General features: G+C 59.4%; 87 protein-coding genes, 1 other RNA gene and 7 pseudogenes (1 of these 95 only partly in view). 48 read left to right on the top strand and 47 right to left on the bottom strand.

Annotated features, from left to right (window positions below; all coding sequences use genetic code 11):
- Positions 1–741, top strand: the 3' portion of a protein-coding gene (locus AB4N76_RS23565) for an MATE family efflux transporter (protein WP_046027002.1). It extends 669 nt beyond the left edge of the window; 741 of the gene's 1,410 nt are visible here — the last part of the coding sequence; its start codon lies off the left edge, out of view; the stop codon is at positions 739–741.
- Between the two features lie 48 nt (positions 742–789).
- Here the strand turns inward: AB4N76_RS23565 and tusA are convergent, their stop codons facing one another.
- The gene (tusA, locus tag AB4N76_RS23560) at positions 790–1,041 is read right to left on the bottom strand and encodes a sulfurtransferase TusA (protein WP_046027146.1); all 252 of its coding nucleotides are present in this window, start codon (positions 1,039–1,041) and stop codon (positions 790–792) included.
- A 207-nt stretch (positions 1,042–1,248) separates the two neighbouring features.
- The gene (gene rlmM / locus AB4N76_RS23555) at positions 1,249–2,322 is read right to left on the bottom strand and encodes a 23S rRNA (cytidine(2498)-2'-O)-methyltransferase RlmM (protein WP_046027003.1); all 1,074 of its coding nucleotides are present in this window, start codon (positions 2,320–2,322) and stop codon (positions 1,249–1,251) included.
- A 222-nt stretch (positions 2,323–2,544) separates the two neighbouring features.
- Between rlmM and acnA the strand changes: the two genes are divergently transcribed.
- From acnA to AB4N76_RS23540, 3 genes are all read left to right on the top strand, one after another.
- A complete protein-coding gene (gene acnA, locus AB4N76_RS23550) occupies positions 2,545–5,286 on the top strand; it encodes an aconitate hydratase AcnA (protein WP_460163582.1) in 2,742 nt (913 codons plus the stop codon).
- A 143-nt stretch (positions 5,287–5,429) separates the two neighbouring features.
- Complete coding sequence (locus AB4N76_RS23545) at positions 5,430–6,221, top strand: CPBP family intramembrane glutamic endopeptidase (protein ID WP_460163581.1); 792 nt, start codon at positions 5,430–5,432, stop codon at positions 6,219–6,221.
- Between the two features lie 103 nt (positions 6,222–6,324).
- The gene (locus tag AB4N76_RS23540; RefSeq protein ID WP_046027006.1) at positions 6,325–7,890 is read left to right on the top strand and encodes a methyl-accepting chemotaxis protein; all 1,566 of its coding nucleotides are present in this window, start codon (positions 6,325–6,327) and stop codon (positions 7,888–7,890) included.
- A 204-nt stretch (positions 7,891–8,094) separates the two neighbouring features.
- Here AB4N76_RS23540 and AB4N76_RS23535 read toward each other — a convergent pair whose 3' ends face one another.
- On the bottom strand, positions 8,095–8,772 hold the full coding sequence (locus AB4N76_RS23535) for an alpha/beta fold hydrolase (protein WP_046027008.1): 678 nt from the start codon (positions 8,770–8,772) through the stop codon (positions 8,095–8,097).
- Between the two features lie 97 nt (positions 8,773–8,869).
- Here AB4N76_RS23535 and ccoN (AB4N76_RS23530) point away from each other — a divergent pair, with 97 nt between their 5' ends.
- From ccoN (AB4N76_RS23530) to ccoP (AB4N76_RS23495), 8 genes are all read left to right on the top strand, one after another.
- A complete protein-coding gene (gene ccoN, locus AB4N76_RS23530; RefSeq protein WP_046027009.1) occupies positions 8,870–10,294 on the top strand; it encodes a cytochrome-c oxidase, cbb3-type subunit I in 1,425 nt (474 codons plus the stop codon).
- A 10-nt stretch (positions 10,295–10,304) separates the two neighbouring features.
- Positions 10,305–10,913, top strand: coding sequence for a cytochrome-c oxidase, cbb3-type subunit II (gene ccoO, locus AB4N76_RS23525; protein ID WP_046027010.1), 609 nt, complete (start codon positions 10,305–10,307; stop codon positions 10,911–10,913).
- Between the two features lie 3 nt (positions 10,914–10,916).
- On the top strand, positions 10,917–11,117 hold the full coding sequence (locus AB4N76_RS23520; RefSeq protein ID WP_046027011.1) for a cbb3-type cytochrome oxidase subunit 3: 201 nt from the start codon (positions 10,917–10,919) through the stop codon (positions 11,115–11,117).
- A complete protein-coding gene (ccoP, locus tag AB4N76_RS23515) occupies positions 11,114–12,067 on the top strand; it encodes a cytochrome-c oxidase, cbb3-type subunit III (protein WP_109785949.1) in 954 nt (317 codons plus the stop codon). Before AB4N76_RS23520 ends, ccoP (AB4N76_RS23515) begins: the two co-directional genes overlap by 4 nt.
- Positions 12,068–12,549: 482 nt before the next feature.
- On the top strand, positions 12,550–13,992 hold the full coding sequence (gene ccoN, locus AB4N76_RS23510) for a cytochrome-c oxidase, cbb3-type subunit I (protein WP_046027013.1): 1,443 nt from the start codon (positions 12,550–12,552) through the stop codon (positions 13,990–13,992).
- Positions 13,992–14,600 (top strand): cytochrome-c oxidase, cbb3-type subunit II, encoded by a 609-nt coding sequence (gene ccoO, locus AB4N76_RS23505; RefSeq protein ID WP_027921709.1) that lies wholly within the window; start codon positions 13,992–13,994, stop codon positions 14,598–14,600. Before ccoN (AB4N76_RS23510) ends, ccoO (AB4N76_RS23505) begins: the two co-directional genes overlap by 1 nt.
- Before the next feature lie 5 nt (positions 14,601–14,605).
- Positions 14,606–14,791, top strand: a complete 186-nt coding sequence (locus tag AB4N76_RS23500) for a CcoQ/FixQ family Cbb3-type cytochrome c oxidase assembly chaperone (RefSeq protein ID WP_003175465.1) — start codon at positions 14,606–14,608, stop codon at positions 14,789–14,791.
- A complete protein-coding gene (gene ccoP, locus AB4N76_RS23495; protein ID WP_460163580.1) occupies positions 14,788–15,771 on the top strand; it encodes a cytochrome-c oxidase, cbb3-type subunit III in 984 nt (327 codons plus the stop codon). Before AB4N76_RS23500 ends, ccoP (AB4N76_RS23495) begins: the two co-directional genes overlap by 4 nt.
- Positions 15,772–15,822: 51 nt before the next feature.
- Here ccoP (AB4N76_RS23495) and AB4N76_RS23490 read toward each other — a convergent pair whose 3' ends face one another.
- A complete protein-coding gene (locus tag AB4N76_RS23490) occupies positions 15,823–16,827 on the bottom strand; it encodes a metallophosphoesterase family protein (RefSeq protein ID WP_460163579.1) in 1,005 nt (334 codons plus the stop codon).
- A 633-nt stretch (positions 16,828–17,460) separates the two neighbouring features.
- On the opposite strand from AB4N76_RS23490, the gene ccoG reads away from it, so the two are divergent.
- The 8 genes from ccoG to AB4N76_RS23450 all read left to right on the top strand — a co-directional run bounded on the left by ccoG (position 17,461) and on the right by AB4N76_RS23450 (position 26,061).
- The gene (ccoG, locus tag AB4N76_RS23485; protein WP_109785951.1) at positions 17,461–18,876 is read left to right on the top strand and encodes a cytochrome c oxidase accessory protein CcoG; all 1,416 of its coding nucleotides are present in this window, start codon (positions 17,461–17,463) and stop codon (positions 18,874–18,876) included.
- Between the two features lie 11 nt (positions 18,877–18,887).
- Positions 18,888–19,427, top strand: a complete 540-nt coding sequence (locus tag AB4N76_RS23480; RefSeq protein WP_460163578.1) for a FixH family protein — start codon at positions 18,888–18,890, stop codon at positions 19,425–19,427.
- A 127-nt stretch (positions 19,428–19,554) separates the two neighbouring features.
- Positions 19,555–22,005 carry a heavy metal translocating P-type ATPase gene (locus AB4N76_RS23475; RefSeq protein WP_109785952.1) on the top strand — a complete coding sequence of 817 codons (2,451 nt, stop codon included), beginning with the start codon at positions 19,555–19,557 and terminating at the stop codon, positions 22,003–22,005.
- 24 nt (positions 22,006–22,029) lie between these two features.
- Positions 22,030–22,248, top strand: coding sequence for a cbb3-type cytochrome oxidase assembly protein CcoS (ccoS, locus tag AB4N76_RS23470; protein ID WP_027921715.1), 219 nt, complete (start codon positions 22,030–22,032; stop codon positions 22,246–22,248).
- Entirely contained in the window at positions 22,241–22,924 is a 684-nt protein-coding gene (locus AB4N76_RS23465; RefSeq protein WP_460163577.1) for a sulfite exporter TauE/SafE family protein, read from the top strand. Before ccoS ends, AB4N76_RS23465 begins: the two co-directional genes overlap by 8 nt.
- A gap of 253 nt (positions 22,925–23,177) precedes the next feature.
- The gene (hemN, locus tag AB4N76_RS23460) at positions 23,178–24,560 is read left to right on the top strand and encodes an oxygen-independent coproporphyrinogen III oxidase (RefSeq protein WP_460164633.1); all 1,383 of its coding nucleotides are present in this window, start codon (positions 23,178–23,180) and stop codon (positions 24,558–24,560) included.
- Between the two features lie 138 nt (positions 24,561–24,698).
- Positions 24,699–25,433: a fumarate/nitrate reduction transcriptional regulator Fnr gene (gene fnr / locus AB4N76_RS23455; RefSeq protein WP_046027020.1), complete on the top strand. Its 735-nt coding sequence runs from the start codon at positions 24,699–24,701 to the stop codon at positions 25,431–25,433.
- A gap of 79 nt (positions 25,434–25,512) precedes the next feature.
- Entirely contained in the window at positions 25,513–26,061 is a 549-nt protein-coding gene (locus AB4N76_RS23450) for an adenine phosphoribosyltransferase (protein WP_008057870.1), read from the top strand.
- 137 nt (positions 26,062–26,198) lie between these two features.
- Here the strand turns inward: AB4N76_RS23450 and AB4N76_RS23445 are convergent, their stop codons facing one another.
- From AB4N76_RS23445 to dnaX, 5 genes are all read right to left on the bottom strand, one after another.
- Positions 26,199–27,347 (bottom strand): acyl-CoA dehydrogenase family protein, encoded by a 1,149-nt coding sequence (locus AB4N76_RS23445; protein ID WP_077430577.1) that lies wholly within the window; start codon positions 27,345–27,347, stop codon positions 26,199–26,201.
- Between the two features lie 183 nt (positions 27,348–27,530).
- A complete protein-coding gene (gene recR, locus AB4N76_RS23440) occupies positions 27,531–28,133 on the bottom strand; it encodes a recombination mediator RecR (protein WP_046027022.1) in 603 nt (200 codons plus the stop codon).
- Between the two features lie 65 nt (positions 28,134–28,198).
- Positions 28,199–29,233 carry an NADP-dependent oxidoreductase gene (locus AB4N76_RS23435; protein ID WP_046027023.1) on the bottom strand — a complete coding sequence of 345 codons (1,035 nt, stop codon included), beginning with the start codon at positions 29,231–29,233 and terminating at the stop codon, positions 28,199–28,201.
- Positions 29,234–29,526: 293 nt separating this feature from the next.
- Positions 29,527–29,865, bottom strand: a complete 339-nt coding sequence (locus tag AB4N76_RS23430; RefSeq protein ID WP_027921723.1) for a YbaB/EbfC family nucleoid-associated protein — start codon at positions 29,863–29,865, stop codon at positions 29,527–29,529.
- 67 nt (positions 29,866–29,932) lie between these two features.
- On the bottom strand, positions 29,933–32,023 hold the full coding sequence (dnaX, locus tag AB4N76_RS23425; protein WP_077430578.1) for a DNA polymerase III subunit gamma/tau: 2,091 nt from the start codon (positions 32,021–32,023) through the stop codon (positions 29,933–29,935).
- Between the two features lie 143 nt (positions 32,024–32,166).
- On the opposite strand from dnaX, the gene AB4N76_RS23420 reads away from it, so the two are divergent.
- Positions 32,167–32,913, top strand: coding sequence for a substrate-binding periplasmic protein (locus AB4N76_RS23420; protein WP_046027025.1), 747 nt, complete (start codon positions 32,167–32,169; stop codon positions 32,911–32,913).
- A 123-nt stretch (positions 32,914–33,036) separates the two neighbouring features.
- On the opposite strand, the gene AB4N76_RS23415 is transcribed toward AB4N76_RS23420, so the two are convergent.
- Positions 33,037–34,734, bottom strand: coding sequence for a putative bifunctional diguanylate cyclase/phosphodiesterase (locus tag AB4N76_RS23415; protein ID WP_077430579.1), 1,698 nt, complete (start codon positions 34,732–34,734; stop codon positions 33,037–33,039).
- A gap of 302 nt (positions 34,735–35,036) precedes the next feature.
- Between AB4N76_RS23415 and AB4N76_RS23410 the strand changes: the two genes are divergently transcribed.
- On the top strand, positions 35,037–35,351 hold the full coding sequence (locus tag AB4N76_RS23410) for a helix-turn-helix domain-containing protein (protein ID WP_046027027.1): 315 nt from the start codon (positions 35,037–35,039) through the stop codon (positions 35,349–35,351).
- 183 nt (positions 35,352–35,534) lie between these two features.
- On the opposite strand, the gene ffs is transcribed toward AB4N76_RS23410, so the two are convergent.
- The 6 genes from ffs to AB4N76_RS23380 form a co-directional block, all read right to left on the bottom strand.
- Positions 35,535–35,631: signal recognition particle sRNA small type (gene ffs / locus AB4N76_RS23405), an RNA gene on the bottom strand.
- Positions 35,632–35,937: 306 nt separating this feature from the next.
- The gene (locus AB4N76_RS23400) at positions 35,938–37,104 is read right to left on the bottom strand and encodes a zinc-binding metallopeptidase family protein (protein ID WP_046027028.1); all 1,167 of its coding nucleotides are present in this window, start codon (positions 37,102–37,104) and stop codon (positions 35,938–35,940) included.
- A gap of 154 nt (positions 37,105–37,258) precedes the next feature.
- A complete protein-coding gene (ligA, locus tag AB4N76_RS23395; protein WP_460163576.1) occupies positions 37,259–39,616 on the bottom strand; it encodes an NAD-dependent DNA ligase LigA in 2,358 nt (785 codons plus the stop codon).
- A gap of 166 nt (positions 39,617–39,782) precedes the next feature.
- The gene (gene zipA / locus AB4N76_RS23390) at positions 39,783–40,637 is read right to left on the bottom strand and encodes a cell division protein ZipA (RefSeq protein ID WP_077430580.1); all 855 of its coding nucleotides are present in this window, start codon (positions 40,635–40,637) and stop codon (positions 39,783–39,785) included.
- A 258-nt stretch (positions 40,638–40,895) separates the two neighbouring features.
- Positions 40,896–44,384, bottom strand: coding sequence for a chromosome segregation protein SMC (smc, locus tag AB4N76_RS23385; RefSeq protein ID WP_460163575.1), 3,489 nt, complete (start codon positions 44,382–44,384; stop codon positions 40,896–40,898).
- A 2-nt stretch (positions 44,385–44,386) separates the two neighbouring features.
- Positions 44,387–45,046, bottom strand: a complete 660-nt coding sequence (locus AB4N76_RS23380) for a GntR family transcriptional regulator (protein WP_046027032.1) — start codon at positions 45,044–45,046, stop codon at positions 44,387–44,389.
- 265 nt (positions 45,047–45,311) lie between these two features.
- Here AB4N76_RS23380 and xdhA point away from each other — a divergent pair.
- The 4 genes and pseudogenes from xdhA to guaD all read left to right on the top strand — a co-directional run bounded on the left by xdhA (position 45,312) and on the right by guaD (position 51,450).
- Positions 45,312–46,765, top strand: a pseudogene (xdhA, locus tag AB4N76_RS23375) (xanthine dehydrogenase small subunit).
- Positions 46,758–49,157, top strand: coding sequence for a xanthine dehydrogenase molybdopterin binding subunit (gene xdhB / locus AB4N76_RS23370; RefSeq protein WP_046027034.1), 2,400 nt, complete (start codon positions 46,758–46,760; stop codon positions 49,155–49,157). Before xdhA ends, xdhB begins: the two are co-directional and overlap by 8 nt.
- A 118-nt stretch (positions 49,158–49,275) precedes the next feature.
- Positions 49,276–50,121 carry a xanthine dehydrogenase accessory protein XdhC gene (gene xdhC, locus AB4N76_RS23365; RefSeq protein ID WP_460163574.1) on the top strand — a complete coding sequence of 282 codons (846 nt, stop codon included), beginning with the start codon at positions 49,276–49,278 and terminating at the stop codon, positions 50,119–50,121.
- Positions 50,122–50,145: 24 nt separating this feature from the next.
- Positions 50,146–51,450, top strand: a complete 1,305-nt coding sequence (guaD, locus tag AB4N76_RS23360; protein WP_077430582.1) for a guanine deaminase — start codon at positions 50,146–50,148, stop codon at positions 51,448–51,450.
- A 176-nt stretch (positions 51,451–51,626) separates the two neighbouring features.
- On the opposite strand, the gene AB4N76_RS23355 is transcribed toward guaD, so the two are convergent.
- Complete coding sequence (locus AB4N76_RS23355; RefSeq protein ID WP_046027037.1) at positions 51,627–52,391, bottom strand: GntR family transcriptional regulator; 765 nt, start codon at positions 52,389–52,391, stop codon at positions 51,627–51,629.
- 391 nt (positions 52,392–52,782) lie between these two features.
- Between AB4N76_RS23355 and AB4N76_RS23350 the strand changes: the two are divergent.
- A pseudogene (locus AB4N76_RS23350) lies at positions 52,783–53,967 on the top strand (benzoate/H(+) symporter BenE family transporter); the annotation flags it as partial.
- 161 nt (positions 53,968–54,128) lie between these two features.
- Here the strand turns inward: AB4N76_RS23350 and AB4N76_RS23345 are convergent.
- Positions 54,129–54,473 (bottom strand): YggL family protein, encoded by a 345-nt coding sequence (locus AB4N76_RS23345; protein ID WP_007971486.1) that lies wholly within the window; start codon positions 54,471–54,473, stop codon positions 54,129–54,131.
- Positions 54,474–54,707: 234 nt separating this feature from the next.
- On the opposite strand from AB4N76_RS23345, the gene dacB reads away from it, so the two are divergent.
- Entirely contained in the window at positions 54,708–56,168 is a 1,461-nt protein-coding gene (dacB, locus tag AB4N76_RS23340) for a D-alanyl-D-alanine carboxypeptidase/D-alanyl-D-alanine endopeptidase (RefSeq protein WP_046027039.1), read from the top strand.
- 142 nt (positions 56,169–56,310) lie between these two features.
- Here the strand turns inward: dacB and AB4N76_RS23335 are convergent, their stop codons facing one another.
- Together AB4N76_RS23335 and rlmKL are read right to left on the bottom strand one after the other, a co-directional pair.
- A complete protein-coding gene (locus tag AB4N76_RS23335) occupies positions 56,311–58,710 on the bottom strand; it encodes a sensor domain-containing diguanylate cyclase (RefSeq protein ID WP_460163573.1) in 2,400 nt (799 codons plus the stop codon).
- Positions 58,711–58,852: 142 nt separating this feature from the next.
- A pseudogene (gene rlmKL, locus AB4N76_RS23330) lies at positions 58,853–61,121 on the bottom strand (bifunctional 23S rRNA (guanine(2069)-N(7))-methyltransferase RlmK/23S rRNA (guanine(2445)-N(2))-methyltransferase RlmL).
- A 528-nt stretch (positions 61,122–61,649) separates the two neighbouring features.
- Here rlmKL and rmf point away from each other — a divergent pair.
- The gene (rmf, locus tag AB4N76_RS23325) at positions 61,650–61,865 is read left to right on the top strand and encodes a ribosome modulation factor (RefSeq protein ID WP_003223300.1); all 216 of its coding nucleotides are present in this window, start codon (positions 61,650–61,652) and stop codon (positions 61,863–61,865) included.
- A gap of 292 nt (positions 61,866–62,157) precedes the next feature.
- Here rmf and AB4N76_RS23320 read toward each other — a convergent pair whose 3' ends face one another.
- The gene (locus tag AB4N76_RS23320) at positions 62,158–63,177 is read right to left on the bottom strand and encodes a quinone-dependent dihydroorotate dehydrogenase (protein WP_046027042.1); all 1,020 of its coding nucleotides are present in this window, start codon (positions 63,175–63,177) and stop codon (positions 62,158–62,160) included.
- Positions 63,178–63,406: 229 nt separating this feature from the next.
- Between AB4N76_RS23320 and AB4N76_RS23315 the strand changes: the two are divergent.
- From AB4N76_RS23315 to cobA, 8 genes and pseudogenes are all read left to right on the top strand, one after another.
- A pseudogene (locus tag AB4N76_RS23315) lies at positions 63,407–64,617 on the top strand (CmpA/NrtA family ABC transporter substrate-binding protein).
- Between the two features lie 15 nt (positions 64,618–64,632).
- Positions 64,633–65,208 carry an ANTAR domain-containing response regulator gene (locus AB4N76_RS23310; protein ID WP_046027044.1) on the top strand — a complete coding sequence of 192 codons (576 nt, stop codon included), beginning with the start codon at positions 64,633–64,635 and terminating at the stop codon, positions 65,206–65,208.
- 369 nt (positions 65,209–65,577) lie between these two features.
- Positions 65,578–66,789 (top strand): nitrate/nitrite transporter, encoded by a 1,212-nt coding sequence (locus AB4N76_RS23305; protein ID WP_046027045.1) that lies wholly within the window; start codon positions 65,578–65,580, stop codon positions 66,787–66,789.
- Positions 66,790–66,796: 7 nt separating this feature from the next.
- Positions 66,797–68,467 (top strand): bifunctional protein-serine/threonine kinase/phosphatase, encoded by a 1,671-nt coding sequence (locus AB4N76_RS23300; RefSeq protein WP_046027046.1) that lies wholly within the window; start codon positions 66,797–66,799, stop codon positions 68,465–68,467.
- 452 nt (positions 68,468–68,919) lie between these two features.
- Complete coding sequence (nirB, locus tag AB4N76_RS23295; protein WP_077430587.1) at positions 68,920–71,373, top strand: nitrite reductase large subunit NirB; 2,454 nt, start codon at positions 68,920–68,922, stop codon at positions 71,371–71,373.
- Positions 71,370–71,687, top strand: a complete 318-nt coding sequence (nirD, locus tag AB4N76_RS23290; protein WP_077430588.1) for a nitrite reductase small subunit NirD — start codon at positions 71,370–71,372, stop codon at positions 71,685–71,687. The genes nirB and nirD overlap by 4 nt, the downstream gene beginning before the upstream one ends.
- Positions 71,687–74,404 carry a nitrate reductase gene (locus AB4N76_RS23285; RefSeq protein WP_460163572.1) on the top strand — a complete coding sequence of 906 codons (2,718 nt, stop codon included), beginning with the start codon at positions 71,687–71,689 and terminating at the stop codon, positions 74,402–74,404. Before nirD ends, AB4N76_RS23285 begins: the two co-directional genes overlap by 1 nt.
- Before the next feature lie 10 nt (positions 74,405–74,414).
- Positions 74,415–75,185, top strand: a complete 771-nt coding sequence (gene cobA / locus AB4N76_RS23280; protein WP_460163571.1) for a uroporphyrinogen-III C-methyltransferase — start codon at positions 74,415–74,417, stop codon at positions 75,183–75,185.
- Positions 75,186–75,255: 70 nt separating this feature from the next.
- Here the strand turns inward: cobA and AB4N76_RS23275 are convergent, their stop codons facing one another.
- From AB4N76_RS23275 to ppsA, 8 genes and pseudogenes are all read right to left on the bottom strand, one after another.
- Positions 75,256–76,299, bottom strand: coding sequence for an OmpA family protein (locus AB4N76_RS23275; RefSeq protein ID WP_046027051.1), 1,044 nt, complete (start codon positions 76,297–76,299; stop codon positions 75,256–75,258).
- A gap of 107 nt (positions 76,300–76,406) precedes the next feature.
- Positions 76,407–76,996: pseudogene (gene sigX / locus AB4N76_RS23270) on the bottom strand (RNA polymerase sigma factor SigX).
- A gap of 87 nt (positions 76,997–77,083) precedes the next feature.
- Entirely contained in the window at positions 77,084–77,908 is an 825-nt protein-coding gene (locus AB4N76_RS23265; protein ID WP_008048604.1) for a mechanosensitive ion channel family protein, read from the bottom strand.
- 2 nt (positions 77,909–77,910) lie between these two features.
- Positions 77,911–78,159 carry a hypothetical protein gene (locus AB4N76_RS23260; protein WP_046027052.1) on the bottom strand — a complete coding sequence of 83 codons (249 nt, stop codon included), beginning with the start codon at positions 78,157–78,159 and terminating at the stop codon, positions 77,911–77,913.
- Positions 78,160–78,222: 63 nt separating this feature from the next.
- Entirely contained in the window at positions 78,223–79,218 is a 996-nt protein-coding gene (locus tag AB4N76_RS23255) for a zinc transporter ZntB (protein ID WP_046027053.1), read from the bottom strand.
- 24 nt (positions 79,219–79,242) lie between these two features.
- Positions 79,243–79,734 carry a ribonuclease E activity regulator RraA gene (gene rraA / locus AB4N76_RS23250; RefSeq protein WP_046027054.1) on the bottom strand — a complete coding sequence of 164 codons (492 nt, stop codon included), beginning with the start codon at positions 79,732–79,734 and terminating at the stop codon, positions 79,243–79,245.
- 149 nt (positions 79,735–79,883) lie between these two features.
- Positions 79,884–80,873, bottom strand: coding sequence for an alpha/beta fold hydrolase (locus AB4N76_RS23245; RefSeq protein WP_046027055.1), 990 nt, complete (start codon positions 80,871–80,873; stop codon positions 79,884–79,886).
- A gap of 91 nt (positions 80,874–80,964) precedes the next feature.
- On the bottom strand, positions 80,965–83,340 hold the full coding sequence (gene ppsA / locus AB4N76_RS23240) for a phosphoenolpyruvate synthase (RefSeq protein WP_046027056.1): 2,376 nt from the start codon (positions 83,338–83,340) through the stop codon (positions 80,965–80,967).
- 174 nt (positions 83,341–83,514) lie between these two features.
- On the opposite strand from ppsA, the gene ppsR reads away from it, so the two are divergent.
- Positions 83,515–84,333 (top strand): posphoenolpyruvate synthetase regulatory kinase/phosphorylase PpsR, encoded by an 819-nt coding sequence (ppsR, locus tag AB4N76_RS23235; RefSeq protein WP_046027057.1) that lies wholly within the window; start codon positions 83,515–83,517, stop codon positions 84,331–84,333.
- A gap of 113 nt (positions 84,334–84,446) precedes the next feature.
- On the opposite strand, the gene AB4N76_RS23230 is transcribed toward ppsR, so the two are convergent.
- Positions 84,447–85,856, bottom strand: a complete 1,410-nt coding sequence (locus AB4N76_RS23230) for an aminotransferase-like domain-containing protein (RefSeq protein ID WP_460163570.1) — start codon at positions 85,854–85,856, stop codon at positions 84,447–84,449.
- 137 nt (positions 85,857–85,993) lie between these two features.
- Here AB4N76_RS23230 and AB4N76_RS23225 point away from each other — a divergent pair, with 137 nt between their 5' ends.
- Positions 85,994–86,878 carry a DMT family transporter gene (locus tag AB4N76_RS23225; protein WP_175649010.1) on the top strand — a complete coding sequence of 295 codons (885 nt, stop codon included), beginning with the start codon at positions 85,994–85,996 and terminating at the stop codon, positions 86,876–86,878.
- Here the strand turns inward: AB4N76_RS23225 and prpD are convergent.
- The 6 genes from prpD to AB4N76_RS23195 all read right to left on the bottom strand — a co-directional run bounded on the left by prpD (position 86,871) and on the right by AB4N76_RS23195 (position 95,507).
- Positions 86,871–88,355, bottom strand: a complete 1,485-nt coding sequence (gene prpD / locus AB4N76_RS23220; RefSeq protein ID WP_460163569.1) for a 2-methylcitrate dehydratase — start codon at positions 88,353–88,355, stop codon at positions 86,871–86,873. The genes AB4N76_RS23225 and prpD overlap by 8 nt on opposite strands.
- A 202-nt stretch (positions 88,356–88,557) precedes the next feature.
- Entirely contained in the window at positions 88,558–89,748 is a 1,191-nt protein-coding gene (prpF, locus tag AB4N76_RS23215) for a 2-methylaconitate cis-trans isomerase PrpF (RefSeq protein WP_046027061.1), read from the bottom strand.
- Positions 89,749–89,814: 66 nt separating this feature from the next.
- Entirely contained in the window at positions 89,815–92,409 is a 2,595-nt protein-coding gene (gene acnD / locus AB4N76_RS23210) for a Fe/S-dependent 2-methylisocitrate dehydratase AcnD (protein ID WP_046027062.1), read from the bottom strand.
- 184 nt (positions 92,410–92,593) lie between these two features.
- Positions 92,594–93,721: a bifunctional 2-methylcitrate synthase/citrate synthase gene (prpC, locus tag AB4N76_RS23205; RefSeq protein WP_077430594.1), complete on the bottom strand. Its 1,128-nt coding sequence runs from the start codon at positions 93,719–93,721 to the stop codon at positions 92,594–92,596.
- A gap of 182 nt (positions 93,722–93,903) precedes the next feature.
- Positions 93,904–94,794 (bottom strand): methylisocitrate lyase, encoded by an 891-nt coding sequence (gene prpB, locus AB4N76_RS23200; RefSeq protein ID WP_027922545.1) that lies wholly within the window; start codon positions 94,792–94,794, stop codon positions 93,904–93,906.
- Positions 94,791–95,507 carry a GntR family transcriptional regulator gene (locus tag AB4N76_RS23195; RefSeq protein WP_404942948.1) on the bottom strand — a complete coding sequence of 239 codons (717 nt, stop codon included), beginning with the start codon at positions 95,505–95,507 and terminating at the stop codon, positions 94,791–94,793. Before AB4N76_RS23195 ends, prpB begins: the two co-directional genes overlap by 4 nt.
- Before the next feature lie 301 nt (positions 95,508–95,808).
- Here AB4N76_RS23195 and rloA point away from each other — a divergent pair, with 301 nt between their 5' ends.
- The 4 genes from rloA (at position 95,809) to pabB (ending at position 100,432) form a co-directional block, all read left to right on the top strand.
- Positions 95,809–96,345: a retropepsin-like aspartic peptidase RloA gene (rloA, locus tag AB4N76_RS23190; protein WP_046027065.1), complete on the top strand. Its 537-nt coding sequence runs from the start codon at positions 95,809–95,811 to the stop codon at positions 96,343–96,345.
- 5 nt (positions 96,346–96,350) lie between these two features.
- Entirely contained in the window at positions 96,351–97,886 is a 1,536-nt protein-coding gene (gene rloB, locus AB4N76_RS23185) for an osmotic stress tolerance membrane protein RloB (protein ID WP_046027066.1), read from the top strand.
- Positions 97,886–98,872: an alpha-L-glutamate ligase-like protein gene (locus AB4N76_RS23180; RefSeq protein ID WP_046027067.1), complete on the top strand. Its 987-nt coding sequence runs from the start codon at positions 97,886–97,888 to the stop codon at positions 98,870–98,872. The genes rloB and AB4N76_RS23180 overlap by 1 nt, the downstream gene beginning before the upstream one ends.
- A 222-nt stretch (positions 98,873–99,094) precedes the next feature.
- Positions 99,095–100,432 (top strand): aminodeoxychorismate synthase component I, encoded by a 1,338-nt coding sequence (gene pabB / locus AB4N76_RS23175; protein ID WP_046027068.1) that lies wholly within the window; start codon positions 99,095–99,097, stop codon positions 100,430–100,432.
- Between the two features lie 126 nt (positions 100,433–100,558).
- On the opposite strand, the gene thrH is transcribed toward pabB, so the two are convergent.
- A complete protein-coding gene (thrH, locus tag AB4N76_RS23170; RefSeq protein ID WP_033055708.1) occupies positions 100,559–101,176 on the bottom strand; it encodes a bifunctional phosphoserine phosphatase/homoserine phosphotransferase ThrH in 618 nt (205 codons plus the stop codon).
- 173 nt (positions 101,177–101,349) lie between these two features.
- Here thrH and AB4N76_RS23165 point away from each other — a divergent pair, with 173 nt between their 5' ends.
- The gene (locus tag AB4N76_RS23165) at positions 101,350–102,090 is read left to right on the top strand and encodes a phosphoadenylyl-sulfate reductase (RefSeq protein WP_008027340.1); all 741 of its coding nucleotides are present in this window, start codon (positions 101,350–101,352) and stop codon (positions 102,088–102,090) included.
- A 134-nt stretch (positions 102,091–102,224) separates the two neighbouring features.
- On the opposite strand, the pseudogene AB4N76_RS23160 reads toward AB4N76_RS23165, so the two are convergent.
- A pseudogene (locus AB4N76_RS23160) lies at positions 102,225–103,149 on the bottom strand (LysR family transcriptional regulator).
- 125 nt (positions 103,150–103,274) lie between these two features.
- On the opposite strand from AB4N76_RS23160, the pseudogene AB4N76_RS23155 reads away from it, so the two are divergent.
- Positions 103,275–104,020 (top strand): annotated as a pseudogene (locus AB4N76_RS23155) (3-oxoacyl-ACP reductase family protein).
- Between the two features lie 69 nt (positions 104,021–104,089).
- On the opposite strand, the gene AB4N76_RS23150 reads toward AB4N76_RS23155, so the two are convergent.
- Entirely contained in the window at positions 104,090–104,785 is a 696-nt protein-coding gene (locus AB4N76_RS23150) for an HAD-IA family hydrolase (protein WP_046027071.1), read from the bottom strand.
- 251 nt (positions 104,786–105,036) lie between these two features.
- Here AB4N76_RS23150 and AB4N76_RS23145 point away from each other — a divergent pair, with 251 nt between their 5' ends.
- On the top strand, positions 105,037–109,881 hold the full coding sequence (locus tag AB4N76_RS23145) for an RHS repeat-associated core domain-containing protein (RefSeq protein ID WP_460163568.1): 4,845 nt from the start codon (positions 105,037–105,039) through the stop codon (positions 109,879–109,881).
- Between the two features lie 3 nt (positions 109,882–109,884).
- Entirely contained in the window at positions 109,885–110,283 is a 399-nt protein-coding gene (locus AB4N76_RS23140; protein WP_460163567.1) for a hypothetical protein, read from the top strand.
- Positions 110,284–110,773: 490 nt separating this feature from the next.
- On the opposite strand, the gene AB4N76_RS23135 is transcribed toward AB4N76_RS23140, so the two are convergent.
- The 7 genes from AB4N76_RS23135 to AB4N76_RS23105 all read right to left on the bottom strand — a co-directional run bounded on the left by AB4N76_RS23135 (position 110,774) and on the right by AB4N76_RS23105 (position 114,067).
- Positions 110,774–110,986: a hypothetical protein gene (locus AB4N76_RS23135; RefSeq protein ID WP_460163566.1), complete on the bottom strand. Its 213-nt coding sequence runs from the start codon at positions 110,984–110,986 to the stop codon at positions 110,774–110,776.
- Positions 110,987–111,091: 105 nt separating this feature from the next.
- Positions 111,092–111,277 (bottom strand): hypothetical protein, encoded by a 186-nt coding sequence (locus AB4N76_RS23130; protein WP_046027075.1) that lies wholly within the window; start codon positions 111,275–111,277, stop codon positions 111,092–111,094.
- A gap of 123 nt (positions 111,278–111,400) precedes the next feature.
- Positions 111,401–111,868, bottom strand: coding sequence for a glycine zipper domain-containing protein (locus AB4N76_RS23125; RefSeq protein ID WP_046027076.1), 468 nt, complete (start codon positions 111,866–111,868; stop codon positions 111,401–111,403).
- A gap of 112 nt (positions 111,869–111,980) precedes the next feature.
- Complete coding sequence (locus tag AB4N76_RS23120; protein WP_046027077.1) at positions 111,981–112,352, bottom strand: bacteriocin; 372 nt, start codon at positions 112,350–112,352, stop codon at positions 111,981–111,983.
- A 332-nt stretch (positions 112,353–112,684) separates the two neighbouring features.
- Positions 112,685–112,873 carry a hypothetical protein gene (locus AB4N76_RS23115; protein ID WP_046027150.1) on the bottom strand — a complete coding sequence of 63 codons (189 nt, stop codon included), beginning with the start codon at positions 112,871–112,873 and terminating at the stop codon, positions 112,685–112,687.
- A gap of 144 nt (positions 112,874–113,017) precedes the next feature.
- Positions 113,018–113,338 carry a YbjQ family protein gene (locus AB4N76_RS23110; protein WP_046027078.1) on the bottom strand — a complete coding sequence of 107 codons (321 nt, stop codon included), beginning with the start codon at positions 113,336–113,338 and terminating at the stop codon, positions 113,018–113,020.
- Between the two features lie 117 nt (positions 113,339–113,455).
- Positions 113,456–114,067, bottom strand: a complete 612-nt coding sequence (locus AB4N76_RS23105) for an Nmad2 family putative nucleotide modification protein (protein WP_052961853.1) — start codon at positions 114,065–114,067, stop codon at positions 113,456–113,458.
- Between the two features lie 286 nt (positions 114,068–114,353).
- Here AB4N76_RS23105 and AB4N76_RS23100 point away from each other — a divergent pair, with 286 nt between their 5' ends.
- Positions 114,354–114,575 (top strand): short-chain dehydrogenase, encoded by a 222-nt coding sequence (locus AB4N76_RS23100; RefSeq protein ID WP_077430599.1) that lies wholly within the window; start codon positions 114,354–114,356, stop codon positions 114,573–114,575.
- Positions 114,576–114,842: 267 nt separating this feature from the next.
- Here the strand turns inward: AB4N76_RS23100 and AB4N76_RS23095 are convergent, their stop codons facing one another.
- Positions 114,843–115,229 carry a Rap1a/Tai family immunity protein gene (locus AB4N76_RS23095; protein WP_046027079.1) on the bottom strand — a complete coding sequence of 129 codons (387 nt, stop codon included), beginning with the start codon at positions 115,227–115,229 and terminating at the stop codon, positions 114,843–114,845.
- Between the last annotated feature and the right edge of the window lie 114 nt (positions 115,230–115,343).

Genomic DNA, 115,343 nt, shown 5'->3' with positions numbered 1-115,343 from the left:
GGCTGGGAGCGCTGGGCGCCGGCTTATCAGTCGAGCCAGTTGTTCAGTCGTTTCGACTGGCCACAATGGTCGGTGATCAAACGCTTGCTGGGCATCGGCCTGCCGATCGGCATCGCAGTGTTCGCCGAGTCGAGCATTTTTGCGGTGATTGCGCTGCTGATCGGCAGCCTCGGCGCCACCGTGGTGGCCGGGCACCAGATCGCCCTGAACTTCAGCTCGCTGGTGTTCATGATCCCTTATTCCCTCGGCATGGCCGTGACGGTCCGGGTCGGCCAGGCCCTCGGTCGCCAGGAGCCACGCGAGGCACGTTTCGCCGCCGGTGTCGGCATGGGCACGGCGCTGGCGTATGCCTGCCTTTCCGCAAGCATGATGTTGTTGCTGCGCGAGCACATTGCAGCGATCTACACCGCTGACCCGACGGTGATTCGCGTGGCTGCCATGCTGATCGTGTACTCGGCGTTGTTCCAGTTTTCCGATGCGATCCAGGTGACAGCGGCCGGCGCTTTGCGCGGTTATCAGGACACGCGCGTGACAATGATCCTGACCCTGTTCGCTTACTGGGGGATTGGTTTGCCGGTGGGTTACGCGCTGGGCCTGACCGATTGGTTCGGCGCGCCGAGCGGCCCGAGCGGCCTGTGGCAAGGTTTGATCGTGGGCTTGAGTTGCGCAGCCGTGATGCTGTCGATCCGCCTGGCGCGCAGTGCACGCAAGCGGATTCGCATCAGCCATTCGGCGGGATGAGCGAATACAAAAAAGGGCCTGCGTTTGCAGGCCCTTTTTTTGTGCCCGTTAATCGAGCTTCTTGCGAATCCAGTAGAGGTAGGTGCCAGCCTCTTCGTGCTGCCCCACCAACTCGTGGTCGAGAAACACACAGAACTTGGGAATGTCGCGACGGGTCGACGGGTCGGTGGCGATCACCTTGAGCAGACCGCCAGGCACCAGGTCACGGATGTGCTGGTGCAACATCATCACTGGCTCCGGGCAATTGAGGCCGGTGGCGTCGAGCGTGCCGTCGACCGGCGTATCAAACATTTCACTCATGATTAACTCCTGAAACTGGCCGGCATTGTCGCGCATTGCCGGGTGTTCGGTCATCTGTGGCATACCGCCGCCCCTGTGGGGGTCAGCTGTTGTGGGAGCTGGGCTTGCCCGCGATGGCATCAACCGGGTTCGACGTCAAACCGAGTCGCCTGCATCGCGGGCAAGCCCGGCTCCCACAAAGCTCTTTCCCACAGGGGTCCGTGAGAATCAGCGGGACTTGGGTTTCTTCACATCCAGCCGACGCAAATGGCAGGTCACTTCTTCGCGATCGTGGTACAGCTGTTTGCAGCCGATCTCGACCCGGATACCGCGCTCCTTGAAGCCGTCGGCGATGCGTTCCAGCAAACGCTTAACTTCAGCGTAACGCTGTTTCATTGGCAGTTTGAGGTTGACCACCGCTTCCCGGCAATGCCCCTCGCCAATCCACTCCTCCAGCATCGCAGCGTTACGCGCCGGCTTCTCGACGATGTCACAGACCATCCAGTCCACCGGCTGGCGGGGCTTGAAAGTAAAACCGTCGGCCATCAAGTGTTGCACCAGCCCGGTGTCCATCAAGCTTTCGGCCATCGGGCCGTTGTCGATAGCGGTCACCAGCATGCCGCGATTGACCAGTTGCCAGGTCCAGCCGCCGGGGGCAGCGCCAAGGTCAACGCCGGTCATGTCACTGTGCAGACGCTCATCCCACTGATCGCGTGGGATGAAGTGATGCCAGGCCTCTTCCAGCTTCAGCGTCGAACGGCTCGGGGCCTCACGCGGAAATTTCAGGCGCGGAATGCCCATCGGCCACATCGCCGAGTTGTTTGACTCGGCCAGGCCCATGAACACTTCACGGCCGCTCTTGAACGTCAGCAGCAGACGCGGCTTATGCGCATCTTCCACCAGCTTGCCGGCAGCCATCAGCGCCTTGCGCAGGTGACCTTCGAATTTCTTGCAGAAGTTCGACAGCTCCTTGCCATCGTTGGTGTCGACCATTTCCAGCCACAGGCTGCCGCACAGCGGAAAGTCCGCCATGTGCGCGAGGATTACGCTGATGCGGTCGGTTTCCGGCAGGTCGATGAAAATTCCGCGAGCCCATTGGCGCGGGAAGATCAGCTCGGCGAAACGCTGGCCACGCATCAAGCGCTCGGCGCCGTCTTCTTCGGTGCAGATGAACTCGGCGCAGGCGCTGGCGGTTTTGGCCTTGGCATAACCGGCCACGTTCAGACGCGCCGCGTGTTCAGAAATCTCAGAACAGACTTCGCCTTCGAAGCCCGGCCGGCAATGCATAAAGAGGGTGTTCATTTTTACTCCTGGGCAGATGGCGAGACATTCAACCACTGCGCGATGCCCAGACTTGCGTTGAAGCAAAGCCTGTCACGAAAACCGGCGCATGATAGCCGAGTTCGGAACCTTGGACTTGGCCATAGAGTCCAGTTATTAGCCAGCTACTTAAAACAGGGCTAGGTTTAATGCTCTGCCCATCCCCTCAGTCCGTAGCCGTGAGGACTTAAAGGAGTGATCGTAATGCCCTCTCTCGATAGCCTGAAAACCCTTAAAACCCTGCAAGTCGACGACAAGACCTACCACTATTTCAGTCTGCCCGAGGCCGCCAAGAGCCTCGGTGATCTCGACACATTGCCCATGTCGTTGAAAGTACTGCTGGAAAACCTGCTGCGCTGGGAAGATGAAAAAACCGTCACCGGTGCCGACCTCAAGGCGATTGCCGCGTGGCTCAAGGAGCGTAGCTCCGACCGCGAAATCCAGTACCGCCCCGCCCGCGTACTAATGCAGGACTTTACCGGCGTTCCCGCCGTGGTCGACCTGGCAGCCATGCGCGCCGCCATGGCCAAGGCCGGCGGCGATCCGCAGCGCATCAATCCGCTGTCGCCGGTGGACCTGGTGATCGACCACTCGGTGATGGTCGACAAATTTGGCAGTTCCAGCGCCTTCGAACAAAACGTCGACATTGAAATGCAGCGTAATGGTGAGCGTTACGCATTCCTGCGCTGGGGCCAGAGCGCATTCGACAACTTCAGCGTAGTGCCACCGGGCACCGGGATCTGCCATCAGGTCAATCTGGAATACCTGGGCCGCACGGTCTGGACCAAGGACGAGGACGGCCGCACCTATGCCTTCCCCGACACGCTGGTCGGCACCGACTCCCACACCACCATGATCAACGGCCTTGGCGTCCTCGGCTGGGGCGTCGGTGGAATCGAAGCGGAAGCAGCGATGCTCGGCCAACCCGTGTCGATGCTGATCCCCGAAGTGATCGGCTTCAAGCTCACAGGCAAACTCAAGGAAGGCATCACCGCCACCGACCTGGTGCTGACCGTCACCCAGATGCTGCGCAAGAAAGGTGTGGTCGGCAAATTCGTCGAGTTCTACGGTGACGGCCTCGCCGACCTGCCGCTGGCCGATCGCGCGACCATCGCCAACATGGCCCCGGAATACGGCGCCACCTGTGGCTTCTTTCCGGTAGACGATGTGACGCTGGAGTATTTGCGTTTGTCCGGCCGGCCGCCGGAAACGGTGAAACTGGTCGAGGCGTATAGCAAGGCTCAAGGCCTGTGGCGCTTGCCGGGCAAGGAACCAGTGCTCACCGGCAGCCTGGCGCTGGACATGGCCAATGTCGAAGCCTGCCTCGCCGGGCCAAAACGTCCACAGGATCGCGTTTCATTGCCCAATGTCGCGCAGGCGTTCACCGACTTCATCGACCTGCAATTCAAACCCACCAGCAAGGAAGTAGGTCGCCTGGAAAGTGAAGGCGGCGGCGGTGTCGCAGTGGGCAATGCCGATCTGGCCGGTGAAGCCGACTACGAACACGGCGGTCAGACCTATCGATTGAAAAACGGCGCGGTGGTGATTGCCGCGATCACCTCCTGCACCAACACCTCCAACCCGAGCGTGATGATGGCGGCGGGTCTGGTGGCGAAAAAGGCCATTGAAAAAGGTCTCATGCGTAAACCGTGGGTCAAGAGCTCACTGGCGCCGGGCTCCAAAGTGGTCACTGACTACTACAAGGCAGCGGGCCTGACACGCTATCTCGATGAGTTGGGTTTTGCCCTTGTCGGGTACGGCTGCACCACCTGCATCGGCAATTCCGGCCCGCTGTCGGAGCCCATCGAAAAAGCCATCCAGGCCGCTGACCTGACCGTTGCCTCGGTTTTGTCGGGCAACCGCAACTTTGAGGGACGTGTGCATCCACTGGTGAAAACCAACTGGCTGGCCTCCCCGCCGCTGGTCGTGGCGTATGCGCTGGCCGGTACCGTGCGCATCGACATCAGCAGCGAACCGCTGGGCAACGACAAGGAGGGCAACCCGGTGTACTTGCGCGACATCTGGCCGAGCAGCAAAGAGATCGCCGACTCGGTGAATCAGGTCAACACCGCCATGTTCCACAAGGAATACGCCCAAGTATTTGCCGGCGACGAACAATGGCAGGCCATCCAGGTCCCGCAAGCAGCGACCTATGTCTGGCAGGATGACTCGACTTACATTCAGCATCCGCCGTTTTTCGATGGCATCGGCGGACCGCCACCCGTGGTCAAGGACGTCGCCGAAGCCAGAATCCTTGCCCTGCTGGGTGACTCCGTGACAACCGACCACATCTCCCCGGCCGGCAATATCAAGGCCGACAGCCCGGCCGGACAGTACTTGCGCAACAAAGGCGTGGAGCCGCGCGACTTCAACTCCTACGGCTCCCGCCGTGGCAACCACGAAGTGATGATGCGCGGCACCTTTGCCAACATTCGTATCCGCAACGAAATGCTCGGCGGCGAAGAAGGCGGCAATACCTTCTATATCCCCACCATGGAGAAAATGCCGATCTACGACGCGGCCATGCGTTATCAAGCGTCGGGCACACCGCTGGTGGTGATTGCCGGCCAGGAATACGGAACCGGCTCAAGCCGCGACTGGGCAGCCAAGGGCACCAACCTGCTGGGCGTAAAAGCGGTCATCGCCGAAAGCTTCGAACGGATTCACCGCTCCAACCTCGTCGGCATGGGTGTGTTGCCGTTGCAGTTCAAACTCGATCAGAACCGCAAGATCCTGAAACTGAGTGGTAAAGAGACGCTGGATATCCTCGGATTGACTGGCGTAGAGCTGACGCCGCGGATGAACCTGACACTGGTCATCACCCGCGAAGATGGCAGCAAGGAAAAGATCGAAGTGCTGTGCCGGATCGACACACTCAATGAAGTCGAGTACTTCAAGTCCGGGGGGATCTTGCATTACGTGTTGCGGCAACTGATTGCCTCTTAAGCGCTTGCTGACACAGACACCGCCTTCGGGCGGTGTTTTTGTTTGTGTCGCGCGCGCCCCTATAATCCCCCCGCTTTTGTAGGCTCGGCACAAAACCACTGAGGCCCGAGGCGTTCCGCAAAATTTGTACACAAGGACTTCATATGCTCGCCCTGCCATGGAGCTACCTGGCCCTGCTCTCCCTCGGCTACACCCTCGCTTTGACCTACGGCCAACTTGGCTGGATGGCCGTTGTTTCGGTGGCGTTGCTGCTAGTGGCCGGTGTTGCCGTCCGCCAACAAAAACTCCTCATCGCGCACTACCTCGGTCACGGTCTGTTCGTGATCCTGGCCCTGGCGCTGGCATTGCACTGGCTTCCCGGTTTCTATAACGGTCGCGGCATTGCCCCTCAACGCCTCACCGACGATGCCGTGCCTTTTTCAATGTATTTGAATCAGGACAAACCCCTGATCGGCTTCTGGCTGCTATTGGCTTGTCCGTGGATTGTCGGCCGGCATTCTTTACGACTTGGAATCTACGCCACTGCCCTCGCCCTGACGCTCAGTGCCGCGCTGGCCTTGGGTGGCGCGTTGCTGTTGGGCATGATCAGTTGGGCGCCGAAGTGGCCGGATCACGCCTGGCTGTGGCTGCTGAATAATCTGCTGCTGGTCACCCTCGTGGAGGAAGCCCTGTTTCGCGGGTATCTGCAGGGTGGCCTGAGTCGTCGCTTCCAGCACCTGCCCCATGGCGAAAACCTCGCCTTGTTAATGACCTCATTGCTGTTTGGCCTCGTGCATCTGGGGGCGGGCTGGCAATGGGGGCTGCTGGCCAGTCTCGCCGGTGTCGGGTACGGCCTGGCCTATCGCTTCGGCGGCCTGGGTGCAGCCATCGCCACCCATTTCGGCCTGAACCTGCTGCACTTCGCGTTCTTCACTTATCCCATGCTCGCGGGCTGAGGCAATTCTCGTTTTGCGACGCACTGCTGATTATTAAAAAATAATTTCAACTAATGCCTGCCACCGCCGACAACCTTTCAAAGCCTTGCAGATTGAGAAAGCCATGCGTAACAACCAGCCCATTACACAACGCGAACGGACCTTCCCGGCCCAGCAACGGTTGATTTCCACCACCGATGCCAAGGGCGTGATCACCTACTGCAACGACGCGTTCGTGGAGATCAGCGGGTTTTCTCGTGAGGAACTGGTCCGCGCACCGCACAACCTGGTCCGTCACCCCGACGTTCCGGCCGCGGTATTCGCGCACATGTGGGACACACTCAAACAAGGCTTGCCATGGATGGGCATCGTCAAGAATCGCTGCAAAAGCGGTGATCACTATTGGGTTAACGCCTACGTGACACCGATTTTCGAAGGCAAACAGGTGATCGGTTACGAGTCGGTGCGGATCAAGCCCACTGCCGAACAGATCCAGCGTGCCGAAGCACTCTACCAACGCATCAACCAAGGCAAGTCGGCCATCCCCTCCACTGATAAATGGCTGCCGGTGCTTCAGGACTGGCTGCCGTTCATTCTGGTCAGCCAGCTAAGCTTCATGATCGGGGCCACGTTGACGTCGCAATGGGGTTTTGCCCTGGCCGCCGGCCTGTCGGTGCCGCTGGGCCTGATGGGGTTGAGCTGGCAACAGCGCGGCCTCAAGCGCCTGCTGCGCCTGGCCGAACAGACCACGTCCGACCCGCTGATCGCGCAGATGTACACCGACAGCCGTGGCGCTCAAGCGCGACTGGAAATGTCGATCCTCAGCCAGGAAGCTCGCCTGAGAACCTGCCTGACCCGTCTGCAGGACACCGCCGAGCACCTGACCGATCAGGCGAAACAGTCCGACGCCCTGGCGCACAACAGCTCCAGCGGCCTGGAACGCCAGCGCGTGGAAACCGAGCAAGTGGCCACCGCCGTCAACCAGATGGCGGCCACCACTCAGGAAGTCGCCAGCCATGTACAACGCACCGCCGACGCCACGCAGGAAGCCAATCGCCTGACCGGTCGCGGCCGCGACATCGCCGGGGAAACCCGCGAAGCCATTCAGCGCCTGTCGGTGGTAGTCGGCGAAACCGGCCTGACCGTGACCCAATTGGCCAAGGACAGCGACGAAATCGGCGGCGTGGTCGACGTGATCAAAGGCATCGCCGACCAGACCAACCTGCTGGCTTTGAACGCGGCCATTGAAGCGGCCCGCGCCGGTGAAATGGGGCGTGGTTTTGCGGTGGTGGCTGACGAAGTCCGCCAACTGGCGCAACGCACCAGCGAATCCACCGGGCAGATCCATAGCCTGATCGCCAAGCTGCAACAAACTGCCAGCACGGCCGTGCAGACCATGGAAGCCGGGCATCGTCAGGCTGAAGAAGGCGTGGCACGGGTGCTGGAAGCGGACCAGGCGCTGGTGGGCATCAGCGAAGCGGTGGCCAACATCACCGACATGACCACCCAGATCGCGGCAGCGACCGAAGAGCAAAGCGCGGTGGCCGAAGAAATCAGCCGCAACATCAGCAACATCTCGCAATTGGCGGACCAGACGTCCGAGCAAGCGCAGAACTCGGCATTGCTGAGTGAAGAACTGACGAAGACCGCGAATACCCAGTATTCGTTGGTGGAGCGGTTTAACCGCTGATTGCACTGGTGAGACCAAAAACCCGGACAGCGAAAGCTTCCGGGTTTTTTGTGGCCGCTCTGAAAGGTGTGCATCCAGGACTGGCCTCATCGCGGGCAAGCCCGCTCCCACAGGTTCTGTGTCGGGGATGCGATGTATGCCACGCAGTGAAAAACTGTGGGAGCGGGCTTGCCCGCGATGAGGCCATAACGGCTGGCGACAATCTCACTGAAGAAACGCGACAACCTTCCCCGCCGCAGCCGCCAAATGCTGCTCATGCGTAAACCCGGACGCCTTCAACGGCTTCAAGTCATGATCCCCCGCCGCCAGCCACATCACCTCGATGTTCGGCGATAGCGCGTAACCCTCGACCGCCTCCCGATTGCCCAGCGCATCCCGCTCGCCCTGCACAATCAACGTCCGCGTCTTCAACCCGGCCAGATGTTCGACCCGCGGTTTCTCGGGCTTACCCACCGCATAGAACGGATAACCCAGGCACACCAGCGCCTCCGCGCCCAACTCATCCGCCAGCAAACTGGCCATCCGCCCGCCCATGGACTTGCCACCGATGGCCAGCGGCCCAGTGACATGACGTCGCACTTCGCCATACACCTCGCGCCAGCATTCCAGCAGTTTCGGCGCCGGATTGGGTGGGCGTTTACCGCCGTCGGTGCGCCGCTGCGCCATGTACGGGAACTCAAAGCGCAACACGTTGACGCCTTGTGCAGCAAGGCGTTGCGCCATATCGCTCATCCAGTCGCTGTCCATCGGCGCACCGGCACCGTGGGCGAGAATCAGCGTCGCCGAGGCCGGCGTGACAGCCGCATTCCATAACCATCCATGATCGCGCGTGCACTGCGCCCATTGATCCCCGTCAATACTGGCCTTGTGCTGTTTGTCCATGCTTGCCTCGCTTTTAGTCTGCCTATAACTCCAGGCGAAGGGAGCGTCATTGCCTTGCGAGACGCCTTCACTTCGGCTGAACCGTGGATGGGGAACCATGAACACTTCTATCAGTACCGCCTACAACTACAAGGTGGTCCGCCAATTCGCCATTATGACGGTGGTGTGGGGCATCGTCGGCATGGGGCTCGGGGTTTTTCTCGCGGCCCAATTGGTCTGGCCCGAACTCAACTTCAATCTGCCGTGGACCAGTTTCGGCCGGTTGCGCCCGTTGCACACCAACGCGGTGATCTTCGCCTTCGGCGGTTGCGCCCTGTTCGCCAGTTCGTTTTATTCGGTGCAACGCACCTGCCAAACGCAGCTGTTCGCGCCGAAAATTGCCGCGTTCTGCTTCTGGGGCTGGCAACTGGTGATCCTGCTGGCGGCGATCAGCCTGCCGCTGGGTTACACCAGTTCCAAGGAATACGCCGAGCTGGAATGGCCGATCGACATCCTGATCACCATCGTCTGGGTCGCCTACGCCATCGTGTTCTTCGGCACGCTGGTCAAGCGCAAGACCAAGCACATCTATGTCGGTAACTGGTTCTTCGGTGGGTTCATCATCACCGTGGCCATTTTGCACCTCGTCAACAACATGGAATTGCCGGTCAGCTTCACCAAGTCCTACTCGGTGTACGCCGGTGCGACCGATGCCATGGTGCAGTGGTGGTACGGTCACAACGCCGTGGGCTTTTTCCTCACCGCCGGTTTCCTCGGGATGATGTACTACTTCGTTCCGAAGCAGGCCGAACGTCCGGTGTATTCCTATCGCCTCTCCATCGTGCACTTCTGGGCGCTGATCACCCTGTACATCTGGGCCGGCCCGCACCACTTGCACTACACCGCGCTGCCGGACTGGGCACAGTCGCTGGGCATGGTGATGTCCTTGATTCTGCTGGCACCAAGCTGGGGCGGGATGATCAACGGCATGATGACCCTGTCGGGCGCCTGGCATAAGTTGCGCAGCGACCCGATCCTGCGCTTCCTCGTGGTGTCGCTGGCGTTCTACGGCATGTCGACCTTCGAAGGCCCGATGATGGCCATCAAGACCGTCAACGCACTGTCTCACTACACCGACTGGACCATCGGCCACGTTCACGCTGGCGCTCTGGGCTGGGTGGCGATGATTTCCATCGGTGCGCTGTACCACATGATTCCGAAAGTCTTCGGCCGCGAGCAGATGCACAGCATCGGCCTGATCAACGCGCACTTCTGGCTCGCTACCATCGGCACCGTGCTGTACATCGCCTCGATGTGGGTCAACGGCATCGCTCAGGGCCTGATGTGGCGCGCCGTCAACGAAGACGGCACGCTGACCTACTCCTTCGTCGAAACGCTGGTGGCCAGTCACCCAGGCTTCATCGTGCGGCTGGTAGGCGGGGCGATCTTCCTCAGCGGCATGTTCCTGATGGCTTACAACACTTGGCGCACCGTGCGGGCCTCGCAGCCTGCCGACGTCGCCGCTGCCGCGCAGATGGCTTGAGGAGTCCGCCATGAAACACGAAACAATCGAAAAAAACGTCGGCCTGCTGCTGTTGCTGATGGTACTGGCAGTGAGCATCGGCGGCCTGACCCAGATCGTCCCGCTGTTCTTCCAGGACGTGACCAATAAACCAGTGGAAGGCATGAAGCCCTACACCGCCCTGCAACTGGAAGGTCGCGATATCTATATCCGTGAAGGCTGCGTCGGCTGCCACTCGCAGATGATCCGCCCGTTCCGCGCCGAGACCGAACGCTACGGCCACTACTCGGTCGCCGGGGAAAGCGTCTGGGATCACCCGTTCCTGTGGGGCTCGAAACGTACCGGTCCGGACCTGGCCCGGGTCGGCGGACGTTACTCGGAAGACTGGCACCGCGCGCACTTGTACAACCCGCGCAACGTGGTGCCGGAATCGAAAATGCCCGCCTACCCGTGGCTGGTGGCCAATCAACTCGACAGCAGCCACACCGAAACCAAGATCAAGGCAATGCGCACCCTTGGCGTGCCGTACACCGACGACGACATCACAGGCGCCGTCGCCTCACTCAAGGGCAAGACCGAAATGGATGCCCTGGTCGCCTATCTGCAAGTGCTCGGCACTGCCATCAAGAGCAAGAGGTGAGCCATGGTCATTGAAATGAGCACTGGAATGATCCGCGGCCTGGGCACGGTCGTGGTGTTTGTGGCTTTCGTCGGGCTGACGTTGTGGGTGTTCAACAGCAAGCGCAATCCGGAATTTGCCGAAGCACGCCTGCTGCCGTTCGCCGACGAACCGAAACCCGATGACGCCACCCAAGAACCTGAAACAAGGAGTACCCGGCCATGACCACCTTCTGGAGTACGTGGATCTGCGTGCTGACCATCGGCAGCCTGATCGGCCTGACCTGGCTGCTGATCGGCACCCGCAAGGGCGAAACCAAGGGCAGCGTCGACCAGACCATGGGCCACAGCTTCGACGGCATCGAGGAATACGACAACCCGCTGCCGCAGTGGTGGTTCATGCTGTTTGCCGGCACGTTGGTGTTTGCCGTGGGTTATCTGATCCTTTATCCGGGCCTGGGTAACTGGAAAGGCATCTTGCCGGGCTATGAAAACGGCTGGACCGGCGCGCATGAATGGGAAAAGGAGATGGCCAAGGCCGACGCGAAGTTCGGGCCGATCTTCGCCAAATTCGCCGCCATGCCCGTGGAAGAGGTGGCCAAGGACCCGCAAGCGCTGAAAATGGGCGGCCGCCTGTTTGCGTCCAACTGCTCGGTCTGCCACGGCTCGGATGCCAAGGGCGCGTTCGGCTTCCCGAACCTGGCCGACAGCGACTGGCGTTGGGGCGGCGCGGCGGACACCATCAAGACCACCATCATGGGCGGGCGCATGGCCGCAATGCCTGCCTGGGGTGAAATCCTCGGCGAGGCGGGTGTGAAGAATGTCGCCGCGTATGTGCGTCATGACCTGGCCGGCCTGCCGTTGCCTGCCGACAACGGCGCCGACCTGCAAGCCGGACAGAAACTGTTCAGCACCACCTGCACCGCGTGTCACGGGGCAAACGGCCAGGGTACGCAAGCCATGGGCGCGCCGAACCTGACGCACCCGACCGGTTTCATTTACGGTACGAGCCTGACGCAGCTTGAACAAACGATTCGTCATGGCCGCCAGGGCCATATGCCGGCGCAGAACGAATTGCTCGGCAACGACAAAGTGCAATTGCTGGCGGCTTACGTGTTCAGCCTGTCCCACGGGTTGAACACCGAGCGTTTGCAGGCTGAAGGCAAGAACGAATAAATCTGGACCGCTCTGCTGCCGCATTCTGCGCAATGCGGCAGTTCCCTGCCCCTTTGCGACTCATTGTCGCACCCTCCCCCTGCTCTTTCTTTCGGTTCGCCAGATTCGGGTCTAAGCTTGCTCCGTGCGGACTGGCATGAGCCGGTTCCGGGTCGTTTTTAGCCGATGTGTTCGACAATTCTGTCCGATGACAACCCGCAAAGGCTGGTAGATACCGGCTGTCGCGCCAATTGCCATCGGTCACTGGATCGTTGCGTTTCAACACACTCCGTTACATCTGACCTGGCCCCCTCATCATTTTCGTTCGCTGCGACATTTTGCCCACGGGCAATTTTGTCCTTACGCGGCGCATGGAAAGGCCGCAGAATCAGCTTTTGAAAGCATTGACCCAGGTCATGGCGCGTTGCAATGACCCCCTGCTTTCTCCATACTTGCGGCCGATTTTTACTCCTAATAAAACACCCAAACCGTGGAACCTTAGAATGAGCACAGCAATCAGTCCGACTGCTTATAACTATAAGGTAGTCCGCCAGTTCGCCATCATGACGGTGGTCTGGGGGATCCTTGGCATGGGGCTCGGTGTCTTCATCGCCTCACAGCTCGTATGGCCGGAATTGAACTTCGGTCTGCCGTGGACGACTTTTGGACGCCTACGCCCGTTGCACACCAACCTGGTGATTTTCGCCTTCGGTGGTTGTGCACTGTTTGCCACTTCTTATTACGTCGTGCAGCGAACCTGCCAAACGCGACTGATTTCCGACAGCCTCGCAGCCTTCCACTTCTGGGGTTGGCAAGCGGTGATCGTCGGTGCAGGCATCACCTTGCCGTTGGGTTACACCACCACCAAGGAATACGCTGAGCTGGAATGGCCTCTGGCAATTTTGCTGGCCATTGTCTGGATCGTTTACGCACTGGTGTTCTTCGGCACCATCGTCAAGCGCAAGACCAAGCACATCTATGTCGGTAACTGGTTCTACGGCGCGTTCATTGTCGTGACCGCGATGCTGCACATCGTCAACCACATGTCGCTGCCGGTCAGCCTGTTCAAGTCCTACTCGGCCTACTCGGGTGCGACTGACGCGATGATCCAGTGGTGGTACGGCCACAACGCCGTAGGTTTCTTCCTGACCACCGGCTTCCTGGGGATGATGTACTACTTCGTTCCGAAGCAGGCCGAGCGTCCGATCTACTCCTATCGCTTGTCCATCGTGCACTTCTGGGCGCTGATCACCCTGTACATCTGGGCCGGTCCGCACCACCTGCACTACACCGCTCTGCCGGACTGGGCACAATCGCTGGGCATGGCGATGTCGATCATCCTGCTGGCTCCGAGCTGGGGCGGCATGATCAACGGCATGATGACCCTGTCGGGCGCCTGGCATAAGCTGCGCACCGACCCGATCCTGCGTTTCCTGGTCGTGTCGCTGGCGTTCTACGGCATGTCGACCTTCGAAGGTCCGATGATGGCCATCAAGACCGTCAACTCGCTGTCTCACTACACTGACTGGACCATCGGCCACGTACACGCCGGTGCCTTGGGCTGGGTAGCGATGATCTCGATCGGCGCGATCTACCACATGATTCCGAAGCTGTTCGGTCGCGCGCAGATGCACAGCACTGGCCTGATCAACACGCACTTCTGGCTCGCGACCATCGGTACCGTTCTGTACATCGCGTCGATGTGGGTCAACGGCATTACCCAGGGTCTGATGTGGCGTGCAATCAACGATGACGGCACCCTCACCTACTCGTTCGTCGAAGCGCTGCAAGCCAGCCACCCTGGTTTCATCGTTCGCGCCTTGGGCGGTGCGTTCTTTGCCAGCGGCATGCTGTTCATGGCCTACAACGTATGGCGCACCGTACGTGCCTCGAACCCGGCTGAAGCTGCAGCCGCCGAACAGATTGCTGTAGTTGGAGCTCACTGATGAAGCATGAAGCAGTCGAGAAGAATATTGGCCTGCTGGCCTTCTTCATGGTTATTGCCGTCAGCATCGGCGGCCTGACCCAGATCGTTCCGCTGTTTTTCCAGGACGTCACCAACAAGCCGGTCGAAGGCATGAAGCCGCGTCCCGCCCTTGAACTGGAAGGCCGCGACATCTACATCGCCAACGGTTGTGTCGGCTGCCACTCGCAGATGATCCGCCCGTTCCGCGCTGAAACCGAACGTTACGGCCACTACTCGGTTGCCGGTGAAAGCGTCTGGGATCACCCGTTCCTGTGGGGTTCCAAGCGTACCGGTCCGGACCTGGCCCGTGTCGGCGGTCGTTACTCCGATGACTGGCAGCGTGCGCACTTGTACAACCCGCGCAACGTCGTGCCTGAGTCGAAAATGCCGGCGTACCCGTTCCTCGTGGAAAACAAGCTCGACGGCAAAGACACCGCCAAGAAAATGGAAGTCTTGCGCACGCTCGGCGTTCCTTACACCGACGAAGACATCGCCGGTGCCAAGGATGCTGTGAAGGGCAAAACCGAAATGGACGCGCTGGTGGCCTATCTGCAAGGCCTGGGCACCATCATCAAAAGCAAACGGTGATTTAGATGGATATCGGGATGATTCGTGGCCTGGGCACCGTTGTTGTGATGGTGGCCTTCATCGGTCTGGCGTTGTGGGTGTTCAGCCCCAAGCGCAAGTCGGAGTTTGAAGACGCGACCTTGCTGCCTTTCGCGGATGATCCCGAAGCCATCAAGCACGTCGAGCAAGCTTCTAGGAGTAACAAAGAATGACTACGTTCTGGAGTCTGTACGTCACAGTCCTCAGTCTCGGCACCATCTTCGCCCTGACCTGGCTGCTGCTGTCCACCCGCAAGGGTCAGCGCACCGAGCAGACGGATGAAACGGTTGGCCACTCCTTCGACGGGATCGAGGAGTACGACAACCCACTGCCAAAATGGTGGTTCATGCTGTTCGTGGGCACCATCATTTTTGCCCTGGGTTACCTGGTCCTGTACCCGGGCCTGGGCAACTGGAAAGGCTTGCTGCCGGGTTACAACTACCTGGATAACGAGAAGCAGACCGCGTTCGCCAACGGCCAGGCCGGCTGGACCGGCGTTCACGAATGGGAAAAGGAAATGGCCAAGTCGGACGCCAAGTTCGGCCCGATTTTCGCCAAATTCGCGTCCATGCCTATCGAAGAAGTCGCCAAAGACCCGCAAGCCTTGAAGATGGGTGGCCGCCTGTTCGCCTCCAACTGCTCGGTTTGCCACGGTTCCGACGCCAAAGGCGCTTATGGCTTCCCTAACCTGACCGACGCCGACTGGCGCTGGGGCGGCGAGCCGGAAACCATCAAGACCACCATCATGGGCGGCCGTCACGCGGTCATGCCGGCGTGGGCTGACGTGATCGGCGAGCAAGGCGTTTCCGACGTCGCGGCGTTTGTCCTGACCAACCTCGATGGCCGCAAACTGCCGGAAGGCACCAAGGCTGACCCGGTTGCCGGTCAAAAGCTGTTCGCTGCCAACTGCGTGGCCTGCCACGGTCCGGAAGGCAAAGGTACGCCAGCGATGGGCGCACCTAACCTGACTCACCCGGCCGCGTTCATCTACGGTTCGAGCTTCGCTCAATTGCAGCAGACCATCCGTTACGGCCGTCAGGGCCAGATGCCTGCGCAAGAGCAACTGCAAGGCAACGACAAGGTTCACTTGTTGGCTGCTTATGTCTACAGCCTCTCTCACGGTGAGAAGGCTCAGGCGGCAGACGCTCAGTAAGGCAAGCACTGAGGCAAAAAAGGCCCCGCCAGTGATCTGGCGGGGCCTTTTTCATGGGCGATTGGCCCAAATCGATTTAACCGGCACTGTCGCCACCAACTCGCGCTTTTGCCACTGATTATTTTCGACCAGATAGACGTGCAGCTGTTTGCGATCGCTGGAAAAACTGGCGATCAGATAGGTTTGCTGGGAAGCACTGCCGCTAAGGAAAGCGGGCACACTGCCCATGTTCAACGTAGTACCACCATCCCAATGAAGATGACCGGCGAATATGGCCGTCACTTTATATTTCTCGACCATATCCCGGAAACGTCTTTCCTGACTCCAGTTACCCTGCCAGTCAATGGGTTTATGCATATTGATGATGATCGCGTATCCCTGAGCCCGAGCGATATCCAAGTCCGTCTCAAGCCAATCCAGTGCATGAGTAATGTTAAACGTCGTAGGGTTCAAAAAATGGGAAATACGGGTCTCGTAAGTAGGTTCATTATTAAGCTGCACCAGATGCACCTCACCTATATTTTTCGAATAGGCGAGGCTACCCGAATACAGCCTATTCAAAATGCCGCCTGTAATTTTCAAATCAAACCTATCAACAACACCAGCATGATGCTCTTGAAATTCAACAATACTGCCCGCCGCACAGTTATTACTAAAGCAGTCATCAACATTGTTTTGATAGTCGTGATTACCCAACCCGTACAAGTACTCCTTGTTGAAATATTTATTTAGCATCGAATTGATGTACGAGCGCTGCCAACCATGACCGAACGCAGACATATCACCATTAATCATCAGCGGCACTTGCGTCTGGCCGCCCATTTTATTTCTGAAATCTGCAATACTCCCGAACTGAGCCTCTACCAGCCATTTGGCGCGCTTTTCAAAATCAGCGTCTGTCTCAAATTCATTATTATCCGTTTTATCAGTCCACGGATACTGTGGATCGGACGCGAAGACCATATGTTGAGGGGTGCCCTCAATTGAATGCGCTAAAGATACCAGTGACAGAGCCCACATACACACAAGTAACCTTACAACCTTTGTAATATTCATTGAAATTCCATTTTCCGCCAGTATTAGATAGGCGCGCAGCTATTTGACAACTGCACACCAAAACAACTTATTGCAGAAAAAACAAAACCGCAAACTTCAAACGACAAGCTTTTAAGTTAATATGTTTCAGACCCATTTATAACAACTAACAATCGCCAGCTTCAATCCAGACACACTCGCGCTCATGGCGCGACAATCGGCCAGTACTTTCCGGCCTTGAAGATTGAGGAGTACCGGCAAGTGATCGGCAGTAACTCCGGCATCGTGGACCTGACTTGATGTATCAACTGGTATTTTTTCCTAACTGCGCAAAAGCCGAGCCGATAAGCAGATCGCGGCACAACGCCACCCCATGGATTAACGGTGGTCACACGTAATGTCGCGCATTTTCAATCCAGCGGTGTGCGGTTGATTAACCCTGGGCAAAACCTGCACCCACCGTAAAACCGTCCATAATTCACATGTCAATTGATTCAAGTCATTACACCGTCAGTTGAATTCCACCAACGTGACCAAAGGTCGCACCCTTGAGCTAGAGCTTCAGGCGTATCATTGGGCCACTGCAACAGCCCTTTTTGACCGCGGTCGGCATGTACTGACCGGGGCATTTTTCCACTGCCGTGGGATGCAACGATGAGCAATCAGATTCCGGTACACGACGTTACTCCACCCAACAAGAACGCGAACAACAGCGTCGACCTCTACGCCTCTCGGGAAAAAATCTACACCCGCGCCTTCACCGGTTTGTTCCGCAACCTGCGAATGATGGGCGGCGCCTTTTTGTTTTTGTTGTATTTCGGCACGGTGTGGCTGAATTGGGGCGGCCATCAAGCCGTCTGGTGGAACCTGCCGGAGCGTAAATTCTTTATTTTTGGTGCAACCTTCTGGCCTCAGGATTTCATCCTGCTGTCCGGCATCTTGATCATCAGTGCCTTTGGCCTGTTCTTCATCACCGTCTACGCCGGCCGGGTCTGGTGCGGCTATACCTGCCCGCAAAGTGTCTGGACATGGATTTTCATGTGGTGCGAAAAGGTCACTGAAGGCGACCGCAACCAGCGCATCAAACTGGACAAGGCGCCCATGAGCGCCAACAAGCTCCTGCGCAAATTCAGCAAGCATTCGATGTGGCTGTTGATCGGGTTTGTCACCGGCCTGACCTTCGTCGGTTACTTCTCGCCCATCCGCGAACTGGTTTTCGACTTTTTCACCGGCGAAGCCGATGGCTGGTCGTACTTCTGGGTCGGCTTCTTCACCCTTGCCACTTACGGCAATGCCGGCTGGCTGCGCGAACAGGTGTGCATTTACATGTGCCCCTACGCTCGTTTCCAGAGCGTGATGTTCGACAAAGACACCCTGATCGTCTCCTACGATCCGCGTCGTGGTGAGTCCCGTGGGCCTCGCAAGAAAGGCATCGACTACAAGGCGCAAGGCCTTGGCGATTGCATCGATTGCACCATGTGCGTCCAGGTCTGCCCGACCGGCATCGACATCAGAGACGGCCTGCAAATCGAGTGCATCGGGTGCGCGGCCTGTATCGACGCCTGCGACGCGATTATGGACAAAATGGACTACCCGCGCGGCCTGATCAGCTACACCACCGAGCACAACCTGTCCGGGCAAAAAACCCATAAACTGCGTCCGCGCCTGATCGGCTATGCCGTGGTGCTGCTGGCGATGATCTCGTTGTTGATCACCGCGTTCTTCATGCGTTCGCTGGTCGGTTTCGACGTCAGCAAAGACCGCGTGCTGTACCGCGAGAACGCCGAAGGCCGGATCGAAAACGTCTACAGCCTGAAAATCATGAACAAAGACCAGCGCGACCATACCTACGTGCTGGAAGCCACTGGTTTGCCGGACCTCAGGCTGCAAGGCAAGCGCGAGATCAAAGTCGCCGCCGGGGAAATTTTCAGCCAGCCGGTGGAACTGTCCAGCGCACCAGAACAACTGCCATCGAGCACCAACGAGGTGAAATTCATCCTCAAGGATGCCGATGACAACAGCGTTCATGTTGAAGCCAAGAGCCGATTCATCGGCCCACAAATTCGTTGAGAGAAGTGATCATGCCCGCAGCAACTGCCGCAAGTCCTTGGTACAAGCACCTTTGGCCGTGGATCATCATCGGGATTCTGGCCTGTTCGGTGACCCTGACCTTGTCCATGGTGACTATCGCGGTGAACAACCCGGACAACCTGGTGAACGACAACTACTACGAGGCTGGCAAAGGCATCAACCGCTCGCTTGACCGTGAACTGCTGGCCCAGACCCTGCAACTTCACGCCAGCGTTCATCTGGACGGCGTGACCGGCGAAGTCGACCTGCACTTGAGCGGCAACAGCCAACCGAAAACCCTGGAACTGAACCTGATCTCGCCGACGCAGCCGGAGAAGGATCGCAAGATCACGCTCGCGCGTAGCGAAACAGAGCAGGGCCGCTACATTGGCCAAGTGAACGACAAGGTCGATGGCCGTCGCTTTGTGGAACTGCTGGGGGTTGAGGGTGACAAGACCTGGCGCCTGTTCGAAGAAGAACAGGTCAGCCACGACAAAGACCTGCTGCTGGGCGATGAGCCGCTGCAAGGCGCGGAAGACCTGAAGAAGTAAGACCCTGCGCTTCGCGCATCGCGGGCAAGCCCGCTCCCACAGTGGATCGCGGTCTCCTGTGGGAGCGAGCTTGCTCCGGGCGGCGTTCCGACGATGAAGCCCTCCCGAACGATATAGACTCCACTTCATGACCAGTCCAACCCCCTGCTACCACTGCGCCCTGCCCGTCCCGGCCGGCAGCCGCTTTACCGCTGCGGTCCTGGGTGAAACCCGTGAGTTCTGCTGCCCGGGTTGCCAGGCCGTGGCCGAGGCCATTGTGGCCGGTGGGCTGGAAAGCTATTACCAGCATCGCAGCGAGTCATCGGCCAACCCCGAAGCCTTGCCGGTGCAGTTGGTGGATGAACTGGCGCTGTACGACCGCGCCGACGTGCAAGCGCCGTTCGTGCGCCACGACGGCGAACTCGCCGAGACCACGTTGTTGATGGAAGGCATCAGTTGCGCCGCGTGCGGATGGTTGATCGAGAAACACCTGCGCAGCTTGCCGGCCGTGGCCGAAGCACGCTTGAACCTGTCCAACCATCGCTTGCACGTACGCTGGGCTGACGCACAATTACCGTTGAGCCAGATGCTCAGCGAATTGCGCCACATCGGTTATGCCGCCCATCCGTATCAAGCCGACCGCGCCAGCGAACAATTGGCCAGTGAAAATCGCCTGGCCTTGCGTCAGCTCGGTGTCGCGGGGCTGCTGTGGTTCCAGGCAATGATGGCAACCATGGCCACCTGGCCGGAATTCAACATCGACCTAAGTCCCGAACTGCACACCATCCTGCGCTGGGTCGCGCTATTTCTGACCACGCCCATCGTGTTTTACAGCTGCGCGCCGTTTTTCAAAGGCGCCATGCGCGACCTGCGCACCCGCCACCTGACCATGGACGTTTCGGTGTCATTGGCGATTGGCAGCGCCTACCTCGCCGGAATCTGGACCTCGATCACCGGCGTCGGCGAGCTGTATTTCGATGCCGTGGGAATGTTTGCACTGTTCCTGCTCGCCGGCCGCTATCTGGAGCGCCGAGCCAGAGAGCGCACCGCCGCCGCCACCGCACAACTGGTCAATCTGCTGCCCGCTTCCTGCCTGCGCCTGGGCGCGGATGGCCAGAGCGAGCGTATCCTGCTCAGCGAATTGCGCGTGGGCGATCAGGTGCTGGTGCACCCTGGCGCGATTCTGCCGGCTGACGGCAAGATCCTCGACGGCCATTCGAGCATCGATGAATCGCTGCTGACCGGCGAATACCTGCCGCAACCGCGCACGCCGGGCGATGCAGTGACCGCCGGCACACTGAACGTTGAAGGCGCGTTGACGGTGAAAGTTTTGGCACTGGGCCACGACACGCGCCTCTCCGCCATTGTCCGTCTGCTGGACCGGGCGCAGGCCGAAAAACCGCGCTTGGCGGAAATCGCCGACCGCGCCGCCCAGTGGTTTTTGCTGCTGTCGCTGATTGCCGCCGCCGCCATTGGCCTGTTGTGGTGGGAGCTCGATTCATCCCGGGCCTTCTGGATTGTGCTGGCGATGCTCGTCGCCACCTGCCCCTGCGCCTTGTCGCTGGCAACCCCGACGGCACTGACCGCGGCCACCGGCACGTTGCACAAACTCGGCCTGCTGCTAACCCGCGGCCATGTTCTGGAAGGCCTGAACCAGATCGACACGGTGATCTTCGACAAGACCGGGACCCTGACTGAAGGGCGCCTCGCTTTACGTTCAATCCGCCCGCTGGGCGTGCTCGACAGCGACCAGTGCCTGAGCCTCGCCGCTGCACTGGAAAACCGCTCCGAACACCCGATCGCCCGTGCGTTCGGCCGTGCGCCACTGGCCGCCGAAGAAGTCCACAGTACGCCGGGGCTGGGTCTTGAAGGCATGGTCGGCGTACAACGATTGCGCATTGGCCAACCAGGTTTTGTCTGCGAACTCAGTGGTGCAGCCGTGCCATCGATGCCCGATGAAGCGGGTCAATGGCTGCTGCTCGGCGACAGTCAGGGCCCCCTGGCATGGTTTGTCCTCGACGACCGTCTGCGCGCCGATGCCCCAGCGTTGCTGCAAGCCTGCAAGGCGCGTGGCTGGCGCACCTTGTTGCTGTCCGGCGACAGCTCGCCGATGGTCGCCAGCGTCGCCGCCGAACTGGGCATCGACGAGGCCCGAGGCGGTTTGCGTCCGGACGATAAATTGCAGGTCTTGCAACAATTGCACAAGGAAGGCCGCAAGGTGTTGATGCTCGGTGACGGGGTCAACGACGTGCCGGTACTGGCCGCTGCCGACATCAGCGTGGCGATGGGCTCGGCCACCGATCTGGCGAAAACCAGCGCCGATGCCGTGTTGTTGTCCAACCGCCTCGACGCGCTGGTGCAAGCCTTCAGCCTGGCCCGGCGGACACGTCGGGTGATCATCGAGAATCTGTTGTGGGCCGGGTTGTACAATGGCCTCATGTTGCCGTTCGCCGCCCTTGGCTGGATTACTCCGGTTTGGGCCGCCGTCGGCATGTCGATCAGTTCGCTGACCGTGGTGCTGAACGCCCTGCGCCTGACTCGCCTGCCGAGTGCGCCTGCTGCCCACACCACGCCAGAAACCCGCCCGCTGCCGGCCTGAGCCGCGCGGGCATGGAGTCCACCCATGCCAGCTCTTTACGTGATGATCCCGGCCGCGCTACTGATCGTGGCCATCGCCGTGTACATCTTCTTCTGGGCAGTCGACAGCGGTCAGTACGACGACCTCGACGGACCAGCCCACAGCATTCTGTTTGACGACCAGGATCCGGCACACAAGGCGGCGGTCGACGAAGCCAGCGGCCATCCGGCCAAACCCGACGACAAGGCGCCGCCTCATGCTTGAATTGGCGCCCCTGCTGGTGTCTGCGGTGATTCTCGGCGTGCTCGGGGGCGGCCATTGCCTGGGGATGTGCGGCGGCTTGATGGGCGCGCTCACCCTGGCGATTCCCAAGGAGCAACGTAGCCGGCGCTTTCGACTGCTGCTGGCCTACAACCTGGGACGAATTCTCAGCTATGCAACGGCCGGGTTGCTGATCGGCCTGGCAGGCTGGGCCGTGGCCAACAGTCCGGCGGCGATGTTTATGCGGGTGATTGCCGGCTTGCTGCTGATTGCCATGGGCTTGTACCTGGCGGGTTGGTGGAGCGGCCTGACCCGCATCGAAAGCCTGGGTCGCGGCCTGTGGCGGCATATCCAGCCGATTGCCAACAAATTGTTGCCGGTGTCGAGCCTGCCCCGCGCCTTGCTGCTGGGCGCGCTCTGGGGCTGGCTGCCGTGCGGGTTGGTTTACAGCACATTGCTGTGGTCGGCGAGCCAGGGCAATGCGCTGGACAGTGCGTTGTTGATGCTCGCGTTCGGCCTGGGCACCTGGCCGGTGCTGCTGGCCACGGGCCTGGCGGCTGAGCGGGTGACGGCGCTGTTACGCAAACGCAGCGTGCGCATGGCTGGCGGGTTACTGGTGATCCTGTTCGGCATCTGGACCTTGCCGGGGCCACATCAACATTGGCTCATGGGCCACTAGTTCGCAGTCCTGTAGCAGCTACCGAGCCCGCGAGGCTGCGTTCGGCGGCGAAGCCGTCGCAAACCCTGAGCCCCAGATCCTCCTGAAAGACCGCGCTGCCTGATTTCACGACGGCTTCGCCGCCGAACGCAGCCTCGCGGGCTCGGCAGCTGCTACAAGCCCATGCTCACCGTTGATGCAAATCAAGATGCCCCATCGCCGCACCCCCTAGACTCGCTGCCACTGCCAGCCTATCCGGGGGAATGCCCGCATGATGCTCGACGCCATTCGTTGGGACACCGATTTGATCCGCCGCTATGACCTGGCGGGACCGCGCTACACTTCCTATCCGACCGCTGTGCAATTCAATGGTCAGGTCGGCACGTTCGACCTGCTCCATGCGCTGCGCGACAGCCGCAAAACCCTGCGTCCACTGTCGCTGTACGTGCACGTGCCGTTCTGCGCGAACATTTGCTACTACTGCGCCTGCAACAAAGTCATCACCAAGGACCGCGGCCGAGCCCGACTCTACCTGCAGCGCCTTGAGCAGGAAATCCAGCTGATCGCCTGCCACCTCGACCCGACACAGAAAGTCGAACAACTGCACTTTGGCGGTGGCACCCCGACCTTTCTCAGCCACGATGAACTGCGCCAACTGATGGCGCAGTTGCGTAAAAGCTTCAACTTGCTGGACGACGATTCCGGCGACTATGGCATCGAGATCGACCCTCGCGAAGCCGACTGGTCGACTATGGGCCTGCTTCGCGAGCTGGGTTTCAACCGGGTCAGCATTGGCCTGCAAGACCTCGACCCGGCCGTGCAACGGGCCGTCAATCGCCTGCAAAGCCTGGAAGAAACCCGCGCGGTGATCGACGCAGCCCGGACTCTGCAATTTCGTTCGATCAACATCGATCTCATCTACGGCCTGCCAAGACAGACACCGGAAAACTTTGCTCGCACGGTCGATGAGGTTATCAATCTGCAACCGGATCGGCTCTCGGTGTTCAACTACGCACACCTGCCGGAACGCTTCATGGCGCAACGGCGCATCGACATTGACGAATTGCCGACACCGGCACAGAAACTGGAAACGCTGCAGCGCACCATCGAACAACTGACCGCGGCCGGTTACCGCTACATCGGCATGGACCATTTCGCCCTGCCCGACGACGAACTGGCGATTGCCCAGGAAGAATCGACTTTGCAGCGCAACTTTCAGGGCTATACCACCCACGGTCATTGCGATTTGATCGGCCTTGGGGTATCAGCCATCAGCCAGATCGGTGATCTGTACTGCCAGAACACCAGCGACCTGGCGCAATACCAGAACACCCTGGCCACGGCTCAATTGGCCACTAGCCGCGGCCTGGTGTGTAACGCCGATGACCGGTTGCGGCGGGCGGTGATACAGCAGCTGATCTGTAATCTCAGCCTGGAGTTCGTCGACATCGAACACGACTTCAACATCGACTTTCGCGGCTACTTCGGCCAATTGTGGCCGCAACTGCAGATCATGGCCGATGATGGCTTGATCACGCTCGACAACGAACGAATCAGCGTGTTGCCGGCCGGTCGCTTGTTGGTCCGCTCGGTGTGCATGGTGTTTGATGCGTATCTGCAACACCTCAGCCACCAGCGGTTTTCCCGGGTGATTTGACTTCTTTGCCAGGGAGGCAGCGTTCAGCATTGACTCAAGGCCAGGTTGAGATGCGACAAAGTGGCACACTCTGGCCTGAATGCCCTTCCGTGGGTTACCCTTACGTCTTATGTGTGTTTTCCCACAAGGATTGAAGAAATGTCTGAGCCAGTCAAATTGCGCGCTCATAACCAGGTCCATTGCAAGGACTGCAGTCTTGCCCCCCTGTGTTTGCCGCTTTCGCTGAATCTGGACGACATGGATGCGCTGGACGAAATCGTCAAACGTGGCCGCCCGCTGAAGAAAGGCGAGTTCCTGTTTCGCCAGGGCGACGCCTTCGATTGCGTCTACGCGGTACGTTCCGGCGCCCTCAAGACCTTCAGCCTGAGCGACGGCGGTGAAGAGCAGCTCACCGGTTTCCACCTGCCGAGTGAACTGGTCGGCCTGTCCGGCATGGATACCGAAACGCACCCTGTTTCCGCGCAAGCGCTGGAAACCACCTCGGTCTGCGAAATTCCTTTCGAGCGCCTCGACGAACTGGCACTGCAACTGCCGCAATTGCGCCGCCAGTTGATGCGCGTCATGAGCCGCGAGATTCGCGACGATCAACAAATGATGCTGCTGCTGTCGAAAAAAACCGCCGATGAGCGCATTGCCACTTTCCTGGTCAACCTGTCGGCACGTTTTCGCGCCCGCGGCTTTTCGGCCAACCAGTTCCGTTTGAGCATGTCACGCAACGAAATCGGCAATTACCTTGGGCTGGCGGTCGAAACCGTGTCCCGGGTCTTTACCCGCTTCCAGCAGAACGAATTGATCGCCGCCGAAGGCAAGGAAATCCGTATTCTCGACCCGATCCAGCTCTGCGCGTTGGCCGGCGGCACCGTCGAAGGTTGATTGTAACCATTGCGGCTGAGCGAAACGGTTCAGCCGCCGTTATACTGCGACGTTTGCAGCCTGCCAGGACACCTCGATGATGGTCTTCGACTCCTTCGACATCAAATCCCTGATCCGCCCCGTGATCGACTTCCCCAAGCCGGGCGTGATCTTTCGTGACATCACCCCGTTGTTCCAGTCGCCGACGGCCCTGCGCCTGGTGATGGACAGTTTTGCTCATCGCTACGTCGAGGCCGATTTCACCCACATCGGTGCGATGGACGCGCGTGGATTCCTGATCGGCTCGGTGCTGGCGTATCAGTTGAACAAGCCACTGGTACTGTTCCGCAAGCAAGGCAAGCTGCCGGCCGATGTGCTGGCCGAAGGTTATGCGACCGAATACGGCGAAGCGTTCCTCGAAGTCCATGCCGACAGTCTGTGCGAGGGCGATTCGGTGGTGATGTTCGATGACCTGATCGCCACCGGTGGCACGTTGATTGCGGCAGCAAACCTGATTCGGCGCATGGGTGCGCGGGTGCATGAAGCGGCAGCGATCATTGATTTGCCGGAGCTTGGCGGATCGCAGCGACTGGAAGACATGGGCATTCCTACGTTCTGCCTGACGCAGTTTGCGTTGAGCGATAAGTAAACGGTGCCTGTACCGACGCCATCGCGAGCAAGCTCGGCTCCCACAGTGATCTATGTCGTATACACGATTTGTGTCCGGCGACATTCTCCTGTGGGAGCCGAGCTTGCTCGCGATGACGCCAGCCACTACACCGCCGATTAAAGCCCCATCTGCTTACTGATGATCTCGTTCATCACTTCCCGCGTCCCGCCACCAATCGACAGAATCCGGTTATCGCGGTACAGCCGTTCCACCAGGCTTTCACGCATATAGCCCAAACCACCCAGGATCTGCACCGCATCGTTGACGATCCGGTCAGCCGTGTCGGTGGCAAAATTCTTGGCCATTGAAATTTCCTTGATCACACTCTGCCCCGCCGCCATTTTCGCCGCCTGGCGATAGGTAAATTCCCGGGACACTTCCAGCGCTGTCGCCATCTCGGCGAGGCGGTGTTTGATGACCTGGAACTTGCCGACAGGCCTACCGAAGGCTTCGCGCTGGCGGGCCCACTTCAGGCTCTCCTCCAGCGCAAGCTGCGCGGTCATGTTGGCCATCAACGCCAGCGCCAGTCGCTCACTTTGAAAGTTACCCATGATGCAGGCGAATCCCATGTTTTCGACGCCGATCAGATTACCCACGGGCACACGACAATCGTCAAAGAACAATTCGGCGGTGTCCGACGCCCACCAGCCCATTTTCTTCAATTGACGACCGACAGAGAAACCGGGCGTGCCCTTCTCGATCAGCAACAGGCTGATACCGCCAAAACCCGGCTCGCCGGTGCGCACCGCGACGGTGTAGAAATCGGCGCGAATGCCGCTGGTGATAAAGGTCTTGCTGCCGCTGACCCGGTAAAACTCGCCGTCACGCACGGCGCGGGTTTGCAGGTTGGCGACGTCGGAACCGCCGCTGGGCTCGGTGACGGCCAGGGCACTGATCTTCTCGCCGGCCAGCACTTGCGGCACCACGCGATCACGGACTTCAGGCCTGGCCCACTTGAGGATCGGTGGCAAGCCGATGTCCAGCGAACCGAGACCGGCTACAAGCCCGCCGGAGCCACAGCGCATCAGTTCTTCGCTGGCCGCGACCTTGGCAAACAGATCACCTTCATGACTGCCGCCGAGTGCCTCGGGGTAGCCAATGCCCAGAATCCCGGCAGCACCGGCCTTGAGGTAGAGCTCACGGGGAAAGCTTTCAGCTTCCTCCCACAGATCAATGTCCGGGAGAATCTCACGCTCGACGAAACGTCTGACGCTGTCTCGGACCAATTGGTGGCAGGGATCGAAGTATTCCTGAAAGGCAGGCATCGGCGAACTCCACTGAAGGTTCAGCGAAGTTAACCGAGCGCTTGCTTGGTTTTCAACAGGAATGTGTGGAACAGGGTGACCGAGGTAAGCCTTTCGCGAGCAGGCTCACTCCTACAGGGGCTCTGTGAATGCCACAAATCCCGTGTGGGAGCGGGCTTGCCCGCGAAGAGGCCCGTTCAGGCACTAGAGGGCTATCGGCTTACGCCCGGCAAACGAATGCGCCAACGTCCCGCCATCCACCAGCTCCAGCTCGCCACCCAATGGCACACCGTGGGCGATACGCGAGGCAATCAGGCCTTTATTACTGAGCAACTGCGCAATGTAGTGCGCCGTCGCCTCGCCTTCTACCGTCGGGTTGGTGGCGAGGATGACTTCAGCAAAGGTACCGGCCTCTTCAATCCGCGCCATCAACTGCGGAATACCAATCGCCTCAGGCCCGAGGCCATCAAGCGGCGACAAATGCCCCTTGAGCACGAAGTAGCGGCCGCGGAAGCCCGTCTGCTCCACCGCATAGACGTCCATCGGCCCTTCCACCACGCACAACAAGGTGTCGTCGCGACGGGTATCCGCGCACTGCGGGCACAGGTCATCTTCAGTCAGCGTGCGGCACAGGCGGCAATGGCCCACCCCTTCCATGGCCTGGCTCAAGGCCAACGCCAGTCGCGAACCACCGCTGCGATCGCGTTCAAGCAGTTGCAGCGCCATACGCTGGGCGGTTTTCTGACCCACGCCCGGCAAAATTCGCAGGGCGTCGATCAGTTGGCGAATCAAAGGGCTGAAGCTCATGGGGAAACGTCCGACAAAACAACGAGACGCGGTTTATACCCGCGCCTCTCATTAGCGTCAAATACTCAGTCTTGCGCGACCCGCACCACCAGTTTGCCGAAGTTGCGCCCTTCCAGCAGACCGATGAACGCTTCGGGTGCCTGCTCCAGCCCGTCGACCACGTCCTCGCGGAATTTAACCTTGCCGTCGCGCACCCATGGCGCCATGGCACTGATGAATTCCGGCTGGCGGTCACCGTAGTCGTCGAACACGATGAAGCCCTGAATACGCACGCGTTTGGTCAATAGCGTGCGCTGCAACAGCGGCAGGCGATCCGGGCCTTTCGGCGCCTCGGAGGCGTTGTAACCGGCAATCAGGCCGCACAGTGGAATGCGGGCCTTGGCATTGAGTAACGGCACTACCGCGTCGAACACATGACCGCCTACGTTCTCGTAATAGATGTCGATGCCATTGGGACAGGCTTTAGCCAGTAGCTCGGCGAAATCAGCCGCCTTGTGATCGATGCAGGCATCGAAGCCCAACTCCTCGACCACGTAACGGCACTTCTCTGCACCACCGGCCACGCCCACTACGCGCAGGCCCTTGATTTTCGCCACCTGCCCGACCACCGAGCCCACCGCGCCGGATGCCGCCGCGACCACCAGGGTTTCGCCGGACTTCGGCTGACCGATGTCCATCAAGCCCATATAAGCCGTCATGCCCGGCATTCCCAGTACACCGAGGGCCATCGACGGACTCGGCAATCCGGACGGCACCGGGATGATGTTGCGACCGTCACTGATGCTGTGGCTTTGCCAGCCGGTAGCGCCTACCACGATATCCCCTTCCTGGAATTTTGGATTCAACGAGCGCTCGACCCGGCTGACAGCCCCACCGGTCATGACCTCGTCGATTTCTACCGGTGCTGCGTAGGACGGCGCGTCACTCATGCGCCCGCGCATGTAAGGGTCCAACGACAAGTAGAGGGTTTTGAGCAATAACTGGCCGTCAGTGAGGTCCGGCAACGCCTCCCTTTCCAGGCGGAAATTCTCTGGCGTCGGCGCGCCGACCGGGCGGGACGCCAGGACGATACGTTGGTTGAGGGTCAATGCTTGAGGCATGTGAGCGTCTCCTTTGATCGAGAATTGGGCGGTATAGGGAAGCAGACCTTTGTGGCGGTTTAGTGTTCGATGTTTTTGATCCTGATCGTCCTGATCGTTCCCACGCTCTGCGTGGGAATGCAGCCCGGACGCTCCGCGTCCCAAAGCGTGACGCAGAGCGTCACAAGAGGCATTCCCACGCAGAGCGTGGGAACGATCAGTCGGAGCTGGAACGATCAGTGTGGGCCAGAAACAAAAATGCCAGGCGCGATGCCTGGCATTTTTTTGTAGCTCATCCGACGCGCTTTAGCGAATCAGAATGGCAGCTTCATGCCCGGCGGCAATTGCATGCCAGCGGTCATGCCGGACATTTTGTCCTGGCTGTTGGCTTCGATCTTGCGCACAGCGTCGTTGACGGCGGCGGCAACGACCGCTTCCAGCATTTCCTTGTCGTCTTCGCTCAGGCCTTCGACCAGGCTTGGGTCGATGGTCACGCTCTTGACGTCATGACGACCGGTCATGACCACGGTGACCATATCGCCGCCGGCTTTACCGATGACTTCAGCATTGGCCAATTCTTCCTGCATCTTGGCCATTTTTTCCTGCATCTGCTGCGCCTGCTTCATCAGGCCGGCCATGCCACCTTTCATCATGGGAATCACCTCGAAAGTACTTGGATTAAAACAGCGCCCGGCCCATGTGACCGAACGCCTTCAGTTATTAGCCCTGACTGACCAGAGCGTCGACAGGTTCAATAGTATCGTTACGGATCACCGCACCGAACTGCTGCATCATTTGCTGGATGAACGGATCACCGTGGATCGACTCTTCGGCTTCGCGCTGACGGTTGGCACGGCGCCTGGACGCGGCCTGGGCCGGGGTTTCCTGTTCCGGCTTGATCAGTTCCATGGTCAGGGTCAGTGTGCGCCCGTGAAACTGGTTCAGTGCATCGTTGAGACGACGCTGCTGGGTCGCGTTGAACAAGGCGCTGTGGGCCGGGTCCAGGTGCATCAGCCAGTGATCGCCCTCGACGGATATCAGTGTGCAATTGGCCGCGATGCTGCCCGTCATGCCGGAGATCGGCAGTTTCGGGAACAGCTCCAGCCATTGCAGCGCCAGGCCCGTGGCCGGCATTGCAGCGGGTTCCGGCTCCGGTTCCGGCGCGGGTTCGGCGGTATGTTCGCTCGCCAGCTCATCGAGATAACTGTAGGCCGAATCCATGTCCGGCTCGATGTAATCCTCGTCCAGCGGCGGCTCGTCGTCCAGGTCCATGCCCGGCGTGGCGGCATCGACTTGGGCCACGGAAGGTTCCGGGATGGGCGCAGCGGCCCATTCCTGCGCATCCGGCACCACGCTGTCCGGCGTCGGCAGCGGCATCGGTGGCAAATCCGGCTGCTCGCCAGCAGTTTCCAGAACTGGCTCAACAGCAGGTTGCTGGACAACTTCAGGCTCGACCGGATCATTCCACGGCAGGTCGACGACGGCTTCGACCGCCACCGGCGCAACGACTGGCTCGGGCACCACAACGGGTGCAACCGGCTCAGGCTCGGGTGCTGGAGCGGGCGCAACAACGGCCGCGACTGGCGCAGGCGAAGGCATAACAGGTGCTACTGCCGCAGCGACTACCGGCGCAACAACCGGCGCGGCAGCCACTGAATTTGCGGAATCAACTGTGGCCTGGCTGATCCCCACTGGCTTTAGCGGTTGCCTCGGGGCGTCGGCGGTGTCTGCCGGGCGGAAGGCAAGCATCCGCAGCAGGACCATTTCAAAGCCACCACGCGGGTCGGGGGCCAGCGGCAAATCGCGGCGACCGATCAGGCCCATCTGATAATAAAACTGCACGTCTTCGGCCGGCAATGCCTGGGCCAGCGCCAGCACCCGGTCACGGTCGCCGTGACCATTGTCGACGCCTTCAGGCAAGGCCTGGGCGATGGCGACACGGTGCAGCACGTTGAGAATTTCCGAGAGCACGCCGTTCCAGTCCGGGCCTTGTTCAGCCAAATGACGGACACCTTCGAGCAACGCCTTGGCGTCACCTTCGATCAACGCATGCAAAACGTCGTAGACCTGGCCGTGATCCAGCGTGCCGAGCATCGCCCGCACGTCGGCGGCCATGACCTTGCCTTCACCAAAAGCGATGGCCTGGTCGGTGAGGCTCATGGCATCGCGCATCGAGCCATCGGCGGCACGGCCCAGCAACCACAGTGCATCATCTTCGAACGGCACGTTCTCGACACCCAGCACGTGGGTCAAATGCTCGACCACACGTTCCGGCGTCATGTTCTTCAGGGAGAATTGCAGGCACCGCGACAGAATGGTTGCAGGAAGTTTCTGCGGATCGGTCGTCGCCAGGATGAACTTGACGTAGGGTGGCGGCTCTTCAAGGGTTTTCAACAACGCATTGAAGGAATGGCTGGAGAGCATGTGCACTTCGTCGATCAGGTAGACCTTGAAGCGCCCGCGGCTTGGGGCGTATTGCACGTTGTCGAGCAGTTCGCGGGTGTCCTCGACCTTGGTCCGGCTCGCGGCGTCGATCTCGATCAGGTCGACAAAGCGCCCCTCATCGATTTCGCGGCACACCGAGCACTCGCCACACGGTGTCGACGTGATACCTGTTTCACAGTTCAGGCATTTGGCGATGATGCGTGCGATGGTGGTCTTGCCGACCCCCCGCGTACCGGTAAACAAGTAGGCGTGGTGCAGCCGCTGGCTGTCCAAGGCATTGATCAGAGCCTTGAGCACATGGGTCTGGCCGACCATTTCGCGGAACGAGCGCGGACGCCATTTACGTGCAAGAACCTGATAACTCATCGAAAACCGTCGCAACTAAGGAACAGAAGCGGCTAATGCTAGCGGAGCAAGGCCAAAATTGCATCCGGTGTGCTCGTCTAATCTGGCTAAGCTGCGCGTTTGGGGCTTTAATCGGCTCGGGTTTCAGTTGTACTGGAGCGTTTATGCGTTGTGCCTTGGGGGCATTGCTGTGGATAAGTCTGAACGTCGCCGCCGCCGAGACGCCGCTGCGTTTTGTCATCCCCGACAGTTGGGCCATGCCAATGGTGCAACTGGATCACGGCCGCCCGACCCAGGGCATCCTGTATGACGTGATGCTCAGCCTCGCCACCCAGGTCGGAGTACCCGCCGAGTTTCATGTAATGCCTCGGGCACGTGTACAAGGCGCCATGGAGCATGGCGACGTTGATATCCGCTGCTACGCCGCGCAGTCCTGGCTTCCGAATCAGTCCGGCGACTACATCTGGAGCATTCCGCTGTGGTTTCAACGCGACGTGCTGACCAGCCAGCAAGACCCTCCCGCCTCCGTGCTGCCTGCCAATTTGTCACGCCAACCCATCGGCACAGTGCTGGGCTATACCTATCCGACGCTGCAACCATTGTTTGATGCCGATCGCCTGCACCGCGAAGACGCGCGCAATCAGGAACAAGTGCTGGAAAAACTCAACGCCGGGCGCTATCGCTATGCCGTGAGCAATCAATGGACACTGGATTGGTTCAATCAGCGCCTGCTGCCCGAGCGGCAGCTCAAAGCAGTGGCCGTGGTGCAGGAACAACGTGTCGGTTGCTACATACGCAATGACCCCAAGGTGCCGGTGCAACGAATTCTTCGCACCTTGTTGCGAATGAAAATGTCGGGGGAAATCGATGACTACATTCGTCTGTATATTGGCACCCCCGCAAGCCTGTAGCAGCTGGCGAAGCCTGCGTCCGACTGCGCAGTAGTCGTAAATCCTGTATCCACGGTACATCTGGAAAACTGCGTCGCCTGATTTTACGACTGCTGCGCAGTCGGACGCAGGCTTCGCCAGCTGCTACAGGGACGTCACCAGCCGCCATTGCGCCGGTGCGACAAACGCCGCCACCCAGCCAGGCACCTCTTCAGGTGGCATGGGTCTCGCGATGAAATAACCCTGGGCAATCTCGCAGCCCATTTGCAACAGCAATTCACCGTGCTCAACGCTTTCCACCCCCTCGGCGATCACTCGTCGGCCAAACGCCCGGGCCAGCCCGATCACGGCAGTGGTCAGCGCCAGATCATCGCAGTCATCAAGCATGTCGCGAATGAACGACTTGTCGATCTTGATCGTTTGCGTGCGCAAACGCTTGATGTAGCTCAGCGACGAATAACCGGTGCCAAAGTCGCCCAGTGAAAACTGCACCCCCAGCGCCTGACAGGCCTGCAAACATGCCGTGACATGATGAATGTTCTCAATGGCGACTGACTCGACGACTTCCAGGTCAAGCATCTGCGGGGGAACGTGGGCATGCCTTGCCAGCACCTGTTTGAGCCGCTCAACAAAATCCGCTCGCTGAAAATGCCGTGCCGCGACATTGACGCTGATCGGCCAGCTCTGCCCCATCTGCTGCCAGCGATGCAGCTGCAACAGGACCTGATCCATCACCCATTCGCCGATGTCGATGATCAGGTCCGTCTCTTCTACCGGCGGCAGGAAATCCCTGGCCCGCAGCATGCCGTTTTGTGGATGGTCCCAACGCAACAGCGCCTCGAAACCGACCACCTCGCCCAACCGCATGTTGACCTTGGGCTGGAAATGCAGGCGCAACTCACCGGCCGTCAGCGCCTGACGCATGCGCTGGACAGTCTGGTGAGTTGCCTTGATCTCACGATCCCGGGACACATCAAACAGATGAAAACGGTTGCGTCCACGCTGCTTCGCCACGTACATGGCCTGATCGGCATGACGCAACAGGGTTTCGGCGTTTTCGTTATCGAGGGGAAACAGCGTGACACCAATGCTGGCGAACACATGGATGTCCTTGCCGTGCAGCGAGTACGGCGCCGAAACCGCCCCCAGCACCCGGTTCAACGCCGCACGCAATTGCGGTAGATCGCGAATATGACGCAGCACCAGCACAAACTCGTCGCCGGCCAATCGCGCCACCACATCCTCGCCGCGCACGATGTCGCGCAAACGCCGGGCCACCTCGACCAGCAACACATCGCCGCTGGCATGACCGTAGCCATCGTTGACCGCCTTAAAACCGTCGAGATCAAGCATGCACACCGCCAACGGGATGTCTTCCTGTCGGGACATCGCCAGTGCCTGATCCAAAAGGTCCGAGAGATACGCTCGATTGGGCAATCCGGTCAGCGCGTCATGCCCTACCCGCCATTGCAAGACGTGCAGCAACTCGCGCTTTTCACTGATGTCGAACCGAATCGACAGGTATCGATCGACCCGTCCGGTGGCATCGTCGAGCACCGGCACCATGGTGCTGTCGACCCAGTAAAGGCTGCCGTCCTTGGCGCGATTGCAGATTTCCCCCTTCCACACACCGCCCAACGCAATGGTGCGCCACATGGCAGAAAAGAAATCGGTGGGATGTTGGCCGGAATTGAGGAGACGATGATTCTGGCCGATCAGCTCTTCACGGCTATAGCCAGACACGTCACAGAATTGGTCATTGACGTAGGTGATCCGTCCTTCCAGATCCGTCTCGGAAAAAATGGCGGCGGCATCCACGGCCCTTCGGTATTTATCATCCATGAATCAGGCTCGTTGTCGCTGGCGGAGGGGTGGCGCAAACACGTTTCATCCCGAGACCCGTAGGCGATGGTTCCCGCAGAACCGCAGATCAATCAGGCGAAAAACCTCGTGCAAGTCTGACGAGGGAGCGCAATGCTGACAGCTTCACATCGCCCAATCTCCGGAATGGCGTCACCCAATGCCGCTCAAGGGTGGCAATTCTACGAAACGCATCACATTTTGCAAGACAAGGTGATGAAACATGCCGTTGTCTAATGTAAAAATCTATCGTTAAGTTCTTGATTCTAAATTGGAATTGAGCAATGCAAATTTCAAGTTTGGGTCCAGCCATCCGACGCTACCGCAAGGTCGCGGGGCTTACTCAGGCTGAACTCGGTGAAAAGACCGGCTTTGACCCCAAAACCATCAGCCGCTTTGAAACGGGCACCTATACCCCCAGCGTGGAAGCGTTGTTCCTGCTTGCCGACGTGCTGGGTGTGAAGCTGGCCGCTTTTTTCGCAGACCTGGGCGATGAAGATGAGCAGCGGGCGTATCTGTTCGGTGTCATACACAAAGCCACCCCGAAGGAACTGGGAAAGCTGATTGCAGCGGTTGACCAGGCCTTGTCCAAGCCTTAGTGCATAAATGACAAAAGGAGGCCGACTTGTCTGATGCGACAGGTCGGCCTCCTTTTTTATTGTGCGCTCCGAAAATCGGAAACGACGAAACACCGCCCTGGACGTGATCCATGGCAGAGAAGACAAATAAGTATTTTCAAACCGATAACGCGAGAGAGGGCTCGCGTGGCGTTAAGGTGGTAACCCCACCAGCCACACCCCGGCACACAATGTTCCCGCTGTGGCTGCTGCCTTCCGGCTCTGACCAGGTTCACGGGTAATCGTTGCGGGGGGACCGATGGGGTCACCATAACGACGCTCACCTGACGGCGAGCCGCGCCATTGTACCTATCTGAGACGAAGTTACAACCGTTGGTGCGGATTAAAAAATATGAGCCGCTTCAAGGACATGCAATGCCTCTGAAACACCGCTGTCTGTAGCAGCTGCCGAGCCCGCGAGGCTGCGTCCGGCTGCGAAGCAGACGTAAAATCAGAGGACGCGGTTTTTCAGATAAACCACGATCACCCAACAGGCGACTGCTTCGCAGCCGGACGCAGCCTCGCGGGTTCGACAGCTGCTACAAGCGGACGTCCAATTGAGCGATCGTCACAGCTCCTGCATCACCTCATCCGCCCTGCCGCCCTCTTGCTGGATCACCAAGTGAATAAAATGCAGCTTGACGATCACCGCCGGCGGCAACACGAACGGATAGAAATCCGGCTGCCCCATGCTGCGCGAAAGCTCATTGAGCATGCCGGCCAGTTCGATCCATGCATTGACGAACGACAGGAACGCCCCACCGCCGGGATGCTGTGGATCGTAGAGTGTGCTTAGGGGAAATGGCTGGTAATCAAGATCCATTTCCCGCGCACTCATGCCGAATCCCAGAGCGGTGTCCACCGCATCCATCATGTGCAGGTAGTGCGCCCAGGTTTCCGCCCAGTCTTCCCAAGGGTGCATGGTCGCGTAAGCACTGACGCACTGTTGCTGCCAACCCTGCGGCGCACCTTGCTGGTAATGCCGCTCCAGCGCCGCTGCGTAACTGGCGCGCTCGTCCCCGAACAGCCCGCGAAAGGGTTCCAGCCAATGGCTGTTGGCGATCAGCCGATCCCAGTAGTAATGCCCGACTTCGTGGCGAAAATGCCCGAGCAACGTGCGATACGGCTCGTGCATTTGCACACGGACCTGCTCACGGTGGGCGTCATCGGCTTCTTTGATGTCGAGGGTGATCAGGCCATTGGCGTGACCCGTGGTCGGCAGCTTGCCTTCGAGGTCGATACCGACGAAATCAAACGCCAGACCGCTTTGCTCGTCGACCGTTTTGGGAGTTACCTGCAAACCCAAGTCGAGCAACTGCGCGACCAGGCGCCTCTTGGCCGTTTCCACCTTGCGCCAGCGTTCGTGATTTTCGGTAATCGACAGGTCCGGGATGGTGTGATTCAGGCTGCAAGCAATGCATAGCGCATCGTGGTCGTTGGCCGGGAGCAGCCAATTACATGCGGCAGCGGAGTCGAGATTGGCGCAGCGGCGAAACACACCGGCTTGCGGATCGGCGTCGACCAGCCAGGTATCCGCCTGTAAACCCGGTTGCAGCGACGACAGACGCCCCTGCTCGGGCTGATAACCGAGCGCCGCCGAACAGGCCAGGCACTGACTGTTGCGAAAGAACAGCGATTGCCCGCATCGACACTGCCAGACCTTGCTGTTGCGCGCGCTTTCGCCCATGAAAGGCGCGGCGATGCGCGAGCTGAGCTGTTCAAAGAAGCGGTACATGGCGATCTCTCCCTGGGGCTTGCCAAGACTAGATCATTGTCGCGCGAAGATCGTTCCCACGTTCTGCGTGGGAATGTCGCCCCGGACGCTCCGCGTCCGCTGTGACGCAAAGCGTCACGGGATGCGCTACCACGCGGAGCGTGGGAACGATCGACTAAACAGAAATACCGTGTTGTTTCAGGAATTCGACAAACGCTTCTTCATCCAGCACTTTCAAACCCAACTCATTGGCCTTGGCCAGCTTCGAACCGGCGCCCGGCCCGGCCACCACGCAATGGGTCTTGGCCGACACCGAGCCCGCCACCTTGGCGCCGAGGCTTTCAAGCTTGTCCTTGGCGATGTCGCGGCTCATCAACTCCAGCGAACCGGTCAGCACCCAGGTCTGCCCAGCCAGTGGCAAGCCTTCGACGACTTTCTTCTCGCTCAGCCAGTGCATGCCGAAATCGCGCAACTGCTGCTCGGCCGCCTGCGCAAGCTGGCGATTGTCTTCAACGGCAAAAAACTCGCGAACTGAATTGGCCTGCTTCTCTGGCAGCGCCTGACGCATGTCCAGCCAGTCAGCGCTCATCACCGCTTCCAGCGACCCAAACTTGTCCGCCAGCTTCTGTGCCCCGCCCGGCCCCACCGACGGAATGTGCAACTTGTCGAGGAAGCCGCCCAGCGTGGTACTCGCGGCAAACTCAGCACCGAGCTCGCCCTGATCCTGAATCTGCAGGCCGTGCTTGAGCAGTTCCGCGATCACCTGCTGGTTGTGCGCATCTTCAAAGAAACTGTGGATCTCATATGCCACTTCCAGGCCGACATCCGGCAAGTACGTGAGCACTTGCGGCAACGCCTGCTGAACCCGCTCCAGCGAACCGAGAGAGCGCGCCAGCACCTTGGCCGTCTCCTCACCGACATCAGGAATCCCGAGCGCATAGATAAAGCGCGCCAGGCTTGGCTTCTTGCTGTCCTCGATGGCGCTCAGCAGTTTGTTGCTCGACAGTTCGGCAAAACCTTCCAGGTCGACGATGTCGTCGAACTTCAGGGCATACAGATCGGCTGGCGAACTGACCAGGCCTTCGTCGACCAGTTGCTCGACGCTCTTGTCACCCAGGCCTTCGATGTCCATCGCGCGACGGGAAACGAAGTGAATGATCGCCTGCTTGAGCTGCGCCCCGCAGGCCAGACGACCGACGCAACGGTACACCGCGCCTTCGCTGACGGTCTCGCGACCTTTACTGCGCTTGACCAATTGCGTGCGCTCGACGTGTGAGCCGCACACCGGGCACTGTTCGGGAATCTGCACCGGCCGGGCATTTTCCGGACGGCGCTCGAGCACCACTTGCACCACTTGGGGAATCACATCTCCGGCGCGACGGATGATCACCGTGTCGCCGATCATCAGGCCTAAACGCGCGACTTCGTCCATGTTGTGCAGCGTCGCATTGGCCACGGTGACGCCGGCCACCTTGACCGGTTTCAAGCGCGCCACCGGCGTGACAGCGCCGGTACGACCGACCTGAAATTCCACGTCGAGCAACTCGGTGAGTTCTTCCATGGCCGGGAATTTGTGCGCGATCGCCCAGCGCGGCTCGCGAGCGCGGAAGCCCAGCTCACGCTGCGAGGCGATGCTGTTGACCTTGAACACCACGCCGTCGATCTCATACGCCAGGGCGTTGCGGCGCTCGCCGATGTCGCGGTAGTAATCCAGGCATTCGTCGATGCCGTGCGCCAGTTTCAGCTCGTGGCTGATCGGCATGCCCCACACCTGGAGTTGCTTGAGATTGCCGATGTGCGTGTCGGCGATGTCCGCCGAAATCTGGCCGATGCCGTAGCAGCAGAACTCCAGCGGGCGGTTGGCGGTGATCTTGGAGTCCAGCTGGCGCAAGCTACCGGCGGCGGCGTTACGCGGGTTAGCGAAGGTCTTGCCGCCGACTTCCAGTTGCGTGGCATTGAGCCGCTCGAAACCGGCCTTGGACATGAACACTTCGCCGCGCACTTCCAGGGTCGCAGGCCAGCCAGTGCCGTGCAGCTTGAGCGGAATGTTGCGCACGGTGCGCACGTTGATGCTGATGTCTTCGCCAGTGGTGCCGTCACCGCGCGTCGCGCCGCGTACCAGCACGCCGTCCTGATACAGCAAGCTGACCGCCAGGCCATCGAGCTTAGGCTCGCAGCTGTATTCCACCGCCGCGCCGCCACCGAACAGATCACCGACCGGTAGATCCAGGCCTTCTGTCACCCGGCGGTCGAACTCGCGCATGTCGGTTTCTTCGAAGGCGTTGCCAAGGCTGAGCATCGGTACTTCGTGACGCACTTGCGTGAACGCCGACAACGCTGCACTGCCCACGCGCTGGGTCGGCGAATCGCTGGTGATCAGTTCGGGATGGGCCGCTTCAAGGGCTTTGAGCTCGTGGAACAAGCGGTCGTATTCAGCGTCCGGAATACTGGGCTCGTCCAGCACGTGGTAACGGTAATTGTGCTGATCCAGCTCAGCGCGCAGTTCTAGAATGCGGTTTTTGGCGGCGGTCATGGGTGTTCTCTCATAAAGCAAAAGAGCAGCCGAGGCTGCTCAATCTGTTAAATCATTGTAGGAGCACGGCTTGCCGGCGATGGCGTCTTTGAGATCGCCATCGCGAGCAAGCTCGGCTCCTACAGGGTACGGGAGACGCGGCGCAGTCCCCCATACGTTGTCAATTTCAACGCTTCTGGGTCAGGGCGCGACGCTCGAATTCAACGATGCGCTGACGGTAGTGCTCAATCGTCTGGGCGGTCAGCACGCTGCGCTGGTCGTCTTTCAGTTCGCCGTTCAGTTCCTGGGACAGTTTGCGCGCCGCGGCCACCATCACATCGAAGGCCTGCTTGGGATGACGCGGGCCTGGCAGACCGAGGAAGAAGCTCACCGCCGGGGTGCTGAAATGATCGATGTCATCCAGATCAAAGACGCCCGGCTTGACCGCATTGGCCATTGAGAACAGCACCTCGCCATTGCCGGCCATGCTTTCGTGACGGTGGAAGATGTCCATTTCACCGAAACGCAAACCGCTTTCCAGAATATTCTGCAGCAACGCCGGGCCTTTGAAACCGGCAGCGTCGCGGCAAATTACGCTGATCACCAACACTTCTTCCGCTTGCGGCTGATCTTTTTCGCTGACCGCTGGCGAGGCCTTGGTGTCATCCGGGAAATCGTCGTCACGGCTGCTGAAGCTCGGGCCGCCGTCCAGATCCAGGCTGAGGTTCATGTCGCCTTGCGACGGCTCGCCATGGCCGCGCTTGCCACGCTTGGAACCCGATTCGCGGGGCTCACGGGCAGGCATGCTCACCGACGGCAGATCGTGCTCGTCCAGTTGTGGTTCTTTGTGGTTGTCCAGCACGCGCGGCGGGCCCAACAGCTCGGCGCTGGTGTCCTCGTCCGGCAGATTGGACAAACTTCGGTCAAGACGGAATTTCAGTTTTCCCTTGCCACCGCGCATACGGCGCCAGCCATCAAAAAGAATACCGGCAATGACAATAATGCCGATGACGATCAGCCACTCGCGCAGACCGATTTCCATGTAATCCCGTGCCTCTATAAAAAATGCTGAAAAATAAGGGGTTTACAACCTGTAAACCGCTTTAAAACGTGGCGCCAACTCTATGTTCTGACAGGCGTTTTGCCCACGTATACGAAAAATTGACATTAAACTAGCACGACCAAAGGCAACTTTACACCGTCTGTCACAGTGGCTTTAGCGAATATGTCGATTGGCCAGCAAGTCAGGGCAAGTAAAAACATCCTACAGCCTTGTAATACCTGCCCTACAGACGCCAACTCAGGCATCCACCATCGCCATCGCCTCCTCGACATCCACCGCCACCAGACGTGAGCAACCCGGTTCATGCATCGTCACACCCATCAGTTGTTCAGCCATTTCCATGGCGATCTTGTTGTGGGTGATGTAGATGAACTGCACCGTCTGTGACATTTCCTTTACCAGCCGTGCGTAGCGTCCAACGTTAGCGTCATCCAGTGGTGCGTCAACTTCATCGAGCATGCAGAACGGCGCCGGGTTCAACTTGAAGATCGCAAAAACCAGAGCCAATGCCGTCAGCGCTTTTTCGCCACCGGAGAGCAAATGGATGGTGCTGTTCTTCTTCCCTGGCGGCTGCGCCATGATCGTTACCCCTGTATCGAGTAGATCTTCGCCCGTCAGTTCCAAATACGCGCGACCTCCACCGAAAACTTTTGGGAAAAGCGCCTGTAAACCGCCATTGATCTGATCAAAGGTATCTTTGAAGCGGTTACGGGTTTCCTTGTCGATCTTGCGAATCACGTTCTCGAGCGTGTCCAGCGCTTCCACCAGATCATCGTTCTGCGCATCCAGATAACGTTTACGCTCCGATTGTTGCTGGTATTCGTCGATGGCCGCGAGGTTGATCGCACCGAGACGCGAAATACGCGCGGCAATGCGTTCGAGTTCTTCTTCGGCATCCTTCTCGTTGGCCTCGGCCGTCAGCGTGGCGAGCACACCGTGAAGGTCGTAGCCGTCTTCCAGCAACTGCTCTTCAAGGGCCTTGCGGCGCACGGTCAGGGCTTGCCATTCCATGCGCTGGCCTTCCATTTGCCCGCGAATCAATTGCGATTGCTGCTCGGCCTGATTACGCCGTTTTTCGGCATCGCGCAGTTCGCGGTCGGCGTCTTCCAGGGCGATCTGCGCGGTCTTGAGTTCTTCGTCGACGGTCATGCGCTTGTCGAGCAACTCTTCCAGTTTCAACCGCAACTCTTCCAGGGGCGCCTCGCCCTCTTCCAGGTTCAGGTTGAGTTGTTCGCGTTTTTCGGTCAGGCGCTCGGATTGCATTTCCAGGCGCTCCAGCGCCTGTCGCGTCGAGTCGTGTTGGGCCTTGAGCGAACCGAGGCGCACGGCCAATTGATGCGCGTGATCCTTGTGCTGCCGGGCTTCCTGACGCACCCGATCCAGTCGCTCGCGCAAGCTGTCGCGCTGGGCCAGCAGCAACTCGCGCTGTTCGGTGTCCAGCGCCATGGCGTCGAGGGCTTCCTGCAATTGCAGGCGCGCTTCACCGATATTCTCGTGCTCCAGCGCACGCTGCTCGCTCAGCTCGGCCAGCTCCTCGTCCAGACGTGTGCGCCGCAACGTCAGTTGTTCGACCTTGGCTTTGCCGGCAGACAGTTGCGCTTTCAATTCGCCTTGCTGACGCGCTTCGTCTTGCAGCAGACGACGCAAATGCTCGCGCCCGTTTTCCTGCTGACGCTGTTGCGCCCGCAGATTTTGAAGTTGGGTTTCCAGTGTTTCGACCGTGGCTTCGCGTTCTTCGCGTTCCTCGGTCAGGCGCTGGATTTCCTGCCCTCGCGCCAGCACACCGCTTTCCGCTTCGCTGGCCCGGCGTACGCGTAAAAAGTGCCGGCCGACCCAGTAGCCATCACGGCTGATCAGGCTCTGCCCGGCACTCAATTGACCGCGCAGTGCCAGTGCCTGTTCGAGGCTATCGACCGGTTTGACCTGCCCCAGCCACGGCGACAAATCAATTCGCGCCTCGACCTTGTCGAGCAAACTGCCCGGTACGCGCACGCCGTCGGTGGCCGGGCTGAGCAAGCGCAAATCGCCTTGGGCGAAACCCGCCAGATCGAAGTCGCCAAAGTCGTCCACCAGCACGGCTTGCAGGTCGGCGCCCAGCACGGTTTCCACCGCCAGCTCCCAACCCGCTTCCACCTTCAAGCCTTCGGCCAGGCGCGGGCGATCCGCCAGGTGCTGTTCGCGCAACCATTCGGCGGTGCCGGTGCCCGGATCGAGCGCGGCCTGCTGCAAGGCTTCAAGGGAGGCCAGTCGACCGTTGAGGCGCTGCAAATCGCCTTGAGCCTGTTGCTGATTGTGCAGGGCCAATTGCAACTCTTGACGCAGTTGCTCAAGGCGTTCGACCTGAGCCTCTTCACTGGCCTGCAAATCTTCAAGCGTGGCTTCACTGGCGGCCAGCTGCTCGCTGAGCTCCATGATCGCCGCATCTTCCGGGTCCGCCGAGAGCAACGCACGCTCTTCGCCCAGCCGCTTCTGGCGGTCGGTCAAACGCTCTAGGCTGGTTTCCAGCTGCTGGATGCGTGACTGCTGCACTTCGGATTGGCGACGCGGCTCGGCGGCAGTGAGGTTGAACGTGTCCCACTGCTCCTGCCAGCCGTGCATGGTGGTTTCAGATTCTTCCAGCGCGGCGGCGGCCTCTTCGGCGGCGGCGCTGGTGACTTCCTGTTCCGGGGCGAGCAGGTCGAGCTCTTCGCCCAGGGTCAGCAACAGCGTGCGGTCGTGGCCCAGGTGAGATTCGGTTTCCAGACGCGCGCGCTCGGCCTCCTTCAAATCGTCTTGCAGCTGACGCAGACGCTGTTGGCCGTGCTGGATGCTCTGCTCGACCCGGGCGATATCGCCGCCGACCGAATAGAAACGTCCCTGCACCAGATTGAAGCGTTCAGACAGGTCATGGTGCCCGTCGCGAAAGCGTTCGATGCTCGCATCGGCATTGCGTTGCTCGGCGACCAAGGCTTCGAAGGTGACTTCCTGGTTGCCGATCACCGCTTCACGCTGACCGACCTGCTCGTTCAGCGCCTGCCAGCGCAAGGCTGACAACTGGGCCTTGAGCTGACGCTCTTCGCCTTTGTATTCCTGATACTTCTTCGCGGCCTCGGCCTGGCGGTGCAGGCGTTCGAGTTGTCGCTCCAGCTCTTCGCGCAGGTCAGTCAGGCGTGCGAGGTTTTCGTGAGTGCGACGGATGCGGTTTTCAGTTTCGCGCCGGCGCTCCTTGTACTTGGAGATGCCTGCCGCTTCTTCAATAAAGTTGCGCAGGTCTTCGGGCTTGGATTCGATCAGCTTGGAGATCATCCCCTGCTCGATAATCGAATAGCTGCGCGGGCCCAGGCCGGTGCCGAGGAAGATGTCGGTGATGTCGCGACGCCGGCATTTGGTGCCGTTGAGGTAATAGGTGGTCTGGCTGTCGCGCGTCACTTTGCGGCGAATGGAAATTTCCGCATAGGCGGCGTATTCGCCGAGCAGGGTGCCGTCGGAGTTATCGAACACCAGTTCGATACTCGCCTGGCTCACCGGTTTGCGGCTGGTCGAACCGTTGAAGATGACGTCGGTCATCGACTCGCCGCGCAAGTTCTTCGCCGAACTCTCGCCCATCACCCAGCGTACGGCGTCGATGATGTTGGACTTGCCGCAACCGTTCGGCCCGACGACCGCCGCCATGTTACTGGGGAAGTTCACCGTGGTTGGATCGACGAAGGATTTGAACCCCGCCAGCTTGATGCACTTGAGCCGCACGCTTAGGCGTCCGTCAGGGCAGAGATCACCAGATCGCAACTGCGCTGGCCGTAAGCGGTCAGCACTTCACGGATCTGCGCAAAATCGCGGGCAATCACGGCTGCGAGCAAGCGCTCGAACAGTTCCAGATACTCGCTCATCGACGCCTTGCGCTGATCCAGGGCAAGGAAGTAAGCACGGCTCATGGCTGGCTGCAGATTCTCGACGGTTTCCTGCAGATACGGATTGTTGGCAAATGGATACGTGGCGCGCATCACGCTGAAACTGTCGTCGACGAAGGTGTGGATGTCCTGGCGTTCGTAACTGGCAGCCAAACGCTGCTGTATTTGCACGAACGGCGCCAGGTCGGCCTGGACTTTCCAGCCACTGGCCACGGCATTGGCGAGCAGGATGTACATCTCGCCCATCAGCGTGCACAGGCTCTGCACCTTGTGCGGGGTGAGCTCGGTCACATGGGCGCCACGTCGCGGCAGGATCGCGATCAAGTGACGGCGCTCAAGGATCAGCAAGGCTTCGCGGACCGAACCGCGGCTGACATTGAGAGCCAGCGTGACCTTCTGTTCCTGAATGCGCTCCCCGGGCTTCATTTCGCCGCGAATGATGCGTTCGGCGAGGTGGTGAGCAATTTGCTCGGCGAGGCTGTCCGGCGCCTTGAACGTCATGGTTGTCCTTCAAACTCTTCGATCTGCACAAGCGGCGCAGTGTAGCGCACTTGATAGGTCATGGCGCAGGGCCCACTCGGCGGTTTTGGCACGATTCAAGCAAAAAGCAGGCAAGTGCGCGAGGGTCAATAATGAATAAATGAGGTGTTAACCGACAAAATGCTTTTTCCTGACCTTCAAGTCAGAAAAACATTGACCGAAAAGTCAGACCTGCTAAATTCGGTTCAAGTGGGTTAACAACAATAATGAGTCTGCGAGGCCTTCCGTGATCCAGTTTTTACTTAACCAGGAACTCCGTAGTGAGCACGCCCTGGACCCAAACCTGACCGTGCTCAATTATCTGCGCGACCATGTGGGCAAACCCGGCACCAAAGAAGGCTGCGCCAGCGGTGACTGTGGCGCCTGCACCGTGGTGGTCGGCGAGTTGCAAACGGATGACGATGGCCGCGAACACATTCGTTATCGCAGCCTCAATTCGTGCCTGACGTTCGTCTCGTCACTGCACGGCAAACAATTGATCAGCGTTGAAGACCTCAAGCACAAAGGCCAACTGCACAGCGTGCAACAAGCCATGGTCGAGTGCCACGGTTCGCAATGCGGCTTCTGCACCCCCGGCTTTGTCATGTCGCTGTTCGCCCTGCAAAAGAACAGTGATCAACCGGACTCGCACAAGGCCCACGAAGCGCTGGCCGGCAACCTGTGCCGCTGCACCGGCTACCGACCGATCCTGGAAGCGGCCCAACAGTCCTGCTGCGGTAAAAAACCGGATCAGTTCGACGCCCGTGAAGCAGAGACCATCGCGTGCCTGAAAGCCATCGCCCCCACCGCCATCGGCGAACTCAACAGTGGCGACAAGCGCTGCCTGGTGCCGTTGACTGTCGCCGACCTGGCGGACCTCTATGACGCTTATCCACAAGCCCGCCTGCTGGCCGGCGGCACGGACCTGGCGCTGGAAGTCACGCAGTTCCACCGTACCTTGCCGGTGATGATCTATGTCGGCAACGTCGCCGAGATGAAGCGCATCGAGCGCTTCGACGATCGCCTGGAAATCGGCGCCGCCACCACCCTCTCCGATTGCTACGAAGCGCTGAACGTCGAATACCCGGACTTCGGCGAACTGCTGCAACGCTTTGCGTCCCTGCAGATCCGCAACCAGGGCACCCTCGGCGGCAACATCGGCAACGCCTCGCCCATCGGCGACTCACCTCCCTGCTGATCGCCCTCGGTGCGCAGATCGTGCTGTGCAAAGGTGAAACCCGTCGCACCCTGGCGCTGGAGGATTACTTCATCGATTACCGGGTGACGGCGCGCCAGGAAAGCGAGTTCATCGAGAAGATCATCGTGCCGCGTGCCAGCGCCGAACAACTGTTCCGCGCCTACAAGGTGTCCAAGCGTCTGGACGATGATATTTCCGCGGTCTGTGCCGCGTTCAACATCCGTGTGGAAAACGGCGTGATCGCCGATGCCCGCGTGGCTTTCGGCGGCATGGCGGCCATCCCGAAACGTGCCAGCACCTGCGAAGCCATGTTGGCTGGTGCACCGTTCAACAGCGCCACCGTCGAGCGCGCCTGCGCCGCACTGGCCGAAGATTTCACCCCGCTGTCGGACTTCCGCGCGAGCAAGGAATACCGCCTGCTCAGCGCGCAGAACCTGCTGCGCAAATACTTCATCGAACTGCAAACACCGCACATCGAGACTCGGGTGACCGCTTATGTCTAATCATCACGCTGTAGAGAAGACCCAAGCCGAACTGGCTGAACTGTTCGCCAAGGACCTGACCACCGGTGTCGGCCGCAGCGTCAAGCACGACAGTGCCGCCAAGCATGTGTCCGGTGAAGCGCAGTACATCGATGACCGCCTGGAATTTCCGAACCAGTTGCACGTCTATGCGCGCCTGTCAGACCGCGCCCACGCGAAAATCATCAGCATCGACACCGCGCCCTGCTACGCCTTCGAAGGCGTGCGCATCGCCATCACTCATGAAGACGTGCCAGGCCTGAAAGACATCGGCCCGTTGCTGCCGGGCGACCCGTTGCTGGCCATCGACACCGTGGAATTCGTCGGTCAACCGGTGATCGCCGTCGCGGCGAAAGACCTGGAAACAGCGCGCAAAGCCGCGATGGCCGCAATCATCGAATACGAAGATCTGGAGCCGGTGCTGGACGTGGTCGAAGCCCTGCGCAAACGCCACTTCGTGCTCGACAGCCACACCCATCAACGCGGCGACTCAGTCACTGCATTGGCCACCGCTGAACATCGCATTCAGGGCACGCTGCACATCGGCGGCCAGGAACACTTCTACCTCGAAACCCAGATCTCGTCGGTGATGCCCACCGAAGACGGCGGCATGATCGTTTACTGCTCGACCCAGAACCCCACCGAAGTGCAAAAACTGGTGGCCGAAGTGCTGGACGTATCGATGAACAAGATCGTCGTCGACATGCGCCGCATGGGCGGTGGTTTCGGCGGCAAGGAAACCCAGGCAGCGAGCCCGGCGTGCCTGTGTGCCGTGATCGCGCACCTCACCGGTCAACCGACCAAGATGCGCCTGCCGCGTGTCGAAGACATGCTGATGACCGGCAAGCGTCACCCGTTCTACGTCGAGTACGACGTGGGCTTCGACAGCACCGGTCGCCTGCATGGCATCAACCTCGAACTGGCTGGCAACTGCGGTTGCTCGCCGGACCTGTCGGCGTCGATTGTCGACCGTGCGATGTTCCACTCCGACAACTCGTACTACCTGGGCGATGCGACCATCAACGGTCACCGCTGCAAGACCAACACCGCGTCGAACACGGCCTATCGCGGCTTTGGCGGCCCGCAAGGGATGGTCGCCATCGAAGAAGTGATGGACGCGATTGCCCGTCACCTGGCCCTCGATCCGCTGGCCGTGCGCAAGGCCAACTATTACGGCAAGACCGAGCGCAACGTCACCCATTACTACCAGACCGTCGAGCACAACATGCTCGAAGAAATGACCGCCGAACTGGAAGAAAGCAGCCAGTACGCCGAACGCCGCGAAGCGATTCGTCGCTACAACGCCAACAGCCCGATCCTGAAAAAAGGCCTGGCGCTGACCCCGGTCAAATTCGGCATTTCGTTCACCGCCAGCTTCCTCAACCAGGCGGGTGCGCTGATCCACGTCTACACCGACGGCAGCATCCACTTGAACCACGGCGGCACCGAAATGGGCCAGGGTTTGAACACCAAGGTCGCGCAAGTCGTGGCCGAAGTGTTCCAGGTGGAGATGGACCGCGTGCAGATCACCGCGACCAACACCGACAAAGTGCCAAACACCTCGCCGACAGCCGCTTCCAGCGGTGCCGACCTGAACGGCAAGGCTGCACAGAACGCCGCCGAAACCATCAAGCAGCGCTTGGTCGAATTTGCCGCGCGCCAGTACAAAGTCAGCGAAGAAGACGTGGAATTCCACAACGGTCACGTGCGGGTTCGCGATCACATCCTGACGTTTGAAGCGCTGATCCAGCAGGCGTATTTCGCTCAGGTGTCACTGTCGAGTACCGGCTTCTACAAGACCCCGAAAATCTACTACGACCGCAGTCAGGCCCGTGGTCGTCCGTTCTACTACTTCGCCTTTGGCGCCGCGTGCTGCGAGGTGATCGTCGACACCCTGACCGGCGAGTACAAAATGCTGCGCACCGACATCCTCCACGACGTCGGCGCCTCGCTGAACCCGGCCATCGACATCGGCCAGGTCGAAGGCGGATTCATTCAGGGCATGGGGTGGTTGACCATGGAAGAGCTGGTCTGGAATGCCAAAGGCAAACTGATGACCAACGGCCCGGCCAGCTACAAGATCCCGGCCGTGGCGGACATGCCGCTGGACCTGCGGGTGAAGCTGGTGGAGAACCGCAAGAACCCGGAAGATACGGTGTTCCATTCCAAGGCCGTGGGCGAGCCGCCGTTCATGCTGGGCATTGCGTCGTGGTGCGCGATCAAGGACGCCGTGGCGAGCCTGGGTGACTACAAGCATCAACCGAAAATCGACGCACCGGCGACGCCGGAGCGGGTGTTGTGGGGCTGTGAGCAAATGCGCCAGTTGACGGCAGTGAAGGCTGTTGAGGCCGAGACCGAGTTGGCTTCGCTTTAAGACCGCAGTGCGGCCATCGCGATCAAGCTCGGCTCCCACAGGGATTGCACGAAACCTGTAGGAGCATGGCTTGCCAGCGATGAGGCCCGAACAGACAACAAAAGATGTCGAGGTGAATATGTACAACTGGATCGACGCCCTCGCCGACCTGCAATCCCAGGGTGAACCCTGCGTGTTGGTAACCATCATCGAAGAGCTCGGCTCGACGCCGCGCAATGCCGGTTCGAAGATGGTCATCAGCGCAACCCAGAGCTTCGACACCATCGGTGGCGGGCACTTGGAATACAAAGCCATGCACATCGCCCGCGACATGCTCGCCAGCAGTAAGCAAGACACACATCTGGAGCGTTTCAGCCTGGGCGCCAGCCTCGGCCAGTGCTGCGGTGGCGCGACGGTGTTGCTGTTCGAACCGATGGGCCAGGTCCAGGCACAGATCGCCGTATTCGGTGCCGGCCACGTTGGCCGCGCATTGGTGCCACTGCTCGCCAGCCTGCCTTGCCGGGTACGCTGGATCGATTCGCGCGAAGACGAGTTCCCGGAACAGATCCCCCACGGCGTGCGCAAAATCGTTTCCGAAGAACCTGTGGATGAAATCGACGACCTGCCCGCCGGCAGCTACTGCATCGTCATGACCCACAATCACCAACTCGACCTCGAACTCACCGCCGCCATCCTCAAGCGCAACGACTTCGCCTACTTCGGCCTGATCGGTTCGAAGACCAAACGGGTGAAATTCGAACATCGCCTGCGCGACCGTGGTTTCGATAGCGGCGTCGTGCAACGCATGCGCTGCCCGATGGGTATCGGCGAAGTCAAAGGCAAGCTGCCTGTGGAAATTGCCATCTCCATCGCCGGCGAAATCATCGCCACCTATAACGCGAATTTCGGCCAGCAGACCGCCAGCGCCGGATCATCGATTGCCAAACTGCTGCCTGCTTCACGCCGCAGCCAAGCCTCCAATTGATAAGCCTAAAAACCGAGAGCCCCCATGCCTTTGACTCGCAAAGCTTACCGCGCCGCCATCCTGCACAGCATTGCCGACCCTGCTGAAGTCGGCATTGAAGCCTCGTACGAGTATTTCGAAGACGGCTTGCTGGTGGTCGACAACGGCCAGATCAGCGCGCTCGGCCACGCCAGCGACTTGCTGCCGACCCTGCCGGCCGACATTGAAATCACCCATTATCAGGATGCGTTGATCACCCCGGGTTTCATCGACACCCACATCCACTTGCCGCAAACCGGCATGGTCGGTGCCTACGGTGAACAACTGCTGGACTGGCTCAACACTTACACCTTCCCGTGTGAAAGCCAGTTCGCCGACAAGGCCCATGCGGACCAGGTGGCGGACATTTTCATCAAGGAACTGCTGCGCAACGGCACCACCACCGCACTGGTGTTCGGTAGCGTGCATCCACAATCGGTGAACTCATTCTTCGAGGCCGCCGAACAGTTGGACCTGCGCATGATCGCCGGCAAGGTGATGATGGACCGCAACGCCCCGGACTACCTGACCGACACCGCCGAATCCAGCTACGTCGAAAGCAAGGCATTGATCGAGCGCTGGCACGGCAAGGGTCGCCTGCATTACGCCGTCACCCCGCGCTTTGCGCCGACCAGCACCCCGGAACAACTGACCCTCGCCGGCCAACTGCTCAGCGAATTCCCTGACGTGTACATGCAGACCCACATCAGCGAAAACCTGAAGGAAATCGAGTGGGTCAAGGAGCTGTTCCCCGAGCGCAAGGGCTACCTCGACGTTTACGATCACTACCAATTGCTGGGTGAACGCTCGGTGTTCGCTCATGGCGTGCACCTGTGCGACGACGAGTGTGCGCGGCTCGCGGAAACCGGCTCGGCCATCGCCTTCTGCCCAACGTCGAACTTCTTCCTCGGCAGCGGTTTGTTCAATCTGCCGATGGCCGAGAAGCACAAGCTCAATGTCGGCATCGGCACCGATGTGGGCGGCGGCACCAGTTTCTCGCTGCTGCAAACCCTCAACGAAGCCTACAAGGTCATGCAACTGCAAGGCGCGCGCCTGAGCCCGTTCAAGTCGCTGTACCTGGCCACACTCGGCGGCGCTCGCGCGCTGCGCCTGGAGGACAAGATCGGTACGCTGAAACCGGGTACCGATGCCGACTTCCTGGTGCTGGATTACAACGCCACGCCGCTGCTGGGCTATCGCTTGAAGCAGGCCAACAACATTGCCGAGACGTTGTTTGTGTTGATGACGCTGGGGGATGACCGGACTGTTCTGCAGACGTATGCGGCGGGGAATCTGGTGCATCAGCGCTAAGGTATTCCGGGCTGATCGTTCCAACGCTCTGCGTGGGAATGCCTCTAGGGACGCTCCGCGTCCAGTGACGCGGAGCGTCACGGGCTGCATTCCCACGCAGAGCGTTGGAACGATCAGACGCTCAAAAAATCCCCCGCAGTCTTCAGGCTACGGGGGATTTTTTTGTCCCGGGTCTATCAGAGTTTCGCGGCCGACCGCCCTGGCTTTTTGGTCTGCAACAAATGCGAGAACACCGCGTGCAAATCATCCGACGCGCTTTCTTCGTCGAGGTTGAGTTTGCTGTCGATGTGATCCATGTGATGCATCATCAAATTCACCGCCAGCTCAGCGTTGCGCGCTTCGATGGCATCGATCAGTTGGGTGTGTTCATCGTAGGAACAGTGGGAACGGTTGCCACTTTCATATTGGGCGATGATCAATGAAGTCTGCGATACCAGGCTGCGCTGGAAGCTGATCAATGGCGCGTTCTTCGCCGCTTCGGCGAGTTTGAGGTGGAATTCACCCGACAGACGGATGCCCGCACCGCGATCGCCACGGGAGAAGCTGTCACGTTCATCGTTGACCATTTGCCGCAACTCGGCGAGCTGCTCGGCGGTGGCATGCTCCACCGCCAGTTCGGTGATGGCCCGCTCCACCAGACGTCGGGCGAAGAACACCTGACGGGCCTCTTCGACGCTCGGGCTGGCGACGACCGCGCCACGGTTCGGACGCAGCAGCACCACGCCTTCATGGGCCAGGCGCGAGAGTGCGCGACGAATGATGGTGCGACTGACCCCGAAAATTTCCCCCAGCGCTTCTTCGCTCAACTTGGTGCCGGGCGCCAGGCGCTGTTCGAGGATGGCCTCGAAGATATGCGCGTAGACAATATCGTCCTGGGTACCGCTGCGGCCGGCTTTGCCTGCTCGCGGTTGTTTCTTGAGGGGCTGCAACTGTTCGTTCATGGGCACTCGAGTCGGGGGAGAACTGCGGCGAATTGACGGTGACTGTAATACGGCACAGTGGGTCGCTGGCAAGTATCGCGTAAAAAACACCGCGATTGTACACAATGGATGGTGGCAACACGACTGTACGGCTGTTTGTCGCTTCCGCTGTATTGCAACGATCCGCTACGTTTGAGTTTAGGCTTGAACGCAGAATCCGCGCGTTAACCCGATCCCTGTAGCAGCTGGCGAAGCCTGCGTTCGGCTGCGTAGCAGTCGTAAAACCTGAATACGCGGGCTCCCTTATACGCCGTGCCGGCTGATCTCACGACTGCTTCGCAGCCGAACGCAGGCTTCGCCAGCTGCTACAAAGGGCCTGGGCATCTCCACTAGAACAAGGAACACCGCCGTCATGAACGACGCCACGCACACGCAGCTCCGTCCCTTGGCCGACACCTCGCCTTCGGCCATCGTCGCCGGTTTCATTGCGATGATGACCGGCTACACCAGCTCCCTGGTCCTGATGTTCCAGGCCGGACAAGCGGCGGGCCTGACCAGTGGGCAGATTTCGTCGTGGATCTGGGCGATCTCGATTGGCATGGCGGTGTGCTCGATCGGTTTGTCCCTGCGTTATCGCACCCCCATCACCATTGCCTGGTCGACCCCCGGCGCGGCGCTGCTGATTACCAGCCTGGGCGGTGTGAGTTATGGCGAAGCCATCGGTGCCTACATCACCTGCGCGGTGCTGGTGACGATTTGCGGCCTGACCGGCAGCTTTGAACGATTGGTGAAAAAGATTCCGGCATCCCTGGCCGCGGCGCTGCTGGCAGGGATTCTGTTCAAGATCGGCAGCGAAATCTTCGTCGCCGCCCAGCACCGCACCGGGCTGGTGCTGGGCATGTTCTTCACGTACTTGCTGGTCAAACGCCTGTCGCCGCGTTATGCCGTACTGGCCGCGCTGTTGATCGGCACCGCATTGTCAGGGGCCATGGGGCTGCTCGACTTCACTGGTTTCCATCTGGAAGTGGCCACGCCGGTCTGGACCACCCCGCATTTCTCCCTGGCTGCAACCATCAGTATCGGTATTCCGTTGTTCGTGGTGGCCATGACCTCGCAGAACATGCCGGGCATCGCCGTCCTGCGTGCCGATGGCTACACCGTGCCGGCCTCACCGCTGATCACCACCACCGGCATCGCCTCGTTGCTACTGGCTCCGTTCGGCTCCCACGGCATCAACCTCGCGGCCATCAGCGCGGCGATCTGCACCGGGCCGCACGCCCACGAAGATCGCAACAAACGCTACACGGCAGCAGTGTGGTGCGGGATTTTCTACGGGATTGCCGGAGTGTTCGGCGCGACGCTGGCGGCGCTGTTTGCCGCATTGCCGAAAGAGTTGGTGCTGTCGATCGCGGCACTGGCGCTGTTTGGCTCGATCATCAATGGCTTGAGCATTGCCATGACCGAAGTGAAGGAGCGGGAAGCGGCGTTGATTACCTTTATGGTCACGGCGTCAGGGCTGACACTGTTTTCCATCGGTTCGGCGTTCTGGGGGATTGTGGCGGGGGTGGTGACGCTGGTGATTCTGAATTGGCGTAAAGTTAAACGCTTCGCAGCCTCGTTTCACTCGACAGCTGCTACAGGACGACAAAATCCATGTAGCAGCTGTCGAGTGAAACGAGGCTGCGTGCATTTAATCTGCACATAAAAAAAACGGCGACCCTTGGGTCGCCGCTTTTTTTAAGACAAAAATCTATGACATCAAGCTACCGGATTGATCGGCTTTTCCGGGTACCAGACGTCCAGCAGCGGGCTGACTTCAACGCTGGTCAGCTCGGTGCGGCCTTTGAGCCAGGCTTCAACGGCAGCGCGCTGTTCAGCGCTGACCGAGCCACGCTTCTGCAGGCAAACCAGACCGTAGTCGTCGCCGCCAACATAGCCCAGACCGTTGGCTTCCATGGCTTCTTTGAGGAACGCGTCGAGGAAAGCATCAATGGCTTCATCAGCCAAATCTTCTTTGAAATCCAGGTTCAGTTCGAAACCCAGCTCTTGAAATTCATCGACGCACAGTTTTTTGCGCAGACGCTGGGAACGGTTAGTCGCCATTGGAACAATCCTCAAAAGTAATAACGGGCGGCACTTTAGCAGTTTAAGCCGCTTATTGCCCGACTCTCTGGCCGCCAATGCTGACCGTCGGTAAAAAATAGCGGTTTAGAGGGGTATCGCAAGGCACAAGCCATCAAGCCTTGGGGCATAATGCCGACACGTTCATGACCACTGAGGGATTTTTATCGCCATGCCCTCGTCTTTTTCCCCCTCGCCTGTAGGGTTTTACTGCACATGATCAAATCTTTGCGTCCATTGCTGCTGGCCGGTTTCATTCTTCCCCTGGCCCTCTCCGTTTCCGCCGCTCCAATCAACACTGCGCTCTCGCCCAACGTCGAAAAAGCCCTCAAGGCCAGCAAATTGCAGGACAGCGCCTTGTCGCTGGTGATGATTCCGCTCACCGGCCCAGGCACTCCCACCGTTTTCAACGCGGATGTTTCGGTCAACCCAGCCTCGACCATGAAGCTGGTCACCACCTATGCGGCGCTGGAAATGCTCGGCCCCAACCACCAGTGGAAAACCGAGTTCTACACCGACGGCACCCTCAGCGGTGGCATCCTCAACGGCAACCTCTACCTCAAGGGTGGCGGCGATCCAAAGCTGAACATGGAAAAACTCTGGCTGCTGATGCGTGACCTGCGCGCCAACGGCGTGACGCAAATCACTGGCGACCTGGTGCTGGACCGCAGTTTCTTCACGCAACCGCAATTGCCCGAGTTCAACGACGATGGCAATGACGAGAACAAGCCGTTCCTGGTCAAGCCCGACTCGCTGATGGTCAACCTCAAGGCGCTGCGCTTCGTGGCGCGCAACGACAATGGCCGTGTGCTGGTGTCCGTCGAACCGCCGATTGCCAGCATCCGCATCGAAAACCAGGTCAAGGCCCTCAACTCCAAGCAATGCACCGGTGGCGTGCGTTACAACCCGGTAACCCAGGCCGATGGCAGCGTGACCGTGACCGTCGGTGGCCAGTTGGGCGATGGTTGCAGCTCCCAGACCTACCTGTCGCTGCTTGACCATGCGACCTACACCGCCGGCGCCGTGCGGGCAATCTGGAAAGAGCTGGGCGGCAGCATTCAGGGCAAGGATGTATTGGCGCCGACCCCAAGCAATGCCAAATTGCTGGCCCGCGCGTTTTCGCCGGACCTGGCGGAAATCATCCGCGACATCAACAAATACAGTAACAACACCATGGCTCAGCAACTGTTCCTGAGCCTGGGCCAGAAGTACCGCACGGACGCCGACGGTGACGACGCCAAAGCCGCGCAGCGTGTGGTTCGTCAGTGGCTGGCGAAGAAAGGCATCACCGCGCCGCACCTGGTGATGGAGAACGGTTCCGGCCTGTCCCGCGCCGAACGCGTCAGCGCTCGTGAAATGGCGTCGATGCTGCAAGCCGCCTGGCACAGCCCGTACTCCGCCGAGTTCATTAGCTCGATGCCGATTGCCGGCACCGACGGCACCATGCGCAAACGCCTGAAGACTACTGCGATGCGCGGTGAAGCCCACGTCAAGACGGGCACCCTGAACACTGTGCGCGCCATCTCCGGCTTCAGCCGCGACGTCAATGGCAACACGTGGGCCGTGGTGGCGATCCTCAACGACAAAGCACCGTTTGGCGCATCGTCGGTACTGGATCAGGTCCTGCTGGACTTGTATCGCCAGCCGAAACTGCCGGAAACGGCTTCGGTGTTGTAACCCCCGATCCGATCGTTCCCGCGCTCTGCGTGGGAACGCATTCAAGAGCGGACGCAGAGCGTCCATTGAGGCATTCCCACGCAGAGCGTGGGAGCGATCAAATGTTGGCGCGGGCTTGCTCCCACATCGACTGTTTCCGGTCTTAGCTTATCTGCGTCTCGACCCGATCCCGACCGGCCTGCTTCGCCGCGTAAACCCCCGAATCCGCCCGCAACAACAGCGCATCCGCGCCCTCTCCGACCTGCCAACTGGCAATCCCGAAACTCGCGGTAACGAACCCCACACCCTCGATCGGTGAACTGCGCAACCCTTGCCACAACTGCAAGGCCAGCACTTGCGCCTGCTCGCTGTCGGTGTCCGGGCACAACACCATGAACTCTTCGCCTCCGAGGCGACAGAACACGTCTGTGCGTCGCAGTCGATGACCGATGCGCTCGCACACCACCTGCAACACCCGATCCCCCACGGCATGGCCATGTTGATCATTGATGCGTTTGAAGTGGTCGATGTCGAGCATGATCACCGACAACTCGCCCCCTCCGCGTTCGACGCGGGCCATTTCGGTGGTCAGGCGCTCCTGGAAGTAGCGGCGGTTATGAATCCCGGTCAGCGAATCGGTGATCGACAGCGCACGCAATTCTTGTTCTACCCGTTTCAAATCGGAGATGTCGGAAACGTAGCCATGCCAGAGCACGCCGCCACCGGGCTGCTCTTCAGGGGTCGCCTCACCGCGAACCCAGCGCAGGCCGCGCATGGGCAACTGCACGCGGTATTCCTCGCGCCACGGGCTGAGGGTGTCCGCCGACGCCCGGATCGAGGCTCGGACCCGGGTCGTGTCTTGTGGATGAATGCGCGTGAAGATCGATTCGGCGTTGAACAGCAGCACGTCCGGCTCGAGTTCGTAGATCTCGCGGATACCGTCGCTGGCATAGATCACGCTGAAGCGCCCGTCGAATTCCATCTTGAATTGATAGATGCCGCCGGGGACATGGGCACTGAGTTTCTTCAACAACAGGTCCCGCGCCGCCAAGGCCTCATGGACGCGTTTGCGTTCTGTAATGTCGATGCAGATCGCCAGGTGACCGACCCACAGACCTTGCTCGTCGAGTACCGGGGTCGCCAGCATGTTGACCGCCAAATGGCTGCCATCGCGGCGCACCAGCGTCCACTCCCGCGCGGCGTTACCAATTTCATCGCCGTCTTTGACCAACATCGCCTGACAGGTTGGAATCGGTTTTCCATACCGCGCGCTCAACTCCGCCGCCCGTGCCACCAGCTCTCGAGGGAAATGCAGGTTTTCCAGAGTCATGCGCCCCACGACCTCAACGCCGGCGTAACCCAGCATCTGCTCGGCACCGGCATTGAACGTGGTGATGACCCCGCGCAGATCGGTGGCGATGATCGCCACCTGGGTCGCCGCATTCAACACACCACGCAACTGGCCGTGAGTGCCACGTAACTCCTGCTCGCGGGCGCGCAACTCCTCGGTCTGTTGCTCAACCATTTTCAGCGCTCGCTGACGCTGGCTGACCAACACGTACAGCAATGCGCTGACCAGCAGACTGAGCAAGCCGCCCAGCACTATCAGGGTCGTCACCGAGGAATGGTTGGCTTGTATAAAGGCTTCGCTGGGCTTGATGTCGACCTGATAGTCGTGATCGGCCATTCGCAATAGTCGGCTCGCGGACAAATCACTGGCCGCCGGTCCGTTGAAGGACTCGTAAAGCACTTCGTGCTGGTTGACGATCGACAAGTCGAGAATGCGGACCGAGAGATAGTCGTAATTGGCATCGGGCAAGCCATCCGCCAGCAACTGACGCATGCTGATCACCGCCATGACATAACCGTAGGGTTTTACCCCTGCGCCGCTTGGCGTGTTAGGCACAATCACCGGGGCCACCAGCAGCACGCCACGCGCATAGGCCTGCTCGATACTGACCAGATGCATGGGCTGCGACACCGCCAGGCTGCCGCGTTTATCCGCCCGCTCAAGGGTCGCCCGACGCATCGGCTGAGCCCATAAGTCGTAACCCAGCGGCGAGCCCAGTCGGCTTAGCGTCTGGCTGTAAAGCACCACCACGTATTCATCGCGTTCAGCGGCCAATTGCAATTGACCATCGCTGGCGAGTTCACGAACGGTGAAATCGCTAAAGCCCTCGTCACGCACCTTGCGCTCGAACTCTGCGCGCTCGGCACGCGTCACGCGGGCCGCGAATGAATAGGCTTGAGCGCGGTGCAACAGGGGTTTGGTGAAACCGTCGAACTCCTCGCGGGAGACCGAGTCGGAATTGGCGAAGAACCGGCGCAGGCTGTCGAGGCGCTGCTCCTGGTCCTGAAATCGTTCTTCAATGCGGCTATAGCGTTCACTGGCCAGCAGTTGGAAGCGTTGCTTGAGTTGATGGCGAAACACGTTGACCGTCGACCAGGCCAACAACCCCGTCAGAACACACCCCATAAGCAATACCAGCAGCGCGACCAGCCAGGCCGACACATCTTCGCTGATAAAACCCAGGATCTTGGGGCGCACGGCGTGTAACGACATAAACGCAACTCACAACGCCAGGTGCGGGAAAGCCCATTGGCCATGAGAGAGTTATAGCTATTAGCCACTAATTTGACCAGCACTGAAAGAAGCCACAGAGCCTTTAAAAATCAAGGCTCTGTGGATCCAATCCACACAGCTATCAACGTGCGGTGATTTTCCATGCGCGGTGGATCTTGCCGTTGCGGGCGAAATCCGGATCGATGGTCTGGGCGGTGATTTCTTCGACCGCGTAACGCTGCGTGAGGTTTTCCTCAAGGGCGAACTTGCGGAAGTTGTTGGAGAAGTACAACACGCCACCGGGTGCCAGGCGTGCCATCGCCAGGTCGATCAGTTGCACCTGATCGCGCTGCACGTCGAAGATCCCTTCCATGCGCTTGGAGTTGGAGAACGTCGGCGGGTCGATGAAGATCAGGTCGTACTCGTCACGGCAGGCGTCGAGCCAGACCATCACATCGCCCTGCTCCAGACGGTTCTTGTCAGAGAAACCGTTCAGCGACAGGTTGCGACGCGCCCAGTCCAGATAGGTTTTCGACAGGTCGACGCTGGTGGTGCTGCGTGCCCCCCTTGGCGGCGTGAACGCTGGCCGTCGCGGTGTAGCAATACAGGTTGAGGAAGCGCTTGCCGGCCGACTCTTTTTGAATGCGCATGCGCATCGGGCGGTGGTCAAGGAACAGCCCGGTGTCAAGGTAGTCCGTCAGGTTGACCAGCAGCTTCACGCCACCTTCGTTGACCTCGACGAACTTGCCCTGTGCGGCTTGACGCTCGTATTGCTTGGTGCCGCTCTGACGCTCGCGACGCTTGACCACCACGCGGCTCTTGTCGATGTTCAAGGCCTGCGGAATAGCGGCCAAGGCATCGAACATGCGTGCCGAGGCTTTTTCCGGATCGATGGATTTCGGCGCCGCGTATTCCTGAACGTGGACCCAATCCTGATACAGGTCGATGGCCATCGAGTATTCCGGCATGTCGGCGTCATACACGCGATAACAGTCGATGCCTTCGCGCTTGACCCACTTGCCCATGGCTTTCAGGTTTTTTTGCAGGCGATTGGCAAACATCTGCCCGCCTTCGCTCAAACGCGGCTGCTCGATCACCGGCGCAGGTGCTGGTGTCGGTTTGATCGGGTTGCCGTTTTTGTTGTACTTGCGCTCTTCTGGCTCGCTCGGTGCCTGATCGTAAGCCGCCTGCTCGCGCTCGACCTGACGTTGCTCAGGGGTGCGACGCTCGCCCGTGACGAACTGGTCTGGCGTGACCTTGATCAGCAGCAGCTTGCACGGCAATGCGCCGTTCCAGAACGAATACTGCTTGTGACTGCGAATGCCCATGCGCTTGCCCAGATCCGGGGCGCCGGTGAACACCGCGGCTTCCCAGTTCAAGCAGGCCTGACGCAGACGCTCGCCGAGGTTTTGATAGAGGTAGAGCAAGCTCGCCTCGTCACCCAGACGCTCGCCGTAGGGAGGGTTGCAGATCACCAGGCCTTTCTGGTTCTGGTCCGGACGCGGCTCGAACGTACCGACTTCGCCCTGGTAGATCTTGATCCACTCGCTCAGGCCGGCACGCTCGACGTTGTTGCGGCCCGGTTGAATCAGGCGCGGGTCGGCTTCGTAACCGCGAATCCACAGCGGTGGCTTGGCCAGGCCGGCCGCACAACGTTCGGTGGCTTCCTCGTGAAGCTTTTTCCACAGTGCCGGAACGTGACCCAGCCAATGGGTAAAGCCCCACTGCTCGCGACGCAGGTTCGGCGCCATGTCGGCGGCGATCATCGCCGCTTCGACGAGGAACGTACCGACACCGCACATCGGGTCAGCCAGCGCGCCGCCTTCGGCCGCAATGCGTGGCCAGCCGGAACGGATCAGGATCGCGGCCGCCAGGTTTTCCTTCAGCGGTGCCGCGCCTTGCTGCAAGCGATAACCGCGCTGGTGCAGGCTGTGGCCGGACAAATCGAGGGAAAGAATCGCTTCGCCACGGTCCAGGCGCAGGTGAATGCGCAGGTCCGGGTTGAGTTTGTCGATCGACGGACGGTCACCTTGCGGGGTGCGCAGTTTGTCGACGATGGCGTCCTTGACCTTCAAGGCACCGAAGTGGGTGTTGTCGATGCCCGAACCGTGGCCGCTGAACTCGACGGCCAGGGTGCCGGCGTTGAGCATATGGTCTTGCCACTCGATATCCAGCACGCCGTGGTACAGGTCTTCGGCGTCCTTCATCGGGAAACGCTTGAGCACCAGCAGCACCCGGTTCGCCAGACGCGACCACAGGCACAAGCGGTAAGCGGTTTCCATGGTGGCCATGCCGCGCACGGCCGAGGTGTGCTCGCGTGCCTCTTCAAGGCCAAGCCCGACGGCTTCCTCGATGAGCAGGCCTTCAAGGCCTTTTGGGCAGGTGAGGAAGATTTCGAATTGGTCGGACATGGGAATTTCAGAGCCTTTGGCGAAGTGAACCGGCAACGCATTGCCGATCCGGTTTTCAATCAGGCGCTTTTCTCGAAGAGCGCCCGCGTGGCACGAAGGTGTGCCGTCCCACCCCTGCTGCTCGGGTTAAAAGAGCTTAGATGCAAGGACAGATAAAATAGTTGATGCAACAAAATGTCATAAAGCGACCCTTCGTCGAATAATGCTTCCACCAACAGAAGTCATTCTCACTAAGGGATTACTCCCGTCATCCTGCGGGGGCCGATCATACAGGGCTTTTGCCAATCAACACCGGGCATTCATCGTGATGCTTATGGCCTTAGCATCTTTATGGTTACGTTCTTATGACAAAACGATCATTCCCTCGATGTGACGCATTGGTTAGAACTCAACACAGGTTGACGCCGCAACGACGTCAACACCTTGGCTCGTCACGCCGGCAGCGAGCCCCCAACGGCAGAGTTTTTCTGCCAGACCTCAATAGAGGTCGACGCGATAAATACAGTCAACAAGTGAGGGCAACACCCTATGAGAAGACTTAAGCGTGATCCGTTGGAAAGAGCATTTTTGCGCGGATATCAATATGGCGTTGGTGGCAAATCCCGTGAGCTTTGCCCATTTACTCTACCGTCGGTACGCCAAGCCTGGATTAACGGCTGGCGAGAAGGACGCGGCGACAACTGGGACGGTATGACCGGCACTGCGGGAATCCACAGACTCAACGAACTTCACGCCGTCGGCTAATTTACAGGGCCAAACACTCCGACACGACAATCTGATGACTGACTGAATTAACCACGCACGTCCCATCCGGACGGCGGGCTCCGGCCCAGGGGCTCCTTCGAGGAGCCCTTTTTTATGCCTGCGTTCTAGCCAAACACCATCCCTGTAGCAGCTGCCGAGCCCGCGAGGCTGCGTCCGGCTGCGAAGCAGTCGTGAAATCAGACACCGCGATTTGCAGAGGCACCGTGCATGCAGGTTTGACGACTGCTGCGCAGCCGGACGCAGCCTCGCAGGCTCGGCAGCTGCTACACAATCAGCGCAGGGCTGCGATGGCGTCTACAGACTCACGAATCAGCGCCGGGCCTTTGTAAATGAAGCCGGAGTAAATCTGTACCAGGCTCGCACCTGCCGCGATTTTCTCTGCCGCGTGCTTGCCTTCGGTGATACCGCCCACGGCAATGATCGGCAAGCGACCCGCCAGTTCCGCCGCCAGTACTTTCACGGTGTGAGTGCTCTTGTCGCGAACCGGTGCACCGGACAGACCGCCCGCCTCGTCACCGTGCTCCATGCCTTCGACGCCGACGCGGCTGAGGGTGGTGTTGGTGGCGATCACTGCGTCCATGCCGGTTTCAATCAGCGCTTGTGCGACCTGCGCCGTTTCTTCGTCGCTCATGTCCGGCGCGATCTTGATCGCCAGCGGCACGTGTTTGCCGTGGCGCAAGGCCAGTTCTGCGCGGCGCGTGGCCAGATCAGCGAGCAACTGCTTGAGCGAATCACCGAACTGCAGGCTGCGCAGGCCCGGTGTGTTGGGCGAGCTGACGTTGACCGTCACATAGCTGGCATGGGCATAGACCTTGTCCAGGCAAATCAGGTAATCGTCGACCGCACGTTCAACCGGAGTGTCGAAGTTCTTGCCGATGTTGATACCCAGCACGCCCTTGTATTTGGCGGCGGCGACGCGGGCCAGCAGGTGATCGACGCCCAGGTTGTTGAAGCCCATGCGGTTGATGATCGCCTCGGCTTCGGGCAGGCGGAAAATCCGTGGCTTCGGGTTACCGGGTTGCGGACGCGGGGTGATGGTGCCGATTTCGACAAATCCAAAGCCCAACTGGGCGAAACCGTCGATGGCCGCGCCGTTTTTGTCCAGGCCGGCGGCCAAACCGACCGGGTTCGGAAAATCCAGGCCCATGACCGACACCGGCATGTTCGCCGGAGCTTTGCACAGCAAGCCGTTGAGGCCCAAACGCCCACCCGCGCCGATCAGGTCCAGGGACAGATCGTGGGAGGTTTCCGGGGAAAGTTTGAACAACAGCTGACGGGCCAGGGTGTACATGGGCGGGTTTGACTCTGGGCTACGAAAAGTGGCGGCAATTATAGCCGCGCATCGGCGTCGCAGGCGAGGCACGCGACAAAATCAGCCCGCGATGGCATATGCCTTGCACCACCACCGCTATCAGCACTCATGCCAACGGCGGGATGGGTCGAAAGACAAAGGCGTCGTCACTGGCCCTTGCTCTGGCAAGCCGCCCGGTACGGCGTTTTTTTATGGAAGGTGCTTAACGATGATTGAAGTTCCAGCCACCCCCCTGGCCTGGGTCAATGGCAGCGATGCCCCGGAAAAGACCGACATCAATCTCGGCTTCATGGCCCTGAGCGACTGCGCCTCGGTCGTGGTCGCCGCCACCCAGGGTTCGCCCAGCCCTACGGCCTGACCCTGAACCTCAAGCGCCAGTCGTCCTGGGCCAACCTGCGCGACAAACTGGTCAGCGGCGAACTCGACGCCGCGCACAGCCTGTACGGCCTGATTTATGCGGTGCACCTGGGCATCGGCGGCGTAGCCTCGACTGACATGGCCGTGCTGATGGGGCTGAACCAGAACGGCCAGAGCATCAATCTCTCCCACGGTTTGCAGGCGCTGGGCGTGACCGGTCCTGAAGCACTCGACCGACACGTGCACCAAACTCGCCCAAAACTCACGTTCGCCCAGACATTTCCCACCGGCACCCACGCCATGTGGCTGTATTACTGGCTGGCGAGCCAGGGTATCCATCCGTTGCAGGATGTCGACAGCGTGGTGGTACCGCCACCGCAAATGGTCGCGCACCTGCAAGCGGGGCGTATCGACGGTTTTTGCGTGGGTGAGCCATGGGCCGCCAGCGCGGTGCAGCAAAACCTGGGGTTCACAATGGCGACCTCCCAGACCATCTGGCCCGACCACCCGGAAAAAGTCCTCGGCTGCACCCGTGCGTTTGTCGAGCACTACCCCAACACCGCGCGGGCCTTGGTGATGGCGATCCTGGAAGCCAGCCGCTTCATCGAGCAAAGCACGGAAAACCGCCGCAGCACCGCGCAACTGTTGAGTGCGCCCGACTACCTCGACGCCCCTCTGGACTGCATCGAGCCGCGTCTGCTGGGCGATTACGCCGACGGCCTGGGCAATCGCTGGCAGGACCCGCATGCACTGCGTTTCCACGCCGGTGGCGAGGTCAACGTTCCGTACCTGTCTGACGGCATGTGGTTCATGACTCAGTTCCGGCGCTGGGGTTTATTGCGCGACGACCCGGATTACCTCGGCGTGGCCCGTCAGGTCCAGCAGTTGGACCTGTACCGCGAAGCTGCCACTGCCGTCGGTGTCGCCGCTTCGGATCAAGACATGCGCAGCAGCCAGTTGATCGACGGCAACGTCTGGGACGGTTCCGATCCGGTCGGCTATGCCCGCAGTTTCAAGCTGCACGCGATGAGCGACAGCTCTTACCGATTCGCCCACCGCTGACAGGAGACTGCGAACATGTTGCGTATCCTGCTGATCAACGACACTGCGAAAAAAGTCGGTCGCCTGAAAGCCGCGCTGACTGAAGCCGGATTCGAGGTGATCGACGAATCGGGTTTGACCATCGACCTGCCCGAGCGCGTCGAAACGGTGCGCCCGGACGTGATTCTGATCGATACCGAGTCACCGAGCCGCGATGTGATGGAACAAGTGGTGCTGGTCACCCGCGATCAGCCACGGCCGATCGTCATGTTTACCGATGAACATGACCCCGGCGTGATGCGTCAGGCGATCCAGTCCGGGGTCAGTGCCTACATCGTCGAAGGCATTCACGCACAACGCTTGCAGCCGATTCTCGACGTGGCCATGGCGCGGTTTGAAAGCGACCAGGCACTGCGCGCCCAATTGCATGCCCGCGACCAGCAACTGGCCGAGCGCAAGCGTATCGAGCTGGCCAAGGGCTTGTTGATGAAGATGAAGCATTGCAACGAGGAAGAGGCCTACACCCTGATGCGCCGCCAGGCCATGAGCCGCCAGCAGAAACTGATTCAAGTGGCGGAGCAGATCATTGCCATGAGTGAGTTGCTCCAGTAACCGATCTCCCGAACCTGGCACAGATGATCGTTCCCACGCTCCGCGTGGGAATGCATCCCGTGACGCTCCGCGTCACAGCGTGAAGCGGATGCAGAGCGTCCACGGCGGCGTGACCACGCGGAGCGTGGGAACGATCTCCACCAGGTCTCGGTTGTTGGCACAGATTTGGCTATGTAATCACCACAGGTAACCAACGGCGGTTGCCCCACCTACGACAAAGACGTCGCTCACCTCATTTGCCCCTGGCGAATCGGGTAGCGGCGTTTTTTCGTTTTGGCCCCACAGCCCGGGGCCGGTGGTGCGGCCCAAAGGCGCCCCACCTGCTAGCTCATGACTCCTTCTCGAGACTCTTCACAGCTGAGGTGCGCGATGAATTCAAGCTTCTGGAAATCCGGCCATACCCCGACCCTGTTCGCGGCCTTTCTCTATTTCGACCTGAGCTTCATGGTCTGGTACCTGCTCGGCCCGTTGGCTGTGCAGATCGCCGCCGACTTGCACCTGACCACCCAACAACGCGGGCTGGTGGTGGCCACGCCAATCCTGGCCGGGGCCGTACTGCGCTTTATCATGGGCATGCTGGCGGATCGTCTGTCGCCAAAAACCGCCGGGCTGATCGGCCAGGTGATCGTTATCTGCGCACTGTTCGGCGCCTGGAAACTCGGGATCCACAGCTACGAGCAAGCGCTGGTGCTGGGCCTTTTCCTCGGCATGGCTGGTGCGTCCTTCGCCGTCGCCCTGCCGCTGGCCTCGCAGTGGTATCCGCCACAGCATCAAGGCAAAGCCATGGGCATTGCCGGTGCCGGTAACTCGGGCACCGTGCTTGCCGCACTGATTGCTCCGGTGCTGGCCGCGGCATTCGGCTGGAGCAACGTGTTCGGCTTCGCCCTGATCCCGCTGATCCTGACCATTATCGTCTTCGCCTGGCTGGCGAAAAACGCACCGGAGCGGCCGAAAGCCAAATCCATGGCCGACTACTTCAAGGCCTTGGGTGACCGCGACAGCTGGTGGTTCATGTTTTTCTACAGCGTGACTTTCGGTGGTTTCATCGGCCTGGCCAGCGCCCTGCCCGGCTACTTCAACGACCAGTACGGCCTGAGCCCGGTGACCGCCGGTTACTACACCGCGGCCTGCGTGTTCGGCGGCAGCCTGATGCGTCCTTTGGGCGGCGCACTGGCCGACCGGTTCGGCGGTATTCGCACGCTGCTCGCGATGTACACCGTGGCCGCCGTCTGCATCGCGGCGGTGGGTTTCAATCTGCCGAGCTCCTACGCGGCGCTGGCACTTTTCGTCTGCACCATGCTCGGTCTGGGTGCAGGTAACGGCGCGGTTTTCCAGTTGGTGCCGCAGCGTTTTCGTCGGGAGATTGGTGTAATGACCGGTTTGATCGGCATGGCCGGCGGCATCGGCGGCTTCGCGTTGGCGGCCGGCATGGGCGCGATCAAGCAAAGCACCGGCAGCTACCAACTGGCGTTGTGGTTGTTCGCCAGCCTCGGTGTTCTGGCCTGGTTCGGCTTGCACGGGGTGAAACGTCGCTGGAGAACCACCTGGGGTTCGGCCGCCGTGACGGCGGCTCGGGTCTGACGCCTCAATGAGCCTGCAATTGAGTTTTGCCGAAGCCAGCGCCACGGGGCCGCGCGAGGAAAACCAGGACGCCCTGCGCCTGGTGACGCCCGCCCCGGCCTTGGCGGCGAGCAAGGGTTACCTGTTCGCCATTGCCGATGGTGTCAGCCAATGCGCCGACGGCGGCCTCGCCGCTCGCTCGACCTTGCAGGCCCTGGCGCTGGATTATTACGCCACCCCGGAAACCTGGGGTGTCGCCCAGGCATTGGACCGTCTGCTGCTGGCGCAAAATCGCTGGTTGCAGGCCAATGGCGGTGGGCAGCCGCTGCTGACCACCGTCAGCGCCCTGGTCATGCGCGGCAGGCGTTTTACCTTGGCCCATGTCGGCGATTGCCGCGTGTACCGCTGGCACGCGGATCAGTTGCAGCGCGTCAGCGAGGATCACGTCTGGGACCAACCGGGCATGCAACATGTGCTCAAACGGGCGCTGGGCCTCGACCAACATCTGGTGCTGGATTTTCTCGATGGCGAATTGCGCCTCAATGAAAGTTTTGTCCTGCTGAGCGATGGCATCTGGGCCGTGCTGGGCGATACGGCCATTGCCGCTATTTTGCGCGATCAGCCCGATCTGGACAGTGCCGCACAGACCTTGGTCAGCGCGGCGCACCTGGCCGGCAGCCAGGACAACGCCAGCGCCCTGCTGGTGCGCGTTGACGCCCTCGGTGAAACGAGCATCGGCGACGCACTGATTCATTTGCAGCAATGGCCGCTGCCTCCTGCACTGAAACCCGGTCAGTCCTTCGAAGGCTGGCAGGTCGAGGGGATCGTCGGCCAGAGCCAGCAGTCACTGCTCTACCGAGTGCGCGATGGGCAACAGCAACCCTGGCTACTGAAAACCTTGCCCGGTGCGCTGCGCGACGATCACTTGGCCGGGCAGGCACTGCTGTCGGAGGAATGGTTTCTCAAACGCGTGGCCGGACGGCATTTCCCTGAAGTCCATGCCGCCAGTCAGCGTCAGCATTTGTACTACGTGATGCGTGAATATTCCGGATCGACGCTGGCAGAACTGCACGCAGGTGTCGGACCACTGCCACTGGCTCAATGGCAAGACCTGGCCGAACGCCTGCTCCGCGCCGTGGGGCTGCTGCATCGCCGACAAATCCTGCACCGCGACATCAAACCGGACAACCTGCTGCTGGGGGACGACGGTGAGCTACGCCTGCTGGACTTCGGCCTCGCCTACTGCCCGGGCTTGTCCGAGGATCAACCCTCGGCCCTGCCCGGAACACCCAGCTATATCGCACCGGAAGCCTTTCGCGGGGGCATCCCGACGCCGCAACAAGACCTGTATGCCGTCGGCGTGACGTTGTACTGGCTGCTGACTGGGCACTATCCCTATGGCGAAATCGAAGCGTTTCAGCGGCCCCGGTTTGGCGTGCCGGTGAGCGCCAGTCGCTACCGGCCGGATGTGCCCGACTGGATCGCGCAGTGTTTGCAACTTGCCGTCACGGCGGATCCGCTTGCGCGCTTTGAAACGGCGGAGGAATGGTTGCTGGTGCTGGAGCAAGGCGAGCGGCGCAGTTTGAGCGTGCGCCCCAAGCCGTTGCTGGAGCGCGAGCCGTTGAAAGTCTGGCGCACGATGGCGCTGGTGTCGTTGGTGGTTAATCTGGCGTTGCTGTTTCTAGTGGTTCATGGCTGACACAGATCCCTTGTAGCCGCTGGCGAAGCCTGCGTCCGGTTGCGAAGCAGTCGTAGGCCCTGCACATAGGGTGAACCTGGCACACCGTGTCGTCTGAAATTGCGACTGCTTCGCAGCCGGACGCAGGCTTCGCCAGCTGCTACAGAAGCCGCGCCAATTGCGGGCGACGTGCATTGAATCGGTGCAAAAACGCTCCTGCCAAAGTCCGAAACCACGACTAAACCCAACAAACCCGTTGACCTGGAGCACTTGGCACAACCACTGCATTACCTTCTTCACCACACATAAAGCCCGGCCTTCAACGTAGAAGGCTGCGCTGCCCGAGAGAACGGGACAAGGACAAAGGCGTCCTCGCTAGGCAACTAGCGGGACGCCTTTTTTTGTTTGCGCAAAATTGTCGAGCAAGACCTGAAAGCCCTGATGAGGCGGGTCTGAACTCCCCGGAGAACCTGATGAAAAAACTAAAACTGGTGATGATCGGCAACGGCATGGCCGGGGTTCGCACCCTGGAAGAACTGCTCAAGCTGAGCAACGAGCTGTACGACATCACGGTCTTCGGCGCCGAACCTCATACCAACTACAACCGCATCCTGCTGTCGCCAGTACTGGCCGGTGAGCAGACGTTCGAAGAGATCGTGCTCAACGACCTCGACTGGTACCTGGAAAACAACATCAAGCTGTTGCTCAACCGCAAAGTCGTGGAGATCGACCGGGTCAAACGCCGCGTCATCGCCGAAGACGGCACCGAAGCCGAATACGATCGCCTGCTGATCGCCACCGGTTCGACCCCATTCATCTTGCCGATCCCCGGCAACACCTTGCAGGGTGTGATCGGCTACCGCGACATCGCCGACACCCAGGCCATGATCAACACCGCCAAGACCCACAAGCACGCCGTCGTCATCGGCGGAGGCCTGCTGGGCCTGGAAGCCGCCAACGGCCTGATGCTGCGCGGCATGCACGTGACCGTCGTACACATCGGCGAGTGGTTGCTGGAACGACAATTGGACAAGACCAGCGGTCAACTGTTGCAAACCGCCCTCGAAGCGCGCGGCCTGCACTTTCGCCTGCGCGAGCAAACCCAGGCGCTGCACGACGGGGGCAATGGCCGGGTCGGGTCGGTTGAATTCAAGAACGGCGACATCATCCCCGCCGACCTGGTGGTGATGGCCGCTGGCATTCGCCCCAACACCGAACTCGCGGAAAAATCCGGCATCCCCTGCAACCGCGGGATTCTGGTCAATGACACGATGCAAACCTACGACCCGCGGGTCTACGCCATCGGTGAATGCGCCAGCCATCGCGGCATCGCCTACGGCCTCGTCGCACCACTGTTCGAGCAAGCCAAGGTCTGCGCCAACCACCTCGCCCAATTGGGCTTCGCCCGCTATCAAGGTTCAGTGACGTCGACCAAATTGAAAGTCACCGGCATCGATCTGTTTTCTGCCGGCGACTTCATGGGCGGCGAAGGCACGGAAACCATCACCCTCTCCGATCCGATCGGCGGGATCTACAAAAAACTGGTGATCAAGGATGACGTGCTGGTCGGCGCCTGCCTGTACGGCGACACGGCCGATGGCGGCTGGTATTTCCGGCAGATTCGTGAGAGTCACGCCATCGACGAGATCCGTGATCACCTGATGTTCGGTGAAAACGCTCTAGGTGACGTCGGGCATCAAGGTCAGGACAAAGCCATGAGCATGGCCGATACCGCTGAAGTGTGCGGTTGCAACGGCGTGTGCAAAGGCACCATCGTCAAGGCGATTCAGGAGCACGGACTGTTCAGTGTCGACGAGGTGAAAAAACACACCAAGGCTGCAAGTTCATGCGGCTCCTGCGCAGGGCTGGTGGAGCAGATCCTGATCAACACCGTGGGTGGCGCGGCGGACGTCAAACCGAAAAGCGAAAAAGCCATCTGCGGATGCAGCGACCTCAACCACGGCCAAATCCGCCAGGCCATCCGCGAGCAACATTTACTGACCATTGCCGGGACCATCAGCTACTTGAACTGGCGCACACCGAATGGCTGCGCCACGTGCCGCCCGGCCCTCAACTACTACCTGATTTCCACCTGGCCGGGTGAGGCAAAGGACGACCCGCAATCACGCCTGATTAACGAACGCGTCCACGCCAACATTCAAAAAGACGGCACCTATTCGGTTGTCCCGCGGATGTGGGGCGGCGTGACCAACCCTTCGGAACTGCGGCGCATCGCCGACGTCGCCGACAAGTACAACGTACCGATGGTCAAGGTCACCGGTGGCCAGCGCATCGACTTGCTGGGGATCAAGAAACAGGATTTGCCGGGCGTCTGGAAAGACCTCGACATGCCATCCGGTCACGCCTACGGCAAATCCATCCGCACCGTGAAGACCTGCGTTGGCAGCGAGTTCTGCCGCTTCGGCACCCAGAACTCCACCCAATTGGGCATCGAACTGGAGCATGACCTGTTCAACATGTGGTCACCGCACAAAGTGAAACTGGCGGTCTCCGGTTGCCCACGCAACTGCTCGGAAGCGGGCATCAAGGACGTAGGAATCATCGGCGTGGATTCCGGCTGGGAGATGTACATCGGCGGCAATGGCGGGATCAAAACCGAAGTCGCCGAGTTCTTCGTCAAGCTGAAAACCGCTGAAGAAGTTCGTGAATACAACGGCGCGTTCTTGCAGCTCTATCGCGAAGAAGCCTTCTACCTGGAGCGCACCGTGCATTACCTGCAACGGGTCGGCATGGAACACATCAAGAAAGCCGTGCTGGAGGACCCGGTGCGGCGCAAGGCACTCAATGATCGCCTGCAATTCTCGCTGTCGTTCGAGCAAGACCCGTGGAAGGAACGCCTGGCGCAGCCGCAGCTGAAAAAAGAGTTCGACGTCATTCCGTTGAAGAACCTGGAGGTGCTGGCATGAACTGGCTGGATATCTGCGCACTGGAAGACATCAATGCCCTGGGCTCGCGGATCATTGCCGGGCCGAAAGGTGATATCGCGATTTTTCGTACAAGCGACGATGAGGTTTTCGCCCTCGACGACCGCTGCCCACACAAGGGCGGGCCGCTGTCACAAGGCTTGGTGTACGGCAAACGCGTGGCCTGCCCGCTGCACAACTGGCAAATCGACCTGGAAACCGGCGAAGCCCTGGTCCCTGACATCGGCTGCGCCCACCATCACTCGGCACGGGTCGAGAATGGTCGGGTGCTGCTGGCCCTGCGGGAAGCAAGCTGATGAACCGTCAAATCACCGCTTCTACCTGCTGCTATTGCGGCGTCGGCTGCGGTGTGCTGATCGAACATGACGGCGAGCGCATCCTCGGCGTCAGTGGCGATCCGGCCCACCCGGCCAACTTCGGCAAATTGTGCAGCAAGGGATCAACCCTGCATTTGACCGGTGACCTGACTGCGCGAGCGCTCTATCCCGAACTGCGCCTGGGCAAAGGCCTGGCACGCAGCCGCACCGACTGGGACACCGCCCTCGATCATGCCGCCAGCGTTTTCGCCCGGACCATTGCCGAACACGGCCCGGACAGCGTGGCGTTCTACATTTCCGGGCAATTGCTGACCGAGGACTATTACGCCTTCAACAAACTGGCGCGGGCGTTGGTGGGCACCAACAACATCGACAGCAATTCGCGACTGTGCATGTCGTCGGCGGTGGTCGGCTACAAGCGCAGCCTGGGCGCCGATGCGCCACCGTGCAGTTATGAAGACCTGGAGTTGAGCGACTGCGTGATGATCGTCGGCAGTAACATGGCCTACGCCCACCCGGTACTTTTTCGTCGACTGGAAGAAGCCAAATCCTGCCGACCACAGATGAAAGTCATCGTCATCGATCCGCGTCGCACCGACACGTGCGATCTAGCTGACCTGCACTTGGCGATTCTTCCCGGGACCGATGTCGCCCTGTTCCACGGGATTTTGCACCTGCTGCTGTGGGAAGACTGGATCGACCGAGACTTCATCAAGGCCCACACCGACGGTTTGACCGAGCTGAAAAACCTGGTGCGCGATTACACACCGCAAATGGTTTCGCAGCTGTGTGGAATCAGCGTTGAGCAATTGCAGCAATGCGCCGAATGGGTCGGTACGACACCGAGTTTCCTGTCGTTGTGGTGCATGGGGCTGAACCAGTCCACCGCCGGCAGCGCGAAAAACAGCGCGCTGATCAATTTGCACCTGGCGACCGGGCAAATTGGCCGCCCCGGCGCAGGACCTTTCTCATTGACCGGTCAGCCGAACGCCATGGGCGGGCGGGAAACCGGCAGTCTGTCGAACCTGCTGCCAGGGCATCGCGACGCCGCCAACCCTGAGCATCGTGCCGATGTAGCGGCTTACTGGGGCGTCGATCAACTGCCTGAGAACCCTGGGCTGACGGCCATCGAGTTGTTTGACCAGGTCGGCCGCGGAAAAATAAAAGCACTGTGGATCGCTTGCACTAACCCCGCACAATCACTGCCTGATCAGACGGCTGTGCGTGCGGCACTTGAAACCTGCCCGTTCGTGGTGCTGCAAGAAGCGTTTCGTACCACTGAAACCGCCGGGTTTGCCGACCTGTTGTTGCCCGCTGCGAGCTGGGGTGAAAAGGAAGGCACCGTCACCAATTCGGAACGGCGTATTTCCCACGTCCGCCGGGCAATCGTCGCACCTGGTTCCGCGCGCCCGGACTGGGCGATCACGGTGGATTTCGCGCAGCGGCTGGAAAAACATTTACGCCCCGAATCCTCAAGCCTGTTTGCCTTTGAAACACCGGCGCAGGTGTTCGACGAATACAAATTACTGACCCGCGGCCGTGATCTGGACTTGTCCGGGGTCAGCCATGCGCTGATCGACCAGCTCGGCCCGCAGCAATGGCCATTTCCGACCGGCGCCCGCCAAGGTACCGCCCGCCTCTATCTCGACGGTATCTTCCCGACTGCCAGCGGCCGCGCGCAATTCGTCGCCGATCCGTATCGCGCCGCCAAGGAACAACGGGATGCGCGTTTCCCACTGACGCTGATCACCGGTCGCCTGCGCGATCAATGGCACGGCATGAGCCGTACCGGCACTGCGGCGCAGCTGTTCGGTCATGTCAGCGAAGCGGTGTTGAGCCTGCACCCGGACGAGTTGCGCAGGCATCGCCTGCAACCAGGTGACTTGATCAGCCTGAAAAGCCGTCGTGGCGCCGTGATCGTGCCAGTCTCCAGCGATGACAGCGTGCGCCCGGGGCAGGCGTTTTTGCCGATGCATTTTGGTGACCGCTTCCTCAAGGGAGGTGTAAACACCCTCACCCTTGCGGCCTTCGATCCACTGTCGAAACAACCGGAACTCAAGCACAGCGGTGTGCGCCTTGAGCCCGTGCATTTGCCATGGCACCTGTTTGCGCTGATCGAGGGAGACATCCCACAGCATTTTGAGAGCCTACGCACCCTCTGCGAGGCGTTTTCCTACGCCAGCCTCAGCCTTGCCGGCCGTGAGCGCCCCGCGCTGCTGATACGCGCTGCCAGCGCCTTCGCGCCAGACCCGAAACTGCTGCGTGACATTGATGAGTGCCTCGGGCTCCTCGATGGACCGGTTTTGGCATACGACGATCCACGGCGCTCCATCGGCAAGCGAGTGCGGATCGAGAACGGGCGCATCACCGCTATTCGCCTGGCGGGTGAAACTCTCGCCCAACACTGGTTGCAAAGCCTGTGGCTCGAAGGTCGCGCCGATGAGCAACTGCGGCGCTGGCTGCTCGCGCCCCTGAGCGCACCACCGGGGCAGATCGATGCCGCCTCGATCGGCAACAAAACCCTGTGCAACTGCAAAAACGTCAGCCAAAACGCAGTCTGCGCCGGTATCCGCCGTGGCCTGGACTTGCAAGGTTTGAAACAGGAATTGGGTTGCGGCACGCAATGCGGTTCGTGCGTCCCGGAAATCAAGCGTTTGCTGGCTGCTACTGCGCAGCCGATCGCCGTCATCTCGTGAGGAAAACACTATGAGCGCAAAAGTCTGGCTGGTGGGTGCGGGTCCCGGCGACCCTGAATTACTGACGCTCAAGGCTGTGCGGGCACTGAGAGAAGCGGATGTGGTGCTGATCGACGATCTGGTCAACGAAGCGGTGCTGGAACATTGCCCCGATGCGCGGATTATCCCGGTGGGTAAACGTGGTGGCTGTCGCTCAACCCCTCAAGCGTTCATTCACCGCCTGATGCTGCGTTATGCCCGACAGGGCAAATGCGTGGTGCGGCTCAAGGGTGGCGATCCGTGCATCTTCGGTCGAGGTGGCGAAGAGGCGCAGTGGTTGCGCGAACGCGGGGTCGATACCGAATTGGTCAATGGCATCACCGCCGGGCTGGCAGGCGCGACGCAATGCGATATTCCGTTGACCTTGAGGGGCGTTGCCCGAGGAGTGACGTTGGTCACCGCCCACACCCAGGATGGCAGCAGCCTGAACTGGCAGGCACTGGCCCAAGGTGGCACGACGCTGGTGGTTTACATGGGGGTGGCGAAGCTCAGCGAGATACGCGAGCAATTGTTGGCAGGCGCGATGGCGGCGGATACGCCGGTGGCGATGATCGAAAACGCATCGCTGCCGCATCAACGGGAATGCCGCAGCACCCTGTCAGCCATGGAAGAAGATGCCGGCGCCTTTGAGTTGAAAAGCCCGGCCATTCTGGTGATCGGCGCAGTAGCGGCCAGTGCAACTCAAGCTCTGTGGGGGTGTGAGTCACCGCAAAAGCAAGTCAATCAGTCTGAGTATTTTTGACCTGCCTCACCAAATCGCAGACAAAGAAAAGCCCGGCCTAAGCCGGGCTTTTCTCAGAGCTGAAGGCTAATTACTTGCCTTGAGCTTCAACCTGCGCTTCTACGCGACGGTTTACAGCGCGACCTTCTGCAGTTTTGTTGTCAGCAACTGGGCGGGATTCGCCGTAGCCAACAGACTGAACGCGGGAGGATTCAACACCGTACTGGTTGGTCAGAACTTGTTTAACGGCGTTTGCACGACGCTCAGACAGTTTCTGGTTGTAAGCGTCAGGACCGACGTTGTCGGTGTGACCTTCAACAGTAGTGGTGGTCGATGGGTACTGCTTCATGAAATCAGCCAGGTTCTTGATGTCGCCGTAGCTGTTTGGCTTGACTACCGACTTGTCGAAGTCGAATTTCACGTCCAGCTCAACACGAACAACTTCAGCAACTGCCGGGCAGCCATCAGCGTCAACAGTTACGTTGGCTGGGGTGTCTGGGCACTTGTCAACGTTGTCGCACACGCCATCGTTGTCGCTGTCGGAGCAGACTTCTGGAGCTGGGGCTGCAGCGACTGGCTTGTTGCCGCCACCGAAGTTCACACCCAGACCAACGGATGGGATGTAGTCCCACTTGCCGTTGTCCAGTTTGTAGTCAGCTTCTACGCCAGCACGTGCGTAAACGTTTTCTACGAAGTAGTACTTAACGCCAGCGCCAGCAGTCAGGAAAGTCGACTGGTCACGGCCAGTGTGGCCGTTAGCGGCTACGTTGGTCATGCTGCCGTGCTTAACACCACCTTGAACGTAAGGACGCAGAGCGTCGCCAGCGTTGTTGAAGTGGTACTGAGCGTTCAGACCGAAGCTGTCGCCTTCGATTTTCTGGTTGCCAGTGTTGTTGTTCGAACGGGTGTAATCTTCAGCGTTGTAGGTCAGGTTCAACGATACGTCGTCGGTCAAGAAGTAACCGATGGAGGCGCCAGGAGTGTAACCGTCTTCAACGTCTTTAACGCTGTCGTTGTACTTCTTCCCGTAGTTGAGCTCGCCTTCAACTGCGCCTTGGCCTTGTGCCAGAGCGCCGAAAGAAGTAGCGGCAATAAGAGTACCAATGGCCAAGCCCAAGGTGTTTTTCAGTTTCATCCGTTAAATCCCCATCTGGTGATTGTAAAGCAGTCCCTCAAACCGGGGGACAACTCGGCGGCAAGTCTATCAGAACTTGCCTACACGTAAGAGATATTTGCGCTGAACTAAGTTTCAGCAATGCCTGCAAATTTCTCACGCAATTTATCTAGAGCACGTTTATACCGCATTTTTGTCGCACTCAAACCCATATGCATGATATCCGCGATCTCTTGAAATTCCAGCTCTGCGACAAATCGTAGCACCAGAATTTCACGGTCAATCGGATTTACATACACCAGCCAGCGATCAAGTCCACCCTTATCCTCGGGTTTCGGCGTCTTCTCTTCAGACGCTTCCTCGAGGGGTCCAGACTCAAAGCGTCCATCAAGCGACGCTTTCGCCGTTCCTTCCGATACTGTGTGATGCATTCGTTGTACGTGATGCTATATAGCCATGTCTTGAACTTCGATTTACCCTCAAAGTTCTTCAGGCCATACAGCACCTTCAACATGACCTCCTGACAGACATCATCTGCGTCGCGATCGTTCCCAAGGTATCGGGCACAGACGTTAAATAATGTTCGCTGGTAACGCCGCATCAGTTCTTCATAAGCGCGCGTTACGTGAAACAGCTCGGTGTGCGAGCGCGCGACCAACTCCTCATCAGAGAGCTCGCGGGGGTCGTAGCGCGTGGAGAGCGATTGAGCTTTATTCAAAACAAGTCGGGCCGACAGTCAGGTCAATGTCCGCCGCAGCCCATTCAGGGCATTTTGCGGCGGCGTACATTAGCAGGGTTTGCCGGGTTAGCGGCTACTCACATGCTGCTCCAAGAGAATCCGATTGGAGAGAGAGACTAGCTCACCTTCATCGGTCAGCAATGTGGTTTTAACCGTGCCGATCTCTTCGATCTGGCCTTCGACCTCACCAACACGCACTTGTTGCCCAACCTGATACAACTCACGCACATAGATTCCCGCAAGAATCTGACCGGCAATTTCCCGGCTTCCCAAACCCATGGCCAACGCTACCGCCAGACCAACGGTAATCAATACGATAACGATCACATGGTTGAGCAGGTCAGTCTTGACCTCCAACTGGCTGATCGCTACCGAGATACTGATGATGATCACCAGGCCCTGAGCAATACGTCCCAACCCGGAAGCATAGTCCAGACCTACGCCTTCTGCTGCGCCGCGCACCAATCCATTGGCCAGTTGTGCCAGCAAGACACCTACCAGCAGGACCAGCGCCGCACCGAATACCTTCGGCAAATAGAGCGCAAGCATATCCAGCGTAGCTGAAACTCGTTCAAGTCCAAGGGATTCTGCTGCAGAAACCAGAAAAATAAGCAGAACGAACCAATAGACAATCTTGCCGATCAAGGTAGAGATCGGTACTTGAAGACCGGCCCGGGACAGTAATTTAGTCAGACCGGTACCGCCCATCAGGCGATCAAGACCCAGTTTGGCCAGCAGCTTGGACAGCAAAGTGTCCAAAAGTTTCGCCACGACAAAACCCAACAGCAGCACAACCAGTGCGCCGAACAGGTTCGGAATGAAGTTCGCAACCTTGGTCCATAACGCAGTCATTGCAGTGACGAGGCTCTGAGTCCAGAGATCAAGTTCCATATTCAATCAGCCTTATCAGCAGTGCGAACGGTAGGTTTACGGTGACGGGATACCGGCGAGATGTGGGCCGAGCCGTTATTGAGGGCGATCATCAGCGCGGGCAACCAGCGGCCCAGCAGGCTGAACAGATCACCGGCGCCGACCTGGCGATTGGCGGTTTTCAGTACACGCCCAAGGCACGCATCGTCGTCCCGGGTGGACGGTGATGCATTGAGCATGTCGCGCAAAGACTGTTCAAACGGATCGTGCATACGCACCTCTCGTGATGTCTGTGAAAGACGCGGTCAAATTTGCTCGGGTCACATGCCGCATGCTCAGACCCAGCGCAAACGTCGAAATAACCACCACTGCCCGACCGCCACCGAAACCATCATCAGGCACGCAATCAGGAAGCCATACGGACTGGCCGAGAACGGAATCCCACCCACATTAATCCCCAGAAGACCGGTCAAAAAACTCATCGGCAAAAAGATCCCGGTGATGATCCCGAAGCGGTACATCGTGCGATTCATCCGCACGCTCAAGCGTCTGTCTTCAGCCTCGAGAACCAGGCCCACCCGCTCGCGGGTCAATTCCAGCTCTTCCAGATACCGGGTCAGGCTGTTGTTCAATTCGTTCCAGTAATCCGCATCGTCGTCGACGAACCAGGGCAATTTGATCCGTGTCAGCTGACCGAATATATCTCGCTGCGGCGCCAGGAATCGTTTCAGCGCTGCGGCCCTGCGACGGATCTGCAAAATGGCTCCGTGCTCGGGAGTATACCGTTCGTCGGCATCCAGTTTTTCCTCTTCGTCATCGACCACTTCCGAGAGGCAACTGACCAGATCCTGCACTTTGTTGGTGAGGTACTGCGCCATATAGAGAACGAGTTCGGAGGCCGTTTTTGGCCCTTTGCCTTCGGCGAGCTGCACCAGCAATTCATCGGTTGCGCGCAATGGGCGCAATCGCAAGGAAATAACACGCTGGGCCGATGCAAAAATCCGCACCGAGACCATGTCTTCCGGTTCAGCGCCGGGGTTCAGGTTGACCCCGCGCAGAAACAGCAACAGTTCGGCATCCGGCAACGGCAACAGGCGCGGCCGGGTGTTTTCTTCGAGCAGAAGGTCACAGCTGAATTCACTCAAACCACTGGATTTACGCAGCCAGGTCTGAGTTTGCGGGTGACTGCGATCCCAGTGCAGCCACAGACTTTCATAAGCCTGAAGCTGCAAGTCATCGAGTTCAGTCCGGGCTATCGAACGCGCACCGCCTTTACCGTCCAGCACCAGGGCATGCACCAGGCCCCATTGCGCGTTTTCTTCCTCGAACATCCTCACTCCTTTGTTGGCAACGCTTTATTCAGGCATTTTCAGCGGGCTTGGCGAGATAATCACGCCATTGTTGTCCGCATAGATGTAATGGCCTGGATGGAACGTCACGCCCGCAAAGGTCACCGCAACATTGAGATCGCCAATACCGCGCTTGTCGGTTTTCATCGGGTGACTGGCCAGCGCCTGAACGCCCAGATCGGTCTGTGCAATGACGTCGACATCACGAATGCAACCGTAGATCACCAGCCCTTCCCAACCGTTTTTCGCAGCTTTCTCGGCCAGCATGTCGCCCAGCAAAGCACGACGCAGTGAACCGCCACCGTCGACGACCAATACTTTGCCATTACCCTTGAGTTCGACCTGCTCTTTGACCAGCGAGTTGTCTTCGAAGCACTTGATGGTCACGATTTCGCCGCCGAAAGAATCACGGCCACCGAAATTGCTGAACATCGGTTCCAGCACCTGCACCAGCTCCGGATAGGCGTCGCACAGGTCAGGCGTGAGGTAATGGTTCATCGAGAAACTCCTGTAAAAAAGAAGACAGTCGAGTTGGCCGCGCTGAATGAAACGTTAATTCAGTCACTGAAAATGACCAGAACAGCACAATGCGTCATATCTTAGCCTCAAGCCGATCAGAGCGAAATGCCCTTGTTAGAGCATCGGGCTCAAATGGCCGCGGCCAGATCCGGCTTGTCGCCCAACAATGGCGTCAGTTGATCGCCCAGCCAACGGGCCACCAACGGCCAGACCTCTGCCTGAGCCGCTTTGCTGACGAGCATTTCCACGTGACCGAAATTGTCGCCAAAGCCATGCTCACGCCCAAGGTTCATGAACCGCTTGTGTTCGCTACCAATCTGCTCGAACAGTTTGTGGCATGCCCACGTCGGGTCCTGATGATCGCCAACCGCGCTCACCGCCAACACCGGCACCTGAACGTTGGCCAATCCAGCCCACCAGTCCTTGTCGGCATCGCCAAAGCGCCCGAACAAACCGTACCAACGCATGCTTTCCAGGGCCAGGCCAATCGGCTCGTCTTCCGGGCCACGTTTGAGCCGTGAGCCCGACAGCTGCGCAAAGCGCTTGAGAATGAAGCGTCCACCCCACTCCACCGGCGGTATTTTCAACGGCCAGTAGGTGCGGCTGACTTGCGTGCCGAAAAACGCCGCAGACGCCACCACAGGCTCACCGATGTACTCACCGCCCAATGCCGCCGCCAGGGTAATCCCGCCCAGCGAGTGACCGATCCAATGCGGGACCTGGCCACTTTGCTCGCGCACAAAAGCACCGATGGCCGGCAGGTCGTAACGAGCGTAGTCGGCGACGCGGTTCTTGCGGTAGTTCTGATTGCGCTGGGACAGGCCATGGCCGCGCATTTCCGGAATCCATACATCAAATCCCAGACGCGTCAGATAAGCGCCCAACCCCAAGCCTTTGGGGGAAAACCAGAAGCGTCGATTGGAAAAGCTGCCGTGCAACAGAATCACCGGCACGCCACGCACCGCCGTTTCATCGGCCATGCCCAGTCGCGTGACGGCCAATTCAACGGTGCCATCAGGGCTGTTGCCCGGCTTCAAACGGTAAACGTCTTCGCTCAGATCGCCGCGCCGTTCGGCGCTGATCAGGGCGACAGGAAATAGGTTGCTGCTGCTTTGCATAATGCTCTTGCACAAAAAAGGGCGGCATCCAGAGGAGCCCGCCCTACTCAAATCTTAAAGCCCCGGCCACTTGACCGGGGCTTCATTCACATCAAGCCTGCGCCTGACCCTCAGCCAGGAAGAACCAGGTTTCCAGTACGGAATCGGGGTTCAACGAAACGCTTTCAATGCCCTGCTCCATCAGCCACTTGGCCAGGTCCGGGTGGTCCGAAGGACCCTGACCGCAAATGCCGATGTACTTGCCGGCCTTGTTGCACGCGGCGATGGCGTTGGCCAGTAGCTTCTTGACCGCCGGATTACGCTCATCGAACAGGTGCGCGATGATCCCGGAGTCACGGTCCAGGCCCAGCGTCAGCTGAGTCAGGTCGTTGGAGCCGATCGAGAAGCCGTCGAAGAATTCGAGGAACTCTTCAGCGAGGATCGCGTTGGATGGCAGTTCGCACATCATGATGATGCGCAGACCGTTTTCGCCGCGAGCCAGACCGTTTTCGGCCAGCAGATCGATCACCTGGCTGGCTTCGCCCAAGGTACGGACGAACGGCACCATGATTTCGACGTTGGTCAGGCCCATCTCGTTGCGCACGCGCTTGAGGGCACGGCACTCGAGTTCGAAGCAGTCACGGAACGATTCGCTGATGTAACGCGAGGCGCCACGGAAGCCCAGCATCGGGTTTTCTTCTTCCGGCTCGTAGAGCTTGCCGCCGATCAGGTTCGCGTATTCGTTGGACTTGAAGTCCGACAGACGCACGATGACCTTTTTCGGGGTGAACGCTGCAGCCAGGGTGCTGATGCCTTCCACCAGTTTGTCGACGTAGAAGTCGACCGGATCGTTGTAACCGGCGATGCGCTTGTCGACGCTGTCCTTGATGTCCTGCGGCAGGCCGTCGTAGTTCAACAGCGCTTTCGGGTGAACACCGATCATGCGGTTGATGATGAACTCCAGACGGGCCAGGCCCACACCGGCGTTCGGCAGCTGCGCGAAGTCGAAGGCACGGTCGGGGTTGCCGACGTTCATCATGATCTTGAACGGCAGGTCCGGCATGGCGTCGACGGAGTTCTTCTTGATGTCGAAGCCCAGTTCGCCTTCGAAGATGTAACCGGTGTCGCCTTCAGCGCAGGAAACGGTCACGCCCTGGCCGTCTTTCAACAGCTGGGTGGCGTTGCCGCAACCGACCACGGCCGGGATGCCCAGCTCGCGAGCGATGATCGCCGCGTGGCAGGTACGACCGCCACGGTTGGTGACGATGGCGCTGGCGCGCTTCATGACCGGCTCCCAGTCCGGGTCGGTCATGTCGGAAACCAGCACGTCGCCCGGCTGGACTTTGTCCATCTCGGACACGTCCTTGATGATGCGAACCTTGCCGGCGCCAATGCGCTGGCCAATGGCACGACCTTCAACCAGCACGGTGCCGGTTTCTTTCAACAGGTAACGTTCCATGACGTTGGCCTGGGTACGGCTCTTCACGGTTTCAGGGCGAGCCTGAACGATGTAGAGCTTGCCGTCGTCGCCGTCTTTGGCCCATTCGATGTCCATCGGGCACTGGTAGTGCTTCTCGATGATCATCGCTTGCTTGGCCAGCTCGCTGACTTCGGCGTCGCTCAGGCAGAAACGTGCGCGATCAGCCTTGTCGACGTCGATGGTCTTGACCGATTTACCGGCCGTGGCGACTTCGCCGTAGATCATCTTGATGGCTTTGCTGCCCAGGTTGCGGCGCAGGATGGCTGGACGACCGGCGGCCAGCGTGCCTTTGTGGACGTAGAACTCATCCGGGTTCACCGCGCCTTGTACGACGGTTTCACCCAGGCCGTAGGCGCCGGTGATGAACACCACGTCACGGAAACCCGATTCGGTATCGAGGGTGAACATCACGCCGGCAGTGCCGGTTTCGGAGCGGACCATGCGCTGAACGCCGGCCGACAGGGCCACCAGCTTGTGGTCGAAGCCCTGGTGCACGCGATAGGAAATCGCACGGTCGTTGAACAGGGAAGCGAACACCTCTTTGGCGGCGCGGATAACGTTTTCCACACCACGGATGTTCAGGAAGGTTTCTTGCTGACCGGCGAAGGAAGCGTCCGGCAAGTCTTCGGCGGTAGCGGAAGAGCGCACGGCCACGGCCATATCAGGGTTGCCGGCCGACAGCGTGGCGAACGCGGTGCGGATCTCGGCGTTGAGCTTCTCGGGGAATTCGGCTTCCATGATCCATTGACGGATCTGGGCGCCAGTGCGGGCCAGGGCGTTGACATCGTCGACATCCAGGGCATCGAGGGCGGCGTGGATCTGATCGTTCAAGCCGCTCAGTTCCAGAAAATCACGATAAGCCTGAGCTGTCGTGGCGAATCCACCGGGCACCGAAACACCGGCACCTGCCAGGTTACTGATCATCTCGCCCAGGGATGCGTTCTTGCCCCCCACATGCTCAACATCGTGTTTGCCGAGCTTATCGAGGGAAACTACGTACTCTACCAAGGTGATCTCTCCACTAACTGTGTTGGAAAAGCTCAGGAGCCGGCTGCTCGGAGGAGCGTTTGCCAGCTGTATGGCCTGGACCTGGAAAATAAGTGAGAATGCGGGCCACTGGCGGCCAACAAACCGCGCCTATCATATCCAAGATTCGTCTTTAGCTTAAGGCCCAAGGTGCAAATGAAACGATCTGCTTTCTTTATTTCCGACGGGACAGGCATCACAGCCGAAACCCTGGGTCAAAGCCTCCTGGCGCAGTTCGAAAACATTACCTTCAGCAAATTCACGCGACCGTATATCGATAGCGTGGATAAAGCGCGGGCCATGGTACAACAAATCAACAAAGCCGCCGAAAATGACGGCTTCCGGCCGATTATTTTCGACACCATCGTCAACCAGGACATTCGTGAGATTCTCGCGACCTCAAATGGTTTCATGATCGACATTTTCTCGACGTTCCTGGCACCGCTTGAACAGGAATTGACCGAGCATTCTTCCTACACCGTCGGCAAATCCCATTCCATTGGCGCCAACACCAACTACATGGAGCGTATCGAGGCCGTGAACTTCGCCCTCGACAACGACGATGGTGCCCGCACGCACTATTACGACAAGGCCGATTTGATCCTGGTCGGCGTGTCGCGTTGCGGCAAAACCCCGACATGCCTGTACATGGCCATGCAATTCGGTATTCGCGCGGCCAACTACCCGCTGACCGAAGACGACATGGAGCGCCTGACACTGCCGAACGCCCTGCGCGCCCATCAACACAAGCTGTTCGGCCTGACCATCGACCCGGACCGCCTCACCGCGATCCGCAACGAGCGCAAGCCCAACAGCCGCTATTCGAGCTATGCCCAGTGCGAGTTCGAGGTGCGAGAAGTGGAAAACCTGTTCCGCCGCGAGAACATTGCGCACATCAACTCCACGCATTTTTCCGTCGAAGAAATCTCGGCGAAAATTCTCGTGGAGAAAGGTGTGGAGCGGCGGTTCAAGTAAATTTTTGGCGCCTGTCAGGGCGCCTTCGCGAGCAAACCCGCTCCCACATTTGACCGAGTTTCTTCAGGATTAATGCGGTCAAATGTGGGAGCGGGCTTGCTCGCGAAGAACGATTACGCGGTCTCTGCCAATGCCCCGGCCAGCGCTTCAAACCCTCGCAACAACAATCGATCATCCCCCGCCGAGTTACACACACTCGCCCGAACACACTGCGCAACGGCGGCATGCCCAACCGCAAACGCCTCCGCGGTCGCCACCCGATAATTTTTCTCCTTGAGCTCCGCCGCAATCTGCGACGCCCGCCACGGCTCAGGCACTTCGATCCAGAAATGCGGACTGTGGGAATGAGTCTTGTACACCGCCCCTTCCAGCAACCCCGCCACCAATGATTTACGACGGCTGATCTCGGCAATTTGCTGCGCCAACAACTGCTCGGCCATGCCGTTTTCTATCCACAGGCTCGCCACTTCCAACGTCAACGGACTGGCCATCCAGCAGGTCCCGCGCACCGCGGCGCTCAAGCGTCCGATCAACGGCTGCGGCGCGTGCAGATAGCCAACCCGTAACCCCGCTGAAACAGCCTTGCTCAAACTGCCGATCAGCACCGAGCGCTCCGGGGCGAAATAGCTCAGCGGCAACGGTCGCTGTTGAGCCAATACCGCGTGGGCTTCGTCTTCGAAGATCAGCAGATTGTGCTGACGACACACCTGTGCAATCGCCTGGCGTCGTGCGACGGACATCACCGCAGCCGTAGGATTCTGGATCGTCGGCGTGCAGTACAGCGCAGAAACCCGGTGCTGACGGCAAATGTCCTCCAGCGCTTGCGGCATCAGCCCTTCATCGTCCATCGCGATGCCGATGAGTTTGATCCCCAGCATCCGCGCAACACTGATCAACCCCGGATAGGTCAGGTGTTCCGTCACCAACGTATCACCGGATTTGAGCAGCGCCATCAGGGCACACAACAGACCGTGCTGGCCGCCATTCACGCAGACAATCTGATCCGCGTGCGGCGCAAACGCACCGTGCTGAAGCCAACGTGCACCCGCCTCGCGGTAGTGCTGCAAACCGACATCGGCGGTGTAGCCGCTGACGCGCTGCATCGCTGCAGAATCGAGCGACACGGCGTGCAGACTCTGGGTCAGAAACAGCGCCTCCTGCCCCGGAATCGGCTGATTGCGGCTCATGTCAAAAAACGGCTGCGGTTCGTCGCTGACATTGCGAAAGCCTGCGTCTCGCACACGCTCCATCCCTTGCTGACGCACATACGTCCCGTCACCGACGCGAGCGACTACCACACCGATTCGTTCGAGTTCGCCGTAAGCGCGACTGACGGTGCCGATGGTCACACCGACGCTATCGGCCAGCAGTCGATGGGGCGGCAATTTGCAGCCGGGTTCGATCAAGCCGTCGACAATGCTTTTGTGCACGGCATCGGCAAGGCGCTTGTACTTCACGCCCACACCATTGGCGAGCCCGTCGCGCAGAATTGACACCATGGCAATACTTGTTTTGACAGTCATTGATGCCCCGAATAGCGTGCTGAAAACAGGTGCAATCAGGGATAGACCGTTTACAGATCCAGGTCAATTCCGCCGACTCCGGGAGCTCGATCATGTCCGTCGCCATCAGCACGTCTTCAACCCCTGCAAAACCCTGGCTGGCCGCGCTCGTTACCAGTGTGTTGTTCCTGATCGTGTGCCTGAGTTGGGGCACGACCTGGCTGGGGATCAAGATTGCCGTTGAAACGGTACCGCCATTGACCGCGGCCGGGTTGCGCTTCCTGATGGCCTTTCCACTGTTCCTGACCTTCGCGCTGTTGCGTCGTGAACCGCTGCGATTTCCGAAAAAAAGCCGCTGGTTTTTTGTGTTCGTCACGCTGTCGTACTTCAGCCTGCCGTACTACTTGCTCAACTACGGCGAGATGCACGTTTCGTCCGGGCTGACCGCCCTGCTGTTCAGTTGCATGCCTGTGTTCATCCTGGTGTTTTCGGCGTTGTTCCTGCGGGAAAAAATCTACCCTTCACAGGTACTCGGCATCGCCATTGGCTTCGGCAGTTTGTTCATGATTATTCGCAGCCAGGGCCTGCATCTGGACCATGCCGAATTGTTCGGAGTGTTGGCCATTCTCTGCGCCGCAGTGATGCATGCGTTGTGTTATGTGGTGACCAAAAAACACGGCACGGCGATCAGCGTGATCACCTACAACACCTTGCCCATCGGCATTGCCGGATTGATGTTGTTCGTCGCCGGACTGACGGTCGAAGCGCCGGTGTTTACGGCGATCAGCCTGCGTTCATGGAGTGCCCTGCTCTATCTCGGGCTGGTGGCCTCGGTGGGTGGTTTTATCGTTTATTTCCTGCTGCTCAAACGGCTGAGCCCGATCATTTTGTCGTTCGTGTTTATCATCTTTCCGGTGTTCGCCGTGATCATCGGCGCCTGGTACGAGGGGCAAACCTTGTCCCGGGAACTGATGATCTACTCGGCGATTTTGCTGACGGGGTTTGCGATCACCAAACTGCCTGTGGAAAAGTGGCTCAGATGACCAACAAATCCATGAAGCGGTTGACCGGCATGGCTTCGAGGGCAGTCTGATCCTTGCACAGCGTAACAATCTGCGCACTGCGCTGAGCGGTAAAACGCGTGGCCAGATTCGCTTTGAACTTGTCTTCCAGCAGCGGGATACCGTCGGCGCGACGACGGCGATGACCGATTGGAAACTCCACCACCACGTTCTCGGTGCTGGAGCCGTCCTTGAAGAACACTTGCACCGCATTGGCAATGGAGCGTTTGTCGGCTTCCAGGTATTCACGGGTGAAGCGCGGGTCTTCGACGATGACCATTTTCTCGCGCAGCACATCGATGATCGGATGCGCCGCGTGGAAGTCGTCTTCGTAGTGCTCGGCCACCAGAGTGCCGAACGCCAACGGCACGGCGGTCATGTACTGGAGGCAGTGATCGCGGTCAGCGGCGTTGGCCAGCGGGCCGACTTTGGAAATGATGCGGATCGCCGACTCGTGGGTGGTGATGACGATGCGGTCAATCTCGTGCAGACGATTGCGAACCAGCGGGTGCAACGTCACGGCGGCTTCACAGGCGGTTTGTGCATGAAACTCCGCCGGGAAGCTGATTTTGAACAGCACGTTTTCCATCACATAACTGCCGTACGGCCGCGAGAAACTGAAGGCTCGTTTGTCTTCAGGCTTGAGCGCCAGATCGTTGTTGGTGTGGCTGAACAATACGTCGTAAAAGCCCCATTGCTTGGCCGTCAGCACACCGGGAATTCCCATCTCGCCACGCATCGCGATGTCTGCCAGCCGCACGCCACGACTGGTCGCATCCCCGGCCGCCCAGGACTTACGCGAGCCGGCATTTGGCGCATGCCGATAGGTGCGCAGCGCCTGGCCGTCGGCGAATGCATGGGACAACGCCGACAACAATTGCTCGCGATTGGCGCCCATGAGTTTGGCGGTGACGGCAGTCGAGGCCACTTTCACCAGCACGACGTGATCGAGGCCTACGCGATTGAAGGAGTTTTCCAGGGCGATCACGCCTTGAATTTCGTGGGCCATGATCATCGCTTCCAGCACCGCGCGAACAGTCAGCGGCGCCTCGCCATTGACCAGACGTTTTTGCGAGAGGTGATCGGCCACCGCGAGAATCGCGCCAAGGTTGTCTGACGGATGCCCCCATTCGGCGGCGAGCCAGGTGTCGTTGTAATCGAGCCAGCGCACGGTGCAGCCGATATCCCACGCCGCTTTGACCGGATCAAGTCGATAAGGGGTGCCCGGCACACGAGCACCGAACGGCACGACGGTGCCTTCGACGAGAGGCCCCAGGTGTTTGGTGCATTCGGGAAACCGCAGGGCCAGAAGACCGCAGCCGAGTGTGTCCATCAGGCAGTTGCGGGCGGTGTCGAGGGCTTCTTGGGATTCGATTTTGAAGGTAAGGACATAGTCGGCAATGTCCTGTAGGACACGGTCGTACTCGGGGCGGATGTTCTGGTCGACGTTGGCACTCATGTTCGATTCACTCTTGAAGTGGTTCGTTGATGGGACCTCGGTTCAGGGATCAGTCTCGGTTGGTGTAACCATTCTTGTTATTGAAATGCAATAACCTGTGGGAGCGGGCTTGCCCGCGATAGCGGTGTATCAGCCGACATCAATTTCGGATGTGCGGGCCTCATCGCGGGCAAGCCCGCTCCCACAGGGTTTAGCGTTTATCTCAGAACGAATCACCCGGCACGCGAACATAACCTTCCATCAACACCCGCGCACTGCGGCTCATGATGGCTTTTTTCACGACCCATTCACCGTTGACCAGACTGGCTTCGGCACCGACACGCAGCGTGCCCGACGGATGCCCGAAGCGCACCGCGTTGCGTTCGACACCGCCGGCGGCGAGGTTCACCAACGTGCCGGAAATAGCGGCCGCCGTGCCGATGGCCACCGCTGCGGTGCCCATCATCGCGTGGTGCAATTTGCCCATCGACAGCGCACGCACCAACAGGTCGACATCGCCCGCCGCAATCGCCTTGCCGCTGGACGAAACGTAGTCCGCCGGTTTGGCCACGAAAGCCACTTTCGGGGTGTGTTGACGCTTGGCCGCTTCGTCGATGTTCGAAATCAGGCCCATGCGCAATGCGCCATAAGCGCGGATGGTTTCGAACATCAGCAGCGCTTTCGGATCGCTGTTGATCGCGCCTTGCAACTCGGTGCCGGTGTAACCGATGTCCTGGGCATTGACGAAAATCGTCGGGATGCCGGCATTGATCATGGTCGCCTTGAAGGTGCCGACGCCGGGTACTTCGAGGTCATCCACCAGGTTGCCGGTAGGGAACATCGAACCGCCGCCGCCCTCTTCTTCTGCTGCCGGGTCCATGAATTCGACCTGCACTTCGGCGGCTGGAAAGGTCACGCCATCGAGTTCGAAATCACCGGTTTCCTGCACTTCACCGTTGGTGATCGGCACATGGGCAATGATGGTCTTGCCAATGTTGGCCTGCCACACGCGAACCACGGCCACGCCGTTGTGCGGAATGCGGCTGGCTTCGACCAGGCCGTTACTGATGGCGAACGAACCGACCGCTGCCGTCAGGTTGCCGCAGTTGCCGCTCCAGTCGACGAAAGGCTTGTCGATGGACACCTGACCGAACAGGTAATCAACGTCGTGATCGGCCTTGAGGCTTTTCGACAGAATCACGGTTTTGCTGGTGCTGGACGTCGCGCCGCCCATGCCGTCGATTTGCTTGTCGTACGGGTCGGGGCTGCCGATCACGCGCAGCAGTAAAGCATCGCGGGCCGGGCCTGGAACCTGTGCCGCTTCGGGCAGATCTTGCAGGCTGAAAAACACGCCTTTGCTGGTGCCGCCACGCATGTAGGTGGCAGGGATTTTGATCTGAGCTGCGTGAGCCATGTGCTCGTTACTCCTTACCTTGAAAACAGACACGGGACTTGAAGTCCCGTGTCTGTACAGCGTGTGTTAAACGGCGACTGCCGACTCTTCGAGGAAGTCCTGGGCAAAGCGTTGCAACACGCCGCCCGCTTCGTAGATCGACACTTCTTCGGCGGTGTCGAGGCGGCAGGTCACCGGCACATCGACGCGCTCGCCGTTCTTGCGATGGATCACCAACGTCAGCTCGGCACGCGGTGTGCGCTCGCCGATCACGTCGTAGGTTTCACTGCCGTCGATGGCCAGGGTGTGACGGTTGGTGCCGGCCTTGAACTCCAGCGGCAACACGCCCATGCCCACCAGGTTGGTGCGGTGAATGCGCTCGAAACCTTCGGCGGCAATCGCTTCCACACCTGCCAGACGCACGCCCTTCGCGGCCCAGTCACGGGACGAACCCTGACCGTAGTCGGCGCCGGCAATGATGATCAGCGGCTGCTTGCGTTCCATGTAGGTTTCGATGGCTTCCCACATGCGCATGACCTGGCCTTCCGGCTCGACACGTGCCAGCGAACCCTGCTTGACCTTGCCGTTTTCCAGAACCATTTCGTTGAACAGTTTCGGGTTGGCGAAGGTTGCGCGTTGCGCGGTCAGGTGGTCACCACGGTGAGTCGCGTAGGAGTTGAAGTCCTCTTCCGGCAGGCCCATTTTCGCCAGGTATTCGCCGGCGGCGCTGTCGAGCATGATCGCGTTGGACGGCGACAGGTGATCGGTGGTGATGTTGTCCGGCAGCACTGCCAGCGGGCGCATGCCCTTGAGCGGACGAGCGCCGGCCAGCGCGCCTTCCCAGTACGGCGGACGGCGGATGTAGGTGCTCATTTCGCGCCAGTCGTACAGCGGCGCGACTTTCGGGCCGGTGTCTTCGTGGATGGCGAACATCGGAATGTAGACCTGGCGGAACTGCTCCGGCTTCACCGATGCCTTGACCACGGCGTCGATTTCTTCGTCGCTCGGCCAGATGTCTTTCAGGCGGATTTCCTTGCCATCGACCACTGCCAGCACATCTTTTTCGATGTCGAAACGGATGGTCCCGGCAATGGCGTAAGCGACCACCAATGGCGGCGAAGCAAGGAACGCTTGCTTGGCGTACGGGTGAATCCGGCCGTCGAAGTTACGGTTACCGGAGAGCACCGCCGTGGCGTACAGATCGCGGTCGATGATTTCTTGCTGGATCACCGGATCGAGTGCGCCAGACATGCCGTTGCAGGTGGTGCAAGCGAAGGCGACGACACCGAAGCCGAGCTTGTCCAACTCATCGGTCAGGCCGGCTTCATCCAGATACAGGGCGACGGTTTTCGAACCCGGGGCCAGGGACGACTTGACCCATGGCTTGCGGGTCAGACCGAGCTTGTTGGCGTTGCGCGCCAGCAGGCCGGCAGCGATCACGTTGCGCGGGTTACTGGTGTTGGTGCAGCTGGTGATGGCGGCGATGATGACGGCGCCATCGGGCATTTGACCCGGTACATCGTCCCATTGGCCGGAGATGCCTTTGGCGGCCAGATCCGAAACCGCCACACGGGCGTGCGGGTTGCTCGGGCCAGCCATGTTGCGCACGACCGTGGACAGATCGAAGGTCAAGCCGCGCTCGTATTGCGCGCCTTTCAGGCTGTCGGCCCACAAGCCAGTGGTCTTGGCGTAATGCTCGACCAACTGCACCTGATCGTCTTCACGGCCGGTGAGTTTGAGGTAGTCGATGGTTTGCTGGTCGATGTAGAACATCGCAGCCGTGGCGCCGTATTCCGGGGCCATGTTGGAAATGGTTGCGCGGTCGCCGAGGGTCAGCGCGGCGGCGCCTTCACCGAAGAATTCCAGCCATGCGCCAACGACTTTTTGCTTGCGCAGGAACTCGGTCAACGCCAGCACCATGTCGGTGGCGGTGATGCCCGGTTGCAGCTTGCCGGTCAGTTCAACGCCGACGCTTTCCGGCAGACGCATCCAGGAAGCACGACCGAGCATGACGCTCTCGGCTTCCAGGCCACCCACACCGATGGCGATCACACCCAGCGCATCGACGTGCGGGGTGTGGCTGTCGGTGCCGACGCACGTGTCGGGGAACGCCACGCCGTCACGTACCTGGATCACCGGAGACATTTTCTCCAGGTTGATCTGGTGCATGATGCCGTTGCCTGGCGGGATCACGTCGACGTTCTTGAACGCCTTTTTGGTCCAGTTGATGAAGTGGAAACGGTCTTCGTTGCGACGGTCTTCGATGGCGCGGTTCTTCTCGAACGCCTCTGGATCGAAACCACCGCGCTCGACGGCCAGGGAGTGGTCGACGATCAATTGAGTCGGCACCACCGGGTTCACTTGCGCAGGATCGCCGCCTTGCAGGGCGATGGCGTCACGCAGGCCGGCGAGGTCGACCAGTGCGGTCTGGCCGAGAATGTCGTGGCACACCACACGGGCCGGGAACCACGGGAAATCGAGGTCGCGCTTGCGTTCGATGAATTGCTTCAGGGAATCGGTGAGCGTGGCCGGGTCGCAGCGACGCACCAGGTTTTCCGCCAGCACGCGGGAGGTGTACGGCAGGGTGTCGTAGGCGCCGGGCTGGATGGCCTCGACCGCCGCGCGGACGTCGAAATAATCCAGATGGCTGCCGGGAAGCGTTTTACGGAATTGTGTGTTCATCGTCAGGACTCGGGTCACGGTAGTTACAAAGGGTGGGGCCTGGCATTGCATTGAAACCGATCCCCTGTAGGAGCCGAGCTTGCTCGCGATGACGGACTGACATTCAACATTGATGTCGACTGATACACCGTCATCGCGAGCAAGCTCGGCTCCTACAGGTTTGCGGTTAGCCGGCCGCCACCATTCAGCGTTGTTCGATTGGCACGAACTTGCGCTGCTCAACGCCGGTGTACTCGGCGCTTGGGCGGATGATGCGGTTGTTGGCGCGCTGTTCGTACACGTGTGCAGCCCAGCCAGTCAGGCGCGAGCAGACGAAAATCGGGGTGAACAACTTGGTCGGAATGCCCATGAAGTGGTACGCCGAGGCATGGTAGAAGTCGGCGTTCGGGAACAGTTTCTTTTGCTCCCACATGGTCTTGTCGATGGCTTCGGAAACCGGGAACAACACCTTGTCGCCCACTTCGTCCGCGAGTTTTTTCGACCAGCCCTTGATCACTTCGTTGCGCGGATCGTTGTCCTTATAGATCGCGTGACCGAAGCCCATGATCTTGTCCTTGCGCTCGAGCATGCCGAGGGTGCCTTCGATCGCCGCTTCCGGCGAGCTGAAGCGCTCGATCATTTCCATCGCCGCTTCGTTGGCGCCGCCGTGCAGTGGACCGCGCAGCGAACCGATTGCAGCCGTGATGCAGGAAAACAGGTCCGACAAGGTGGACGCGCAAACACGCGCAGTGAACGTCGAGGCGTTGAACTCGTGCTCTGCGTAGAGAATCAGCGAAACGTTCATCACCTTGACGTGCAACTCGCTCGGTTTCTTGCCGTGCAGCAGGTGCAGGAAGTGGCCGCCGATGGATTGCTCGTCGCTCACGCAGTCGATGCGTTTGCCTTCGTGGCTGAAGCGATACCAGTACGTCATGATTGCCGGGAACGCGGCCAGCAGACGGTCGGTTTTGTCGTGTTGCTCGGAGAAGTTGTTCTCCGGCTCCAGGTTGCCCAGGAACGAGCAGCCGGTACGCATCACGTCCATCGGGTGGGCGTCGGCGGGGATGCGTTCCAGTACTTCTTTCAAGGCTTGCGGCAGGTCACGCAGCTTGCTCAGTTTGGCGACGTAGGCGGCCAGTTGCACTTTGCTTGGCAGTTCGCCGTAGAGCAGCAGGTAAGCGACTTCTTCGAATTGCGCGTCCGCCGCCAACTCACGAACGTCATAGCCACGATAGGTCAAACCGGCGCCCGACTGGCCCACGGTGGACAGTGCGGTTTGCCCGGCAACCTGGCCACGGAGCCCGGCGCCACTGAGTACTTTTGCTTCGGCCATTGCTGTCTCCAGTATTTTTTGAATTTGTCAGGGAATCTGCAATTTCTTTCAGATTTACATCGCACATCCGTAGCAGCTGTCGAGCACCGCGAGGCAGCGTCCGGCTGCGAAGCAGTCGTAAATCATCGCCTGATTTGGCGAGTCCTTCGGGCTCGGCAGCTGCTACATGATTGCGTCCTTCATTACTTCTTCGCGGCGAACAACGCATCGAGCTTTTGCTCGAAGGTGTGGTAGTCGATGCGATCGTAAAGCTCCATGCGGGTCTGCATGGTGTCGATGACGTTCTGTTGCGTGCCGTCGCGGCGGATAGCGGTGTAGACGTTTTCCGCGGCTTTGTTCATCGCACGGAAGGCGGACAGCGGGTACAGCACCAGCGATACATCGGCACCGGCGAGTTGCTCGGTGGTGTACAGCGGTGTTGCACCGAATTCGGTGATGTTGGCCAGGATCGGGGCTTTCACACGGCTGGCGAACAGCTTGTACATGTCCAGTTCGGTGATGGCTTCCGGGAAGATCATGTCGGCGCCGGCCTCGATGCACGCAGCCGCGCGATCCAGGGCAGACTCCAGGCCTTCGACGGCCAGGGCGTCGGTACGGGCCATGATCACGAAGCTGTCATCGGTACGCGCATCAACGGCAGCCTTGATGCGGTCGACCATTTCCTGCAACGACACGATTTCTTTATTTGGGCGGTGACCGCAGCGCTTGGCGCCGACCTGGTCTTCGATGTGAACGGCTGCGGCGCCGAACTTGATCATCGACTTCACGGTGCGGGCAACGTTGAACGCCGAAGAACCGAAACCGGTGTCCACATCCACCAGCAGCGGCAGGTCGCAAACGTCGGTGATGCGACGCACGTCGGTCAGCACGTCATCCAGGCCAGTGATGCCCAGGTCCGGTACGCCGAGGGAGCCGGCAGCCACCCCGCCACCCGACAGGTAGATCGCCTTGAAACCGGCGCGCTTGGCCAGCAACGCGTGGTTGGCGTTGATCGCGCCGACCACTTGCAATGGATGCTCGCTGGCGACCGCATCGCGGAAACGCTGGCCTGGAGTGCTCTTGTTCAAACTCATGACTCACCTCGTTTGGCTGTCGGGTTAGCGCCGTCCTGGTAATGACGGGCGATATTGCGTTTGGAGGCGCCGATGTGACGGCGCATCAACAACTCGGCCAGCTCACCGTCACGGTCGGCGATGGCATCGAGAATTCGGTGGTGCTCGGCAAACGCCTGATGTGGGCGATTGGGTACGGTGGAGAACTGGATGCGGTACATGCGCACCAATTGATAAAGCTCGCCACAGAGCATTTGGGTCAGCGTGCGATTGCCGCTGCCCTGGATAATCCGGTAATGGAAGTCGAAATCGCCTTCCTGCTGGTAGTAGCCACGTCCGGCCTGAAACGCCTCATCGCGCTCATGGGTTTCGAGGACCCGACGCAGTTCGTCGATTTCTTCAAGGGTCATGCGCTCGGCAGCGAGACGGCAGGCCATGCCTTCAAGGGATTCGCGGATCTCGTAGAGCTCCAGCAGCTCGGCATGATTGAGCGAAACCACCCGTGCCCCGACGTGCGGCACACGCACCAGCAGGCGCTGGCCTTCCAGGCGATGGATCGCCTCACGCAGTGGCCCGCGGCTGATGCCGTAGGTACGCGCCAGCTCTGGCTCGGAGATCTTGCTGCCCGGGGCGATTTCACCCTTGACGATGGCCGCTTGAATACGCCGGAAGACGTTTTCGGAAAGCGTCTCCGAATCGTCTTGCGTTGTGAGCGGGGGATCCAGTTGATCCAGCATATTGTCGACACCTTGAAAGCTGATGCGGCAAAAACTAGCGAAAACCGGCCGCGCAGTCAAAGGTTAATTGGATATTGTCGACAATCGTCTAATAACCTGCCGCACCATAACAAAGCAGCACTACCATTTATAGCCGCCTGCCAGCGCTGGCGCCATCAAGCCACCGTGCTAGAATGCCGCCCGCAATTGTTTGTGACATCTGCATTGTTTGTCACAAATGGCTGATAGGCATACGAGGGAGCTTGCGCAGCGATGCCAGGGCCTTGAATCAAGTACGGACCGCTGCGCGCCAGGATTTATGAGACTCAAGCTTCTCCCGACATTCCTTTATCTACTGTGTCTGCCCGGTTTTGCCGCGGCGGCGGGGAAAACGGTGTACGGCCTCAACGAGTACGCCTCCCTGGATGGCATCAACCTTGAAGTCGCGGCCAAACTCGACACCGGGGCGAAAACCGCTTCATTGAGTGCGCGCGACATCAAACGCTTCAAACGCAATGGCGAATCCTGGGTGCGCTTCTATCTAGCCATCGACACCGCTCATTCGCACCCGATCGAACGGCCACTGGCCCGGGTCAGCAAGATCAAGCGCCGGGCCGGTGACTACGACCCGGAAGAAGGCAAGAAGTACACGGCCCGCCCGGTGATCGAGCTGGACATCTGCATGGGTTCGGCTTTACGCAGCATCGAAGTGAACCTGACCGACCGCAGCGCCTTCCAATACCCGCTGTTGATCGGCTCCGAAGCGCTCAAGCGCTTCGACGCGCTGGTTGACCCCAGTCTTAAATACGCTGCTGGCAAACCCGCCTGCGCCACCGACGCTCATACCGCAGAGTAATTCCAATGCGCTCTCTTACCCTCCATCTGAAACTGCTGATCACCATCCTGGTGGTGCTGGGCATTTCAGTTACGGCCTATCAGATCTTCGTGCTCGGGATTCCCGTGACCGAAGACGCCACCGACGACTTGTGGAACATCGACGCCAAGGTCGAGTTCGTCGCCAGTGCCAAGGATCCGGTCAAGATCCAGATGTTCGTACCGCCACTGAGCCGCGATTTCGTCAGCCTCAACGAGAGCTTCATTTCCAACAACTACGGCGTCGCCGTGAACCGTATCGACGGTAACCGCAAGGTCACCTGGTCGGCGCGTCGGGCCAAAGGCAATCAAACCCTTTATTACCGCCTGGTGCTGACCAAACGCTACACCGGCGAAAAATCCAAGATCAAAGGCCCGACCTTCCGCGACAGCATCGCCGTCGAAGGCCCGGAAAAAATCGCCGCAGAAGCCCTGCTCGCCCCGATTCGCCAGCACTCGGCCGACGTCGAAACCTTCATCGGTGAAGCTATCAAGCGGGTCAACAACGTCAGCGACGACAATGTGAAGTTACTGCTGGCCGGCGATCCTTCCTCCGCCCACAAAGCCAAAATCGTCGAACTGGTGCTGTCCATCGCCCACGTGCCGGTGGAAAAAGTCCACACCATTCGCCTGGTGGCCGACCAGCCGCAAATCCCTGAACTGTGGTTGCGCAGCTTCAATGGCACCGACTGGCTGTACTTCAACCCGGAAACCGGTGAACAAGGCCTGCCGACCGACCGCCTGCTGTGGTGGACGGGCGATGAAAACCTGATCACGGTCGATGGCGGCAAAAAAGCCAACGTGACCTTCAGCCTGAACAACAGCGAAATGAACGCCATTCGCCTGGCCAAGCTGACCGACGAAAACACCGACGCCAGTTTCCTTGAGTACTCGCTGTACGGCCTGCCGCTGCAAACCCAGCAGACATTCATGATCATGGTGATGATCCCGATTGGCGTGCTGGTGATTCTGATCCTGCGCAACCTGATCGGCATTCAGACGCTCGGCACCTTTACCCCGGTGCTGATCGCCCTCGCCTTCCGCGAAACCCAGCTCGGTTTCGGCATCATGCTGTTTACGATCATTACGGCGCTGGGGCTGTCGCTACGTTCCTACCTTGAACACCTGAAGTTGCAAATGCTGCCCAGACTCTCGGTGGTACTGACCTTCGTGGTGGTGCTGATTGCGGCCATCAGCCTGTTCAGCCACAAACTGGGCCTGGAGCGCGGGCTGTCGGTGGCGCTGTTCCCGATGGTGATTCTGACCATGACCATCGAACGCCTGTCGATTACCTGGGAAGAACGCGGCTCTGGGCACGCCATGAAAGTGGCCATCGGCACCCTGTTCGCAGCGTCCCTGGCGCACCTGATCATGACCGTGCCGGAGCTGGTTTACTTCGTGTTCACCTTCCCGGCGATCCTGTTGATCCTGGTGGGTTTCATGCTGGCGATGGGTCGCTATCGCGGCTACCGCTTGACCGAACTGGTGCGTTTCAAGGCTTTCCTGAAGAAGGCTGACGCCTGATGTTCGGCTTCTGGAAGACCTGGAAGGCCCTGGAAGCCCGGGGCATCATGGGGATCAATCGGCGTAACGCCGACTACGTGCTCAAGTACAACAAGCGCAGCCTGTACCCGATTGTCGATGACAAGATCATCACCAAGGAACGTGCCATCGCCGCCGGCATCCATGTGCCGGAACTGTATGGCGTGATTTCTACCGAGAAAGAAATCGACAACCTCGACGAGATCATCGGCGGGCGTACCGACTTCGTGATCAAACCGGCCCAGGGCGCGGGCGGTGACGGCATCATTGTGATTGTCGACCGTTTCGAAGGCCGCTACCGCACGGTGTCCGGCAAGATCATCAGCCATGAGGAGATCGAGCACCATATCTCCAGCATCCTGACCGGCCTGTATTCCCTGGGCGGTCACCGCGACCGTGCGCTGATCGAATATCGGGTGATCCCGGACCAGATTTTCAAGAGCATCAGCTACGAAGGCGTGCCGGACATCCGCATCATCGTGTTGATGGGCTACCCGGTGATGGCCATGTTGCGCCTGCCGACCCGGCAATCCGGCGGCAAGGCCAACCTGCACCAGGGCGCCATCGGCGTCGGTGTCGACCTCGCGACCGGGGAGACACTGCGCGGTACCTGGCTGAACAACATCATTACCAAGCACCCGGACACCACCAACGCCGTCGATGGCGTGCAACTGCCCTACTGGGACGGTTTCATGAGACTCGCTGCCGGCTGTTATGAGCTATGCGGGCTGGGTTATATCGGGGTCGACATGGTCCTGGACCAGGAAAAAGGCCCGTTGATCCTTGAACTCAATGCCCGACCGGGCCTGAACATCCAGATCGCCAACGATTGCGGCCTGACATTGCGCACACACGCGGTTGAAGCACGCCTGGAAGAATTGAAGGCGCGCGGGATCACCGAGACGGTTCGTGAGCGGGTGGAGTTTGTGCAGGAGATGTTTGGGCATATTCCGGCGGTTGAGGGCTGATCAGAGACCGAGTCGCGGCCTTCGCGAGCAAGCCCGCTCCCACACTCGATTTGTGTAGCACCGAAGATCAAATGTGGGAGCGGGCTTGCTCGCGAAGGCTGACCGCCAGTCACTACCCCCAACCCTGCCTCCAATCTGTCCAACACCGACATCCCCTCTAGGAGCAAATCCTGCAGAGGACTACAATCGCCACCCCGCCTCGATGGCTGACCCGCCCCGCCCATGTTGACCTGTTCCGTACACCCGCTCCCCTATCGCGCCAATCCCGCCGAGTATTTCGCGGCGATTCGTCATGCACCCGGCGCCGTGCTGCTCGACAGTGGCCGGCCGAGTGCCGAGCGTGGCCGCTTTGATCTGCTCAGCGCCTGGCCGCTGGCGCAATTGGCCGTGCTGCCGGACGAAAGCGGCAACGACTTCCTGCAACGCCTGCGCGAGAATCTGGCGCAACTGGGCGAAGCGAATGTTCCGTTTGACCTGCCCTTCGCCGGCGGCCTGATCGGTTATCTGAGCTACGACTTCGGTCGGCACCTGGAACATCTGCCGAGTCAGGCACAAGACGATTTGCAATTGCCCGACGCGCGTTTCGGGCTGTACGACTGGGCCTTGATCAGCGATCACCACTTGAAGACCAGCCAACTGGTGTTTCATCCGTCGTTGATCGACAGCGAATGCCAGCGTCTGATCGCGCTGTTCAGCCAGCCGACGGCTGATGCCGTGGCCCCCTTCAAACTGAACGCGCCGATGAGTGCCGACCTCAGCGCTGACGAATACCGCCAGGCGCTGGAGCGTATCCAGCAATACATTCAGGCCGGTGATTGCTATCAGGTCAACTTCGCCCAGCGCTTTCGCGCACCCTGCGAGGGCGATTCATGGACCGCTTACTGCGCGCTGCGGGCGGCGTGCCCGACACCCTTTTCCGGTTTCCAGAGCCTGCCCGACGGCGGCGCGGTGCTGAGCCTGTCACCGGAGCGCTTCGTCAAAGTCAGCCAACGCCATGTGGAAACCCGCCCCATCAAAGGCACCCGCCCTCGCGGCCTGACCGCCACCGAAGACGCAGCGAACGCCGCCGAATTGCTGGCCAGCCCCAAGGATCGCGCGGAAAACCTGATGATTGTCGACCTGCTGCGCAACGACCTCGGCCGCACCTGCCGCATTGGCTCGGTGCGCGTACCGGAATTGTTCAGCCTGGAAAGCTATCCGAACGTGCATCACCTGGTCAGCAGCGTGACCGGTGAACTGGCCGATGACCGCGATGCGCTGGACCTGATCGCCGGCAGCTTCCCCGGCGGCTCGATCACCGGTGCGCCGAAGATTCGTGCGATGCAGATCATTGATGAGCTGGAGCCAACCCGTCGCGGCTTGTACTGCGGCTCGTTGTTGTACCTGGATGTGCGCGGCGAGATGGACAGCTCCATCGCGATTCGCAGCTTGTTGGTCAAGGATGGGCAAGTGTGTTGCTGGGGCGGCGGCGGGATCGTCGCCGACTCCGAGTGGCAGGCTGAGTACCAGGAGTCGATTACCAAGGTGAAGGTGCTGCTCGATACCCTGCAGAACCTTTAAAAGCATCGTCGGAACGCCGCCCGGACCAAGCCTTGCTCCTACGGGTTCTGAGTCGTTCCGACTTCCGGCGTACGACACAAAATCTGTAGGAGCAAGGCTTGCCCGCGATGGCGTCCTCGAAAACGATTACAAACTCAATGCCCGGTTCGAAGCCTTGATGAACTCCTGCTTCAAGTCCTCAAACGTATGCACCGCCGGGAACTGCGGGAACTCGCGGATCACATTGTCCGGCGCGTGGAACAGAATCCCGGCGTCCGCCTCACCCAGCATCGTGGTGTCGTTGTAGGAGTCGCCCGCCGCAATTACCCGGTAGTAAAGGCTCTTGAAGGCCAGGACCGACTGACGCTTGGGATCTTTCTGACGCAACTGATAGCTCGTCACCCGACCGGAATCGTCAGTAATCAAGCGATGGCAGAGCAGCGTCGGAAAGCCCAGTTGGCGCATCAGCGGCTGGGAAAACTCGTAGAACGTGTCCGACAGAATCACCACCTGAAAGCGCTCACGCAGCCAGTTGACGAACTCAATGGCGCCATCGAGCGGCTTCAGCGTGGCAATCACTTCCTGAATGTCGGTGAGTTTCAAACCGTGCTCGTCGAGGATGCGCAGGCGTTGTTTCATCAGCACGTCGTAATCGGGAATGTCCCGAGTGGTGGCCCGGAGCGATTCGATCCCGGTTTTTTCGGCGAAAGCGATCCAGATTTCCGGGACCAGTACACCTTCAAGATCCAGACAGGCAATTTCCACAAGACACTCCCATTTGTATTGATTATTGAGTCGAGCGAGCAAAAAGACTGCCGAACTCTAGCGATTCAAGCTGACGGGCGCAACGCAGAGGGCGCGCCAGTAGCCGCAGGATTTTGTTACCATCTGGTCCATATAGAGCGCCCAGCGCCACCGACCTGTAGGAAGCCGCCCTGATGAGCCCAACGTTCGACGTCGTGGAACTCGCCACGACCTATGCCAACAAATCCGCCCAGGACATCCTGAAACTCGCGTTCGCCGAGTTTGGCGATGACCTGTGGATATCTTTCAGCGGTGCCGAAGACGTGGTGCTGGTGGACATGGCCTGGAAACTGAACAAGAACGTCAAAGTGTTCAGTCTCGATACCGGCCGCTTGCACCCGGAAACCTACCGTTTCATCGATCAGGTGCGTGAGCACTACAAGATCGACATCGAATTGGTGTCGCCGGACTACACGAAACTTGAACCGTTCGTGAAGGAAAAAGGCCTGTTCAGTTTCTACAAGGATGGCCATGGCGAATGCTGCGGCATCCGCAAGATCGAACCGCTGCGCCGCAAGCTGTCCGGCGTAACCGCTTGGGCCACTGGTCAGCGCCGCGACCAAAGCCCAGGCACTCGCAGCGCCGTAGCGGTGCTGGAGATCGACACCGCGTTCTCGACACCCGAGCGCACCCTGTACAAATTCAACCCGTTGGCGCAGATGACCAGCGAGGAAATCTGGGGCTACATCCGCATGCTGGAGTTGCCGTACAACAGCCTGCATGAGCGCGGCTTCATCAGCATTGGCTGCGAACCGTGCACTCGCCCGGTGCTGCCGAACCAGCACGAACGCGAAGGTCGCTGGTGGTGGGAAGAAGCAACGCAGAAAGAATGCGGGCTGCACGCGGGGAATATCATCAGCAAATCCAAGGCCTGATTCCGCCTGACAGACTGCCCTTGTGGGATCGGGGCGGGCAAGAGCCCGGCTCCCACAATGGATCTGTGACGTTCACTAATTCCTGTGGGAGCCGGGCTTGCCCGCGATGGCAGCACCTCGGTTCCAAGGCAGGCTCAAACCGCACTAAACCGCCGGCTCAACCCCTGCTCCGCAAACTGCTCAATGATGAAATCCACAAACGCCCGGGTCTTGCCCGGCAACAGTTTGTGTTCCGCGTAATAGATCGAAATGTTGCCATCGTCGACATACCAGTCCGGCAACACCCGCTGTAGCTTCCCGCTTTCCAGATAGCCCGAGGCAAACGGCATGCTCACCAGAGCGATCCCCAGTCCTTGGGCCGCCGTTGCGCACGCCGCTTCCGAATCGCTCATGGTCATTCGCGCCTTCAGCGTCAACGGGCTGTGTTGCTGCGTGCGGCTGGTCAACTGCCAGGAACGCACCCGGCCGGTCTGCGGGGAACGAATCAGGATGCCATCGTGGCGCTTCAAGTCGTCTGGCTCGATGATCGCTTCGTGTGTGCTCAAGTAATCGGATGACGCCACCAACACCCGGTGCGCCGGTGTCAGCTTGCGTGCCACCACGCCTTGGGGCAGTTCGAATCCACCGCCAATGGCCGCGTCGAAACCTTGCGCGATCAAATCGACCTGGCGGTTTTCGAAATGCCAGTCCGGATTGATCGCCGGAAACCGCCGCAAAAAACTCGCCCAGAAACGGCACCACATACAATCGTCCAAACACCGTGCCCATGCTGACCTTCAACGTCCCCGCCGGCCGCCCTTCGGCGCTGGCCAGATTGGCGACGGCATTCTGGATGGTGTGCAGGCTGGAGCTGACTTCGTTGAGAAACAGCTGGCCGGCCTCCGTCAGTGTCAGGCTGCGCGTGCTGCGCTGAAACAGCCGCACGCCGAGCCGCGCCTCAAGTTTGGCAACACTCTTGCCCACGGCGGCCGGGGTCAGACTCAAGCGCCGGGCGGCTTCGGCAAAGCTGCCCACCTCGGCACTGCGCACGAAGCATTCGATACTGCTGAAGGTTTCCATAGGCGCCACTATAAACTTTTGGTTTACACAGACTATCGTAATTACCGTCTACTCAGCGTGTAATCCGCAATCGATACTAGGCTCCATCAACCGGGGCATCTCGCTTCGGGACTTTGGAGATCGATATGACTACTCAGAACCTCAGCGGCAAAGTGGCTTTGATTCAAGGCGGATCTCGGGGTATCGGCGCAGCCATCGTCAAACGCCTGGCCGCTGAAGGCGCGGCAGTTGCCTTCACCTACGTCAGCTCCACGGCCAAAGCCGAAGAACTGCAAAACAGCATCACAGCCAACGGCGGCAAAGCCCTGGCCATCAAAGCGGACAGCGCCGACGCCGAGGCCATTCGCAACGCTGTGAGCGCTACCGTCAAAGCCTTCGGTCGCCTGGACATCCTGGTCAACAACGCCGGCGTGCTGGCCGTTGCCCCCCTGGAAGACTTCAAGCTCGAAGACTTCGACCAGACCCTCGCCATCAACGTGCGTAGCGTATTCATCGCCACCCAGGCCGCCGCCCAACACATGACTGAAGGCGGTCGCATCATCAACATCGGTAGCACCAACGCTGACCGCATGCCCTTCGCCGGTGGCGGCCCGTACGCCATGAGCAAGGCAGCGCTGGTCGGCTTGACCAAGGGCTGGCCCGCGACCTCGGCCCACGCGGCATCACCATCAACAACGTGCAGCCCGGCCCGGTCGACACCGACATGAACCCCGCCGACGGTGACTTCGCAGAAAGCCTGATCCCGATGATGGCGGTGGGTCGTTATGGCAAAGCCGAAGAAATTGCCAGCTTCGTTGCCTACCTCGTCAGTCCAGAAGCCGGCTACATCACCGGTGCCAGCCTGACCATCGACGGTGGTTTCGGCGCCTGACCCTCGGCTTGATCAAGACAAAAACGCCGGCAACCCTGATCAGGTTGCCGGCGTTTTTTGTTTATCGCTTCAGGTCCATTCCAGGGCCGGCAAACCACACGCGCTCGGCGTGAAGGCTTTCAGCGAACGAAGAATGCCATCGGCATGTGCGTATTTTTCGTCAGCCATGGCCGCGTCCGGGATCGCAATAGCAGTCATCCCCGCCGCCTTCGCCGCAGTGACCCCGAACGGCGAATCTTCAAACACCAGGCAGTCCTCAGGAGCAACACCCAGGCGGCGCGCCGCCGTGAGGAAGATATCCGGTGCCGGCTTGGCTGCGCCTACTTCCGGGTCATCGGCCGTCACGATGAAATCGAACAGCGCGAACCAGTCACGGTGCAACGTGGTTTTCTGGCCGAACGACTGGCTCGAAGAACTGGTACCGACTGCGATCGGAATACGGTTGGCCTTCAAGTGCCGAACCAGCTCCTGCGCACCGGGCATCGCCAGCGCCGTAGGAAAACGCTCACGCATCAGCGGCTCGCGGATCACCAGGAACTCTTCGGCGGTGATCGGCAGATCAAGCGCCTCGACCACGTACCGCGCCAGATCACCCGCCCCACGCCCGATGATGTTCTGCTTGATGCTCCAGTCGAACACCCGGCCGTAACGCGCGGCAATCAGGGACGTGACCTCGGTATAAATGCCCTCGGTGTCCAGCAGCAAACCGTCCATGTCGAAAATCACAGCCTTGATCGGGCCGAACGTGTTGAGCGGTGCATTCATCGCATCTGATCCGTTTTCAAATGACACCCCAGAGACGGCTCAGGTACGGCCGGGTCCGTGATCGATTAAAGGATTCAGCAGCATAGCGAGCGCGGCTGACGTTGGGCAACGGGCAATGCCTGGCCGTTACAAAAAGTGCTCGTCGTCATTTAGCGAATCCCCCTACATAAAACGCCTCCTTTCCCGACTTCTTTACCCGTTGATCCCAAGCAAAGTCTCGCGCTCATCTTGATCTGCGCGAGGGACTGCGAATGTTCGTACCTGACAAGGTACTGGCCTTGAATAACGCCATCGGCTTGCTGGTGGTCGCCGCCATGGACCCCAAACAGCCGAACGTCGAGGCGCTGCTCGCTGACTTTCGCCTTTGTCTCAATGATTACGACGCGTGGGCCGAGAGTTTCTGGACTGGCAAGGCACTGGAGATCGAACAGGTATTCAAGGTCGGCAACGATGTCCGGCTGATCGCACCGAAGCACTCCACTGCGCCCATCAGCTCAACCGTCGGCGCATGCCCGGTCAGCGGCCCGTTGACGCTGGTGCACATGTTCGAGGCCGCGCGATTCGTCCCCATTGGCAATACGCCCGTGACGCTGGAGCCGTTGAACGCTGACGGCACCTATGGCGAGCCGGTCAACCACGAGATCGGTCCCAGCGGCATCCTCGAAATTCCCAAGTGTGAGCGCGGCCAACGTTACCGCATTACCTTCTTTCCAAACGTTTCCACCGAACACGTCAAAGCGCTGTACGCCTCTTATCAAAGCGTCATCGGCGAGCTGGAAGGCTGGCTGCGCAACGAATGGGCGAATGAATTCGAGGCTTCCTGGGTCGAATTCGCCGAGGCGGGTTTCATCAAACGCTACGGCCTGCTGCAACAGGCTGACTGGCGAGGTTTCGAGAATGCGCTGAACGGTTTGTGGGACGACGTGAAGCAGATATACGAGCTGATCGCGGACCTGCAAGCCAACAGCCAAAAGCTCCTTGAGTACCTGACCGAGACCGAGCTTGAAACACTGCTGAAGGCCTCGGCGGAGTCGATCGCCAATCTGTTGCTGATGCTGAGTGACGAGCCGTTGATGTTCATTCATCTCGCGGCGTTTACCAGCTGGGTGCGGATGCTGCCGCCACATCACGCTGCAGAGGTTGTGGCGGAAATTCGCACAGGCATTTTGATCGGTTTTCTCCTGGCGCGATTTACCGGCACCAAAGGACTGAAACTCGGCATCAGTGCCAAGGTGCTGAACAAGCTCAAATCGGAACGGGCGCGCAAATGGCTGGCTGCCGCGAGTTTGCGGCTGGCCGCTCAATCCGACCTGACGCCCCATGCGGAGGTATTCAAACCCCTTGCGGTCAACGCCCGCACTGCTGCGCTGAATCCCGCACCTGCGCTGCCATTACAGATAAGTGCCGGCTCTGCGCCCATAACGCAGGTGGAAAATCCGCTCGCCATCGCTCGCAAAAAATCCGCAGCCACCACCCGCCTCAGCCGTCACGAACACCGTGACGACGCCTCCGAACAGGCGAAAAACCCCAACGGCGACAGCGCCGACTGCGGGCCGCTGACCTGTACGAACGGTTGCCCGGTGTCGATGGTCACCGGCGAAGAGTTGCTGACCCTGGAGGATGGTTCACTCAATGGTTTGCTGCCCTTTGCGTTCACCCGGTTGTACCGAACCAGCGCCGTGGAAATCGATTGCGGGCTGGGCTGGGGCTGGAGTCATTCGCTGGCGCATCGGCTGGAGCTGGACGCTGAACACGTCGTCTGGATCGACCATGAAAACCGCCGTACGACGTTTCCGCTGCCCAGCCAGGAACGCCCGGCCATCCATAACAGTCTGTCGCGGGCCGCGATTTATCTCGGGGATCAGCCAGAGGAATTAGTGCTCGCATTGGCTGGCGAGACGGTGCGGTTTTATCACTTTCGCACTGGGCGGCTGACCACGATCAGCAATGCCTACAACAACCGGGTGCACATCACCCGCGATCGTCAGGATCGCATTCAGCGCCTCGACAACGGTGCAGGCCGTTCGCTGCTGTTGCGCTACGAGCGCCGGCACATTGTTGCCGTCGAGTATCAATCGTTTCATCCCGCCGACACGGCCAATGACGTCTGGCGTACTGAGCAAACGCTGATTTCCTACCGCTACGACGCCCGCCAGCGACTGATCGAAGCGACCAATGCCGCCGGTGAAAGCGAGCGGTACGACTACGACGACCACCACGTGATTCTTCAGCGGCAACTCGCCGGCGGGGCAAGTTTCTTTTGGGAATGGGAACGGTCCGGCAAAGCGGCCCGATGCATTCGGCACTGGGCGACGTTTTCGCAGATGGATACGCGCTATGCCTGGGACGACAACGGTGGCGTGCAGGTTAAAAGCGTCGATGGTAGCGAAGAAGTCTACGTCCATGACGATACGGCGCGGTTGGTGCGTCGGGTTGAGCCAGACGGTGCCGAGCATCTCAAGACTTATGACCACAAGGGTCATCTGATTGCCGAACAGGGGCCGCTGGGAGCGATCACTCAATACCGCTACGACGAAATCGGGCGGCTGATAGCGCTGATTCCGCCTGAAGATGAACCAACGTCCTACGAATACCGCAACGGTTTCCTGCATGCGTGCTCTCGCGGTAAAGCCGTATGGAAATATCAACGCAATGCTCAAGGCGATGTCACCGAGGCCATCGATCCCGATGGCCAAACCACCCATTACCACTACGACGCCCAAGGACGGCTGCTCTCGATTCGTTTTCCGGACAGCAGTCGCCAGATTTTCGTTCGGGATGCGCTTGGGCAACTGATCGAAGAAACCCTGCCGGACGGCGGTCAGCGGCGGTTTTCCTACGATGTTCTGGGACGGAAAATAACCTTTCAGGACGAATTCGGCGCTGTCACTCACTACCAACGGGACGCCGTTGGCCGACTGATCCAGACAACTCTTCCTACTGGCGCCAGTCGAGCCTTCAGTTACAACGCCTACGGCAAGATCACTGCCGAACGGGATGAACTGGGTCGTGTCACGCGTTTTGAGTACGACGATGACTTGCACCTGGTCAGCCGCCGGATCAACCCCGACGGCACACACCTGCGTTACCGCTATGACAACGCACGGCTGCTGCTGACCGACATCGAGAACGAGTCCGGTGAACGTTATCGACTGGACTACACCGCCAGTGGATTGGTCCGACAGCAAACCGGTTTTGATGGTCGACGCACGGCGTATGCCTACGACCTGAATGGCCATTTACTGGAGAAAACCGAGTACGGCGATGACGGCTCGAAGCTGATTACGCGCTACCAGCGGGACTCGGCCGGTCGGTTGCTGATCAAAACCCTGCCTGACGGCACCAAGGTTGAATATTGCTACGACAGCCTCGGTCGGCTGGTCAGCGTCGACGACAGCCAAGACCACCCACTGGAGTTCGAATACGACACCCAGAACCGCCTGATCACTGAACACCAGAGTTGGGCCACGTTGCGTTATGGCTACGATGCCTGCGGCCGGCTCAATCACCTGCGCCTGCCGGACAACAGCAAACTCAGCTACCACCGCGCCAAAGGTGGCGCGCTGACCGCCATCGACCTTAACGGCACACGCCTCACAAGCCACACCTCCCGATTCGGTCGCGAGTTACAACGCCAGCAAGGCCTGTTGCGCAGTCAGTACGACCACGACGAACAAGGCCGCCTGAAAGCCCACGCTGTCAGCCAACACCAACAGTCGCTGTACCGGCGCGACTACACCTACACCGCCAACGGCAATCTCGACTACATCGCCGACACCCGTCATGGCCAACGCAACTACCAATACGACCCTCTCAACCGCCTGATCCGGGTCCGTCACTCGCGCGATCAACAACCCGAAAGCTTCGCCCACGACCCCGCCGGCAACCTGTTGATGCAGGACCGACCCGGCCCGGCAGCCGTCAAAGGCAATCGTCTGTCGATGCAAGGCGACCGTCACTTCGACTACGACGCCTTCGGCAACCTGATCCGCGAACGCCGCGGCACCGCGCAAAAACTCGTCACCGAATACCGCTACGACTGCCAGCACCGGCTCATCGGCGTCACGCTGCCCAATGGCACCTGCGCGACCTACCGCTACGACGCCTTCGGCCGCCGCATCCGCAAAACCGTCGACGGCAAAACCACCGAGTTTTTCTGGCAAGGCGACCACCTCATCGCCGAACACAGCCAGGAGCATCACCGCAGCTACCTCTACGAACCCGGCACCTTTCGCCCCCTCGCCATGCTCGACGGCAAAGGCCCGCGCCAGGCCTGCCCGTTCTACTACCAACTCGACCACCTCGGCACCCCGCAAGAACTCACCGATTACAGCGGCGACATCATCTGGGCCGCGCAATACACCGCCTACGGCCGCCTGACCCGACTGAACCGCGATACCCACCAGGTGCTGGACCAACCGTTGAGGTTTCAAGGGCAGTACTTCGACGCGGAGACAGGCCTGCATTACAACCGGCATCGTTACTACAACCCGGATATCGGGCGGTACCTGACACCGGATCCGAGTGGGTTGGCGGGCGGGATTAACGGGTATCAGTACACGCGGAACCCGACGGGCTGGGTTGATCCGTTGGGGTTGAATGAATGTCCTGGGGCGGATGGGTGCAAGAGGCCGGGGTTTGGGGAGGAGGATCCGGCGGGGAAGGTTAGGGTTGATGGAGGTGAAGCTCAACTCCCGTTGTATCCGGAGGAAAAATATTTGTATCGTGGGGACAGTCGGCACCCAGATGAGATTTTTGAACACGGATTTAGACCGAAGGGTGACAGCAACAATTTGCTACTCCACTCCCTTGACAGTAATAAACCTCCGAGCAATTTTGTAAGCACCTCTCCCGATAGAGAAATAGGAATAAATTTCGCGACGAATTTCAATATGAGAGGCGGCTTTTTGTACTCCATTCGGATGATCCCGGGGAGGGATCTGAAGTCGGAGTTGGGGGCCGCATACAAATTTGATAGCGAACGAGAGCTGGCAATCCAGGGTGGAGTCAAAAGGGAAGATATTCTCGGAGTTACACCTATGGGCGCTAACGGTCGCCCATCTAGCCACACCACATTAAATCCGAACAGGAAATAGCACATGAATAGCGTAGAGATTACGATAGCCAAAAACGGCAAGCGTCAAACGGCTGAACTCCTCTGCGACTCAGAGAACCTGACCATCACTATTATCATGAAAGACGGATATCAAAAATCATATACAGGTGACGACTTTTACAAATGCCTCGGTAATGTAAGAAGAGATCATCCCGATATAATTTTCATGTGTAAAGGCGCAAAAATAAACGTGCACCCTTCTACCATGTCTTCACAGATGACACTCGGAGTAAAAGCGTACGAACTCACGCTCGGAAAGCGAGCGTTATTAGGCGATATCGTGAACATCTTTGATTATGAAGAAAGTAATCTAACTAATAATCCCGATCTGCAGGAAGATTTTTTCATTCGATGGTATGAGTCTGATCCCATCAAGGAGTAGCTCCCTACCTCAGGAAAAGCCCAGTTCGATTACTGGGCTCCGACTCCCGTGGACGTTCAGCGTTAGCCACCAGAACCACTCGTCCCACCCCCAGCACCACCCGTCCCTCCACCTGCACTACCAGAACTCCCGCCTACCCCGCTTCCACTCATCCCAGAACTACCAGATCCTCCAGACCCACTCCCACCACCACTCCCCATCGAACTTCCACCACTTCCCGCCCCCGGGGAGATGCTACTCCCATTGGCATCACCTCCATTCCCACTATTAATAGAGCCTGGCGGCAACGCATTACCATTCGCAGAATTCGCATTCATTTCAGTGGACGGAGGCATCCCGCCTTTATCCACAGGAGCATCGTTCCCGTAAGACTGGGCAAACACGGTCAGCGAGCTGACTGACAACAGCCCTGCAATGGCCAAGGCCGCAAACTTTGAACCGATCCTGGTGCGTATCCTTAAAAAGGTGCCGCACAATCAACGAACGGTTTTTAACTCGGTTCACCCGAGTAATCATCACCTGCGATGTCTGGATCTTCTGGCTCAGCCTCAACATCACCGCGCTTCACATCATCAGCGGGCACTTGTTCCACCGCTGTATCGTCATCCGGCGGACGTTGATCGCGACTCAGCGAGTCGGTCGGCGAAGGCAGCGGATACTCTGGAGTGTCATCAATGTCGGGGTTTTTCGGATCAGCGTTCATAAGCACCTCTCCAAGGACCTGAAGAGCAGGTCCTGATATTTCGAGGTGGCAGGTTATGCATGGGTTCGATGAAAGAGACGTTCGGTCAACGAGACCGCACAAAGATCAATCTTCGTCGTCTTCATACTCGTCTTCGTACTCAAGATTTCCCACATCACCCGCGTCATCGGAATCATTGAGCGGCACCGTGGCGTCGTCAATCAATGAACCTGGATCTTCATTGCCAGGATCATTGATGAACGGAAGCCCACTCGGGCCTTTTTGTTCTTTGCCTTCGGTTTCCGGCGTCATGGCAGGCCTCGCAATTATTGGGGGGTATATAAAGTTCGAGAGTAGCTGCCGCCATTCGTTCCGGCTTGCCAGGCACAGATACGAAAAGCCCGGCGCTAGGCCGGGCTTCTACTCGTTGGCGAGTTAGTGATGCTTGTTTTTGTGCTTATGCTTGTGTCCGTTACCGGAATGGGAGCTGCCATGATTATTGTCGTCGCCCAGGTTGTTACCGACGGCACCACCCGCGGCACCACCCAGGCCAGCACCGATGGTCGAACCGGTAGAGCCGCCTAGGCTGTTGCCAACCACCGAGCCGCCTGCTGCGCCCAAGCCGCCGCCAATGGCCGCCTCATTGCGATTGCCTTTTTCCGCGCCGACCGCGCTCCCTGCCGCGCCGCCGACACCGGCGCCGATGGCCGCGCCCGTGCTGCCGCCCAATTGTCCGCCGACGACATTACCCAACGCCCCGCCCAGGCCGCCGCCCACCGCAGCGGTGCCGTCGTTGGCCGCCATTGCACCTTGAGCCGCCAACAGTCCCACCACAAACACGGACAGCGCCAAACGTCGAGCGTTGATGCTTGTACACTTTTTGCCATTGTTAACCGGGGTCATGGGAAGCCTCGTATTCTTCTGGGGTATATGAGCTTCGAGGCTTTGTTTAAAGAATCGTTCATAAACGAAAAAGCCCGGCATTTAGCCGGGCTCTTCAATAGGCCGATCAGGATCAGTGACGCTTGTGACCTTTGGCCATGTTGCTGCCTACGCCGCCGCCCAGTGCACCACCCAAACCTGCGCCGATGGTAGAACCGGTCTTGCCACCCAGGCTGTTGCCGATCACCGAACCACCCGCTGCACCCACACCGCCACCAATGGCGGCTGAAGTGCGGCTGCCTTTGCGTGCGGTAGCAGCACTGCCGGCTGCGCCCGCTACGCCAGCACCAATCGCTGCGCCGGTGCTGCCGCCCATGCTTTGGCCGACCACATTACCCAGCGCGCCACCCAGACCACCGCCGATTGCGGCGGTGCCATCGCTGGCAGCCATCGCACCTTGAGCAACCAGAAGCCCAAGAACCAGGGAAGGCAGTGTTAAACGCATGACGAAACCTCAAAAATAGGGGGAAAAAGAAAGCCGGGGATTAAATGCTGTCACGCAGTAAACGTCCACACAAAAACCACCGCACCGCTCAATCAGCGACGGTTGGACAGCTTTTATGGGAAAGGTTTTATGACAGGCAAAAAAAGCCCGCTGGGGAACGGGCCAGGTACTGCTTTCTAACGGATGGTTTGAGCCTACGGTGGTGGCTGTGAAAAGTATGTGAAAAAGTAAACGGCATCATTACCGAACGTCGGCACTTCAGGTTTCAACCGGTAATCGAGATTTCACACATGAAAAACCCCGCTCGATGGCGGGGTCTGTCCGGTTAACGATTACTTCCTGGAAGGCGCCGCCACTCTCGGCAGAAATTTGGCCTTCGGCCCTCTGGGCGTCGTCGATTTCACTTTGCTGGTCTGGATCGGGTCTTCCCCAAAGCCCGCCACATACTCTGTCTGGCCGCATTTAACGCAATTGTTGATCGGAAATTCAGCCCCGTCGTCTTCGATATACGGATCAGCCATACCTCTTCCCCTCTCAAATGGATCGACACCGGCAAAGCCCTTTGCCTGAAAAATATCGATCACCAAGGGTTTTGAGACTAGTCGGTCATTACCGGACTTGGAATTCAGATTTCCGCGTGCCCGACGAATGGCCCACGTTTCACCTCATCTCAGTTTCACCGCCGTCCCTGTCACAAACACCACCACCATCCCGCCCTTGCCTGCCGGCATGCTGATCTCAAAATCAAGCCCCACCACCGCGTCCGCCTGAAGTGCTCGCGCCCGCTCCTTGATTTCGTCGGTCGCCTGAATCCGCGCTTCCTTCAACGCTCGCTCCAACGTCTGGGAACGCCCACCAAAAAAATCCCGCATCCCGGCAAACATGTCGCGAACAACGTTTATGCCCTGCACCGACTCGGCGCTGACGATGTCCAGGTAAGCGGTGATCTGGCGGCCTTCGATGGCGTGAGTTGTGGTGGTGATCATGGCGTCGTTTCCTGGAACAAAAAATATAATTAGGGGGAGACACTCTGGCCATCAGAGATGGAAGGGACGTTACACGCAGGGGTCGTTCCTCGCGCCGTCCTTGTAATACCAAGCGTTTCAGCAACTGCTGACAGGGGAAGTACAAGAACCGCATATTTCGGAATGAAATGGATTAGGTTTGCCTGTCACCCCACGATCAAACTGAAGAAGCCATTGTTCAAGTCGCAAGATAACCTCGGCGGAGGAGGTACATTTGTGACCTGGCCCGGCTTTCACTATCGGCTGTAAATCGTCGGGCAGCAGTTTTGCCTCTGCACCGAAATACCAAAACTCCTTTGAAACCAGCACATTTAAACCTTTCAAATCCCTCGTTATGTGCGATTCGTCATGGTGAGGATTACTACGCTGATACCAACGGCCATCCTCGTCCAACACATAGATATTGTCCCCGTGAAAGCTCCACTCTGTTTTTATGGAGGACGGGATTTTCACCGCGTATTGAGGGTCTAGCCCGTACTGCTCAAGTGTACAAACGGTATGAATCTTTGCCGCATAAATAAGCTTTCCGCGCAAACCAGCCTTGGCGGAGCCAGTGCCCACAAGCCAACTCCCCTCCTTGGCATGCATTCTTATCGCAGGCTTGCACGTCGCCAAAGTGCAGATCCCGCCAAAAGGATTGGGAGCAAAACCGAAGTCATGGGTAATCACATAAGAATAAATGCGGGACATAGGTCATCTCATAAATAAAGAGGAGAGCTATCCAATCAGAAAAGGGGCCGCGAGGGATTGATCCCAGGTCACTGGCTTTTTAGCGGCAATACAAATGACTTGGCGCCCAAGCGGTACGAGGAGGGGACATGGCATCGATCCATTCGAGGGGTACGGGCAGTCTAACAGGTAGGTGGCGAGGCTGAAGACCGGTTCGCCAACCTGCGAACAGCCGCCACATTTCGTTTGGCGACGAATGTGTGATGGTTCTCCCTAATTCAATTGGAACCTCACTCCGAACTAATATTTGGCGCTTATCAGTAACACCGACGATCAAACTACCTTGTTCGTCGATACCACCAAACCTCTGCATATCCTGCTCGACGCCGCAGGCTATCGAATCAGAACTTTCACTCAACTGCTGGAAAACCTCACGATGCGCGGTGATATAGCCAGCGACTCGGTAATCCTCAGCGACTTCGCATTGCTTTGCGCTATCCCATCACGGGATGGGTGTGATGTGATGTGATGTGATGTGATGTGATGTGATGAACGTGATTGGGCGGCTGGATAAAATACCGGGGGGATAAACAATAGGCGACCATCAAGTCGCCCATTTTTGATATAAACAGACATTTGACGCGCCGAATCTAAAATATATCTGTCATCATTTTTGTCCGGTCACTTTTTGGTCCGAAGTTTAATTAGCCCACCCTTGAATGGGTTATATTTTTTATCAGCCCGGATACCCCCTAGCCCAGAGTCAATACGCCGTCAGTGGCGATAGTCCCCAAAATCACTTACAAGGGTAAGCTTCCTTGAGAGCAGACCATACCAAGCCTGTTCTATATAAATTTAACTGCGCCGGATGATTTTTCAAATACTTAACCACAACACGCACTAGCTGACTGTTCGTCACACTACCAGGCACACAAAATTTAATACCATCATTAAGTTCCTCACTGAGCAAAGAAAATGTGCCGTAAACTCCCTGCACAAAGCCCATGCACATACCAGCATCGATGCGATCATAGTCTGGTTCTGAGTCTGCTACCTTAATGTACTGCTGACACTGGCTCAGCAACTCATTACCATCATACTTAGGGTCTTCTGCATTTGCAGTGCTACTAACCCCGGCAAGCACCGCCCCTACAATGCCAACCACCATCAAGCCTGCTTTCATCGTGCATCCCTATCTTTATTTATGCTGGCGTCAACATCGCCCCACTTCGGAGAACCGAGTGTAGAGCATAGGCTGAAATCGGACCAACGGTAGCTATCGAGGGATTTGGCGAGC

Source organism: Pseudomonas sp. S2_F03 (genome assembly GCF_054668335.1).
This window is presented reverse-complemented; position numbering and strand designations above follow the sequence as displayed.

Coding starts and splice junctions, on each gene's coding strand:
- AB4N76_RS23355 (WP_046027037.1), bottom strand. CDS start 52,391: ATGAACGAACAGTTGCAGCCCCTCAAGAAACAACCGCGAGCAGGCAAA.
- hemN (WP_460164633.1), top strand. CDS start 23,178: ATGCTCGACGCCATTCGTTGGGACACCGATTTGATCCGCCGCTATGAC.
- AB4N76_RS23125 (WP_046027076.1), bottom strand. CDS start 111,868: ATGACCCCGGTTAACAATGGCAAAAAGTGTACAAGCATCAACGCTCGA.
- rmf (WP_003223300.1), top strand. CDS start 61,650: ATGAGAAGACTTAAGCGTGATCCGTTGGAAAGAGCATTTTTGCGCGGA.
- AB4N76_RS23310 (WP_046027044.1), top strand. CDS start 64,633: ATGTTGCGTATCCTGCTGATCAACGACACTGCGAAAAAAGTCGGTCGC.
- tusA (WP_046027146.1), bottom strand. CDS start 1,041: ATGAGTGAAATGTTTGATACGCCGGTCGACGGCACGCTCGACGCCACC.
- AB4N76_RS23445 (WP_077430577.1), bottom strand. CDS start 27,347: ATGCCTGCCTTTCAGGAATACTTCGATCCCTGCCACCAATTGGTCCGA.
- AB4N76_RS23150 (WP_046027071.1), bottom strand. CDS start 104,785: ATGAATGCACCGCTCAACACGTTCGGCCCGATCAAGGCTGTGATTTTC.
- AB4N76_RS23130 (WP_046027075.1), bottom strand. CDS start 111,277: ATGACGCCGGAAACCGAAGGCAAAGAACAAAAAGGCCCGAGTGGGCTT.
- guaD (WP_077430582.1), top strand. CDS start 50,146: ATGCCTTTGACTCGCAAAGCTTACCGCGCCGCCATCCTGCACAGCATT.
- rraA (WP_046027054.1), bottom strand. CDS start 79,734: ATGAACCATTACCTCACGCCTGACCTGTGCGACGCCTATCCGGAGCTG.
- prpD (WP_460163569.1), bottom strand. CDS start 88,355: ATGAGTGCCAACGTCGACCAGAACATCCGCCCCGAGTACGACCGTGTC.
- fnr (WP_046027020.1), top strand. CDS start 24,699: ATGTCTGAGCCAGTCAAATTGCGCGCTCATAACCAGGTCCATTGCAAG.
- rloB (WP_046027066.1), top strand. CDS start 96,351: ATGCGCTCTCTTACCCTCCATCTGAAACTGCTGATCACCATCCTGGTG.
- prpF (WP_046027061.1), bottom strand. CDS start 89,748: ATGGCTCACGCAGCTCAGATCAAAATCCCTGCCACCTACATGCGTGGC.
- AB4N76_RS23415 (WP_077430579.1), bottom strand. CDS start 34,734: ATGGATGATAAATACCGAAGGGCCGTGGATGCCGCCGCCATTTTTTCC.
- AB4N76_RS23380 (WP_046027032.1), bottom strand. CDS start 45,046: ATGACGTTCAAGGCGCCGGACAGCCTCGCCGAGCAAATTGCTCACCAC.
- ccoO (WP_046027010.1), top strand. CDS start 10,305: ATGAAACACGAAACAATCGAAAAAAACGTCGGCCTGCTGCTGTTGCTG.
- AB4N76_RS23400 (WP_046027028.1), bottom strand. CDS start 37,104: ATGTACCGCTTCTTTGAACAGCTCAGCTCGCGCATCGCCGCGCCTTTC.
- ccoP (WP_109785949.1), top strand. CDS start 11,114: ATGACCACCTTCTGGAGTACGTGGATCTGCGTGCTGACCATCGGCAGC.
- rlmM (WP_046027003.1), bottom strand. CDS start 2,322: ATGAACACCCTCTTTATGCATTGCCGGCCGGGCTTCGAAGGCGAAGTC.
- AB4N76_RS23420 (WP_046027025.1), top strand. CDS start 32,167: ATGCGTTGTGCCTTGGGGGCATTGCTGTGGATAAGTCTGAACGTCGCC.
- AB4N76_RS23490 (WP_460163579.1), bottom strand. CDS start 16,827: ATGAATATTACAAAGGTTGTAAGGTTACTTGTGTGTATGTGGGCTCTG.
- ccoN (WP_046027013.1), top strand. CDS start 12,550: ATGAGCACAGCAATCAGTCCGACTGCTTATAACTATAAGGTAGTCCGC.
- AB4N76_RS23285 (WP_460163572.1), top strand. CDS start 71,687: ATGAACCGTCAAATCACCGCTTCTACCTGCTGCTATTGCGGCGTCGGC.
- AB4N76_RS23450 (WP_008057870.1), top strand. CDS start 25,513: ATGGTCTTCGACTCCTTCGACATCAAATCCCTGATCCGCCCCGTGATC.
- acnA (WP_460163582.1), top strand. CDS start 2,545: ATGCCCTCTCTCGATAGCCTGAAAACCCTTAAAACCCTGCAAGTCGAC.
- ccoS (WP_027921715.1), top strand. CDS start 22,030: ATGCCAGCTCTTTACGTGATGATCCCGGCCGCGCTACTGATCGTGGCC.
- AB4N76_RS23475 (WP_109785952.1), top strand. CDS start 19,555: ATGACCAGTCCAACCCCCTGCTACCACTGCGCCCTGCCCGTCCCGGCC.
- AB4N76_RS23345 (WP_007971486.1), bottom strand. CDS start 54,473: ATGGCGACTAACCGTTCCCAGCGTCTGCGCAAAAAACTGTGCGTCGAT.
- ccoO (WP_027921709.1), top strand. CDS start 13,992: ATGAAGCATGAAGCAGTCGAGAAGAATATTGGCCTGCTGGCCTTCTTC.
- AB4N76_RS23135 (WP_460163566.1), bottom strand. CDS start 110,986: ATGAACGCTGATCCGAAAAACCCCGACATTGATGACACTCCAGAGTAT.
- AB4N76_RS23140 (WP_460163567.1), top strand. CDS start 109,885: ATGAATAGCGTAGAGATTACGATAGCCAAAAACGGCAAGCGTCAAACG.
- AB4N76_RS23255 (WP_046027053.1), bottom strand. CDS start 79,218: ATGTTCGAGGAAGAAAACGCGCAATGGGGCCTGGTGCATGCCCTGGTG.
- AB4N76_RS23545 (WP_460163581.1), top strand. CDS start 5,430: ATGCTCGCCCTGCCATGGAGCTACCTGGCCCTGCTCTCCCTCGGCTAC.
- prpC (WP_077430594.1), bottom strand. CDS start 93,721: ATGGCCGAAGCAAAAGTACTCAGTGGCGCCGGGCTCCGTGGCCAGGTT.
- AB4N76_RS23480 (WP_460163578.1), top strand. CDS start 18,888: ATGCCCGCAGCAACTGCCGCAAGTCCTTGGTACAAGCACCTTTGGCCG.
- AB4N76_RS23145 (WP_460163568.1), top strand. CDS start 105,037: ATGTTCGTACCTGACAAGGTACTGGCCTTGAATAACGCCATCGGCTTG.
- nirB (WP_077430587.1), top strand. CDS start 68,920: ATGAAAAAACTAAAACTGGTGATGATCGGCAACGGCATGGCCGGGGTT.
- ccoG (WP_109785951.1), top strand. CDS start 17,461: ATGAGCAATCAGATTCCGGTACACGACGTTACTCCACCCAACAAGAAC.
- ligA (WP_460163576.1), bottom strand. CDS start 39,616: ATGACCGCCGCCAAAAACCGCATTCTAGAACTGCGCGCTGAGCTGGAT.
- AB4N76_RS23320 (WP_046027042.1), bottom strand. CDS start 63,177: ATGTACACCCTGGCCCGTCAGCTGTTGTTCAAACTTTCCCCGGAAACC.
- AB4N76_RS23465 (WP_460163577.1), top strand. CDS start 22,241: ATGCTTGAATTGGCGCCCCTGCTGGTGTCTGCGGTGATTCTCGGCGTG.
- AB4N76_RS23105 (WP_052961853.1), bottom strand. CDS start 114,067: ATGTCCCGCATTTATTCTTATGTGATTACCCATGACTTCGGTTTTGCT.
- dnaX (WP_077430578.1), bottom strand. CDS start 32,023: ATGAGTTATCAGGTTCTTGCACGTAAATGGCGTCCGCGCTCGTTCCGC.
- AB4N76_RS23115 (WP_046027150.1), bottom strand. CDS start 112,873: ATGGCTGATCCGTATATCGAAGACGACGGGGCTGAATTTCCGATCAAC.
- pabB (WP_046027068.1), top strand. CDS start 99,095: ATGTTGACCTGTTCCGTACACCCGCTCCCCTATCGCGCCAATCCCGCC.
- xdhB (WP_046027034.1), top strand. CDS start 46,758: ATGTCTAATCATCACGCTGTAGAGAAGACCCAAGCCGAACTGGCTGAA.
- AB4N76_RS23535 (WP_046027008.1), bottom strand. CDS start 8,772: ATGGACAAACAGCACAAGGCCAGTATTGACGGGGATCAATGGGCGCAG.
- AB4N76_RS23305 (WP_046027045.1), top strand. CDS start 65,578: ATGAATTCAAGCTTCTGGAAATCCGGCCATACCCCGACCCTGTTCGCG.
- rloA (WP_046027065.1), top strand. CDS start 95,809: ATGAGACTCAAGCTTCTCCCGACATTCCTTTATCTACTGTGTCTGCCC.
- AB4N76_RS23265 (WP_008048604.1), bottom strand. CDS start 77,908: ATGGAACTTGATCTCTGGACTCAGAGCCTCGTCACTGCAATGACTGCG.
- ccoP (WP_460163580.1), top strand. CDS start 14,788: ATGACTACGTTCTGGAGTCTGTACGTCACAGTCCTCAGTCTCGGCACC.
- recR (WP_046027022.1), bottom strand. CDS start 28,133: ATGAGCTTCAGCCCTTTGATTCGCCAACTGATCGACGCCCTGCGAATT.
- AB4N76_RS23260 (WP_046027052.1), bottom strand. CDS start 78,159: ATGCACGATCCGTTTGAACAGTCTTTGCGCGACATGCTCAATGCATCA.
- AB4N76_RS23165 (WP_008027340.1), top strand. CDS start 101,350: ATGAGCCCAACGTTCGACGTCGTGGAACTCGCCACGACCTATGCCAAC.
- AB4N76_RS23120 (WP_046027077.1), bottom strand. CDS start 112,352: ATGCGTTTAACACTGCCTTCCCTGGTTCTTGGGCTTCTGGTTGCTCAA.
- AB4N76_RS23180 (WP_046027067.1), top strand. CDS start 97,886: ATGTTCGGCTTCTGGAAGACCTGGAAGGCCCTGGAAGCCCGGGGCATC.
- AB4N76_RS23520 (WP_046027011.1), top strand. CDS start 10,917: ATGGTCATTGAAATGAGCACTGGAATGATCCGCGGCCTGGGCACGGTC.
- AB4N76_RS23095 (WP_046027079.1), bottom strand. CDS start 115,229: ATGAAAGCAGGCTTGATGGTGGTTGGCATTGTAGGGGCGGTGCTTGCC.
- AB4N76_RS23540 (WP_046027006.1), top strand. CDS start 6,325: ATGCGTAACAACCAGCCCATTACACAACGCGAACGGACCTTCCCGGCC.
- AB4N76_RS23500 (WP_003175465.1), top strand. CDS start 14,606: ATGGATATCGGGATGATTCGTGGCCTGGGCACCGTTGTTGTGATGGTG.
- acnD (WP_046027062.1), bottom strand. CDS start 92,409: ATGAACACACAATTCCGTAAAACGCTTCCCGGCAGCCATCTGGATTAT.
- zipA (WP_077430580.1), bottom strand. CDS start 40,637: ATGGAAATCGGTCTGCGCGAGTGGCTGATCGTCATCGGCATTATTGTC.
- AB4N76_RS23430 (WP_027921723.1), bottom strand. CDS start 29,865: ATGATGAAAGGTGGCATGGCCGGCCTGATGAAGCAGGCGCAGCAGATG.
- AB4N76_RS23110 (WP_046027078.1), bottom strand. CDS start 113,338: ATGATCACCACCACAACTCACGCCATCGAAGGCCGCCAGATCACCGCT.
- AB4N76_RS23275 (WP_046027051.1), bottom strand. CDS start 76,299: ATGAAACTGAAAAACACCTTGGGCTTGGCCATTGGTACTCTTATTGCC.
- AB4N76_RS23435 (WP_046027023.1), bottom strand. CDS start 29,233: ATGCCTCAAGCATTGACCCTCAACCAACGTATCGTCCTGGCGTCCCGC.
- ppsR (WP_046027057.1), top strand. CDS start 83,515: ATGAAACGATCTGCTTTCTTTATTTCCGACGGGACAGGCATCACAGCC.
- nirD (WP_077430588.1), top strand. CDS start 71,370: ATGAACTGGCTGGATATCTGCGCACTGGAAGACATCAATGCCCTGGGC.
- AB4N76_RS23300 (WP_046027046.1), top strand. CDS start 66,797: ATGAGCCTGCAATTGAGTTTTGCCGAAGCCAGCGCCACGGGGCCGCGC.
- AB4N76_RS23410 (WP_046027027.1), top strand. CDS start 35,037: ATGCAAATTTCAAGTTTGGGTCCAGCCATCCGACGCTACCGCAAGGTC.
- ccoN (WP_046027009.1), top strand. CDS start 8,870: ATGAACACTTCTATCAGTACCGCCTACAACTACAAGGTGGTCCGCCAA.
- AB4N76_RS23230 (WP_460163570.1), bottom strand. CDS start 85,856: ATGACTGTCAAAACAAGTATTGCCATGGTGTCAATTCTGCGCGACGGG.
- xdhC (WP_460163574.1), top strand. CDS start 49,276: ATGTACAACTGGATCGACGCCCTCGCCGACCTGCAATCCCAGGGTGAA.
- AB4N76_RS23245 (WP_046027055.1), bottom strand. CDS start 80,873: ATGCAAAGCAGCAGCAACCTATTTCCTGTCGCCCTGATCAGCGCCGAA.
- AB4N76_RS23335 (WP_460163573.1), bottom strand. CDS start 58,710: ATGTCGTTACACGCCGTGCGCCCCAAGATCCTGGGTTTTATCAGCGAA.
- cobA (WP_460163571.1), top strand. CDS start 74,415: ATGAGCGCAAAAGTCTGGCTGGTGGGTGCGGGTCCCGGCGACCCTGAA.
- dacB (WP_046027039.1), top strand. CDS start 54,708: ATGATCAAATCTTTGCGTCCATTGCTGCTGGCCGGTTTCATTCTTCCC.
- prpB (WP_027922545.1), bottom strand. CDS start 94,794: ATGAGTTTGAACAAGAGCACTCCAGGCCAGCGTTTCCGCGATGCGGTC.